Origin of the sequence: Bacillus coreaensis, assembly GCF_050586445.1 — a bacterium.
Classification (GTDB): domain Bacteria; phylum Bacillota; class Bacilli; order Bacillales; family Cytobacillaceae; genus Robertmurraya_A; species Robertmurraya_A coreaensis.
Genome location: NZ_JBOCCY010000002.1, coordinates 173,015 through 287,694 on the forward strand (window position 1 = coordinate 173,015; position 114,680 = coordinate 287,694).

At 36.8% G+C, this 114,680-nt stretch carries 126 protein-coding genes (2 of these 126 running past the window's edge); 91 read left to right on the plus strand and 35 right to left on the minus strand.

Translation table 11 applies throughout. The features are described from left to right. From ACQ5H4_RS04030 to ACQ5H4_RS04050, 5 genes are all read left to right on the plus strand, one after another. Positions 1-1,012, plus strand: the 3' portion of a protein-coding gene (locus ACQ5H4_RS04030) for a 2,3-diketo-5-methylthiopentyl-1-phosphate enolase (RefSeq protein ID WP_430774051.1). It extends 221 nt beyond the left edge of the window; 1,012 of the gene's 1,233 nt are visible here — the last part of the coding sequence; its start codon lies beyond the left edge, outside the window; its stop codon occupies positions 1,010-1,012. Continuing rightward, the gene (locus ACQ5H4_RS04035) at positions 1,009-1,671 is read left to right on the plus strand and encodes a 2-hydroxy-3-keto-5-methylthiopentenyl-1-phosphate phosphatase (RefSeq protein WP_430773721.1); all 663 of its coding nucleotides are present in this window, start codon (positions 1,009-1,011) and stop codon (positions 1,669-1,671) included. Before ACQ5H4_RS04030 ends, ACQ5H4_RS04035 begins: the two co-directional genes overlap by 4 nt. Further along, positions 1,668-2,282, plus strand: a complete 615-nt coding sequence (locus tag ACQ5H4_RS04040; RefSeq protein ID WP_430773722.1) for a methylthioribulose 1-phosphate dehydratase — start codon at positions 1,668-1,670, stop codon at positions 2,280-2,282. The genes ACQ5H4_RS04035 and ACQ5H4_RS04040 overlap by 4 nt, the downstream gene beginning before the upstream one ends. A gap of 14 nt (positions 2,283-2,296) precedes the next feature. Then, on the plus strand, positions 2,297-2,839 hold the full coding sequence (locus tag ACQ5H4_RS04045) for a 1,2-dihydroxy-3-keto-5-methylthiopentene dioxygenase (RefSeq protein ID WP_430773723.1): 543 nt from the start codon (positions 2,297-2,299) through the stop codon (positions 2,837-2,839). Between the two features lie 239 nt (positions 2,840-3,078). After that, on the plus strand, positions 3,079-3,315 hold the full coding sequence (locus ACQ5H4_RS04050; RefSeq protein WP_430773724.1) for a Spo0E family sporulation regulatory protein-aspartic acid phosphatase: 237 nt from the start codon (positions 3,079-3,081) through the stop codon (positions 3,313-3,315). A 53-nt stretch (positions 3,316-3,368) separates the two neighbouring features. On the opposite strand, the gene ACQ5H4_RS04055 is transcribed toward ACQ5H4_RS04050, so the two are convergent. Continuing rightward, positions 3,369-4,247, minus strand: coding sequence for a YitT family protein (locus tag ACQ5H4_RS04055; RefSeq protein ID WP_430774052.1), 879 nt, complete (start codon positions 4,245-4,247; stop codon positions 3,369-3,371). Between the two features lie 481 nt (positions 4,248-4,728). Here ACQ5H4_RS04055 and ACQ5H4_RS04060 point away from each other — a divergent pair, with 481 nt between their 5' ends. The 5 genes from ACQ5H4_RS04060 to ACQ5H4_RS04080 all read left to right on the plus strand — a co-directional run bounded on the left by ACQ5H4_RS04060 (position 4,729) and on the right by ACQ5H4_RS04080 (position 9,170). Continuing rightward, positions 4,729-5,553: an electron transfer flavoprotein subunit beta/FixA family protein gene (locus tag ACQ5H4_RS04060; protein WP_430773725.1), complete on the plus strand. Its 825-nt coding sequence runs from the start codon at positions 4,729-4,731 to the stop codon at positions 5,551-5,553. 34 nt (positions 5,554-5,587) lie between these two features. Next, positions 5,588-6,616 carry an electron transfer flavoprotein subunit alpha/FixB family protein gene (locus ACQ5H4_RS04065; protein ID WP_430773726.1) on the plus strand — a complete coding sequence of 343 codons (1,029 nt, stop codon included), beginning with the start codon at positions 5,588-5,590 and terminating at the stop codon, positions 6,614-6,616. Continuing rightward, complete coding sequence (locus tag ACQ5H4_RS04070) at positions 6,609-7,904, plus strand: FAD-dependent oxidoreductase (RefSeq protein WP_430773727.1); 1,296 nt, start codon at positions 6,609-6,611, stop codon at positions 7,902-7,904. Before ACQ5H4_RS04065 ends, ACQ5H4_RS04070 begins: the two co-directional genes overlap by 8 nt. Next, the gene (locus ACQ5H4_RS04075; protein ID WP_066058155.1) at positions 7,904-8,188 is read left to right on the plus strand and encodes a ferredoxin family protein; all 285 of its coding nucleotides are present in this window, start codon (positions 7,904-7,906) and stop codon (positions 8,186-8,188) included. The genes ACQ5H4_RS04070 and ACQ5H4_RS04075 overlap by 1 nt, the downstream gene beginning before the upstream one ends. A 736-nt stretch (positions 8,189-8,924) precedes the next feature. Beyond that, positions 8,925-9,170 carry a hypothetical protein gene (locus ACQ5H4_RS04080; RefSeq protein ID WP_430773728.1) on the plus strand — a complete coding sequence of 82 codons (246 nt, stop codon included), beginning with the start codon at positions 8,925-8,927 and terminating at the stop codon, positions 9,168-9,170. Between the two features lie 119 nt (positions 9,171-9,289). On the opposite strand, the gene ACQ5H4_RS04085 is transcribed toward ACQ5H4_RS04080, so the two are convergent. Next, the gene (locus tag ACQ5H4_RS04085) at positions 9,290-9,631 is read right to left on the minus strand and encodes an SAM domain-containing protein (RefSeq protein ID WP_430773729.1); all 342 of its coding nucleotides are present in this window, start codon (positions 9,629-9,631) and stop codon (positions 9,290-9,292) included. A 211-nt stretch (positions 9,632-9,842) separates the two neighbouring features. Here ACQ5H4_RS04085 and ACQ5H4_RS04090 point away from each other — a divergent pair, with 211 nt between their 5' ends. Next, positions 9,843-10,361 carry a hemerythrin domain-containing protein gene (locus ACQ5H4_RS04090; protein WP_430773730.1) on the plus strand — a complete coding sequence of 173 codons (519 nt, stop codon included), beginning with the start codon at positions 9,843-9,845 and terminating at the stop codon, positions 10,359-10,361. Between the two features lie 29 nt (positions 10,362-10,390). Here ACQ5H4_RS04090 and ACQ5H4_RS04095 read toward each other — a convergent pair whose 3' ends face one another. Both ACQ5H4_RS04095 and ACQ5H4_RS04100 read right to left on the minus strand, forming a co-directional pair. Next, positions 10,391-11,620: an MFS transporter gene (locus ACQ5H4_RS04095; protein WP_430773731.1), complete on the minus strand. Its 1,230-nt coding sequence runs from the start codon at positions 11,618-11,620 to the stop codon at positions 10,391-10,393. A 131-nt stretch (positions 11,621-11,751) separates the two neighbouring features. Further along, complete coding sequence (locus ACQ5H4_RS04100; protein ID WP_430773732.1) at positions 11,752-13,245, minus strand: ATP-binding protein; 1,494 nt, start codon at positions 13,243-13,245, stop codon at positions 11,752-11,754. A gap of 181 nt (positions 13,246-13,426) precedes the next feature. Here ACQ5H4_RS04100 and ACQ5H4_RS04105 point away from each other — a divergent pair, with 181 nt between their 5' ends. Both ACQ5H4_RS04105 and ACQ5H4_RS04110 read left to right on the plus strand, forming a co-directional pair. Further along, the gene (locus tag ACQ5H4_RS04105) at positions 13,427-13,879 is read left to right on the plus strand and encodes a MarR family winged helix-turn-helix transcriptional regulator (RefSeq protein WP_430773733.1); all 453 of its coding nucleotides are present in this window, start codon (positions 13,427-13,429) and stop codon (positions 13,877-13,879) included. Between the two features lie 108 nt (positions 13,880-13,987). Next, positions 13,988-15,682, plus strand: a complete 1,695-nt coding sequence (locus ACQ5H4_RS04110; protein WP_430773734.1) for a M3 family oligoendopeptidase — start codon at positions 13,988-13,990, stop codon at positions 15,680-15,682. A 50-nt stretch (positions 15,683-15,732) separates the two neighbouring features. Here ACQ5H4_RS04110 and ACQ5H4_RS04115 read toward each other — a convergent pair whose 3' ends face one another. Then, positions 15,733-17,874, minus strand: a complete 2,142-nt coding sequence (locus tag ACQ5H4_RS04115) for an ATP-dependent Clp protease ATP-binding subunit (protein WP_430773735.1) — start codon at positions 17,872-17,874, stop codon at positions 15,733-15,735. A gap of 212 nt (positions 17,875-18,086) precedes the next feature. On the opposite strand from ACQ5H4_RS04115, the gene ACQ5H4_RS04120 reads away from it, so the two are divergent. Further along, a complete protein-coding gene (locus ACQ5H4_RS04120) occupies positions 18,087-19,133 on the plus strand; it encodes a YkvI family membrane protein (protein WP_430773736.1) in 1,047 nt (348 codons plus the stop codon). Between the two features lie 24 nt (positions 19,134-19,157). Here the strand turns inward: ACQ5H4_RS04120 and ACQ5H4_RS04125 are convergent, their stop codons facing one another. From ACQ5H4_RS04125 to ACQ5H4_RS04135, 3 genes are all read right to left on the minus strand, one after another. After that, positions 19,158-19,814, minus strand: coding sequence for a hypothetical protein (locus ACQ5H4_RS04125; protein WP_430773737.1), 657 nt, complete (start codon positions 19,812-19,814; stop codon positions 19,158-19,160). A gap of 76 nt (positions 19,815-19,890) precedes the next feature. Beyond that, on the minus strand, positions 19,891-20,502 hold the full coding sequence (locus tag ACQ5H4_RS04130) for a CPBP family intramembrane glutamic endopeptidase (RefSeq protein ID WP_430773738.1): 612 nt from the start codon (positions 20,500-20,502) through the stop codon (positions 19,891-19,893). Between the two features lie 154 nt (positions 20,503-20,656). After that, positions 20,657-20,845, minus strand: coding sequence for a YkvS family protein (locus tag ACQ5H4_RS04135; RefSeq protein WP_066058257.1), 189 nt, complete (start codon positions 20,843-20,845; stop codon positions 20,657-20,659). Positions 20,846-21,034: 189 nt separating this feature from the next. Here ACQ5H4_RS04135 and ACQ5H4_RS04140 point away from each other — a divergent pair, with 189 nt between their 5' ends. Both ACQ5H4_RS04140 and ACQ5H4_RS04145 read left to right on the plus strand, forming a co-directional pair. Then, entirely contained in the window at positions 21,035-21,229 is a 195-nt protein-coding gene (locus ACQ5H4_RS04140; protein WP_430773739.1) for a hypothetical protein, read from the plus strand. 14 nt (positions 21,230-21,243) lie between these two features. Further along, positions 21,244-21,972, plus strand: a complete 729-nt coding sequence (locus ACQ5H4_RS04145; RefSeq protein ID WP_430773740.1) for a glucose 1-dehydrogenase — start codon at positions 21,244-21,246, stop codon at positions 21,970-21,972. A 39-nt stretch (positions 21,973-22,011) separates the two neighbouring features. Here the strand turns inward: ACQ5H4_RS04145 and ACQ5H4_RS04150 are convergent, their stop codons facing one another. Next, positions 22,012-22,389 carry a PilZ domain-containing protein gene (locus ACQ5H4_RS04150; protein ID WP_430773741.1) on the minus strand — a complete coding sequence of 126 codons (378 nt, stop codon included), beginning with the start codon at positions 22,387-22,389 and terminating at the stop codon, positions 22,012-22,014. Positions 22,390-22,852: 463 nt separating this feature from the next. Here ACQ5H4_RS04150 and ACQ5H4_RS04155 point away from each other — a divergent pair, with 463 nt between their 5' ends. Both ACQ5H4_RS04155 and ptsP read left to right on the plus strand, forming a co-directional pair. Next, positions 22,853-23,116, plus strand: a complete 264-nt coding sequence (locus tag ACQ5H4_RS04155) for a phosphocarrier protein HPr (RefSeq protein WP_066058111.1) — start codon at positions 22,853-22,855, stop codon at positions 23,114-23,116. A gap of 2 nt (positions 23,117-23,118) precedes the next feature. Continuing rightward, the gene (gene ptsP, locus ACQ5H4_RS04160) at positions 23,119-24,834 is read left to right on the plus strand and encodes a phosphoenolpyruvate--protein phosphotransferase (RefSeq protein WP_430773742.1); all 1,716 of its coding nucleotides are present in this window, start codon (positions 23,119-23,121) and stop codon (positions 24,832-24,834) included. 23 nt (positions 24,835-24,857) lie between these two features. Here ptsP and ACQ5H4_RS04165 read toward each other — a convergent pair whose 3' ends face one another. Beyond that, entirely contained in the window at positions 24,858-25,535 is a 678-nt protein-coding gene (locus ACQ5H4_RS04165; RefSeq protein ID WP_430773743.1) for a GNAT family N-acetyltransferase, read from the minus strand. A 137-nt stretch (positions 25,536-25,672) separates the two neighbouring features. On the opposite strand from ACQ5H4_RS04165, the gene ACQ5H4_RS04170 reads away from it, so the two are divergent. Next, on the plus strand, positions 25,673-26,122 hold the full coding sequence (locus ACQ5H4_RS04170) for a hypothetical protein (protein ID WP_430773744.1): 450 nt from the start codon (positions 25,673-25,675) through the stop codon (positions 26,120-26,122). A gap of 67 nt (positions 26,123-26,189) precedes the next feature. Beyond that, complete coding sequence (locus ACQ5H4_RS04175; RefSeq protein WP_430773745.1) at positions 26,190-27,065, plus strand: NAD(P)-dependent oxidoreductase; 876 nt, start codon at positions 26,190-26,192, stop codon at positions 27,063-27,065. A gap of 38 nt (positions 27,066-27,103) precedes the next feature. Here the strand turns inward: ACQ5H4_RS04175 and ACQ5H4_RS04180 are convergent, their stop codons facing one another. Then, positions 27,104-28,258, minus strand: coding sequence for an aminotransferase A (locus ACQ5H4_RS04180; RefSeq protein WP_430773746.1), 1,155 nt, complete (start codon positions 28,256-28,258; stop codon positions 27,104-27,106). 363 nt (positions 28,259-28,621) lie between these two features. Between ACQ5H4_RS04180 and ACQ5H4_RS04185 the strand changes: the two genes are divergently transcribed. Further along, the gene (locus ACQ5H4_RS04185) at positions 28,622-29,527 is read left to right on the plus strand and encodes a chemotaxis protein (protein ID WP_430773747.1); all 906 of its coding nucleotides are present in this window, start codon (positions 28,622-28,624) and stop codon (positions 29,525-29,527) included. A 45-nt stretch (positions 29,528-29,572) separates the two neighbouring features. Here ACQ5H4_RS04185 and ACQ5H4_RS04190 read toward each other — a convergent pair whose 3' ends face one another. Continuing rightward, entirely contained in the window at positions 29,573-30,037 is a 465-nt protein-coding gene (locus tag ACQ5H4_RS04190; RefSeq protein WP_430773748.1) for a YkyB family protein, read from the minus strand. Between the two features lie 188 nt (positions 30,038-30,225). On the opposite strand from ACQ5H4_RS04190, the gene ppx reads away from it, so the two are divergent. The 3 genes from ppx (at position 30,226) to ACQ5H4_RS04205 (ending at position 36,201) form a co-directional block, all read left to right on the plus strand. Next, positions 30,226-31,746 carry an exopolyphosphatase gene (ppx, locus tag ACQ5H4_RS04195; protein ID WP_430773749.1) on the plus strand — a complete coding sequence of 507 codons (1,521 nt, stop codon included), beginning with the start codon at positions 30,226-30,228 and terminating at the stop codon, positions 31,744-31,746. Between the two features lie 100 nt (positions 31,747-31,846). Then, positions 31,847-33,937: an RNA degradosome polyphosphate kinase gene (locus tag ACQ5H4_RS04200; RefSeq protein WP_430773750.1), complete on the plus strand. Its 2,091-nt coding sequence runs from the start codon at positions 31,847-31,849 to the stop codon at positions 33,935-33,937. A gap of 152 nt (positions 33,938-34,089) precedes the next feature. Next, complete coding sequence (locus tag ACQ5H4_RS04205; RefSeq protein WP_430773751.1) at positions 34,090-36,201, plus strand: putative bifunctional diguanylate cyclase/phosphodiesterase; 2,112 nt, start codon at positions 34,090-34,092, stop codon at positions 36,199-36,201. Positions 36,202-36,214: 13 nt separating this feature from the next. Here ACQ5H4_RS04205 and ACQ5H4_RS04210 read toward each other — a convergent pair whose 3' ends face one another. Continuing rightward, positions 36,215-37,096 carry a metallophosphoesterase gene (locus ACQ5H4_RS04210; RefSeq protein ID WP_430773752.1) on the minus strand — a complete coding sequence of 294 codons (882 nt, stop codon included), beginning with the start codon at positions 37,094-37,096 and terminating at the stop codon, positions 36,215-36,217. Positions 37,097-37,289: 193 nt separating this feature from the next. On the opposite strand from ACQ5H4_RS04210, the gene fadH reads away from it, so the two are divergent. Then, on the plus strand, positions 37,290-38,054 hold the full coding sequence (gene fadH, locus ACQ5H4_RS04215; RefSeq protein ID WP_430773753.1) for a 2,4-dienoyl-CoA reductase: 765 nt from the start codon (positions 37,290-37,292) through the stop codon (positions 38,052-38,054). Positions 38,055-38,093: 39 nt separating this feature from the next. Here the strand turns inward: fadH and ACQ5H4_RS04220 are convergent, their stop codons facing one another. Beyond that, positions 38,094-38,756, minus strand: coding sequence for a C39 family peptidase (locus ACQ5H4_RS04220; RefSeq protein WP_430773754.1), 663 nt, complete (start codon positions 38,754-38,756; stop codon positions 38,094-38,096). A 150-nt stretch (positions 38,757-38,906) separates the two neighbouring features. Between ACQ5H4_RS04220 and ACQ5H4_RS04225 the strand changes: the two genes are divergently transcribed. The 3 genes from ACQ5H4_RS04225 (at position 38,907) to ACQ5H4_RS04235 (ending at position 41,303) form a co-directional block, all read left to right on the plus strand. Next, positions 38,907-40,121 carry an EAL domain-containing protein gene (locus ACQ5H4_RS04225; protein WP_430773755.1) on the plus strand — a complete coding sequence of 405 codons (1,215 nt, stop codon included), beginning with the start codon at positions 38,907-38,909 and terminating at the stop codon, positions 40,119-40,121. A gap of 80 nt (positions 40,122-40,201) precedes the next feature. Next, positions 40,202-40,432 (plus strand): hypothetical protein, encoded by a 231-nt coding sequence (locus tag ACQ5H4_RS04230; RefSeq protein ID WP_430773756.1) that lies wholly within the window; start codon positions 40,202-40,204, stop codon positions 40,430-40,432. A 235-nt stretch (positions 40,433-40,667) separates the two neighbouring features. After that, a complete protein-coding gene (locus ACQ5H4_RS04235) occupies positions 40,668-41,303 on the plus strand; it encodes a DUF3993 domain-containing protein (RefSeq protein ID WP_430773757.1) in 636 nt (211 codons plus the stop codon). Positions 41,304-41,318: 15 nt separating this feature from the next. Here ACQ5H4_RS04235 and ACQ5H4_RS04240 read toward each other — a convergent pair whose 3' ends face one another. Then, positions 41,319-41,564: a glutaredoxin family protein gene (locus tag ACQ5H4_RS04240; protein ID WP_430773758.1), complete on the minus strand. Its 246-nt coding sequence runs from the start codon at positions 41,562-41,564 to the stop codon at positions 41,319-41,321. Positions 41,565-41,809: 245 nt separating this feature from the next. Here ACQ5H4_RS04240 and ACQ5H4_RS04245 point away from each other — a divergent pair, with 245 nt between their 5' ends. The 10 genes from ACQ5H4_RS04245 (at position 41,810) to ACQ5H4_RS04290 (ending at position 51,281) form a co-directional block, all read left to right on the plus strand. Further along, a complete protein-coding gene (locus tag ACQ5H4_RS04245) occupies positions 41,810-42,046 on the plus strand; it encodes a YkuJ family protein (protein WP_066059865.1) in 237 nt (78 codons plus the stop codon). A 125-nt stretch (positions 42,047-42,171) separates the two neighbouring features. Further along, complete coding sequence (gene cbpB, locus ACQ5H4_RS04250; RefSeq protein WP_430773759.1) at positions 42,172-42,615, plus strand: cyclic-di-AMP-binding protein CbpB; 444 nt, start codon at positions 42,172-42,174, stop codon at positions 42,613-42,615. 68 nt (positions 42,616-42,683) lie between these two features. Beyond that, a complete protein-coding gene (gene ccpC, locus ACQ5H4_RS04255; protein ID WP_430773760.1) occupies positions 42,684-43,562 on the plus strand; it encodes a transcriptional regulator CcpC in 879 nt (292 codons plus the stop codon). A gap of 73 nt (positions 43,563-43,635) precedes the next feature. After that, positions 43,636-44,346: a 2,3,4,5-tetrahydropyridine-2,6-dicarboxylate N-acetyltransferase gene (dapD, locus tag ACQ5H4_RS04260; protein ID WP_430773761.1), complete on the plus strand. Its 711-nt coding sequence runs from the start codon at positions 43,636-43,638 to the stop codon at positions 44,344-44,346. Positions 44,347-44,407: 61 nt separating this feature from the next. Next, a complete protein-coding gene (locus ACQ5H4_RS04265) occupies positions 44,408-45,529 on the plus strand; it encodes an N-acetyldiaminopimelate deacetylase (RefSeq protein WP_430773762.1) in 1,122 nt (373 codons plus the stop codon). Between the two features lie 183 nt (positions 45,530-45,712). Next, positions 45,713-46,255, plus strand: coding sequence for a peroxiredoxin (locus ACQ5H4_RS04270; protein ID WP_119707375.1), 543 nt, complete (start codon positions 45,713-45,715; stop codon positions 46,253-46,255). An 81-nt stretch (positions 46,256-46,336) separates the two neighbouring features. Beyond that, a complete protein-coding gene (locus ACQ5H4_RS04275; RefSeq protein WP_430773763.1) occupies positions 46,337-46,792 on the plus strand; it encodes a TlpA family protein disulfide reductase in 456 nt (151 codons plus the stop codon). Positions 46,793-46,935: 143 nt separating this feature from the next. Continuing rightward, complete coding sequence (locus tag ACQ5H4_RS04280) at positions 46,936-48,690, plus strand: ABC transporter ATP-binding protein (RefSeq protein WP_430773764.1); 1,755 nt, start codon at positions 46,936-46,938, stop codon at positions 48,688-48,690. Positions 48,691-48,699: 9 nt separating this feature from the next. Then, positions 48,700-50,526 (plus strand): ABC transporter ATP-binding protein, encoded by a 1,827-nt coding sequence (locus ACQ5H4_RS04285; protein ID WP_430773765.1) that lies wholly within the window; start codon positions 48,700-48,702, stop codon positions 50,524-50,526. Between the two features lie 95 nt (positions 50,527-50,621). Further along, positions 50,622-51,281: a potassium channel family protein gene (locus tag ACQ5H4_RS04290; RefSeq protein WP_119707379.1), complete on the plus strand. Its 660-nt coding sequence runs from the start codon at positions 50,622-50,624 to the stop codon at positions 51,279-51,281. Between the two features lie 39 nt (positions 51,282-51,320). Here the strand turns inward: ACQ5H4_RS04290 and rnjA are convergent, their stop codons facing one another. The 3 genes from rnjA to def all read right to left on the minus strand — a co-directional run bounded on the left by rnjA (position 51,321) and on the right by def (position 54,270). Then, positions 51,321-52,988, minus strand: coding sequence for a ribonuclease J1 (rnjA, locus tag ACQ5H4_RS04295; RefSeq protein ID WP_430773766.1), 1,668 nt, complete (start codon positions 52,986-52,988; stop codon positions 51,321-51,323). Positions 52,989-52,991: 3 nt separating this feature from the next. After that, a complete protein-coding gene (locus ACQ5H4_RS04300; RefSeq protein ID WP_430773767.1) occupies positions 52,992-53,204 on the minus strand; it encodes a DNA-dependent RNA polymerase subunit epsilon in 213 nt (70 codons plus the stop codon). A gap of 511 nt (positions 53,205-53,715) precedes the next feature. Continuing rightward, positions 53,716-54,270 carry a peptide deformylase gene (gene def, locus ACQ5H4_RS04305; RefSeq protein WP_430773768.1) on the minus strand — a complete coding sequence of 185 codons (555 nt, stop codon included), beginning with the start codon at positions 54,268-54,270 and terminating at the stop codon, positions 53,716-53,718. A 247-nt stretch (positions 54,271-54,517) separates the two neighbouring features. On the opposite strand from def, the gene ACQ5H4_RS04310 reads away from it, so the two are divergent. The 5 genes from ACQ5H4_RS04310 to lpdA all read left to right on the plus strand — a co-directional run bounded on the left by ACQ5H4_RS04310 (position 54,518) and on the right by lpdA (position 60,537). Then, complete coding sequence (locus ACQ5H4_RS04310) at positions 54,518-55,186, plus strand: YkyA family protein (protein ID WP_430773769.1); 669 nt, start codon at positions 54,518-54,520, stop codon at positions 55,184-55,186. Between the two features lie 437 nt (positions 55,187-55,623). Then, positions 55,624-56,739: a pyruvate dehydrogenase (acetyl-transferring) E1 component subunit alpha gene (gene pdhA / locus ACQ5H4_RS04315; RefSeq protein WP_430773770.1), complete on the plus strand. Its 1,116-nt coding sequence runs from the start codon at positions 55,624-55,626 to the stop codon at positions 56,737-56,739. A 3-nt stretch (positions 56,740-56,742) separates the two neighbouring features. Then, positions 56,743-57,720 carry an alpha-ketoacid dehydrogenase subunit beta gene (locus tag ACQ5H4_RS04320; protein WP_430773771.1) on the plus strand — a complete coding sequence of 326 codons (978 nt, stop codon included), beginning with the start codon at positions 56,743-56,745 and terminating at the stop codon, positions 57,718-57,720. 92 nt (positions 57,721-57,812) lie between these two features. Further along, positions 57,813-59,123: a dihydrolipoamide acetyltransferase family protein gene (locus ACQ5H4_RS04325; protein ID WP_430773772.1), complete on the plus strand. Its 1,311-nt coding sequence runs from the start codon at positions 57,813-57,815 to the stop codon at positions 59,121-59,123. Between the two features lie 4 nt (positions 59,124-59,127). Beyond that, on the plus strand, positions 59,128-60,537 hold the full coding sequence (gene lpdA / locus ACQ5H4_RS04330) for a dihydrolipoyl dehydrogenase (RefSeq protein ID WP_430773773.1): 1,410 nt from the start codon (positions 59,128-59,130) through the stop codon (positions 60,535-60,537). A gap of 34 nt (positions 60,538-60,571) precedes the next feature. On the opposite strand, the gene ACQ5H4_RS04335 is transcribed toward lpdA, so the two are convergent. Beyond that, a complete protein-coding gene (locus ACQ5H4_RS04335; protein WP_430773774.1) occupies positions 60,572-60,949 on the minus strand; it encodes a small peptidoglycan-associated lipoprotein in 378 nt (125 codons plus the stop codon). A 465-nt stretch (positions 60,950-61,414) separates the two neighbouring features. After that, entirely contained in the window at positions 61,415-61,849 is a 435-nt protein-coding gene (locus tag ACQ5H4_RS04340; RefSeq protein ID WP_430773775.1) for a DUF1885 family protein, read from the minus strand. Between the two features lie 174 nt (positions 61,850-62,023). Here ACQ5H4_RS04340 and ACQ5H4_RS04345 point away from each other — a divergent pair, with 174 nt between their 5' ends. Together ACQ5H4_RS04345 and ACQ5H4_RS04350 are read left to right on the plus strand one after the other, a co-directional pair. Beyond that, positions 62,024-62,323, plus strand: a complete 300-nt coding sequence (locus ACQ5H4_RS04345; RefSeq protein WP_119707390.1) for a DUF3055 domain-containing protein — start codon at positions 62,024-62,026, stop codon at positions 62,321-62,323. 180 nt (positions 62,324-62,503) lie between these two features. Further along, positions 62,504-62,632 carry a GapA-binding peptide SR1P gene (locus tag ACQ5H4_RS04350; protein ID WP_430773776.1) on the plus strand — a complete coding sequence of 43 codons (129 nt, stop codon included), beginning with the start codon at positions 62,504-62,506 and terminating at the stop codon, positions 62,630-62,632. An 81-nt stretch (positions 62,633-62,713) separates the two neighbouring features. Here ACQ5H4_RS04350 and ACQ5H4_RS04355 read toward each other — a convergent pair whose 3' ends face one another. After that, entirely contained in the window at positions 62,714-64,183 is a 1,470-nt protein-coding gene (locus ACQ5H4_RS04355; protein WP_430773777.1) for an aminotransferase class I/II-fold pyridoxal phosphate-dependent enzyme, read from the minus strand. Positions 64,184-64,369: 186 nt separating this feature from the next. Here ACQ5H4_RS04355 and ACQ5H4_RS04360 point away from each other — a divergent pair, with 186 nt between their 5' ends. Continuing rightward, positions 64,370-64,639, plus strand: a complete 270-nt coding sequence (locus tag ACQ5H4_RS04360; RefSeq protein WP_430773778.1) for a UPF0223 family protein — start codon at positions 64,370-64,372, stop codon at positions 64,637-64,639. Positions 64,640-64,715: 76 nt separating this feature from the next. Here the strand turns inward: ACQ5H4_RS04360 and ACQ5H4_RS04365 are convergent, their stop codons facing one another. Then, a complete protein-coding gene (locus ACQ5H4_RS04365) occupies positions 64,716-65,336 on the minus strand; it encodes a YktB family protein (protein WP_430773779.1) in 621 nt (206 codons plus the stop codon). A 198-nt stretch (positions 65,337-65,534) separates the two neighbouring features. Between ACQ5H4_RS04365 and ACQ5H4_RS04370 the strand changes: the two genes are divergently transcribed. The 3 genes from ACQ5H4_RS04370 (at position 65,535) to ACQ5H4_RS04380 (ending at position 67,161) form a co-directional block, all read left to right on the plus strand. Continuing rightward, a complete protein-coding gene (locus ACQ5H4_RS04370) occupies positions 65,535-65,729 on the plus strand; it encodes a hypothetical protein (protein ID WP_066059919.1) in 195 nt (64 codons plus the stop codon). Positions 65,730-65,912: 183 nt separating this feature from the next. Further along, positions 65,913-66,710, plus strand: coding sequence for an inositol monophosphatase family protein (locus ACQ5H4_RS04375; RefSeq protein ID WP_430773780.1), 798 nt, complete (start codon positions 65,913-65,915; stop codon positions 66,708-66,710). Next, entirely contained in the window at positions 66,697-67,161 is a 465-nt protein-coding gene (locus ACQ5H4_RS04380) for a GNAT family N-acetyltransferase (protein ID WP_430773781.1), read from the plus strand. The genes ACQ5H4_RS04375 and ACQ5H4_RS04380 overlap by 14 nt, the downstream gene beginning before the upstream one ends. Before the next feature lie 26 nt (positions 67,162-67,187). Here the strand turns inward: ACQ5H4_RS04380 and ACQ5H4_RS04385 are convergent, their stop codons facing one another. Continuing rightward, positions 67,188-67,373, minus strand: coding sequence for a YlaF family protein (locus ACQ5H4_RS04385; protein WP_119707397.1), 186 nt, complete (start codon positions 67,371-67,373; stop codon positions 67,188-67,190). A gap of 182 nt (positions 67,374-67,555) precedes the next feature. On the opposite strand from ACQ5H4_RS04385, the gene typA reads away from it, so the two are divergent. Genes typA through ACQ5H4_RS04400 form a run of 3 tightly spaced genes read left to right on the plus strand, consistent with a single transcriptional unit; the run spans position 67,556 to position 70,029 of the window. Beyond that, positions 67,556-69,394, plus strand: coding sequence for a translational GTPase TypA (gene typA, locus ACQ5H4_RS04390; protein WP_430773782.1), 1,839 nt, complete (start codon positions 67,556-67,558; stop codon positions 69,392-69,394). Between the two features lie 22 nt (positions 69,395-69,416). Beyond that, positions 69,417-69,737 carry a YlaH-like family protein gene (locus ACQ5H4_RS04395; RefSeq protein WP_430773783.1) on the plus strand — a complete coding sequence of 107 codons (321 nt, stop codon included), beginning with the start codon at positions 69,417-69,419 and terminating at the stop codon, positions 69,735-69,737. A 4-nt stretch (positions 69,738-69,741) separates the two neighbouring features. Next, the gene (locus ACQ5H4_RS04400; protein WP_430773784.1) at positions 69,742-70,029 is read left to right on the plus strand and encodes a hypothetical protein; all 288 of its coding nucleotides are present in this window, start codon (positions 69,742-69,744) and stop codon (positions 70,027-70,029) included. Between the two features lie 52 nt (positions 70,030-70,081). Here the strand turns inward: ACQ5H4_RS04400 and ACQ5H4_RS04405 are convergent, their stop codons facing one another. Beyond that, positions 70,082-70,282, minus strand: coding sequence for a YlaI family protein (locus ACQ5H4_RS04405; protein WP_430773785.1), 201 nt, complete (start codon positions 70,280-70,282; stop codon positions 70,082-70,084). 143 nt (positions 70,283-70,425) lie between these two features. Here ACQ5H4_RS04405 and ACQ5H4_RS04410 point away from each other — a divergent pair, with 143 nt between their 5' ends. Continuing rightward, entirely contained in the window at positions 70,426-70,881 is a 456-nt protein-coding gene (locus tag ACQ5H4_RS04410; RefSeq protein WP_119707402.1) for a pyridoxamine 5'-phosphate oxidase family protein, read from the plus strand. A 27-nt stretch (positions 70,882-70,908) separates the two neighbouring features. On the opposite strand, the gene ACQ5H4_RS04415 is transcribed toward ACQ5H4_RS04410, so the two are convergent. Next, positions 70,909-71,508: a YhcN/YlaJ family sporulation lipoprotein gene (locus ACQ5H4_RS04415; protein WP_430773786.1), complete on the minus strand. Its 600-nt coding sequence runs from the start codon at positions 71,506-71,508 to the stop codon at positions 70,909-70,911. A gap of 171 nt (positions 71,509-71,679) precedes the next feature. Between ACQ5H4_RS04415 and ACQ5H4_RS04420 the strand changes: the two genes are divergently transcribed. Next, positions 71,680-73,008 carry a PhoH family protein gene (locus ACQ5H4_RS04420; protein WP_430773787.1) on the plus strand — a complete coding sequence of 443 codons (1,329 nt, stop codon included), beginning with the start codon at positions 71,680-71,682 and terminating at the stop codon, positions 73,006-73,008. Between the two features lie 75 nt (positions 73,009-73,083). On the opposite strand, the gene ACQ5H4_RS04425 is transcribed toward ACQ5H4_RS04420, so the two are convergent. After that, complete coding sequence (locus ACQ5H4_RS04425) at positions 73,084-73,581, minus strand: peptidyl-prolyl cis-trans isomerase (protein WP_430773788.1); 498 nt, start codon at positions 73,579-73,581, stop codon at positions 73,084-73,086. Positions 73,582-73,775: 194 nt separating this feature from the next. Between ACQ5H4_RS04425 and ACQ5H4_RS04430 the strand changes: the two genes are divergently transcribed. From ACQ5H4_RS04430 to pyc, 3 genes are all read left to right on the plus strand, one after another. Further along, positions 73,776-74,057 carry an Fpa/YlaN family protein gene (locus tag ACQ5H4_RS04430; RefSeq protein ID WP_119707406.1) on the plus strand — a complete coding sequence of 94 codons (282 nt, stop codon included), beginning with the start codon at positions 73,776-73,778 and terminating at the stop codon, positions 74,055-74,057. 187 nt (positions 74,058-74,244) lie between these two features. Then, on the plus strand, positions 74,245-75,459 hold the full coding sequence (locus tag ACQ5H4_RS04435; protein ID WP_430773789.1) for an FtsW/RodA/SpoVE family cell cycle protein: 1,215 nt from the start codon (positions 74,245-74,247) through the stop codon (positions 75,457-75,459). Between the two features lie 74 nt (positions 75,460-75,533). Beyond that, positions 75,534-78,971, plus strand: coding sequence for a pyruvate carboxylase (gene pyc / locus ACQ5H4_RS04440; RefSeq protein ID WP_430773790.1), 3,438 nt, complete (start codon positions 75,534-75,536; stop codon positions 78,969-78,971). 39 nt (positions 78,972-79,010) lie between these two features. Here pyc and ACQ5H4_RS04445 read toward each other — a convergent pair whose 3' ends face one another. Further along, positions 79,011-79,949 (minus strand): COX15/CtaA family protein, encoded by a 939-nt coding sequence (locus ACQ5H4_RS04445; RefSeq protein WP_430773791.1) that lies wholly within the window; start codon positions 79,947-79,949, stop codon positions 79,011-79,013. A 638-nt stretch (positions 79,950-80,587) separates the two neighbouring features. Here ACQ5H4_RS04445 and cyoE point away from each other — a divergent pair. The 8 genes from cyoE to ACQ5H4_RS04485 all read left to right on the plus strand — a co-directional run bounded on the left by cyoE (position 80,588) and on the right by ACQ5H4_RS04485 (position 88,360). After that, a complete protein-coding gene (gene cyoE / locus ACQ5H4_RS04450) occupies positions 80,588-81,520 on the plus strand; it encodes a heme o synthase (RefSeq protein ID WP_430773792.1) in 933 nt (310 codons plus the stop codon). Positions 81,521-81,639: 119 nt separating this feature from the next. Further along, on the plus strand, positions 81,640-82,710 hold the full coding sequence (gene coxB, locus ACQ5H4_RS04455) for a cytochrome c oxidase subunit II (RefSeq protein WP_430773793.1): 1,071 nt from the start codon (positions 81,640-81,642) through the stop codon (positions 82,708-82,710). A 31-nt stretch (positions 82,711-82,741) separates the two neighbouring features. Then, positions 82,742-84,610, plus strand: coding sequence for a cytochrome c oxidase subunit I (ctaD, locus tag ACQ5H4_RS04460; protein WP_430773794.1), 1,869 nt, complete (start codon positions 82,742-82,744; stop codon positions 84,608-84,610). After that, complete coding sequence (locus tag ACQ5H4_RS04465) at positions 84,610-85,239, plus strand: cytochrome (ubi)quinol oxidase subunit III (RefSeq protein ID WP_251515961.1); 630 nt, start codon at positions 84,610-84,612, stop codon at positions 85,237-85,239. The genes ctaD and ACQ5H4_RS04465 overlap by 1 nt, the downstream gene beginning before the upstream one ends. A 4-nt stretch (positions 85,240-85,243) precedes the next feature. Further along, a complete protein-coding gene (gene ctaF / locus ACQ5H4_RS04470; protein ID WP_430773795.1) occupies positions 85,244-85,579 on the plus strand; it encodes a cytochrome c oxidase subunit IVB in 336 nt (111 codons plus the stop codon). Positions 85,580-85,711: 132 nt separating this feature from the next. After that, positions 85,712-86,617: a cytochrome c oxidase assembly factor CtaG gene (ctaG, locus tag ACQ5H4_RS04475; protein ID WP_430773796.1), complete on the plus strand. Its 906-nt coding sequence runs from the start codon at positions 85,712-85,714 to the stop codon at positions 86,615-86,617. A 25-nt stretch (positions 86,618-86,642) separates the two neighbouring features. After that, positions 86,643-87,110 carry a DUF420 domain-containing protein gene (locus ACQ5H4_RS04480; RefSeq protein ID WP_430773797.1) on the plus strand — a complete coding sequence of 156 codons (468 nt, stop codon included), beginning with the start codon at positions 86,643-86,645 and terminating at the stop codon, positions 87,108-87,110. A gap of 77 nt (positions 87,111-87,187) precedes the next feature. Continuing rightward, positions 87,188-88,360: a GNAT family N-acetyltransferase gene (locus ACQ5H4_RS04485; RefSeq protein ID WP_430773798.1), complete on the plus strand. Its 1,173-nt coding sequence runs from the start codon at positions 87,188-87,190 to the stop codon at positions 88,358-88,360. 46 nt (positions 88,361-88,406) lie between these two features. On the opposite strand, the gene ytvI is transcribed toward ACQ5H4_RS04485, so the two are convergent. Continuing rightward, complete coding sequence (ytvI, locus tag ACQ5H4_RS04490; protein WP_430773799.1) at positions 88,407-89,468, minus strand: sporulation integral membrane protein YtvI; 1,062 nt, start codon at positions 89,466-89,468, stop codon at positions 88,407-88,409. Positions 89,469-89,622: 154 nt separating this feature from the next. On the opposite strand from ytvI, the gene ACQ5H4_RS04495 reads away from it, so the two are divergent. Then, complete coding sequence (locus ACQ5H4_RS04495; protein ID WP_430773800.1) at positions 89,623-89,964, plus strand: hypothetical protein; 342 nt, start codon at positions 89,623-89,625, stop codon at positions 89,962-89,964. A gap of 25 nt (positions 89,965-89,989) precedes the next feature. Here the strand turns inward: ACQ5H4_RS04495 and ACQ5H4_RS04500 are convergent, their stop codons facing one another. After that, on the minus strand, positions 89,990-90,349 hold the full coding sequence (locus ACQ5H4_RS04500; protein ID WP_430773801.1) for a YugN family protein: 360 nt from the start codon (positions 90,347-90,349) through the stop codon (positions 89,990-89,992). 220 nt (positions 90,350-90,569) lie between these two features. On the opposite strand from ACQ5H4_RS04500, the gene ACQ5H4_RS04505 reads away from it, so the two are divergent. Both ACQ5H4_RS04505 and ACQ5H4_RS04510 read left to right on the plus strand, forming a co-directional pair. Further along, complete coding sequence (locus ACQ5H4_RS04505; RefSeq protein ID WP_430773802.1) at positions 90,570-91,001, plus strand: CBS domain-containing protein; 432 nt, start codon at positions 90,570-90,572, stop codon at positions 90,999-91,001. A gap of 194 nt (positions 91,002-91,195) precedes the next feature. Next, a complete protein-coding gene (locus ACQ5H4_RS04510) occupies positions 91,196-92,233 on the plus strand; it encodes a CAP domain-containing protein (protein WP_430773803.1) in 1,038 nt (345 codons plus the stop codon). Between the two features lie 24 nt (positions 92,234-92,257). Here ACQ5H4_RS04510 and ACQ5H4_RS04515 read toward each other — a convergent pair whose 3' ends face one another. Further along, on the minus strand, positions 92,258-92,626 hold the full coding sequence (locus tag ACQ5H4_RS04515; protein ID WP_430773804.1) for a hypothetical protein: 369 nt from the start codon (positions 92,624-92,626) through the stop codon (positions 92,258-92,260). Between the two features lie 12 nt (positions 92,627-92,638). After that, positions 92,639-93,124: a PaaI family thioesterase gene (locus ACQ5H4_RS04520; protein WP_430773805.1), complete on the minus strand. Its 486-nt coding sequence runs from the start codon at positions 93,122-93,124 to the stop codon at positions 92,639-92,641. Between the two features lie 118 nt (positions 93,125-93,242). On the opposite strand from ACQ5H4_RS04520, the gene ylbD reads away from it, so the two are divergent. The 5 genes from ylbD to ACQ5H4_RS04545 all read left to right on the plus strand — a co-directional run bounded on the left by ylbD (position 93,243) and on the right by ACQ5H4_RS04545 (position 95,317). Then, positions 93,243-93,674: a spore coat protein YlbD gene (ylbD, locus tag ACQ5H4_RS04525; protein ID WP_430773806.1), complete on the plus strand. Its 432-nt coding sequence runs from the start codon at positions 93,243-93,245 to the stop codon at positions 93,672-93,674. 14 nt (positions 93,675-93,688) lie between these two features. Next, on the plus strand, positions 93,689-93,928 hold the full coding sequence (locus ACQ5H4_RS04530) for a YlbE-like family protein (protein ID WP_430773807.1): 240 nt from the start codon (positions 93,689-93,691) through the stop codon (positions 93,926-93,928). A gap of 106 nt (positions 93,929-94,034) precedes the next feature. Beyond that, on the plus strand, positions 94,035-94,448 hold the full coding sequence (locus ACQ5H4_RS04535) for a hypothetical protein (RefSeq protein ID WP_430773808.1): 414 nt from the start codon (positions 94,035-94,037) through the stop codon (positions 94,446-94,448). Positions 94,449-94,507: 59 nt separating this feature from the next. Beyond that, on the plus strand, positions 94,508-94,945 hold the full coding sequence (locus ACQ5H4_RS04540) for a YlbF/YmcA family competence regulator (RefSeq protein WP_430773809.1): 438 nt from the start codon (positions 94,508-94,510) through the stop codon (positions 94,943-94,945). A 96-nt stretch (positions 94,946-95,041) separates the two neighbouring features. Next, on the plus strand, positions 95,042-95,317 hold the full coding sequence (locus ACQ5H4_RS04545) for a YlbG family protein (RefSeq protein WP_430773810.1): 276 nt from the start codon (positions 95,042-95,044) through the stop codon (positions 95,315-95,317). A gap of 31 nt (positions 95,318-95,348) precedes the next feature. Here the strand turns inward: ACQ5H4_RS04545 and ACQ5H4_RS04550 are convergent, their stop codons facing one another. Then, positions 95,349-95,738 (minus strand): DUF7147 family protein, encoded by a 390-nt coding sequence (locus ACQ5H4_RS04550; protein ID WP_430773811.1) that lies wholly within the window; start codon positions 95,736-95,738, stop codon positions 95,349-95,351. A gap of 155 nt (positions 95,739-95,893) precedes the next feature. Here ACQ5H4_RS04550 and ACQ5H4_RS04555 point away from each other — a divergent pair, with 155 nt between their 5' ends. The 3 genes from ACQ5H4_RS04555 to coaD all read left to right on the plus strand — a co-directional run bounded on the left by ACQ5H4_RS04555 (position 95,894) and on the right by coaD (position 98,680). Continuing rightward, positions 95,894-97,321, plus strand: a complete 1,428-nt coding sequence (locus ACQ5H4_RS04555) for a stalk domain-containing protein (RefSeq protein ID WP_430773812.1) — start codon at positions 95,894-95,896, stop codon at positions 97,319-97,321. A 296-nt stretch (positions 97,322-97,617) separates the two neighbouring features. Then, on the plus strand, positions 97,618-98,181 hold the full coding sequence (gene rsmD / locus ACQ5H4_RS04560) for a 16S rRNA (guanine(966)-N(2))-methyltransferase RsmD (protein ID WP_430773813.1): 564 nt from the start codon (positions 97,618-97,620) through the stop codon (positions 98,179-98,181). 13 nt (positions 98,182-98,194) lie between these two features. After that, positions 98,195-98,680 carry a pantetheine-phosphate adenylyltransferase gene (coaD, locus tag ACQ5H4_RS04565; protein ID WP_160545694.1) on the plus strand — a complete coding sequence of 162 codons (486 nt, stop codon included), beginning with the start codon at positions 98,195-98,197 and terminating at the stop codon, positions 98,678-98,680. Positions 98,681-98,716: 36 nt separating this feature from the next. Here the strand turns inward: coaD and ylbJ are convergent, their stop codons facing one another. Beyond that, positions 98,717-99,934: a sporulation integral membrane protein YlbJ gene (gene ylbJ / locus ACQ5H4_RS04570; protein ID WP_430773814.1), complete on the minus strand. Its 1,218-nt coding sequence runs from the start codon at positions 99,932-99,934 to the stop codon at positions 98,717-98,719. Positions 99,935-100,141: 207 nt separating this feature from the next. On the opposite strand from ylbJ, the gene ACQ5H4_RS04575 reads away from it, so the two are divergent. Then, on the plus strand, positions 100,142-100,924 hold the full coding sequence (locus ACQ5H4_RS04575; RefSeq protein ID WP_430773815.1) for a patatin-like phospholipase family protein: 783 nt from the start codon (positions 100,142-100,144) through the stop codon (positions 100,922-100,924). 5 nt (positions 100,925-100,929) lie between these two features. Further along, entirely contained in the window at positions 100,930-101,958 is a 1,029-nt protein-coding gene (locus ACQ5H4_RS04580) for a SepM family pheromone-processing serine protease (RefSeq protein ID WP_430773816.1), read from the plus strand. Positions 101,959-101,965: 7 nt separating this feature from the next. Here the strand turns inward: ACQ5H4_RS04580 and ACQ5H4_RS04585 are convergent, their stop codons facing one another. After that, positions 101,966-103,192, minus strand: coding sequence for a nucleotidyltransferase (locus tag ACQ5H4_RS04585; protein WP_430773817.1), 1,227 nt, complete (start codon positions 103,190-103,192; stop codon positions 101,966-101,968). Positions 103,193-103,356: 164 nt separating this feature from the next. On the opposite strand from ACQ5H4_RS04585, the gene ACQ5H4_RS04590 reads away from it, so the two are divergent. From ACQ5H4_RS04590 to ACQ5H4_RS04605, 4 genes are all read left to right on the plus strand, one after another. Then, the gene (locus ACQ5H4_RS04590; RefSeq protein WP_430773818.1) at positions 103,357-103,881 is read left to right on the plus strand and encodes a YceD family protein; all 525 of its coding nucleotides are present in this window, start codon (positions 103,357-103,359) and stop codon (positions 103,879-103,881) included. An 84-nt stretch (positions 103,882-103,965) separates the two neighbouring features. Beyond that, positions 103,966-104,139: a 50S ribosomal protein L32 gene (rpmF, locus tag ACQ5H4_RS04595; protein ID WP_023615018.1), complete on the plus strand. Its 174-nt coding sequence runs from the start codon at positions 103,966-103,968 to the stop codon at positions 104,137-104,139. 87 nt (positions 104,140-104,226) lie between these two features. Then, the gene (locus tag ACQ5H4_RS04600) at positions 104,227-104,985 is read left to right on the plus strand and encodes an enoyl-CoA hydratase/isomerase family protein (protein WP_430773819.1); all 759 of its coding nucleotides are present in this window, start codon (positions 104,227-104,229) and stop codon (positions 104,983-104,985) included. Between the two features lie 120 nt (positions 104,986-105,105). After that, positions 105,106-105,684: an RsfA family transcriptional regulator gene (locus ACQ5H4_RS04605; RefSeq protein WP_430773820.1), complete on the plus strand. Its 579-nt coding sequence runs from the start codon at positions 105,106-105,108 to the stop codon at positions 105,682-105,684. A 40-nt stretch (positions 105,685-105,724) separates the two neighbouring features. On the opposite strand, the gene ACQ5H4_RS04610 is transcribed toward ACQ5H4_RS04605, so the two are convergent. Then, positions 105,725-106,189 (minus strand): N-acetyltransferase, encoded by a 465-nt coding sequence (locus ACQ5H4_RS04610; protein ID WP_430773821.1) that lies wholly within the window; start codon positions 106,187-106,189, stop codon positions 105,725-105,727. A 248-nt stretch (positions 106,190-106,437) separates the two neighbouring features. On the opposite strand from ACQ5H4_RS04610, the gene ACQ5H4_RS04615 reads away from it, so the two are divergent. The 9 genes from ACQ5H4_RS04615 to ftsL form a co-directional block, all read left to right on the plus strand. Continuing rightward, entirely contained in the window at positions 106,438-107,772 is a 1,335-nt protein-coding gene (locus ACQ5H4_RS04615) for an acetyl-CoA carboxylase biotin carboxylase subunit (protein WP_430773822.1), read from the plus strand. A gap of 15 nt (positions 107,773-107,787) precedes the next feature. Continuing rightward, a complete protein-coding gene (locus ACQ5H4_RS04620) occupies positions 107,788-108,000 on the plus strand; it encodes an acetyl-CoA carboxylase biotin carboxyl carrier protein subunit (protein WP_430773823.1) in 213 nt (70 codons plus the stop codon). Positions 108,001-108,037: 37 nt separating this feature from the next. Continuing rightward, positions 108,038-109,573 carry an acyl-CoA carboxylase subunit beta gene (locus ACQ5H4_RS04625; protein ID WP_430773824.1) on the plus strand — a complete coding sequence of 512 codons (1,536 nt, stop codon included), beginning with the start codon at positions 108,038-108,040 and terminating at the stop codon, positions 109,571-109,573. Positions 109,574-109,683: 110 nt separating this feature from the next. Continuing rightward, the gene (locus tag ACQ5H4_RS04630; protein ID WP_430773825.1) at positions 109,684-110,586 is read left to right on the plus strand and encodes a 2-dehydropantoate 2-reductase; all 903 of its coding nucleotides are present in this window, start codon (positions 109,684-109,686) and stop codon (positions 110,584-110,586) included. Then, positions 110,587-110,976, plus strand: a complete 390-nt coding sequence (locus tag ACQ5H4_RS04635; protein ID WP_430773826.1) for a DUF3397 domain-containing protein — start codon at positions 110,587-110,589, stop codon at positions 110,974-110,976. It begins immediately after the preceding gene. 96 nt (positions 110,977-111,072) lie between these two features. After that, positions 111,073-112,707, plus strand: coding sequence for a bacillithiol biosynthesis cysteine-adding enzyme BshC (gene bshC / locus ACQ5H4_RS04640; protein ID WP_430773827.1), 1,635 nt, complete (start codon positions 111,073-111,075; stop codon positions 112,705-112,707). 208 nt (positions 112,708-112,915) lie between these two features. Further along, positions 112,916-113,347 carry a division/cell wall cluster transcriptional repressor MraZ gene (gene mraZ / locus ACQ5H4_RS04645; protein ID WP_251515898.1) on the plus strand — a complete coding sequence of 144 codons (432 nt, stop codon included), beginning with the start codon at positions 112,916-112,918 and terminating at the stop codon, positions 113,345-113,347. Positions 113,348-113,386: 39 nt separating this feature from the next. Then, entirely contained in the window at positions 113,387-114,319 is a 933-nt protein-coding gene (gene rsmH / locus ACQ5H4_RS04650; protein ID WP_430773828.1) for a 16S rRNA (cytosine(1402)-N(4))-methyltransferase RsmH, read from the plus strand. Positions 114,320-114,340: 21 nt separating this feature from the next. Continuing rightward, positions 114,341-114,680, plus strand: the 5' portion of a protein-coding gene (gene ftsL, locus ACQ5H4_RS04655) for a cell division protein FtsL (RefSeq protein WP_119707451.1). The gene runs 14 nt beyond the window's last position; the window shows 340 of its 354 coding nt (coding positions 1-340); it begins with the start codon at positions 114,341-114,343; the stop codon falls past the right edge of the window.

The window sequence follows — 114,680 nt, forward strand, 5'->3', positions numbered from 1 at the left end:
CCCTTCAAATAACTTTTCGCTAGATCTTCCAGCTATTTTAACAACGGTGTTTGGAAAGCTGTCTCTTGACGGGAAGATTAAGCTGTTAGATCTTGATTTTTCAAAAGAGTTAAAAGCGGCTTTTCCAGGTCCTAAGTTTGGTATTAATGGTCTAAGAGAGAAGCTTGGGGTATATGATCGTCCGTTATTGATGAGTATTTTTAAAGGAATTCTAGGGAGAGATCTTTCATTCCTTTTCAGCCAATTGCGCGAACAGGCATTGGGTGGAGTCGATTTTGTAAAAGATGATGAAATACTTTTTGACAACCCATTAACTCCTTTTGAACAAAGAATTACTGGTGGAAGAGAAGTTCTGCAACAGGTCTATGAAGAAACAGGACATCGTACCTTATATGCTGTGAATTTGACAGGACGTACGTCTCAATTAATTGACAAAGCTAAGAGAGCAAAAGAACTTGGTGCGGACTTACTATTATTTAATGTGTTTGCATATGGTCTTGATGTTCTTCAGGAATTACGCGAAGAAGAGGGTGTCGATCTTCCGATTATGGCACATCCAGCTGTGAGTGGAGCACTCACTTCGTCTGATGTATACGGAATTTCTCATTCCCTACTACTTGGAAAATTGTTGCGTTACGCTGGAGCCGACTTGTCTTTATTCCCATCTCCATACGGTTCGGTGGCTTTGGAAAAGAAAGCAGCATTATCGATTGCTGAAGCATTAACAGATCAATCAGCACCTATGAATGAGAGCTTCCCAGTGCCATCAGCTGGTATTCATCCTGGACTTGTTCCACTTTTACTACAAGATTTTGGCTTAGATAGTGTCATTAATGCTGGTGGTGGCGTTCATGGGCATCCGGCTGGTGCGAAAGGCGGAGGTCTTGCTTTCCGCCAAGCGATCGAGTTAAGTCAACAAGGATTGCCATTGAGAGAAAATTCGCAGCAATATCCTGAACTAGCAACCGCGATCGAACTATGGGGAGTTACTGAGGTGGCGAAACCATCATGAGCAAGAAAATAGCTGTATTTTGTGATTTTGATGGCACGATTACTGAGAAGGATAACATTATTGCCATTATGAAAAGATTTGCACCTCCCGAATGGGAAGCGCTAAAAGACGACATATTATCTGAGCGTATTTCAATAAGAGAAGGAGTGGGAAAGCTTTTCTCTTTGCTTCCTTCTTTAAAAAAAGAAGAAATCATTACGTATGCGATTGAAAATGTTAAAATTCGCGAAGGATTTCCTGATTTTGTGAAGTTTTTGAAAGAGCAGGATATTCCCTTGTATATTGTTAGTGGTGGCATTGATTTTTTTGTATATCCCATTTTACAAGCTTACGGCCCTTTTTCAGGAGTGTATTGTAATGCTGCTGATTTTAGTGGTGAATATATCAATATTCTTTGGCCAAATGCATGTGATGAGCAATGCCAAAATGATTGTGGATGCTGTAAACCTAGTATTATACGTGGACTTAAAGAAGATTTCTACAAAGTAGTTATTGGTGATTCAGTAACCGATTTGCAAGCAGCAAAGCAGGCTGATCTTGTCATTGCCAGAGAGTTTTTATTAGAAAAATCAAAAGAGTATGGGTTGAATCATAGAGAGTTTGTTGATTTCTATGATGTGATCAAACATATGTCGAAGGTTGAGGAGTTGATTGGATGAGCCTGTTAACAGAACGTTGGGATGAACTTGCTGATGTGAAGGATGAGCTTGCTGTTCGAGATTGGTTTATGGGAACGAGCGGGAATTTAGCCATAAAAGTTAGTGACGATCCTTTACAATTCCTTGTAACAGCAAGTGGTAAGGATAAGAGAAAAAGAACGTCAGAAGATTTTTTACTTGTTGATGGCAATGGAAAGCCAGTAGATGAGACGCATTTGAAGCCTTCTGCTGAAACACTCTTACATGTAGAAATTTATCAAAAAACATCAGCCGGTTGCAGCTTACATGTTCATACCGTTGAAAATAATATCATATCTGAATTATATGGTGATCAAGCTGAAATAACTTTCACGGGTCAAGAGCTAATTAAAGCTTTTGATTTATGGGAAGAAGATGCCGTCCTTAGGATCCCAATCATCAGTAATCCAGCACATATTCCTACATTAGCACAGGAGTTTAGTGAGCATGTAAAAGAGGATAAAGGCGTAGTGTTAATCAGAAATCATGGAATAACGGTGTGGGGGAAAAATGCATTCGAGGCAAAAAAACTACTAGAAGCATCCGAATTTTTATTTCGCTATCATCTAAGACTTTTAGAATATAAAAAATAAAATATTAAAGGAGAATGAAAAAATTGGCACATATCGTATTTCAAAGTACAAAAGAAGAGATTAGAGATCAAAAAGAAGTGGCAGCGTTTTTACAATCTCAAGAGGTAATCTATGAGCATTGGGATATTACAAAACTGCCTAGCAATCTTCAAGAGAAATATATTTTAACGGATGAAGAGAAAGCAGAAATCCTATCTGCATTCTCAACTGAAATTGCAGAAATTTCAGAGAAGCGTGGATACAAAGCACAAGACGTTATTTCTCTTGCTGAACACACTCCAAATCTAGAGCAATTATTAACGAACTTCCAACAAGAACACCATCATACAGACGATGAGGTCCGCTTTATTGTTAGTGGACATGGAGTGTTTATTATCCAAGGTTTAGATGGTGAATTTTTTGAGGTGTTTTTAAACCCTGGAGATCTTATTTCAGTACCACCGAATGTTAGACATTATTTTACCCTGCAAGAGGATAGAAAAGTAGTTGCCATCCGTATTTTTGTAACAACTGAAGGATGGGTTCCAATCTACGAAAAGAGTGAAATAGAAGCTTAATAATAGTTTTCAAGGCACTAGAGTCTATACTCCTAGTGTCTTTATTACTTTTGATGCATAAAATCGATAATTGTCGAAAAGTAATAGGAGTTTTAGGGTGTTTTTTGTCGTATTCAGAAATATTTAGAAAAATTTGTCTTATTTTGCGATTCTATTTACTTTTATTCAAATTCTTGTAATAATTCATCAAGTGATCAATTTTTATTTGGGGATTTAAGGAGTATTAGGAGGTTAACGGGGTGCAGCAGAATAGCAGTGAAATGCTTGCCACGATTCAACAAATGAGAGAGAAAATGATTGAATCTGCACAAGCAAATGGTCTAGGTGGGGAAGAGACAATTGAGTGTAGTCAGGAGCTGGATAAGCTAATTTTTGAATATCAATGCTTATCAAAAGAGAAGAAGAGCAAAAAAGAGATAAGAATTACCAGAAAACAAGCTATGTTTGTTTGGCCTAATAACATCATATGCGTTTAAATAGATAGAAAAGGAAGGAGACGATTGCGCTCCTTCCTTTTTTGTAGGTTAATCTAATGGATGGCTCGTTTTTTAAATCTACCGCCTCTAACTTCGGCAATGTCTGCAACAGCTAGAAAGGCATTACTATCAAGATCCTCTACAATGAGCTTGAGCTTTGCTTCTTCAAGTCGTGTAATGACACAGAAGATCACCTTTTTATCGTCTCCTGTATAGGCTCCTTCTCCAGTTAGGAAGGTGACACCCCGTCCGAGTCGGGCCAAAATCGCATCACCAATTTCTTTATACTTATCGCTAATGATCCATGCAGACTTTGATTGATCTAACCCTTCAATAACGATATCAATGGTCTTAAAAGCAATAAAATAAGCTAGAATCGAATACATCGCTCGGTCCCATCCAAACACAAAACCCCCGGTTCCAAAAATAAAAATATTAAAAAACATAATCACTTCTCCAACAGAAAAAGGAACCTTTTTATTAATTAATATGGCAAGGATTTCTGTACCGTCCAGTGAACCTCCATAACGGATTACGATCCCTACACCTGCCCCTAAGGCAATTCCTCCAAATACGGTTGCTAACAGGATGTCATCAGTAAAAGCAGGAACAGGATGAAGATATACGGTTGTGATTGATAATATGGTGATAGCGAAGAGTGTAGATAGTGCGAAGGTTTTTCCAATTTGTTTATATCCGATGAAAAAGAATGGAACATTTAAAATGAAGATAATTAGACCAATTTTAATAGCAGTAATATGAGACAAAATGATTGAAATCCCGACGATTCCACCATCCATAATCTGATTAGGTATAAGGAAAATTTCTAATCCTACAGCCATCAGAATAGCTCCAATAAAAATAAAAATGGCTCTTTTGATAATACTCTTTTTCGGTAATTTTTTGTGCTGTATATGGTTCTCTAAATTCATTTGAATAGCTTCATGAACAAGTTGTTTTTCCATTAAGTCACCTCCATTATTATTGATCCTTGTTTTTTATTATACAATAAATCGTTTCTATGTAGGTAAATCTGGAAGTCACATAATTACATACATGATTTTTACATGACATCTGTGATTTTTATCATATGGAAAATATTCAATTTCTTTTAATATAGTAACTATAATGGTAAGTATTGTATCATTCCCTTCAAAAAATAATTGTTATTCCATCATAGTCGTTAACCCCCACCATTTATATATGTAAATATACAAAAATGAAGATTCCGTAAGAAATCTTCAACTCATATTATACCAATTTTGAAAACGCATACAATATTATATTATTCACATAAAATATCAATTAATTTGTTTGTACTATGCCCGTAAAACGAGACATATATCGTTATTACGAAGCTTTGCAAAATATATATAGGTGATTTAGCCATTAGTCATTAAGGAGGGGATTTTTATGCATATTGTAGTGTGTGTCAAGCAGGTACCTGACACAAAGATCATTAAGATTAATCCTAAGACGAATACACTTGATCGTCGAAGTGCACCAGCTATTTTAAATCCGTACGATGCACATGCTGTTCAAGAAGCAGTTCGGATGAAGCGTCTCATCAAAGATGATGTATATATTTCTGTTTTATCAATGGGTCCACCACAAGCAAATGCGATTATTAAAAAAAGCGTGGAAATTGGTGCTGACGAGGGATATTTAATTTCTGACCGTGCATTTGCTGGTGCAGATACATTAGCAACTAGCTACGCATTATCGAAGGCTTTAGATAAAATCGCCAGTATCAGACCGATTGATATGGTCCTTTGTGGAAAGCATGCAATTGATGGAGATACGGGGCAAGTGGGACCTGGAATTGCAAGAAGATTAGATATTCCTCCAGTTACGAACGTGATCGAAGTAACAGAGCTTAATGAAAAAGAGCAAAGTGTAATTGTTAAGAGAAAGCTGTCAGGTGGTTACCAGTTGCTCCAAATTCAAATGCCATGTTTATTGACTGTCGAAAAAGAAATCAATGAGATTGAATATTCTCCTCTTCCTAATATGTTAAAAGCTGCAAGGTACGAACCAGTTGTTTGGACGGTAAACGATTTAGAAGATGTGGACCGTACACAGCTAGGGCTTAAGGGATCACCTACCATCGTTGGTAAAATGTTTACACCTCCAAAGCATGAAGGTGGGAAGCGTTTAGAGGGCTCTTCAGATGAACAAGTAAGAGAGCTGATCAAATGCTTACTTGAAGAGAAAAAAGAGCTTTTTTATGTGAAGTGATACACATTAATAATCGATGATGGGGGTGCTTGGAATGAGTAAAGAATACCGTGGTGTCTGGGTATTCATAGAACAAAATGAAGGTGAGATTGAAGGTGTTTCGTTAGAACTGCTTGGAGCTGGAAGAAAGTTAGCCGATAAGCTAAGTGTTTCACTCGGGGGAGTCCTACTAGGTAAAGATGTTAGAGCCCTTAGTAATCAAGTCATCTCATACGGGGCGGATGAAGTATATGTAATTGATCATCCAGTATTAGAGGATTACCGAACAGAATCTTATATGAAGGCCGTGGTACTCCTCGCCGAAAAGTACAGTCCTGAAATATTTTTATACGGAGCCACGCCAAATGGAAAGGACCTTGCCAGTGCAGTTGCGACCGATTTAAGTACGGGTTTGACAGCAGATACAACCATGCTTGATGTCGACCTTGAAAAAAGATTATTGGAGGCAAGTAGACCAGCTTTTGGTGGAAATATTATGGCAACGATTTTATGTAAAAAGCATCGCCCACAAATGGCAACGGTTCGACCGAAAGTAATGAAAGCTCTTGAACCAGATAAAGAGCGACAGGGAGTAATCATTGAAGAAGATATCGAATTGCATGAAGAAGATATGAGAACTAAAGTGCTCAAAGTGGTAAAAGATGTAACTAAAAGAGCCAATCTTGCGGATGCACATATCATTGTTTGCGGTGGAAAGGGTTTAGGAGATCAGCAAAATTTCTCATTAATATATGATCTCGCGGAAGTGATTGGTGCGAGTGTAGGTGGTACGAGGGATGTGGTAGAAGCAGGATGGCTCCCACATGAGTTGCAAATTGGGCAAACTGGTGAAACAGTAACACCTAAAATATATTTCGCAGTTGGTATATCAGGCGCTATTCAGCACGTAGTCGGTATGAAGAATTCAGAAATTATAATCGCTATTAACAAGGATCCAAGTGCTCCTATTTTTGATGTCGCAACCTATGGAATTGTAGGGGATGCTATGGAAATTCTTCCGAAACTCATCCAACAATTTAAAGAAATACGTACAGAAAAGGGTGGTGAAATCAGTTATGCCTGAAAAATTTGACGTAATCGTTGTGGGTGCTGGACCTGCAGGAACTTCATGTGCCTATACCTGTGCAAAGAATGGTTTGAAGGTGCTCCAACTCGAGCGAGGGGAGTATCCAGGTAGTAAAAATGTAATGGGAGGCGTATTATACAGGAAACAAATGGAGGAGATCATCCCTGAGTTCTGGAAGGAAGCGCCATTAGAAAGACCTGTTATTGAACAACGCTTCTGGATGATGGATAAGGAGTCTACCGTCTCCTTTGGCTACAAAGGGTTAGAGTGGGGAAAGGAGCCTTATAATAATTTCACCGTATTAAGAGCACCGTTTGATCAATGGTTTGCAGCAAAAGGAGTGGAACAAGGGGTATTGCTCATCAATGAAACGGTAGCCAATGAGTGTATTGTAGAAAATGGAAAAGTGGTAGGTGTTCGAACCGATCGTCCTGATGGAGATGTGTATGCGGATGTAGTCGTATTAGCTGATGGTGTAAACTCTCTGTTAGGCAAGCAGCTTGGCTTTCATAAAGAATTTCGCCCTGATGAAGTAGCTCTAACGGTAATGGAGGTTATTAATCTATCAAAAGAGAAGATTAACGATCGCTTTAATCTAGAGGAAAACCAGGGTTGTACAATAGAAATCTTTGGTGATTCAACAAAGGGGAACCTTGGTACAGCCTTCATTTATACGAATAAGGAGAGTATTAATATAGGCGTAGGTACTACCCTATCCAGCATGATAAAAGCAAAGCTCAAACCGTATGATTTGTTAGATTACTTGAAAAATCATGCTATGGTAAAACCACTACTTGCGGGTGGGGAGTCTGCTGAGTATTTAGCACATTTAATTCCGGAAGGAGGATATCATTCGGTACCAAAAGTGGCAGGTAATGGGGTTGTAGTTGTCGGAGATGCGGCACAATTAGTAAACGCTATCCATCGAGAAGGCTCAAATATGGCTATGTCATCAGGAAAAATGGCAGCTGAAGCCATCATTCGTGCGAAGGAAAGAAATGATTTTAGTGAGGCAAGTTTAAATAGTTACCGCGAAGCTTTATACAATAGCTTTATTATGAAGGATCTAGAAAAATATAAAGACGCTGCCCATACATTTGAGCATCATCCTCAGTATTTTAAAGAGTATATTCCAATGGTGAACCAGGCAATGAGTAAGTTCTTTACGGTCGACGGAACACCAAAGCGTGAAAAACAAAAACAAATCATGAGAAGTGTAACTGGGACAAAAGGAACGTTTAAAGTCATTCAAGATGTCTATCGTGCTTGGAAGGCGGTGAAATAATGTCAACGAAAACAATCGAGGAAAAACAGTACTTACTGCGTTTTAAGTGTGATACAAAATCCCATCTAACAGTGCTTGACCACGATGTTTGTATGACAAAATGCCCCGATAAAATCTGTACCGTATTCTGCCCAGCGGAAGTATATAAGTGGGAAGGGACAAGAATGCAAGTGGGGTACGAGGGGTGCCACGAATGTGGAAGCTGCCGAATTGGTTGTCCATATCAAAATATTAAATGGGAATATCCGAAAGGTGGCCATGGAATTGTATTTCGATTAGCTTAATGGTGAATAACTGATTAAGAAAGACACCTTCATTGGATATGATGGGTGTCTTTGTTTGTTATGTCTGAATCAAACTCGTATTCGGAGAATGAAGCTAGTTGGGTTTATATGTCCGAATGAACACCGTATTCAAACAATGTCAGAAGGGTTTTCATGATCAAGAGTCCGAATGAGCACCGTATTTGGACAAGGGCAGAAGGGTTTTTGGATTAAGAGTCCGAATGAACACCGTATTCGGACAAGGACAGAAGGGCTTTCATGAACAAGAGTCCGAATGAGCGCGGTATTTGGACAAGGGCAAAACGGTTTTTGGGATGAAGTGTCCGAATGAGCCTGGTATTTGGACAAGGGCAGAAGGGTTTTAGGGATGAAGTGTCCGAATGAGCGCGGTATTTGGACAATGTCAGAAGGGTTTTAGGATTAAGAGTCCGAATGAACACCGTATTCGGACAAGGGCAGAAGGGTTTTCATGATCAAGAGTCCGAATGAGCCCCACTTTGGACGAAATCCCATGTTATCCATGTCCAAACCTCTACCGCCATTACTCAACTTTAATCATTTTTCTCACTCTTACCTGAAACACTAGTGTTTTGATAAAAAACTAGAATTTACTATGTAGATTATTATTTTATGTATAAAATGTGAATTATTAAAAGATTCCGATAATATAGTTGAAAACGAACGAGCGTTCCGTTACTATTAATATAGGTACTATTAATAGATTGGAGGAGACAGTATGGATCGAACATCGTATTTAGCTGGGATACTCTACTATTTGACAAGTGATGTACAAGTTCAGGAGGCAGCCATTGATATATTAAATGGAGAATTAACAGTGAAAGAGGCGGGGGCCCGTCCTACTTTGCAGCCTGTTGTTTTGCAGGCGAAAAAGCGGCTAAAGGAACTTGAAAAGAATAAAACCGATAAGCAACATTTAGAGATAGTTCAGTTTGTTGAAAACTACTTATATAGCTATCAATGATAGAATCACTTCAACATCTTCGATAGACCTCTATGAATTCCATCTTATTTTTGCGTTATGTATAAATTTTCACATAGTAGCCTAAAAAGGAAAAGCCAAAAGTATTGATTATAACCTTGTTAGCTTATTCGTACTCTAACTGTGTATTTCATCATCTCGTCGTTAAGTCCACTAATCATTAAATCCTTCGCCGTATTGCAAGCCTGTTCAAAGCAGGAATAACTTTCCGTACAATAATGTGGTTGACTTAACTCAAAGTTCCCATGAATGTCTGCTAGGTAGACAAGAACGTTCCAAACATAAAAATCTCCTGTGCCATTTCTAGGATGACCGTCTAATGCGACTAGCCAGTGTACAGAAGTCTCAGACATGAATCGACTTCCTTTTAGCATGGACTGGTCATTCTCTCCAATTCGAATAAATGCGGTTGGGTAAAATTCTTGTAGATTACATTGATACATTTTAACCCCTCCTAACTTCTCATGTTTACAAAAGAAACTTTCTATATTTTCATTATATGAGCTTTAATAAAAAATTACCTCCTTAATTGTTAAAATTTTTAAAATTTTAAAAGCGTTTCCATTCCTCTGCTTCTGTGATACGTATCACAACAGACAAGCTCTTACTTTCTTATAATTATAGTAACAATATGATTAAAAGGAGAAATGAACTATGCAAGGTTGTATGAGCTCAATGATGGATAGAAATGTAGAATTATGTGAGGGATTACAGCAATTAAAAAATGAGCATCTTCCATTGCTTTTAATGCTTGATGGACTCCTTGAAACATGTCAGCAAATAGAGCGTGTTGAAACTACAAGGGAAAAGATGTTTCAGGAATTAACTCAAAAGGTAAAAGCCTTTTTTCATGAATTAGAGCCCCATTCAGAGAGGGAAGAGGGCGTGTTATTCTCCATGATGGAAAAGTATATTGGTAGGGAAAGTGGACCGATTGCAGTAATGGAATACGAGCATGACCAGGCAAAAGGCTTCATCGGGACATTCTTAAAGGCAGCACACTCTGATGGTTTTAAAGATGAAGAAATGATAGAGCTTGCTGGACTTATAAAAAACGCATATTTCACTCTTGTTGATCACTTTGCTAAGGAAGAAAATGTGCTATTCCCCATGGCACAAAACTTTTTTACAGAAGAAGAAAAGCAGGAATTAAAGGAAAGAATTAATAAATAAAAACGGAAGAGGGTGTACCTCTTCCGTTTTTATTTGTATATATCTGCGATTTGTTTGTCTGAAGGAAGGAGCAGTGTTAGAAACCCTAGTAATGGAAGAAAACCGGTTGAAATAATCGTTAAGGGCAATCCAATCGTATCTGCTAATATCCCTAAAAACACAGATCCTAAAGCACCCATTCCAAAAGCTAATCCTACAGTCAATCCTGCCATAGTCCCTATCTTACCCGGAACCAGTTCTTGGGCATAAACAACGGTTACAGAGAAACTAGACATGAGTATGAAGCCCGCTATCCCAAGTAAAACCACCGCGAAATAATGAGGTGCAAAGGGAAGCAAAATGGTGATTGGAGCAGAACCAATCATGGATAGCAAGATGATGGATTTTTTCCCAAACCTGTCAGCTAAAGGTCCACCGAAAAATGTACCTAAAGCTCCTGAAACGAGAAAAACAAATAAATAAAGTTGAGCTTGCTGTATGGAAAAGCTGTACTTGTCAATCGCATAAAATGCGTAGTAATTAGTGATTCCTGAAATATACCATGAACGAGCGAAGATTAAGAACAAGATTACAAGCAAATAGAAGCGAATTTGACGTTGAAATGAAAATGATGGAGGAGCTAAAGTCTGCTTTTGTTTCGGTTTCCGACTATCTATTTTGAGTTTGTTAGCATACCAAAAAGCAATATAAACAAGCAGTCCGACGGCAACTGCTGCGACAATGGTAAACCAGCCAGCGCCTCTTTGGCCAAAAGGAACGAGTATGAGTGCAGTAATTAATGGAGCGAGTGCTTGCCCGGAATTTCCACCAACTTGATAAATGGACTGTGCAAGCCCTCTTCTAGGTCCAGCGGCCATATAGGCAACTCTTGAACCTTCCGGATGGAATACAGCGGATCCTAATCCAATAAAGACCACCGAAATAACAATCAGTAGGAAACTAGGGGCAAAGGCGAGACCCAGAACTCCGATTAGTGTGAACGTTAGGCCAATGGGTAAAGCAAATGGCATGGGCTTACGGTCTGTAATGATTCCAACAAAGGGTTGCATGATAGAGGATACGATATTTAGAGAAAATCCAATGATGCCTAGTTGAGTAAAGCTTAGTCCCATGGATTGTTCAAGTATAGGGAACATGGCGGGGACAACCGACTGAATGGAATCGTTTAACAGGTGACATAATGCGATAATGAATAAGATTTTATACGTTGTTGCACTGTCTGGTTTTTTATATTCTTGAACAGTAGCAGTTTGTGCCATAATAAAAAGATCTCCTTTAATTGTTGAAGAATGGTATAAAGATATCTTACTAAATTTCCAATCATTATGAAATGGTTTATTTCGTAAGGCAAAGTATATAGTTTCCATAAAAAAATAGAGAGACAAGCTCTCTATTTTTTTATTAGTGGAAAGGATACTGCAACAGTTGTACCTTTGTTTTCGATACTTGAAATCTGAATTTCACCATGAAACGATTGGACGATTCTTTTACAAATAACAAGTCCTAAGCCAGTACCTGAGGCTTTTGACGTATAAAAGGGGTGGAAAATCTTCTCAAGTTCTTCTTTTCCAATCCCAACTCCAGTATCAGATATCGTAAGGACACATTTTTCCCTTTCTTTCGAAATACGGATGTCAAGTGTGCCACCTGTAGACATGGATTCAAATGCATTTCTTGTAATATTTAAAATGACTTGTTTCATTTGATCCTTTGTACATAGAACGATAACCGGTTCTTCAGGAAATGTATAATGGCATATCACATTGTATAAGTTTGCTTCAGAAGAAATAAGTGGTTGTAGCTCTTGGATGATCATTTTTAAATCAATTGGCTCGTTTTTCATGGCTGTCGGTTTTCCGAGAATCAGAAACTCGCTCACAATTTGATTAATTCGCTTAATCTCATTATTGATAACCGAAAAATAAAATTGATCTTCTTTATCTTTATGTTTTTCACTTAGTAATTGGACAAGGCCGTTAATGCCAGTTAATGGATTTCGTATTTCATGTGCCGTCCCAGCAGCTAATGTTCCAACCAGCTCGAGTTTTTGAGCCTCATTTTGCTTTCTTTCCTTAATTGATTGTCTCTTTAGTAAAATATATTTAACTAACAGAAACAGGATATGCGTCAAAATAAAGAACAAAGTAATCGTTCCTACTATATGAGAGATATTTGTTCGTGCCGCCTCTTCAGCTACCTGTACTTTAATCGTCCAAGGTAGCTGATTCATCGGTGTTGATACCCAATGTCCACCTTGTTTGTATAGGTGTTCAGAATCGAAATCAATGATCACTTGATCTTCTTGATTGAGGATGACTATAGGTGTCTCGGGTGTTAGGATTTTCATGATGTTTTGAACATGATCAACTCGAAGCAGTGCAAGAGTGATAAATGTTAGTTGATTTTGTTCATCCAACACAGGCGAAGCTAGTCCAATCACCTTTTGGTTATTTTTTAAAGTATTCACCTGAGCAGATATAATAATATCCTTGGTACGAATAACTTCCTGAATATACGAGTTTTTGTACAGATTATCGTCTAGTAGCTTGTTAGAGCCGACAATCATTCGGCCTTCTTCGTTCAATAAAAACAATCCACTGTATCTAGGATCTGTCTGAAACGCCTTTTGTAGTAATGGTGCCATTTTTTCTGGGCTGTTAACGTATATCTCTGACGTAAGAGACAGAGTTTGAATAGAAGTGACTGTTTCACTAATAAATTGATCCCAATGTGATTTATGAATAGAAGCAACCCATTCAGCATGTTGAACCTGCTCTAAAAGATTTCTTTCTTTTTCAATCTGTGAAAATATATAACTGCCACCTAGTGTTGGTAGTACTACGATGAGGCTATATAAAAGTAGGTTTAGGAAGTGTCTTTTCATGTAATTACTCCAAGCACATATTGTTTTTTGCATAGCTTCGCTTATTATATCACTATATAAGTAAGCTTTTTATAGGAATTATGGATTAGATGAATATTTGACAGACCAAAGCTAGTTTTTCTATAATAGTCTTAATTAAAAATATGTCACCAAAAAAGTAAGTATATTGGATCTTAAAGGAATGAGAATAATGGAAGCTGAAATCAGTCAATCTTTAAAACTTTTTATTGTGCTATCTAGAGCATATCGCTCAGTCAATGAAAATGTTAATAAACTGATACAAACATATGGACTAAATCCAACAGAATTTGCTGTTCTTGAACTTTTATACCACAAAGGAGATCAGCCGTTACAGCAAATAGGAGAAAAGATCCTTCTTGCGAGTGGAAGTATTACGTACGTGGTTGACAAGCTGGAACAAAAGGCATTGCTAGCTAGAGTCGCTTGTCCTAGTGATCGGAGAGTAACGTATGCTCAAATCACAGAGCAAGGAAAGACGTTTATCGAGGATATTTTTCCAGACCATGCACAAAAAATACATGAATTAATGAAAGAGCTTACAGCTGATGAAAAAGATCAAGCAACAGAACTGCTAAAGAAATTGGGATTATCTATTGAAAATAAGAAACAATAGTATGCAAGGTATCCGCTAGGACGCCTTGTTTTTTTTGTTCTTCTCTGCTGCCTGAGTTATAATAAAAGAGTATTTTTTTCAAAATTTTTAAACAAAGGGGGATTCACTTTGCAATTCGAACAGTATACATATGAGAGACCTAATTTTGAGGTTGTTGAAAAACAATTTTTAGATGCATTAGAGGTTTTTTCAAATGCAGCCACTGCAAATGAGCAAAATGAGGCGATGAAAGATATAAATCAAATACGTAATGATTTAGGCACGATGTTTAACCTCGTATATATTCGACATTCGATTGATACGAATGATGAGTTTTACAAGGCAGAACAGGATTATATAGATGAAATTCAACCAAGTGTTGAGGGGTTAGTTACTAAATATTACGAAGAGCTTGTAAATTCACCTTTTAAGCTCGAGCTAGAAGAAAAGTGGGGAAAACAGCTTTTTGCTTTAGCCGAAGCACAGTTAAAGGTGTTCTCTCCTGATATCATTCCTTTGCTTCAACAAGAAAATAAACTTACCACAGAATATACAAAGCTCCTTGCTGCTGCGAAAATTCCTTTCGAGGGAGAAGAACGTACATTGGCTCAAATGGAACCGTTTACAGAGTCAAAAGACCGAGATATGAGAAAAAAGGCAAGTGAAGCGCGTTTTAATTATTTCTCAGAAAACGAAGGTGAGTTAGATCGTATATATGACGAATTGGTCAAGGTTCGTACAGAGATTTCTCAAAAACTTGGCTATAAGAACTTCGTTGAACTAGCTTATTACCGTATGTATCGTACGGACTATAACGCGGAAATGGTCGCTGGGTTTAGAAAACAAGTGGAAGATTATATTGTACCGATTGCTACAAAACTAAAAGAACGTCAAAGACAAAGAATTGATGTTGACACTCTTAAGTATTATGATGAAAACTTCAAGTTTAAATCAGGGAATGCGGTACCGAAGGGTGATCCTGAGTGGATTATTCAAAATGGACAAAAGATGTATGATGAACTTTCAAAGGAAACAGGCGAGTTCTTTCATTATATGGTAGAGAATCATTTAATGGACTTAGTGGCAAAGAAAGGGAAAGCTGGTGGCGGATATTGTACATATATTGAAAACTACAAGTCACCTTTTATCTTTTCAAATTTTAATGGTACGTCAGGTGATATCGATGTATTAACACATGAGGCAGGGCACGCATTCCAGGTGTATTCAAGCAGTCACTTTGAAATTCCAGAATACAATTGGCCTACTTATGAAGCAGCGGAAATACATTCGATGAGTATGGAATTTTTCACTTGGCCATGGATGGAGCTATTTTTTAAGGAAGACACGGATAAATATAAGTTTGCTCATTTAAGTTCCGCCCTTTTATTCCTTCCATATGGCGTAAGTGTGGACGAATTTCAGCATTGGGTGTATGAAAATCCTACCGCTACACCAAAGGAGAGAAAGAAAGCTTGGCGTGAGATTGAAAAGAAATACATGCCTCACAAAGATTACGACGGAAATGAGTATTTAGAGGGTGGCGGATTCTGGCAGCGTCAAGGTCATATATACACGACTCCGTTTTATTATATTGATTACACATTGGCACAAATTTGTGCTTTCCAATTCTGGAAGCGTTCTGGTGAGGATCATAAAAAAGCATGGAACGATTATCTACATCTTTGTACTTTAGGCGGTAGCATGCCTTTTACTGAGCTTGTAAAAGCAGCAAACTTAATTTCACCGTTTGAAGATGGATGCGTACAATCTGTCGTAGGCGAAATTGAGGCTTGGTTAAACTCAATCGAAGATCAAAAGTTATAAGAAAAAGAGCGAAGCCAATGATAAAAAAGGTGGCTTCGCTCTTTCTATTCCTATGCTTTCTTAATAATAATCTTGTCGTCCTCAACAACCGCGATTAATTCCTTACAATCAGGATCGTTTATAATGAAGTCTGAAATTTGATCTTCAATCTGGTCTTGAATCACCCTTCTTAATGGACGTGCCCCAAACGAAGGGGAGTATCCTAATGTAGCAAGCTTTCTTTTCACTTCTTCCGTCACTGTCACTGTCATCTGCTGCTCTTTAAGCATAATATTTAAGTCACTAATCATAATATCAACAATTTGGAGTAAATCTTCTTCTTGTAATGATGAAAACTCAATAATCGCATCAAAACGATTGAGGAACTCAGGCTTAAAGTATGATCCTAATGTGGCTAATAAATTGCTTTCATGTTCATGATGATCGTTTCCAAAGCCAACCTTCACCGTCTTATGGCCTACACCTGCATTGGAAGTCATAATAATGACCGTATCTTTAAAGCTGACGGTTCTTCCTTGACTGTCAGTTAATCTACCGTCTTCTAGAATTTGAAGGAACATATTTAGAACGTCTGGATGAGCTTTTTCAATCTCATCTAACAAAATAATACAATAAGGGTTACGTCTTACTTGTTCCGTTAACTGTCCTGATTCCTCGTGTCCAACATAACCAGGAGGAGAACCAATCAATTTAGAAACACTATGCTTTTCCATATATTCACTCATATCTAAGCGAATCATAGAGTTTTTTGAACCAAATAGTTCTTCAGCTAATGACTTGGAAAGTTCTGTTTTCCCGACACCGGTTGGACCAACGAATAGGAAGGATCCAATAGGGCGTCCTTTTGCTTTTAAACCAGCTCGACTTCGGCGAATGGCTTTAACTAATTTTTTCACAGCTTCCTGCTGTCCTATTACCTTATTTGATAAATGGCTTTCAAGGTTTTGTAGCTTTTCTTGTTCTGATTGCTCAAGTTTACCCACAGGAATTCTTGTTTTCTTTTCAATTAATTGATGGATATGCTCCACTTTTACAAGTGGTCGTTGATCAAGTTCCCCATGAGAAAGCTTCTGTTCAAGTTCTTTTTCTTCTTCACGTAGCTTGGCTGCGAGCTCATACTTTTCTACCTTTAGAGCTTCTTCTTTTTCTTTTGCGATTTCCTTCAAGCGATTTTCGATGCCTTCCGTATTAGAATAATTAGCGGTTAAATTCAGTTTTGAACCAGCTTCATCGAGTAAATCAATCGCTTTATCTGGAAGAAAACGATCTTGGATATATCGATGTGATAAATTCACACATGCTTCGATCGCCTCGTCTGTAAATACAACCTCATGATAATCCTCGTATTTACTTTTCAGTCCTTTAAGAATTTCAATCGCTTCAGAGATCGTTGGTTCTAGTACTTGAACGGGTTGGAAGCGTCTCTCAAGGGCGGCGTCTTTCTCAATTTTTTTGTATTCTTTTAAAGTTGTTGCACCAATAAGTTGAAGTTCTCCACGTGCTAATGCTGGCTTTAAAATATTCCCTGCATCCATCGATCCTTCTGCACTCCCGGCACCAACTAACTGGTGAATTTCGTCGATAAATAGAATAATATTTTTCTTTTGCTGAAGCTCAAGCATTATTTCTTTCATTCTTTCTTCAAACTGGCCACGAATACCTGTGTTCGATACTAAAGAAGCCACATCCAAAAGATAGACTTGGCTTTTTTTAAGCTTGTTTGGAACACTTCCTTCAGCAATCTTAACTGCTAGATGCTCGGCGATGGCTGTTTTACCAACACCAGGTTCACCGATTAAGACAGGATTATTTTTATTTCTTCTATTTAATATTTCAATGACACGGTTAACCTCTTCGTCACGTCCAATCACTGGATCAATTAAACCAGCTTGTGCCAATGTAGTTAAGTTTCGTCCATATTGATCAATAAAACCTTTATTTTCACTACTTTCCTGAGAAGTCTCCATATTTCTTTGTTGTTTGCTTTGTTGCTTCATATTCATAGGTTGAAAGAATGATTCGAAAGGGGAAAAAGATTGAAAACCAGATAGGTTTGGTCCAAAAGTCGATAACATCTTTTCGCGCTCCTTCTGGAAGCAACTTTGACAAAGATGTAGTTGATTTTCATTCCCATTAATAGTCATTCTTACAGCTATAGTAGCTTCTGTTTTTTGACATGTTTGACAAAGCATTCATTTTTCCTCCTATTTATATATTTTTGACTTTGACTAACTTTGACCTTTTGTAATTCGATTATACTTTGACCTTTTTTGACTTTCAAGTATTTTGATCTGTTTTTTTTTTGTAAGTTTGTTCCAAAGGTGTCTGCTATTCTTATCTTCCTGAAAAAGCTCGTCATTGTTTGTCCTTCTGTTCATATAAATAAATGGAAGGGGGAGATGGAGTGAAAAAGAAATGGGGGGCAGCGTTTCAGCTCGCTGCAGTTTACGTAGGAACTGTGGTAGGTGCTGGGTTTGCCACAGGAAAGGAAATCGTAGAGTTTTTCTCCCGATTTGGTTTTATCGGACTAATTGGGATTTTAATGAGTGGTTATATTTTTATATTTTTAGGCTCTAAGCTGATGCGACTTGCTGCAAGATTACGAGCAAAATCGTATCAGGAGTTAAATACATTCTTGTTCGGCCCTTATTTAGGAGGGGCTATAAATATTTTAATGTTATTCATGTTACTTGGAGTTAGTGCTGTTATGTTAAGCGGTGCCGGTGCCGTTTTTCAGGAGCAGCTTGGTCTTTCAAGAAGTTTAGGAATTATGCTCACGATTGCCCTTTCATTTATCGTCATGATTGTTGGAACAAAAGGTTTATTTGCCGTTAACACTTTTGTGGTTCCTATGATGATATGTTTTAGTTTTCTGTTATTTATGGTTACGATTCAGCAACCTAAGTTTCTTGAACAGCTCTTGTTAATTCCTCCGGCAGACGATGGCTGGAAGTCTGTTGTTAACCCGTTTTCCTATACGGCTTTTAATATTGGGCTCGCCCAAGCGGTGCTTGTTCCTGTTGCAGCAGAAATAGAAGATGAAGATACGGTAAAGTGGGGGGGGATTATCGGAGGTGCTGCGTTAACGGTTATTCTTCTTTCTAGTCATGCGACATTAATCATGCTCCCTAATTTAGAAATATATGAGATTCCAATGGCTGCAATTATGAAAAATCTGGCTTATGGTTTCTATTGGATTTATGTACTTATTATATATGGAGAGATTTTTACATCCGTTATTGGTAATGTGTATGGTCTTGAGAAGCAACTCAATAATTACTTAAAACTACCTAGGATTGCTTGGGTATGCATTATTTTTATCATTTCCTATTTAGGTAGTTTTGTAAATTATGGAACATTGCTTTCTTACCTATACCCTATATTTGGTTACGTAACGATCATCTTTATTGTTCTATTGTGGATGAAGCCGCTAGATTCCGTAAAAAAATAAGACTCGGGGGAAAATCCCTGAGTCTTAATGGGTTTCGTTAACAATGGTTTCTGCCATTTTGATAAATGAGTCACGATGATCAGCAGACTCTTTTGTAAACGATGTTAGTTTGATTACCCCTTCATTGTTGTTTACTAGGTAAGAAGTAATAACTTCCCCGTTTATCTTAGCTTCATACACTTTACTATTTGCAAAAAATTCAAGTTTCGGTGGTGTGACCTCATTTACTTCAGCAGATACAGCCTGCAATTGGTCGATCGCAGTCTGTTCAGTAGCATCCCAGTCAACATCCTCTGGTAAGAGTTCGACCCTCATAAAAATTTCACCATCGTTTGAGAGCATGACTACATCTTTATTTGGTTCCTCTGCTGTTAGTTCATACTCTGGAAGAACATACATTGAATATCCTTGATTATCACTATGTTTTAAAAATGCTGTTTCTTCTTTTGTTTCTCCATTTAATGTAAAGGTTAATTTGTTTTCAAGAAGGCGAATCATTGTATCTGATGGATCGGTTTCTTCATTATTCTCCTCTTGAATAGGTTCTTCCTCTGGTTCTATGTTACCCTGTTCGGAGGATGTCCCATTTTTTGCTTCCTCTAAGCTTGTTTCTCCAGTTCCACAGGCTGTTAACACCGCAGCAAGTATGCCAATTGTTATATACATATTAATAAATTTCAATTACATTTCCTCCTAGTTGTCTATTGAGAGTCTCATCATAATAGACGGAGATGGTTTAAAAAGGTTACAAGCTAAACTAACCTAAAGGGAATAAGACTAACAAAAATAAATCAAATACGAGGTGTGAAACAATTAGTAAAGGAATGCTCTTCTTCCAAACATAGAGGCTTGACCAAACTAGTCCGGCAACAATCGAAGCGAGAATCAGGTGACTTGACCCCGAGTATATGTTGACAGAAGTATATAATAATGTTGATAACAAAATACTGGGTAGGATTTTTATCCGTCCAAGAAGTCGTTTTAAAATAAATCCTCTCCAAAAGATCTCTTCACCTGGAATTATGATAAGAAATAAGACGATGTACTGCCATATTTGAGTAGGGGACATTTGTTTGTACAGCTTTGCGACCGACCCTTTTAACGGAAGATCAACCATATTTAATAAGATATTACCTAGGTAAAATAAGCCAAACAAACTTACTCCCGAAATGACACCAAATGTAATATAAATTCTAAACGGTTGTTGATCATCCATTTCCTCTTGGAGAATGGAATAAGTAATTAAAAACAGCATCGAAGCTGTGAATATGTACCAAAATACACTTTTCTCTTGAAAAGTAAAAAATAATAATACGTGAGCAAGTAATATACCGAAAATCATTTTTACATCCATTTGTTTCTGAAACATATGATGACTCCTCTCTAAAGAATGGTCTTGCATTTATTATATAAAAAAGAAGAAACCTCATAAATAAGAGGTTTCCCCATATTATAACCTATTTTCATTTTTGAGACAAAATCACACTACTAAACATATAGAATGCGCTTCCAATAGTTCGTTTTTAAAATGAAGATTCTTTAATAACTTTATAGTTTTTATGATTTACAACAGTTCTTTGGTCTAATTCTAGATCTCGATAATTGTCCATATAGGTAAGGTCAACAATTACTGAATTTTCGTTTACTTTTTCAACAATTCCTTGTAACCCATCTCTAAATTCAATCACGTTCCCCACTTCAGCTCTTTTCAATGTCGCTCTCTCCTTTTCTTTCCAGATGACGATATTATAAACATTTTGCACTACTTTCTCCTGTACGTAAAGAATTTTTTGTAAATTTTAATAATTATTTATTATAGTAATAGTTTTTAAGAGAATAAATAGTCGATTTTGAAACCGTTTATTTTTCTTATATAATAGCTCTAGAGGGAGGGATTACTAATGGAAAGAGACCTGATTTTAGAAATGATCGAAAAATTAAGAAGTGGACAAATAAATGAGTGGTATGTACATAGAGAAGTATTCCTTGATGTAAGGGCTATAGTTGTTGCTCTGGAGGATTTTAAACATTTTAGAGGAATTGCTCAAAGAAGCGGAGATGTGATTTATAAGTATTTACAGGAGCCTAGAAGCTAGGGGAGGAGAGAAATATGTACAGTGAAAAAACCGTAATAATTACAGGAGGTGCCAGCGGGATTGGTGCTGGAATTGTTCATGCTTTTTATGAAGCTGGAGCGAAGGTAGTTATTGCTGATAATGATGCTGAGAATGGGAAGAAAGCAGAAAAGAAATATAACAATGAGAGGATAAGTTTTTTTGCAACCGATGTTTCAAACGAGCAATCAGTTATTTCTTTAGTTACCTATGTAATGGAAAAATTCGGTCGAGTCGACATTCTGATTAATAATGCTGGTATTTCCTCTTTTTCAAATTTCTACGAAATGACCGTGGATGAGTGGGATCGAGTACTTAATACCAATTTAAAGGGTGTTTTTCTCTGTTCGAGGGAGGTAGCCAAGGTGATTGAAGTAGGTGGATCAATCATTAATATTTCCTCGACTAGAGCCTTTATGTCCGAACCGCATTCGGAAGCATATGCAGCATCAAAAGGTGGGATTATAGCATTAACTCATGCATTAGCTGCTACATTATCTGAAAAAAAAGTGAGAGTTAATTGTATAAGTCCAGGTTGGATTGAAACGAATCATTATGAAGATCTGCGTGAGATCGACCATTCACAGCATTTTTCCAAAAGGGTGGGTAAGTCAAGTGACATAGCACGCGGGTGTTTATTCTTATGTGACCCGAATAATGATTTCATGACTGGTACAAATATAACCATTGATGGAGGAATGACGAAAAAGATGATATACGAATGAGTAAGTAAAAAGCTACCTAATAGTTGGTAGCTTTCGAGTCTAAATTTTTGATTCGTGATGAATCATTTTTGCATATATTTTAAGAACATTGACGATTTCTTTTTTTGTTTCCTTGTCGTCTAAACCAGTAAATCCGTATACACACATTTTGCCTTCGGTCTTTTTCCATTTTGGCTTTCCTAGAACGCGAATTAAGCGGTCAGCTAATAAAAATGATATCTCAAGCAAAAAATCATTTTGTTCAATGGGTAAGTTAATTGGTGATCTGAATTTTATCCCATTGGGGCTAATATCTACTATATAAGCAAGAGCGGATTTAACATCCCCTTGCATTCCATTTATGCTTACAATCTTAAATGTCCCATGAATAGGCTGTTGAAATTGAAATCGAAAGGCCTCTTGTCTTTTATAAATCATGCATATCACCTTGTGAGAAAATGTAACAAATTTACTATTACTAAAATCATACATTTTCCATTTATTGATTACAAGTATTTTATTTTCATTGTTTTAATCAAAAGTTTACTTTATTGGATAATATTTACCATTCTAACTCATGTTGGAAAATTTAATTATCATGAGTAAAAATGTAAGCGGTTAAATAAAAAAACTGTGAAAATTCCTCTACATTTGTGGCTTTTTCATTGTATACAAGCTAAGGAAATGCTATTCTTTTTTTTGAGATGTCGATTGTCTGATAACCCTAAGAACTTTAGTCGGCGTTAGCTATATTTAATGAATAAAAAGGACAGTGGAAAAAATACTAAAGTATGCTATATATTTTTCAATGTCTGAATGAATAGGTAAAGTGAAGGAATTAGGCAATTAACGAGAAACATCTTATCAAATATATGTATAGGAAAAAGGAGTTTGATTAACCATGGCAGAAAAACAATTTAAAATTATAGCTGAAACAGGAATTCACGCTCGTCCTGCAACATTACTAGTACAAGCAGCTAGCAAGTTCGATTCTGATATTAACCTTGAGTACAAGGGGAAAAAAGTAAACCTTAAGTCAATCATGGGTGTTATGTCTCTAGGAGTTGGACAAGGAGCTGACATTACTATTTCTGCAGTAGGTGGAGATGAGCAAGAAGCTCTAGCTAGTCTTGAAGAAACTTTGAAAAAAGAAGGTTTAGCATAAAAATGAACTTTTTAAATGGAATTGCTGCATCTAGTGGAATAGCAATCGCAAAAGCATACCGTTTGGTAGAACCTGATTTAACCTTTACAAAAAAGTCAATCGATAACGAAACAGTTGAAATCGATCGTTTCCGTGCGGCATTAAATCAATCAAAGGTTGAACTAGAAGGTATTAGGGACAAGGCAAAAGTAGAATTAGGTGCTGATAAAGCAGCTATTTTTGAAGCGCACTTGCTCGTACTAAGTGATCCAGAGCTTGTTTCTCCAATCGAAGATAAAGTTAAAACCGATAAAGTAAATGCTGAATTTGCTTTAAAAGAAACAGCTGATATGTTTGTGGCGATGTTTGAGTCAATGGACAATGAATACATGAAGGAAAGAGCTGCTGATATTCGCGATGTAACAAAACGCGTTCTTTCTCATTTATTAGGTGTACAAATCGTTAACCCTAGTATGATTTCAGAAGAAGTAATTATCGTTGCTGAAGATCTTACACCATCAGATACAGCTCAGCTAAATCGTCAATTTGTGAAAGGCTTTACAACTGACATCGGTGGAAGAACATCTCACTCTGCGATTATGGCTCGCTCAATGGAAATTCCAGCAGTTGTAGGTACAAAGACAGCAACTGAAGAAATTCAAAACGGCGATCTTGTGATTGTTGATGGATTAAATGGACAAGTCTATATTAATCCAACTGCTGAAGAAGTTGAACGTTTCAAGTCCGAGCACGCTGCTTTTGAAGCACAAAAAGCTGAGTGGGCAAAGCTTGTTAACGAGCAAACGGTAACATCCGATGGTCATCATGTGGAGCTTGCTGCAAATATCGGAACACCAAAGGATTTAAAAGGTGTTATTAACAATGGTGGCGAAGGTGTAGGTCTTTACCGTACTGAATTCCTTTACATGGGTCGTGACCAACTTCCTACAGAAGAGGAGCAGTTTGAATCATACAAAGCTGTTCTAGAAGGAATGGATGGAAAGCCAGTAGTTGTTCGTACATTAGACATTGGTGGAGACAAAGAACTTCCTTACTTAAACTTACCGAAGGAAATGAATCCTTTCTTAGGATTCCGTGCGATCCGTTTATGTCTTGAAGAGCAAGATATGTTCCGTACACAACTTCGTGCACTTCTTCGTGCAAGTGTATATGGAAACTTAAAAATTATGTTCCCAATGATTGCAACACTAGCTGAATTCCGTGAAGGAAAAGCAATTCTTGAAGAGGAACGTCAAAAGCTTCAAGCTGAAGGAGTAGCTGTTTCTGAGAAAATTGAACTAGGAATCATGGTAGAAATTCCTTCTACTGCTGTAATTGCTGATCAATTTGCTAAGGAAGTTGATTTCTTCAGTATTGGAACAAATGACTTAATCCAATACACAATGGCTGCAGACCGTATGAACGAAAGAGTATCTTACTTGTATCAGCCATACAATCCAGCTATTTTACGTTTAGTAAAAATGGTTATTGACGCTGCACACAAAGAAGGCAAGTGGGCAGGAATGTGTGGAGAAATGGCTGGCGACGAGCAAGCGATCCCTGTTCTTCTCGGCTTAGGCTTAGATGAGTTCTCTATGAGTGCAACTTCTATCCTAAAAGCACGTTCTCAAATCCGTAACTTATCAAAAGCGGATATGGAAGCATTGGCTTCAGAAGTGCTTCAAATGAGCACGACGGAAGAAGTGTTAGAGGCAGTAGCGAAAGCAACTCAACGATAAAAGAGAAACCCAACTGATTTTAATCAGTTGGGTCTTTTTGTTAAGAAAGGATTTTTCCATTCCATCAGAAGTCCGTAATTTAACGAATGTTCATCCTCTAAATAATTCTTTACAGCTACGACAGGTGTTCTTCCGCATCTTAATAAAAAGGTGATAACAGGGTCTTGTAATTCTCCTAGTATCAACTTCTCAACATACTCTTCTACCGAAAGTTGATCCGCATGCTTATGATATCCTGGCATACGCCCTCCTCCTAATAATCGCTCAAGCTTAAGTTGAACCACTGTTTCATACATGGACTGCATCAGCCATTTTCCTAATCCTAGTTTTCGATAAGCGGGTGAAATACAAATATCGACTATGTACAAGGAATTACCATTTGCCGCATGATTAGTAATGTAGCCATTGTCAGTTGCTTCCTCCCAAGTATGACTTGGATGGTTTTTATCAAAGTTAGTAATTAATCCTGTGATCGAACCGCAAATAACACCGTCCACTTCTACACATAATGCTCCCTCAGGGAATAGTTCGACATGATTGTTTAACTGTTCTTCTTTCCACCAAAGCTCAGAAGGAAAGGGAGGAGGAAATGCTTCTTGTTGAATCCGTATTAATTCTTGAAAATCGTCTTTTGTATAAGTTCGAATAATCGCTTTTGTTGGTTTTGAGGAGTTAAACACATAGAGTTCTTTAAAATACATAATATTTCCCCCTTCTTTTCCCTGATTTTAAAATGAATCGAGTTGTGTAGTCAAATCTCAATGAATTGTAAACTTTTCTAATTGACCGTTTATACTTTGCATTTCTAGGCTAAGGTAAGTGATAAAGGAGGACGATCATGAAGAAAGCCATTTTCGTATTGTGTTGTTCACTTATTCTAGTAGGATGTGAAGGAAGCCAAAAACAATCGTTTATTAATCAATATGCAGATGTATTACTTACAAAAAATAATGAACTTCAGTTTCGGTTTAAATTTGATGAACGATTATTTTCTGAAGAAGATATGTACAAAGTAAAAGTCTTAATCGAAAATAAACAATTAGCAAAAGCGTTAGGAACAGCTGAAATTTATTATGGAGAGCAATATGTTCATGATGGAAAGCTACTCCATGTAGGAAATCAAGAGGAAATATATCTGTCAATGGATCCCATTCCTCTACAGATTGATTTACATACATTCGTATTAGAAGAGATGATTCAGCAAGAAAAAGCGGTCAAGGTACAGATTTTTAATGAAAATGATATGATTGTTTCAGGCTATGTTCAGAACTTTCAATCTCAGCTATAGTCATTTCTTTGAACAAATTGGAAATAAGTGATAAAATACTACTTATTTCTAGCGGGGAGAAGTGAGTATGGAACTGAAGGCAAATAGCACAATCGGATTTGTTGGTTTAGGTGTCATGGGGAAAAGTATGGCGAGAAATCTAGTAAAAGCAGGCTATAAGGTCGTTGCTTATACTCGTACAAAAGAAAAAGCACAAGATATTTTAGATGAAGGTGTAGCTTGGTTTGAATCTCCAGAGGCTATTACTGATATGGCTGATATTATCATAACAATGGTTGGATATCCATCTGATGTTGAACAAATATATCTCGGAGAAAAAGGAATTATACATACGGCAAGACCAGGTTCATTCTTAATAGATATGACGACCTCCACACCTACATTGGCAAAAAAAATATATAATGAGTCTAAGAAAAAGGGAATCTATTCTGTAGACGCTCCCGTTTCAGGTGGAGATATTGGAGCGAGAGAGGGCAAGCTTTCCATAATGGTTGGTGGAGATCAAAAGGTTTTTGATGCATTACAACCTATTTTTCAGGTGTTAGGAAGTAATATTGTGTATCAAGGAAGTGCTGGAGCTGGTCAGCATACCAAAATGTGTAATCAGATTGCCATTGCATCTAATATGCTTGGTGTTTGTGAGGCGGTTGTATACGCGGAAAAGGCAGGGCTTGACCCGACAACAGTACTTAAAAGTATTTCATCGGGAGCAGCGGGGAGCTGGTCTCTTTCGAATCTTGCGCCAAGGATTATTGGAGGGGATTTTTCTCCAGGTTTTTATATCAAACACTTTATTAAAGATATGACCATTGCTTTAGATGAGGCAGAACAAATGGGAATGATGACTCCTGGATTATCACTTGCCAAATCAATATACGAGCAATTGGCGGAACAAGGTGAAGAAAATAGTGGTACACAGGCTCTATATAAATATTGGAAATAAATGAAACCCAAGCTCGAAGAAGAGCTTGGGTTTCACTTTTATGACTGATGATCTTTTAAAAATGCCTCCAGCCTATCTAATGCCTCAGCAAGTACTTCCATGGAATAAGCAAACGAGATGCGTATATATCCTTCACCAAGCGGAGAAAATGCACTTCCAGGTACGACAGCAACTCCTCGTTCTTGGACTAATTGTAGGGCAAAGTCAAACGAATTGGTAAACGGTTCTGGTAGCTTTACAAAGAAATAAAAGGCTCCATCTGGTTTCACAACTGACAGATTCATGGTGGTTAATCTCTCATATACATATTCTCTTCGTTCCAAATAGGCTTGTCTCATATCAATTGCATCATTTATGCCTGCAGTAAGTGCTTCTAAGGCAGCCATTTGTGAAACGGAAGAAGCGCAAGAGACATTATATTGATGAACCTTCAAGATATGTTCAGTTATAGAACTAGGAGCAAAAATCATTCCAATTCTCCAACCAGTCATCGAATGTGATTTAGAAAGACCATTGATGACAATCGTTTTTTCTTTTAGAATCGTACCAATTGAGAAATGCTTATGGTCAAATACTAATTCACTGTATATTTCGTCAGCTAATACAAATATTTCTTTGTCTTTCAGCAATTCGGCAATATCGCTTAATTCTTCCTTTGTTAAACTCACACCAGTAGGGTTGGACGGATAGGGTAAGACGATACAACGAGTTTTATCCGTTATGTAGTTGCTAATAATTTCAGCAGTCATTCGGAAGTTGTTATCTCTTGTATCCGCATATACGGGCTCTGCACCGCATAATTTTATAATTGGCTCATAACCAGGATATACAGGTCCAGGTAATATAACCTCCACACCTTCTTCTAAAATAGTACGAAACGTAATATCTATCGCTTCGCTAGCTCCTGAAGTGATAATAATTTCATCGTTTGGATTGTAAGATAAACCGTATTTCGTTTGAACAAATTGAGCAGCTGCTATTCGTAGTTCAATGTATCCAGCATTATGAGTATATGTAGTAAAATTTTCATCAATGGCTTTTTTTCCTGCTTCTTTTACATGCTCTGGTGTAGGGAAGTCTGGTTGGCCAAGAGTTAATGAAATCATATCCTTTGTGCCAGCAACCATATTAAAAAACTTACGAATTCCTGATATTTCAATGTTTTTTACTTTTGAATTAACCAAATGTTCCAATTGATCACTCTCCTATTCGTTTATTTTATCATGTGAAGGTTTGAGAGTGAAAATATCCTCTTAATTTTCATATTAAAAATAGCTACTAATGGGTATTATGTAAGTATTGGAAAAATTGTTTTACTTCATTTTCTATTGGTGATCATCAACTAACGATACGTGAATATATTGTAGATTTCATTCAGCATGACTATCATCATAAAAATCAAATAGAAGTGTTACTTTCATAGTCTACTAGTTGTCTAAAGATGGTAGAAAAGTAACATATTTTATGTGAAAGTTAACTGTTAATTAGACCGTTTCGTGGTATAGTATTTGTATGCTAACACAGATATTTGCTAGCCAAAAGGGGTCGAACCGTTAATGGAAAATAAAAAAGGAATTTTGTTAGAAAGTGGAACAAATGAACTAGAGATCGTTGAATTTAGTATTGGAAAAAATAAATTTGGTATTAATGTTATAAAAGTGAAGGAAATAATAAATCCCGTTCAAGTTACTCAGGTACCTCATTCCCATCCGCATGTAGAGGGAATCATTGAGTTAAGAGGGGAAGTATTACCAGTTGTGAATGTGGCTAATGCATTAGGGTTTCCTCCTTCACAATCCCCTGAACAGGATAAATTTATTGTTGCAGAATTTAACAAACAAAAGATTGTCTTTCACGTTCATACTGTTACACAAATTCACCGGATTTCATGGGACCAAATTGAAAAGCCTTCAGAAATGTATCAAGGACCTGAGAGTCAAATTATTGGAGTTGTAAAGCTTCATGGTGAGATGATCTTGCTACTTGATTTTGAAAAGATTGTAGTTGAGATCAACCCAGAAACAGGGATTAATGTTCAGCAAGTTAAGAAGCTTGGCCAAAGAGAAAGATCCACGAAGAAATTGGTGGTTGCAGAGGATTCACCTTTATTAAGAAAGCTTCTTCATGACACGCTAAATGAAGCAGGGTTTACCAATATTGAGTTTTTTGAAAATGGAAAAGATGCGCTTCAATATTTAGAAGCCATCACTTCTCAAGGGAAAAACATAACAGATGAAGTTCAGCTTGTTATCACGGATATTGAAATGCCTCAGATGGATGGACATCATTTTACAAGAAGAATAAAAGAAAATAATCAAACGGCAAAATTACCGGTTATTATTTTCTCTTCTTTAATTACCGATGACCTTCGTCATAAAGGACAAATGGTTGGTGCAAATGCACAAGTTAGTAAACCTGAAATAGCTGAATTAGTTCAGTTGATAGACAAGCATATTTTATAAAGATAAAAGGGTGTTCCTAAGTTCAAACTTAGGAACACCCTTTTTTTAAAAATAGCTTTCACCTAGTTTTTTAAAGACAGGTTTCTCATAACCTTTTTTCTTATAAGTAGTATTCATTTCTTCTTTCATTCCGGTGTATTTAGATAGAAGCTTCTTTGCCTGATTAAGAGATAGAACAGCTCTTGGATTACGAATATTATTATCTAATTTTCCTAAGTGTGGTAGACTCTCGAAGTCCTGTTTTGATGGGGGAAGATGAAAGGAGTAGTTTCCACACACAACGAGTACATCTGATTGTTGTTGGCTGTATCTAGGATTGTTCGAGAAGTGTAATCCTTCCTTTCTTGCTTTTCCTTCTTTTATAAGTTTTTGTAAGGCGTTTCGCTTCAACTCGTATAAATATTTTGGATTTGGAGCGGTTTTTGCATGACGATTCACAATGAAGATTGCCTGTGAGAGGTTTTCTATCGTTGGTTTTATGGGAGGATGATGTGTTTTTTCCTGACTCAAGGTTTTGAGCTCCTTTCACTCATTCAAACTACTGTATTGTTATTATACCTTTTTTTAGTTGGAAAGAAAATGGCTCTGAGATGTTTGATGATAAAAAAACAAGGTATCTGATAAGGTTGAATGGTTAGAGGAATGTCAAACGTGGAATAGAATAAATATAATAGTGAATAGTAAAGGAGTTTGAACAGATGAATAAGTGGGCTGTAATCGATATAGGATCGAACACCATACGATTAGTGATTTATATAGAAACCATCAACCATTTCTACAAAGAAGTTGAAAATATTAAGGCTGTAGCAAGGCTTAGAAAGTATTTAAATGAAGAGAAAGTTCTCTCCCATGAAGGTGTTCAGAAATGTCTAACAATCCTTAAAGGATTTAAAGAAATTATTAACTTTCATGGAATAAGAGAAGTAAAATGTGTGGCTACAGCAACCATACGACAGGCAGTAAATAAGTCTGAAGTTCTTGAAAAGATAAAAATAGAGCTAGGCTTTGATATCGAAATTTTAAGTGAGGAAGAAGAAGCTTATCTTGGCTTTTTGGCCGTAGTGAACACTACTGCTGTAAAAGATGGTGTGACTATAGATATTGGTGGGGGAAGCACAGAAATTACGTATTATCAAAATAAGACGCTAGTACAATCGCATAGTTTTCCGTTTGGTGTTGTGTCTTTAAAGGAAAAATTTTCGAGTGGAAGTCGGATGACAAATGATGAAAGAATGGCTCTGAAAAAAATGATCTCTGAAGCTTTTGAATCATTACCTTGGCTGAAGAACAAACAGGTTCCGATTGTTGCTATTGGGGGAAGCGCGAGAAACATTGCTCAAGTTCATCAACATTTAAAAAACTATCCATTAGCAGGAATTCACCAGTATGATATGAGTCCTGATGATCTAAATAATATATTACAAATGATGGCGAGTATGGAAATTGCTGATATTGAAAAATTAGAGGGACTTTCAAAAGACAGAGCAGACATCATCCTTCCAGCCCTTGAAGTATTCGACATGCTTTGTATGTATGTTCAAGCAACACGGTTTATTTTTAGTAAAAGGGGCCTAAGAGAAGGAATCCTTTACAAAGAAAAAAGCGGGGGAAAGAAACCATCTGATTTTATTTTAGAAAGCAGTATTGATCACTTGATAAGAGATTATGGGATTGAGGAAGGCCATTCTGATCATGTGGCATGGTTAGCAAAACAAATTTATTTCGAACTTTCTAATGTGTTCGGGAATACAACAAATGAATATAGTGAGCGTCTAATTGAACAAAGTGCACGCATATATTATATCGGGCAATACGTCGATTCGGATGTTAGCAGCCAGCATACCTTTAATCTCCTAGCTCATCAATCAATAGACGGGATTACGCACAAGGAAAGACTTATTCTTGCCTTTATTGCATCATTTAAAAGCTGGGCACTACTAAAGCAATATTCCACGCCTTTTATAGAATGGTTTTCAAAGGAAGAATTAAAGGATATTCGAATAGCTGGTGCAATGGTGAAGCTTGCCTCTGCTCTCGATTCATCCAAACGTATGCTGGTAAAAAAAATTAAAGTACAAAAAAGACAGGATGAGCTTCTGCTTCGATTATATTGTGAGGGTAATACATTTGTTGAACAGTATCAAGCAGAAAAGCAGATTCGTCATTTAGAGAAGTCATTAAAATATAAGATTACTCTTAATTTCGTCTCAAAAAGTTAAAAGGTACAAATTTACAATTTCTTTACAAAATCCTATTTATAATTTTGATAAGATGAAAATATATCAATGTCGAATACTGTTGATAAAGGATGGGAGACCAATGAATGGTGAAAGGCAATACAATCTACCTTCCTATTATAATAACCGTGAGTTAAGCTGGTTAGCATTTAATGAAAGAGTACTTGAAGAGGCACTTGATAAGAGTAACCCACTTCTTGAAAGGCTTAAATTTCTATCGATTTTTAGTTCTAATCTAGATGAATTTTTTATGGTTAGAGTTGCTGGATTACAGGACCAAGTGGATGCTGGATATAATAGACCAGAAAATAAAGCAGGATTAACACCAAAGCAACAGCTTGATGAAATTTCAAAGTTTACTCATAATCTGGTGAATACTCAATGTGAAACGTTTACCAACATTCTCCTTCCGGAACTTAAAAAGGAATCTATTTACCTCCTTGCCATTACTGGTTTAGATAAAAGTCAAATTTCTTTTTTAGAAGAATATTTTGAAGAACAGATCTTTCCTGTTTTAACTCCAATGGCTATTGATGCGTATCGTCCTTTTCCGATGCTATCAAACAAAAGTTTAAACCTTGCCGTATTGTTACAAGAGTACATAGAGGGCCAGGTGAGTAATCGTCTTGCTTTTGTTCAAGTACCAGCGGTTCTTAATCGTTTTGTTTGTATACCAAGTGACGAAGGTAGCTCCTTTGTTCTTTTAGAAAATGTAATTTGCTATTTTATACACAAGTTGTTTAAAGGATATAAAGTAGTATCTGTAACCCCTTTTCGTATTACGAGAAATGCTGATTTAACGATTCATGAAGAAGGGTCAAGAGACCTATTACTAGAAATTGAAAAAGAGCTGAAAAAACGAAAATGGGGAGCGGCTGTTCGTTTAGAGATAAGTGATGACCATTTTGATAACTCTGTTGTTGAACATATAACTAAAGAACTAGAATTGGACGAAGAGGATATTTACAGAATTAATGGGCCACTCGATCATACATTTTTAGCCCAGTTTTCAAAGCATTTATCAAGAAAAAGAGAGCGTTTAAGCTTTGAAGCCTTTATTCCTCAAAAGCCAGTGGATCTTGATTTTGACGAAGATCTATTTACGAAGTTACTTGAAGAAGATGTTTTATTACATCATCCGTACGAATCGTTTCAACCTGTTGTCGACTTTGTTACAGAAGCTGCCAGTGACCCAGATGTCTTAGCGATCAAACAAACTTTGTATCGTGTAAGTGGTGATTCCCCCATTATTACCGCTCTTAAAAATGCTGCCGAGAACGGAAAGCAGGTGACTGTTCTAGTTGAGTTAAAAGCTAGGTTTGATGAGGAAAATAATGTTCATTGGGCGAAAGAACTTGAGAAAGCTGGCTGTCATGTTATTTATGGTATGACCCATTTAAAAACGCATAGTAAAATTACATTAGTAGTTAGAAGAAGAAATCAAACGATAGAAAGATTTGTTCATTTAGGGACCGGAAACTACAATGATCAAACAGCCAATTATTATACAGACATTGGTTATTTAACTTCTAAACGAAAATTTGGTATTGATGCAACAAACTTTTTTAATTTTTTGAGTGGATATACAGAGAAACCAAAGTATAATCATATCGTTGTTGCACCATATGATATAAGGGGTAAGTTTATTGAATTAATTGATAAGGAAATAGCCTATCATAAGCAACACAAAAATGGCAGGATTATTGCAAAGATGAACTCCCTAACCGATAAGGAATTGATCATGAAACTCTATGAAGCTTCGTCTGCTGGAGTAAAAATCGATTTAATTATTCGTGGTATTTGCTGCTTAAAACCAAAGATTCCAATGGTGAGTGAAAATATTCGGGTCATAAGTATTGTTGGTCGTTTTTTGGAGCATAGCCGTATTTATTATTTCTACCATAACGGGGAGGAAAAAGTCTATTTGTCTTCTGCAGATATGATGACTAGAAATATGGAGAAACGAGTAGAAATTCTATTTCCAATCTTTGAAAATCATCACAAAGACAGAATCACCCATATATTGAATCTCCAGCTTTCAGACAATGTAAAAGCCAGAGAACAGCATCAAGATGGGAAGTACTCTTATGTCTCCTCAAACAATGAGAATTTACTAAACCACCAAGTAGAACTAATGAAAGAAACCTATCAATTAAGAGAAGATGAAGAATGAGATACAAAAGGGTATCTCTTTTTTTATTATTTTTCAAAAGTTGTACACTTTACGAAACATCTTGACGATACTATCGATATTTAAGGATAATATAAGTTAAGAAGTTTTCTAAGACAACACACAAATGCTCAGGTACAAACGAGGATGATGGGATGGAGCAGTTTAAAAAGGTAATCTCTCGTGAAGTGATTAATGATAAAAATAGACGTGAAATAGAAGGAATGATCTTTGATATTATCCTTAACCATATTAATGATATGGTGTTCATTATGAAGGTGGACGGAGATCAATTTCGATACGTTTTTGCCAATAAATCTGGTGCGACACATGCAAGGCTGACAGTGGAAACGATGGGGAAAACCTTATTTGAGGTAATGCCTACAGAGACTGCTAAAAGACTTCAAGCCGCATACATGAATGTAATAGAATCAAAAGAAATTCAAGTGCTTATTGATCAATCAACATTAGAGGATGGAAGGCTGGTTCATGGGCAGTCGATTTTAACGCCAGTCCTTAATGAAAATCAAGAAGTCAGATTTGTTGTGTCTGTAACTCGTGATATTACAGAGTTAGAGGTGGAAAAGAGTCGGCTTAAAGTGACGGAACAGCGTTATCGTTCTATTGTGGATCATAATCTGGATGGGGTTATTCTCGCAACTCGTGTAGGCGATATTATTGACGCGAATCCAGCTAGTGAAATTCTATCAGGATTTACGGTCGATGAGTTAAAGAAAAAAACCATTTTTGATTTTGTTGATGAATCTGACGTTAATAAATTTCGAGAATTTATCGAGCATTCTCTCTCGGGGATTTCTTTAGAAACTTTAGACTTCCGGTTCGTTAACAGCAGTAAAAGGAAAATTACGGTCCAATTAAAAACGATACCTTTTACCATTCATAATAAAATTACAGGAATTTATTTGATTTTTCGAGATATTACGGAGCAGGCGATAAATGCTGAGACGATAAAGTTCATGGCATTTCATGACCAGTTAACGGGGTTATATAATAGAAGGGCATTATTACGCGATTTAGATCTACTATTAAATCATTCTGATAGTAATAAAGAGGAACCTTTTTCTCTTCTATCCATTGATATTGACCGTTTTAAACAACTAAATGATTCTCTAGGACATTTTGCAGGTGATCAAATATTAATTAAGGTGGCTGAACGATTAAGTGTTGATCGAACTGATGATTATAAGGTTTACAGACAGGGTGGAGATGAGTTTATTGTTCTTTTAAGGGGAAATCGCCAAAGCGCGAACCAGTTGGCACAAAATATTTTGAACCGATTTGCAAAGTCCTTTTATTTGAACTCACATGAATATTATATTTCACCAAGCATAGGATTAAGCATGTATCCACAGGATGGGAAAGATGCAGAAACATTAATCAAAAACGCTGATGAAGCATTGTTTCGTGTGAAAGAGAAGGGAAAAGCACATTATCAGTTTTATCGAAGTGATAAAACACAATCATTTGCTAATATCGTTTCGTTAGAGACGCAACTTAGAAAAGCTCTAGAGCGTGATGAATTAATACTATTATATCAGCCACAGGTAGAACTAAGTAGTGGAAAGATCAATAGTTTTGAAGCGCTGATTAGGTGGAATTCAAAGGAGTTTGGGTTGGTCCCTCCATCGGAATTTATCCCTCTTTCGGAAGATACGGGTTTGATTATTCCTATAGGTAATTGGGTCATTGAACAAGCTTGTATGCAAATAAAGGAATGGAATGAACTTTGTGCAGAAGAAATTTCGATTGCAATAAATATATCAGCGAAACAATTTCAACAACCAACTCTTGTAAGTACGATTCAAAAGGCGATCCAGACGTTTCAAATTAATCCTTCCTTGCTTGAAATTGAGATTACAGAGGGAGTGATGCAGGATACGGCTGAAACCGCTCCAATACTTAAAAGTTTAAAGGACTTAGGGATTAGTATTGCAATTGACGATTTTGGTACCGGGTACTCATCCTTAAACTATTTAAAAAGCTTTCCCATTGATGTTCTCAAAGTAGATCAATCGTTTATCCGAGGTATCCATAATAACGAAAAGGATGCTGCTATTACAACAACGATTATTCACCTAGCAAATAGCCTTGGCATGAAAGTAGTTGCTGAGGGGATTGAAGAAGAAGCACAGGCAAATTTTCTTTTAAATACAAACTGTCATAAGGGACAAGGTTACTTTTATTCAAAACCATTAAGTAACATGGATATTCAACAAATTATTTTTAACAGACCGACCAACTCATAATGGGCGGTCTGTTTTATTTTTGTAGTGTTTGAAGAGTAAATAAGGTAATTTCAGGTGGAGAGAGAAACCGAAAGGGAAGCCTAGTTGTACCTAAGCCTCTACTTACATATAGAGTCAAAGGATCACTGGTCTGTCCAATTTGATAAAATCCTTCATAATATTTTTTGGCAAACGGGGGCTTAATAATAGCTCCTAAAAAAGGAATTTGAATTTGTCCACCATGACTATGCCCACTTAATTGGAGTTGAACATTTCCTATGTCAGCAGCCTGGTCGGCTAAATCAGGTGCATGTGATAAAAGGATGGTATAAGCCTCATCAGGGATGCTTTCCAATGTCGCTTGAATATCTGGCCTGCCTAACATTGCATCATCAATTCCAGCGATATACAAAATCTCATTTGTAAGAAGAGAGACTTGATGAGCTTCATTCAATAAAAGGGTAAACCCAGCTTCTTTCATAACATTTCGATATAAATCTGAACCATAGCCTCCGTGATCGTGGTTCCCATATATAGCAAACGAACCAAATGGAGCTTGGAGATTTTTTAAAATCGGTGCGAGTGAGTTAATTTCAACATACTGATTAGGTGTATCCATTAGATCACCCGTAAAAAGAATCATGTCGGGCTCAAGTGAATTTATTTTATTGACCAATTCTTTAAGTTGGGATAAATCATATTGAAATCCAACATGCGTATCGCTGAATTGTAGGATTTTAAAGCCGTTGAAACCATTAGGAATCTTGGGGTGAGTGATCGTGTGTTTCTTTATCGTTAATAGCTTTGGCTCAATTTCTCGAGCATAGAAGCCACCTCCACCGACAGCAACAATTCCCGTTAGAAAAGTGCCAATTCCTCTTTTCAAAAATCGTCTTCTCGACATTTTTGTGTTCATTACTAATCAACCTATTCTCATTTCTAAATTTAGGACAATCCACTTTATACTAACAAAATCAGGGAGATATGAGAACTAAAAAGGCGTGATTAAATTCTTGTCCATGAAATATATGTATACAGATGTAGAATAAAAAATGATAAAATATAAATGAATGAGTGTTCATTCTTTTTTTAAAAAAGGGGGATGGAAGATGGAGAGGAAAGTTGTTATTATTACAGGCGGATCATCCGGCATGGGGAAAGCAATGGCAAAAAAGTTTGCTAATAGCGGTTTTTATGTGGTTATTACAGGAAGAGATGAGGAAAAACTACAATCGGCAAAAAAAGAAATTGAAAAAGAAAATAACCAAGTTCTAACTATAAAAATGGATGTTAGAGAAGTGGAGGACGTAAAAAAAATGGTCCAGCTGACGGATGAAGCATTCGGGCGGATCGACATTCTCATTAATAATGCAGCTGGAAACTTTATATGTCCAGCGGAAAAGCTATCTGTGAATGGATGGAATTCCGTGATAAATATTGTGTTAAACGGTACGTTTTATTGTAGCAGCGAGGTGGGTAAGTATTGGATTGGTAAAGGGATAAAGGGGAGTATCATAAATATGGTTGCTACATATGCATGGAATGCAGGTGCGGGAGTGATTCATTCAGCAGCTGCAAAAGCGGGAGTACTATCCATGACAAGAACGCTTGCTGTTGAGTGGGGGCAAAGATATGGCATAAGAGTTAATGCTATTGCACCTGGACCGATTGAACGAACGGGTGGTGCACAACGGTTATGGGAATCCCAAGAAGCAGCCAATCGAACTCTTTCAAGCGTCCCACTAGGAAGACTAGGTACTCCTGAGGAAATCGCTGAATTGGCCTATTTTTTAAGCTCAGAAGGTGCGCAATACATTAATGGAGATTGTATTACGATGGACGGTGGGCAATGGCTTAATCAGCATCCATTTTAAGATAAATAGACAGGCTAGTCGGAACTAGCCTGTTATTTTTTATTGATAGCTTACCGCTCTATTTTTTAATGCGTTCCAAGACTGTAGAAATTGTTGCTTATTCACTTTCACCTGTTTTCCGCCGGATAAAGGATCATTCAAATAAACAAATGATTGATCATAGCCAACTACAACAACTGCATGTAAATCAAGAGGTGTATCAATCTTTTTATTACCATGCATCCAAGATTCAGGTCTGTCTGGTAAACGGTAATCACCTGTTGTCCACACTACAACAGGAAAGCCCTTTGCAACATGTGCTTCAATTTCATGAAACGGTTTATGGGTTAGATTAACGGCCTTTCCTGGCAGATAAGTATTAATTAAATCAATCATTGGACCATCAAACACCGCATATCCAGCTCTTTGGCCAGTCATATCTCCAACAAATCCTACATCTGGATCTCCCCAACGAATAATATCACCATTTTGTTTTACCAATGGATCATTGTCTTTTTTTATTTTATTGTAAAGATCCATTTTATTTGTATTCACTCCAGCAAATTGCAGCATCATAGCGAGGCTTGTAACCTCACATCCATACCTTAATTCTGGATTTTGCTTGATTAGAGGAACATCCAGCAAAGTGTTACTTTGTGCGAATGTTGAGAAAGGAATGCTCATCACTAAAAATATGGAAAGTAATATTGATTTTATTTTCATTTTGTACCTTCCTTTCGGTGGTTAAGCTTAGAATGCAAAAAAGGAAGGGTGATTATAAGGTAAGGTTTTTGGAAGTGGTTCATGGAAAAGGAATATTAAGCCTTTTTATGGTATAATTATTGAAAAGATGGATGTAAGGAGCGATCGTAATTGGATGCATTGGATATCTTAACTGATCTTGAAAATGTACTTCCTTTTTTTCAACCGATATTCAGTGCGGATGAACACCAGGTTATTGGTTATGAGGTATTAGGAAGGTACTATGATGGCTCGGAGTATATAAGTCTTGGTCCGTTTTTTCATGATTCAAGTATTCCCGAAGAATACAGAACGGAAGTTGACCAAGTTGTATTAAAAAAAGCACTCGATCGTTTTCTAGAGGTTGATGAACACCTCTTAATCTTTATTAACAGAGATGCGGATTTGTTGATGAAGGGTGCAGATGATCCTTTTTTAGAAGTACTGCACGAATACGAAGAGCTTGGATTACCGTTAAATAGATATGTGCTTGAAATTTCGGAATCTAATTATAAAGGTGAGCTTGATCAACTCGATCATTTTCTCAATTATTTAAAGACATTAGGGATTAAAATAGCGATAGATAAGCTAGGACATGAAAGCAGTCACTTGGATCGAATTGGGCAGCTTTCTCCTAATATTTTGAAAGTGGACTTGCGTGCCCTTCGTTCTAACCGTTCTTCACAAGGGTTTCAAGATATATTGTACTCACTTTCTCTACTAGCGCGAAAAATTGGTGCAACTCTACTCTTTGAAAACATTGAAATGGTTTACCAACTCCAATTCGCATGGAAAAATGGAGGAAGATATTACCAAGGGTTTTACCTACATAAACCTGCAAAAGATTTTGTAGAGCGTACGATATTAAAGGATAAACTAAAGGAAGAGTTTCACCGCTTTATAGCCTATGAGAAAAAGCGAATCGAAACTTTACATCAAATCACAGAATCCTTTCAACTTCGAATGCAGGATTTAGTATCCAAATATAAAAAGCAAGAAAAGTATGAGGAATTTTTAGGATCCTTAACGAAGGAATTAGATTCAATCGCTTTTCGCTTGTACATTTGTGATGAAGATGGGTTCCAAGTATCACCAAACTTATTTAAAGGTGATCAAGAATGGGTTAGCCAAGTCGAATATATGAATAAAAACTGGAGCTGGAGACCCTATTTTTTAGAAAATATTCATAAAATGCGCTTGGAGAAAAAAGGCATATTATCGGATGTGTACAGCGATATTGAAATTGGTGATAATATTCGAACATTCTCTTACCCATTAAGCACAAAGCATTACTTGTTTATCGACCTTTCGTATGCCTTTCTTTATGACAATGACGGTTTGTTATAATTTGCCCTGTTCATAAAAGAATAAACGAGGACTATTGTGGAATCGTAATGATATGACCAATTATAAAGGAGGAGTTCTCCTTGAGTACCTATATGTCAATCTTATTATTTGTTTCCATGGGTGTCCTCGTTTTTTCATTAGGATATACATTAGCCGTAACAAGAAGACCAAAGCAATTAAAACCAGAGTCGGATACACCTCTTCCAACAAAGGTCCAATCGCATATATATTTGCGAAATCCGGTTTTTCTAACATATGGGATATTCTTTTTGCTGCTGATTCTAATCATCTTATTTTATAACCTTTCGTAAAAACCTCTATTTTAGGGGTTTTTTGTCTTTTTTAGAACATCCTTTTTTATCTTTGTAGGTATTTTTCCTTATTTTTTCGCCTTTTTCTTCATAAAAAGTTATATCTGTTGTCACAAAGGGTAACTTCATCTATATAAATGTCAGATTAGCACGTTATTTTACGAACGAATGCGTGCATCAAGGGATGAGATTGTTGTTAAAATGGAAATTATTAAGAGGAAGGGAAAGTGAGCTTATGAGTCGAAAAAAACGTATGCTATTATTGGTATTTTCCATTCTATTCTTTTTTCCTTTAATTGGACAAGCTGCTTCTAAATCAACGATTGAAACAAGAGAAGATGTTCTTGGTTTATTGCATGAAGCGTTTCAGGCACAAATGATGTTAAGTGAAGAAGGAAGAACAGAAGAAGAAGTAAATTCGATATTAAAGCCTTACTTTACGGATTCCTATAATCAGCTTTTTATAAAGGAAAATATTGTGGAGGAAAATGGCTTACAGTTTACATATGGAACGGACTTTGCACCTTACTACATTCCGTTTTTTCAATTTTCTGATCAAACAGAAGTAATCATAAATAAAAACAGTATTTATGTGTATGAATTCTTTGAAGGGCAAAATGAGGGACCGATAACTTATAAAGACCATTATGAAGCGATCATTTTGAAAAAGGAGAATACAGGGGTATGGAAAGTAAGTGATTATTTATACGATTTTAATCCATCCACAGATATTGTTCTTGAAAAAGAAGAGGAAAAAAAGAGTAGTCTAGAAAAAAACAATCCATTTCAAGCACTATTGATTAGCACTCTTCATCATATAAAGTTGACCGCGAGCTTTTTCAACCATTACTTAGCAATTGAAAACGAGTAGAGCGTAATAAAAGCTCTACTCGTTTTTGTTTGATAGACCAAGTGCTTCTATAATTCGCTCTTGTTCAAATCCGATAATCACATCTCCATTAATTACAATGGTTGGCGTAGAGTATGAACCAAGCTTAATTAATTCATCTCGAGCGGATGAATCTTTTTTAATATCCTTTAGTTCATAGGAGATATTTTGATCATTAAAAAAGTTTTTCGTAAATTCGCAAGGGGGACAGCCTGGCTGGGTGTATAATGTAACTTTGTTCATCGTATTCCTCTATTCTTGGTTTATGTTTATTTTGTCGACAATTTCTGAGTGGTTCCTACATTTTTCAAAAAAAACCCTCGTTTTTTATACTTTTCCTTGTACAAATACCCTTCATTATTTTATGCTGTTATTATTGGCATGTAAAGAAGGATGGCACGAATTTTCTGATTTCTTTTTTCGTATAGAAACATGTCAAAAGAGAAACCTAGGAGTATCAATAGGTTTGTTTCGAAAGGAGAGAGAGTATGTCGCAGCTTCAAGGAATCATTACACGTTTAAAAAATCTTCAAGAGCAAGCGAGTTCAGGTGAGCCAGCTCAACGCTTTTTTGAAGTTAATGGAGAAAGAAAGTGTCAGGTTACTTTTCACCCAAAAACAGAAACATTTGAACTAGAAGTATACAATGACAAAGAAAAACCGAAGAGATACCAATTCGACAACATCGATATGATTACTATTGAAATCTTTGATCTCATACAGTAACCACTTATACATAGAGGGACCATTTATTGGTCCCTTTTGTATGTAAAGAAGTTAAAAAGAGCAAACCCTTTCAAACTGTGATAAAATATATATAGCTGAAAACAAGAGATGAGGAGTTTTCGACGATGATAAGTCTTCACAGTGGGGAATTTTTAGAAATCAATATTAGAGATTTAATGATACCATCTGAACGTGTAGCACATGTGCAAGTTAAAAACAATTTAGAACATGCTTTATTGGTGTTAACGAAAAGTGGCTATACGGCTATACCAGTTCTTGATCCACATTATAAGCTTCATGGATTAATAGGTACTCCAATTATTATGGAGTCTATATTAGGTTTAGAGCGGATTGAGTTTGAGAAACTTGAGGAAAAGAAGGTTGAAGAGGTCATGAATAAAGATGTTCCTCGGATATCAATTGATGCTAGTATAAAAAGCTCTCTTGAAACTCTTATTGATCATCCGTTTATTTGTATCGAAAGTGCAGAGGGAATTTTTGAAGGAATTTTAACTCGCAGAACAGTTTTGTTCCACTTAAATAAGCATATAAAAAAATTAAATAAATAAAGATATGCTCCCTTTTGGGGGCTTTTTTCAATTATAATATAAGTAAAACTTATTAACCGAGGGATGTTGTGTCTACACTATCAGAGTTTCAATTATTATCCGTACTAGCAACTGAAATGAATATGAGAAAAGCCGCAGAGAGATTATTTGTTTCTCAGCCTGCTCTTTCCCAAAGATTACAAACGATTGAGAAAGAATGGGGAACTAAGCTATTTATTCGTTCACAAAAGGGATTAACACTTACTCCAGCAGGAGAGCTTGTTATTGAGTTTGCCAACGAAGTATTAGGGAAAGAAGAAAAAGTAAAAGAAGCGATTCACGGACTTGATACAGAGGTATATGGAACGTTAAAAATAGCTGTAGCCTCCATAGTAGGTCAAAACTGGCTTCCCAAAGTACTAAAGAAATACATGAACAGATATCCTCATGCAAAAATAGCTCTTATAACTGGCTGGAGCAGTGAAATTTCAAAGGCACTTTATGAAGATCAAGCCCATATCGGAATAATCCGTGGTACACCTGAATGGAAGGGTGTAAAGATGCATTTGTTCGAAGATAGTCTTTATTTAGTGGACAAGGTGATCACTAGCCCAGAACAAGTATTGAAAACAGATCGACCATTTATTCAATTTAAAAGCGATTCCAATTATTTTCAGGAAATCCAAGATTGGTGGTACCGGAATTTTCAAACCTCAACAAAAAGAACATTAGTCGTGGATCAGATTGAAACATGTAAACAAATGGCTCTGAATGGAATTGGCTTTGCCATATTACCTGCTATTACACTAAATCAGATGGATAACGATATATTTAAAATTCCATTACTTGATGAAGCTGGAATGCCCTTAAAACGGGACACTTGGCTTATGGGATATGAATCTTCCTTTAAGTTAAAACAAGTCCAAGCATTTGTGGAAATAATTAAAGAATTTATTAATGAAAGCTAAAGGGTTCCCACTTGTCTTGAATGCGGTTGTTTGTTAAAGTAATTTTTAGATTGTACAAATTGGAGGGAAAGATATGAAAATGATGGATGCAAACGAAATCATTTCGTTTATTCAAAATAGCAAAAAAGCAACACCAGTAAAGGTATACATAAAAGGTGATCTTGAAGGAGTTGACTTTGGGGCAAGCGCAAAGGCCTTTATCACTGGAAATACAGGAGTTGTATTTGGTGAGTGGAGCGAAGTTAGTGAAGCATTAGAAGCAAACAAAGGAAAAATTGAGGACTATGTTGTTGAAAATGACAGAAGAAACTCAGCTATTCCACTTTTAGATATGAAAAATATTAAGGCGCGTATTGAGCCAGGTGCTGTTATTCGTGATCAAGTTGAAATTGGTGACAATGCTGTTATCATGATGGGCGCATCTATTAATATTGGTGCGGTAGTTGGTGAAGGAACGATGATCGACATGAACGTTGTTTTAGGTGGACGAGCTACTGTAGGTAAAAACTGCCATATCGGTGCTGGATCTGTGTTAGCAGGCGTTATTGAACCACCTTCTGCAAGCCCTGTTGTGATCGAGGATGATGTTGTTATTGGAGCAAATGTTGTTGTCTTAGAAGGAATTCGCGTTGGAAAAGGTGCTCGTGTAGCTGCTGGTGCAGTGGTTATCGAGGACGTTCCAGCTGGTGCAGTAGTTGCAGGTGTTCCTGCACGTGTCATCAAACAAGCGGATGAGAAAACATTATCAAAAACGGAAGTAATCCAAGCATTACGTCAGCTATAATACATTTTTGAAAGCGTGGATTTCTATCCACGCTTTCTCCTTAAATAAAGGGGGAGAAGTAATGAGTAATCCGTTTGTTCAAATACGGAGAGACTTGCATCAAATCCCTGAGCTTGGCTTTCAGGAGTTTAAAACGCAGAAATATTTATTATCATATATTGAATCTTTGCCAAAAGAGCGGTTAGAAGTAAAGAAATGGGAAACAGGTTTATTCGTAAAGGTACATGGGCTAAATCCAAGAAAACTAATAGGTTATCGGGCTGATATTGATGGGCTGCCAATAATAGAAGAAACCGAGCTTCCTTTTCAGTCTACTCATGCTGAACAAATGCATGCTTGTGGCCATGACTTTCATATGAGTATTGGATTAGGAGTATTAACTAACATCGTCCACCAACCTATTCAGGATGATATGCTGTTTATATTTCAACCTGCTGAGGAGGGTCCCGGTGGGGCAGAACCTATGCTTAAGTCTAGGGAAATGCAAGAGTGGAAGCCCGATATGATTATTGCCCTGCATATTGCACCAGAGTATCCTGTTGGTACAATTGCAACAAGAGAAGGCCTTTTATTTGCTAATACATCTGAACTTTTTATAGACTTAGTCGGAAAAGGTGGACATGCCGCCTATCCTCACCAAACGAATGATATGGTAATTGCCGCTTGCAGCCTTGTAAGTCAACTACAAACGATTATCAGTAGAAATGTTGACCCATTGGATAGCGCAGTTATTACGATTGGAAAAATTACTGGTGGGACCGTTCAGAATGTCATTGCTGAGAAGGCTAGACTAGAAGGCACGATACGGACCCTCTCAGTTGATTCGATGAAAAAAGTGAAGAAAAGAATTGAGTCTATCATACAAGGGGTAGCTACTGGATACGAGTGCGAGGTTAAGATAGATTACGGTAGTATGTATCATCAAGTATATAATGACCATTCCTTAACAAGAGAATTTATGAATTTTGTAGAGGAACAATCCTCTGTTCACGTAATTGAATGTAAGGAAGCGATGACAGGAGAAGATTTTGGGTACATGCTAGAAGAGATACCTGGCTTCATGTTTTGGCTAGGGGTTGAGTCTAAGCATGGACTACATCATTCAAAATTAAATCCCAATGAAGATGCAATTGAGAAAGCGATTATGCTTCTAACCTCATACTTAAATTATAAAGGAAATTAAAATAAGAGAGTTTATTATACAAAAAAATAGGGCAAACCATATAGTGGGTTAGTTGCTGTTTTAATAACTCTTTTTTAACATCTATTCTTTCATAACAATTGACTCAAGCATTAGGTTACTACTATAATTGTATTTGTATTTTTTTTCACAATATCTACATATTTTTACACGGAGGGATTTATAATGGCAGAACGTATGGTAGGAAAACAAGCTCCACGCTTTGCGATGGATGCTGTACTTGCAAATAAGGAATTTGGTAAAGTAAGTCTTGAAGAAAACATGAAAAACGACAAGTGGACTGTCCTTTTCTTTTATCCTATGGATTTCACTTTCGTATGTCCTACAGAAATCACTGCATTGTCGGATCGTTACGATGAGTTCGAAGACCTTGATGCTGAAGTAATTGGTGTGTCTACTGACACCATTCACACTCACTTAGCTTGGATCAACACAGATCGTAAAGAAAACGGACTTGGCGATCTTAAATATCCTTTAGCTGCTGATACAAACCATGTTGTTTCACGCGAATATGGAGTATTAATTGAAGAAGAAGGTATTGCTTTACGTGGTCTATTCATCATCAGCCCAGAAGGTGAAATGATGTACTCTGTAGTAAACCACAACAATATCGGTCGTGACGTAGATGAAACATTACGTGTACTTCAAGCGCTACAAACTGGTGGTCTTTGCCCAGCAAACTGGAAGCCAGGTCAAAAAACTCTTTAATCAACAAAGTGGAAAAGGCCTTAACGTAATGTTAGGTCTTTTCTTTAAGTTATGAAAATTATTTACAGGGAGAGTTGTAAAATGAAACTTAGAGCGCCAATGCCAGAGTTAACTGGAGCAACCGAATGGTTAAATGGTGAGGTAACGAAAGCTGACTTAGTTGGAGAAAAACCTACATTAATTCACTTTTGGTCAGTAAGCTGCTATTTATGTAAAGAGGCAATGCCACAAGTGAATCAATTCCGTGATGAATATAAGGATAAATTAAATGTTCTCGCTGTTCATATGCCAAGAAGCGAAGAAGATCTAGATCTTGAAGCAATCAAGAAAACAGCTGACGAACACGGTATTACACAACCCATCTTTGTTGACAGCGAACATAAATTAACGGAAGAATTTGAAAATCAGTACGTACCTGCTTACTATGTGTTTGATAAAGATGGAAATCTTCGTCATTTCCAAGCTGGTGGAAGCGGTATGAAAATGCTAGAAAAACGCGTAAATCGTGTTTTAGATGAAATGGAAAAAGCGGAGTAAAAATTTTTAAAAGACTAGGATCCCTAGTCTTTTTTTATATGAAAAAATATTGTAAAAGGGTGGAAATTTATTTCGAAAACCGATATATTTATTACTATGCTCATGAATTTTTTAGAAATTCTGACAAATGAAGGGGGATTTTCATGGAGGTTTTTAAAAAGCTGAAAGAATTTTACTGGCCTTATAAAAGCTATTTCTTATGGTCAATGTCGTTTCTATTACTTATTACAGGAATCACTGTAATATACCCAATTATTCTTCAAATAACGATTGATGACATAGTGCTGGGGGGAAGGTACGAATGGATTCCAATCGTTAGCTTAGGTTTTGTGGGTGTTATGGTGATCAAGGGGATTGGAACGTATATTCATCAATATACAGGAGACTTGTTTGGAATAACCTCCGTTTATAAATTGAGAAATCGCCTTTATGAGAAACTGCAGTATTTACCGTTCCGCTATTACGATAATGCCAAAACGGGAGATCTTATGTCGAGGTTAACGGCAGATGTAGAAGGGTTTCGTTTTTTTCTTTCATTTGGGTTTTCAGAGTTGATTCGCTTTATCGTCTTAATTGGTATCACTTTTGGTGTTATGTTCTACTACTCTGTTCCACTAACCATTGTTACTTTGATCACGCTTCCGTTTTTAGCGGTTGTTGTTTATAAATTCGATCGAGCCGTTCATCCTGCATTTAGAGGAATTCGAAAATCCTTTGGGAAATTAAACACTAAAGTTCAAGAAAATATTAGTGGTATTAACACGGTGAAGTCATTATCAAGAGAGGACTTTGAAATCGGAAAGTTTAACCATTCAAATGGTGACTACAAGGATAAATATATTTTCACCTCCAATATCTGGGCAAAGTATTTTCCACTAATGGAGATGCTAGGTAATATTAGCGTTGTTTTATTGTTATCTTACGGGGGGTACCTCGTCATCCAAGAAGAGCTTAAACCTGGAGAGTTAGTGGCTTTTTACAGTTTGGTATGGTACATTATGTGGCCAATTATGAACATTGGGTTTGTGATTAATTTATTTTCACAATCAAAAGCTTCTGGGGAAAGGTTATTGGAGATCCTTGAAGCAGAGGGAGAGATTGAAGAGAATGAAGGGCAATTAATGGTTGATAGATTGCTAGGAAGGGTAGAATTTAAGAACGTTACCTTTAAATATACTGAGGATGATTCAGAGGCATTATACGATGTTTCTTTTGTAGCTGAGCCTGGAAAGAAAATTGGGCTACTAGGAGCTACTGGATCAGGTAAAACCACCATTACACAGCTCATCACTAGGTTTTATGACGTTAATGAAGGAGAAATATTAATTGACGGTGAGAAGGTAAACAATTTTGCATTTAAATCTCTAAGAAGCAACATTGGGTTTGTGTTACAGGAATCCTTTCTGTTTTCGTCTTCCATTAAAGCAAACATCTCTTATGGAAGACCGGAGGCGACAATGGAAGAGATCGTTGAGGCAGCGAAAAGGGCTCAAGCACATGATTTTATTATGGAGCTACCCGATGGCTACGACACAATGCTTGGGGAACGTGGAATGGGATTATCAGGAGGTCAAAAACAGCGAATCGCGATCGCAAGGGCGATTTGTGTGAACCCAAGTATACTGATCTTAGATGATGCTACAAGTGCTGTTGATATGGAAACCGAATTTAAAATACAGCAAGCCCTTCATGAGGTTATGAAAGGGAGAACAACATTTATCATAGCCCATAGAATTTCATCGCTTAAGCATGCTGATGAAATACTGGTTCTAGATAGAGGGAAAATTGTAGAACGTGGAGTCCATGAACAACTAGTAAATCAAAACGGACTTTATCAGCGCGTGTATGATATTCAATACCAAGATCAAAAGCAAATTATGCAATCGCATATCGGATAGGGGGATCATATGAATAAGAAACAACCACGTGTTAGTGAAAATGCAATAAAAAGATTTGAATATTCACAAGACCAGATAATTGATAAACCGTTTAACTGGGGTCAGATGCTGCGATTGTTCAGTTATATGAAACCTTATCGAAAAAATTTACTTCCCTTTTCAATGATTATGGTACTGATCAACACAGCAGTACGACTTATTATCCCATTGTTGATAGGGGTGTACACGTTAGACAGAGCAATCGTAAATAAGGATGCAAAACTCCTAACGACACTTGTAATTATCATTTCTGGTTTATATATGGCTTCTTACATAGCCAATTTCTTCCGGATAAAATGGATGAATCAGCTTGGGCAAAATGTCATATATGACCTAAGAAAACACCTCTTTACACATGTGCAAAATCTTTCACATCGGTTCTTTGACCAAAGATCAGCAGGTTCCATTCTTGTAAGAATTATGAATGATATTAATTCTCTTCAGGAGCTATTTACGAATGGAGTTATTAATCTATTAATGGATGTTATTCTTTTGATAGGTGTAGTGGTTATATTATTTACATTAAGTCCGGAATTAACATTAGCTATCATGGTCATTTTACCAATCATGTTCTTTATTTCTACAAGTCTTAGAAGGAATATTAGAAAATCATGGCAGGTTGTACGTCTCAAGCAGTCAAAACTCAACTCTCATCTGAATGAAAGTATACAAGGTATAAGAGTAACTCAGTCCTTTACACAGGAACAAGAAAACATGGCGTTTTTTGATGGTGTGAATACTGAGAATTTCCAAAGCTGGAGAGAGGCTTCTCAAAAAAATGCAATGTTCCGCCCAATGGTCGAATTAACGAATGCGGTCGGGACAGCTGTTCTTATCTGGTTTGGAGCAAATCTAATTCAAAATGAATCGATAACGATTGGTGAGTTTGTGTCCTTTGCCTTTTATCTAGGAATGTTTTGGGAGCCCATTTCAAGGCTTGGTCAAGTGTATAATCAATTGTTAATGGGGATGGCATCTTCTGAGCGTATTTTTGAATTCTTGGACGAAAAACCAATTGTGTCTCAAAAGGAAGCAGCATTTGAACTCAAAAATATTCAAGGTCAAATCATTTTTGATAAAGTTGAGTTTGCCTACGATTCAAATCGTAAAGCACTAAAAGGTATATCTTTAGAGATGAAAGCAGGTCAGACCGTTGCCTTGGTAGGGCATACTGGTTCAGGGAAGACAACAATTGCCAACCTAATTAGCCGGTTTTACGACCCCACTAGTGGTACAGTATCCATCGATGGTACAGATCTAAAGGATGTTTCGTTAAAAAGTTTAAGAAAACAAATAGGTGTAGTATTACAGGACACATTCATATTTTCCGGTACGATTATGGAAAATATATTATTCGGAAACCCAGAGGCTACGGAGGAAGAGGCAAAAGAAGCCGCAAGGGCAGTTGGTGCTAATGGATTTATTGAAAGACTTCCTAATGGGTATGAAACAGAGGTAGAGGAGAGAGGAAATGTTCTTTCCGTAGGGGAGAGACAGTTAATTTCCTTTGCTAGAGCCTTGCTTGCAGACCCTAAAATTCTTATTTTAGACGAAGCAACAGCAAGTATTGATACAGAGTCTGAACAAAAAATTCAAAATGCCTTAAAGACGTTATTAAAAAACCGTACAGCTGTAATTATCGCTCACCGTTTATCTACGATACGTGAAGCAGATCAAATTTTTGTTCTAGATCATGGTGAAATAATTGAGCAGGGTAATCATGAACAATTAATGGATTATCAAGGGGAATATTATTCACTAGTAAGAGCACAATTTACCATAAACACAGCGAGTTAAAGCTGCCCGCTCCCAACCTGAGATGGGGGCTTTTTCCTTTTGGTGCTTTGTGCTAAAATGGTAAAATACTTGAACAGTATTCGGAGGAACCTTTTATGAAAAAAGAATTTGCTGTCATTGGACTTGGACGTTTTGGAGGAAGTATTTGCCGTGCTCTTGCTGAAGAGGGTATGGAGGTTATGGCTATTGATAATAGTGAGGATCGAGTGAATGAGTTTTCAATGATTGCTTCTCATGCCGTAGTAGGCGATTCAACTGATGAGTCAGTTCTAAAAAGTCTTGGTATTCGTAATTTTGATCATGTGATCGTTGCTATTGGTGATGACATACAAGCAAGTATTTTAACTACTCTTATATTAAAAGAGCTTGGTGTAAATAATATTACGGTTAAAGCACAAAATGATTATCACGAGAAGGTACTTAGAAAAATTGGTGCAGACCATGTGGTTCATCCTGAGAGAGATATGGGGAAAAGAATTGCTCATAATATCATATCAAACAGTGTGTTAGATTATCTTGAGCTTTCGGATGAGCATAGTATTGTTGAGATTGTGGCAAGTGATCGTCTAGTAGGAAATACTATTATCGATTTGGATATTCGTGCGAAATACGGTATTAACATTGTTGCTATTAAGCGAGGAAACAATATCATTGTATCACCACAAGCAAATGAACCTATTGCAGCAAATGACGTCTTAATCGTTATTGGTGCAGATGTTGACATCAATCGTTTTGAAAAGAAAGTCATCCAATAAATAAAACAAAAGCCACTCATTTTAAGAGTGGCTTTTGTTTTATACCTCCATAATGATCGGCAAAATCATCGGACGACGTTTTGTTTTTTCATATAGGAAAGGAGATAATGTGTCAGTAATTTCATTTTTGATTTCTGACCATTGTGTTGTTTTTCTTTCCATCACCTTATTTAAATGCTTAGAAATTAGCGATTGAGCATCGTTAATCAGGTCACCAGACTCTCTCATATATACAAACCCGCGAGAGATGATATCAGGACCAGCAGCAATTTTAAAGTCCTTCATATTAATGCTAACAACTACAACAACTAGTCCTTCTTCAGAGAGGATACGACGGTCTCTTAAAACGATATTACCGATGTCACCGATTCCACTTCCATCGATATAAACATTTCCAGATGGAATCTTTCCAGCAACCTGTGCCGTATCTTCACTTAAAGCTAGAACCTCACCATTATCCATAATAAAGCAGTTTTCTTCTTCTACGCCACAATCCACTGCAAGTTTGGCGTGCATTTTTTGCATGCGATATTCTCCATGGATTGGCATGAAGAACTTAGGTTTAATCAGGCGTAGCATCAGCTTTTGTTCCTGTTGTCCACCGTGGCCAGAAGTGTGGATGTCATTTAATGAACCATGTATAACATCGGCTCCCGCACGGAAAAGCATATTGATGGTCCGGCTAACACTAACCGTGTTTCCTGGAATTGGTGAAGAAGAGAAGACAACCGTGTCTCCAGGAATGATTTGTATTTGTCGATGTGTTCCATTGGCAATTCGTGAAAGAGCTGCCATGGGCTCGCCTTGGCTCCCTGTACATAAAATGGTCACTTGATTAGCTGGAATACGATTAATTTGTTGTGGTTCAATAAATGTATCCTTTGGTGCACGAATATAACCTAATTCTTGTCCGATACGAATGGCTGCTTCCATACTTCTACCGAATACTGCAATTTTTCTACCCTGTGCTACGGCAGCTTCTGTTACTTGTTGAAGGCGGTGGATGTTAGAAGCAAAGGTAGCAAAAATAACGCGACCTTCTACCTTTCTAAATATATCCTGAATGCTTTCACCAACACGTCGCTCTGACATAGTGAAATCAGGGACTTCACTGTTTGTACTATCAGACAACAAACAAAGCACGCCATCTTTACCGATTTCCGCCATTTTAGTTAAATTAGCTGGTTCCCCGACAGGAGTGAAATCGAATTTAAAATCTCCAGTGTGGACGACTTGTCCTGGAGGTGTTTTCACTACTATTCCATATGAATCCGGAATACTATGGGTAGTTCTAAAGAAAGTAACCGATGTCTTTCTGAACTTAATGATGTCATCTTCTTTAATCTCGATTAGTTTAGCTGTACGAAGTAATCCGTGTTCTTCAAGCTTATTTTTGATTAAGCCAAGTGCTAGTTTACCGCCATAAATAGGAATATTTACTTCTCTTAATAAATAGGGGATCCCACCAATATGATCCTCATGTCCATGTGTAACAAAAAGACCTTTTATTTTGTCCACATTTTTTACTAGGTAAGTATAATCAGGAATTACGTAGTCAATTCCAAGTAGCTCGTCCTCTGGAAACTTAATACCGGCATCAATTAAGATAATTTCATCTTGGAATTGTACTGCATACGTATTCTTTCCGATTTCCCCAAGGCCGCCAAGGGCGAACACGGCCGTTTGATCGTTCTTTACAAATTTCATAAATTAATCAATCTCCAATACATTAAAATCTTCATTTTGTTGTTCATACTCTAAGAATGCACCCGTTACTGGTGTAACAAACTCGATATTGTATGGTCGGTCTGCCAATTTTGTACGGACTTCTCGTTCTGAATCCGCTTTAACATAAACGGTTTTTGTCTTTTCTCTTACAGGTACCTGTGTTTTGTCTTCTTGAAAATAAACTTTAAATATCATTTAAAATCTCTCCTTGTTCCGATAGTAACTTTTTCTATTATATCTAAAAATAACATGTATTTCATGTTTTTTCTTATTAAATAGTAGGATTATGTGTGATTAACCATTATTTTACATTGTTGCAAAAGAATATGTAGTGACAATGATTAACTTTACAATAAAGAAGTAGCCCTTCGCAAGTTTAGAAGGGCTCTCTCTTAGAAAAAATATATAGTATAAGATCTGGCTTGGGGAAGCCCCAAGCCAGGAAGGTGAAAAATTATGCAATTGTTTTTTTACGTAATAATTCGTTCCACTGCCTAACAAGCTTTTTTCTAAGCTTCTTTAACATGGTGGATCATCTCCTTACAAGTAATATTTAAACGATCCTTGTCCAAAGTAAAGAAAATTTGTCCCGGAAGCATTTCTTCTACTTATATTATATGCTCTTTTAACAAAATTTCTCGTGGATAAAGTTGGTATTTTAGTGAATTAATAAAAAAACTGCTGGTAGATTTACCAGCAGCCATGGTTATCTTTCTACGGCAATTGAATGCTCAGGTACGTAATATGGGTCTTTTTTGTTGATATGATCATAAAACATCACTCCGTTAAGGTGATCAATTTCATGTTGAAATACAATTGCCATAATTCCTTTTAATCTAAGTTTAACTTCTTTTCCTTGTAGGTCAAATGCTTTAACTGTAATTTTTGAATATCTTGTTACAAATCCGGGGAATGCTTCATCTACAGAGAGACATCCCTCACCAGATGTAAGATAGGCTTTTTCTACAGAATGGCTAATAATTTTGGGATTAAATAATGTATAGCTATGCTGTTGGTCTTTCTCATCTTTTGCATGAATTGCGATCATTCTTTTCGAAGCGTTTATCTGTGGTGCTGCAATTCCAATTCCAGCTCGCAATTGATATTTCATTGCGGTTTCTGGATTTTGGCTATTTATTAAATATTCATGCATACTTTTCAACAGTTCAATATCTTCTTGAGAGGGAGGCATGGAAACTTCCTCGGCTACTTTACGTAAGGTTGGATGTCCATCCCGTATGATATCATCCATAGTTATCATAAATACACGCTCCTAAGTTACAAGACTTCACTCGTCCGTTGTTTATCGATAATAGTCTATCAAAGTTTGGATTAAAAGTTAATCATCATTCCTGATTTTGTTTATTTAATACATATTTATGAATGTTTAGAAATATGATGTAAAAAAACGGACAAGCCTAGCCATTTTTTAAAAATAAAGCATTGTAATAGTATTGTCATTCGTCCCACTACTAGATATAGTTAAATTGTTATAGGAGGGCTAAATTGTGCGTAAAAATCAACTTTTATTAGGTATCTTATGTTTCGTTTTCATTCTGTTTTTGTCAGGCTGTAGTCCTTTTCAATCAACTCCCGAAAAAATTCACGAAGTATTGGAAGATGTAGTAGCAAAAGAAGCTTTGTTTGAAGAACAGCAGGAACCGTTAGTACTGTTAGAAAAGGACGAGCAACGAATATATGAAGAGATAATGGAACTAGGAACAAAGAATCTTAATGATATTGTAAAAAAGTCGGATGAAGCTATAGAAATAGTAGAAAAAAGACGGGTTCATATCGAAAATGAACAAAAAAGCCTAGAGGAATCAGAAGAAGAATTTAAACGAGTTAAACCTTTGATTGAGAAAATTGATGAGAAGCAAGTGAAAAATAAAGCAGACGAATTATTCTCAGTAATGACTGAAAGATATCGTACCCATGATGAGCTATATAAAGCATATACACAAGGCCTCGAGCAGGACAAAAATCTGTATAATATGCTAAAAGCAGAGGAAAGGTCTTTAGGAGAGCTTGAGGAACAAATAGTTAAAATAAATCAAATATACGAACAAGTTATTGCAGCCAATGAAAAATTTAATGATTTAACGAAGGATTATAATGATACAAAACATGCCTTTTATGAACTATCAGGACTAGATATAGAAGAGTCGACCAACTAAGGTCGGCTTTTTTTGATTTATAACAGGTCGATGAATAGGGAGATGTTATATAGTACAGCTGTGATTATTGATTGATACAGGAAATGATTATGATTAAAATAATAATTACTATGTATATATTTAAAAACTTACAGATTTAATATTTGACGCAGGTATTTTTAATGATGTAAACTAAGAAACGAATCAATTTATTGTATCAATTTTGTTGCATAAGTTAGTGATACAGAATATCATAAGCATGTAATCTACAATTTCTGTTTTTATAAACGAGATTTGTGGGAAACTACTTAATAAATAATAGCTTCTCTCTGTTTAAAACAGGTCAAATCTAATAATGATGATTATTTCTAAGAAGATTTGATTTTGGGTATCCTAATTTTTGTGCGTAATTAGCTTTTATTATTATTTTTCTACCAAAGAAAGGATTGGTGACTCCGATGGCTTCTAAAACGAAGAATCAAGGGTTCGATGCAACGAAGCAACTCGAGCAAATCTCTGAGCAGTTTCAAACTATTCAAGTGTTAAACGAAGAAGGAGAAGTAGTTAATAAAGCTGCAATGCCAGATCTAACTGATGAGCAGCTACAAGAATTAATGAGCCGTATGGTTTACACAAGAATTCTTGACCAACGTTCTATTTCATTAAATAGACAAGGTCGTTTAGGATTTTATGCTCCAACTGCAGGTCAAGAAGCATCACAACTTGCATCTCAATTTGCATTAGAAAAGGAAGACTTCATTCTTCCTGGTTATCGTGATGTTCCTCAAATGATTTGGCACGGACTTCCATTATATCAAGCGTTTTTATTCTCTCGTGGGCACTTCCATGGAAATCAAATTCCAGAAGGAGTAAACGTAATTTCGCCACAAATCATTATCGGAGCGCAAATCATTCAAGCTGCTGGCGTAGCTTTAGGAATGAAAAAGCGTGGAGCTAAATCTGTTGCGATCACTTACACAGGTGACGGTGGAGCTTCTCAAGGTGATTTCTATGAAGGAATTAACTTTGCAGGTGCATTTAAGGCACCAGCAATTTTCGTTGTACAAAACAACCGTTTTGCTATCTCTACACCAGTTGAAAAGCAATCTGCTGCAAAGACAATTGCTCAAAAGGCTGTAGCAGCTGGAATTCCTGGAATTCAAGTTGATGGAATGGATGCACTTGCTGTTTATTCAGCAGTAAAAGAAGCTCGTGAAAGAGCGATTAACGGTGAAGGTCCAACTCTTATTGAAACATTAACATACCGTTATGGTCCACACACAATGGCAGGAGACGATCCAACTAGATACCGTACTTCTGATTTAGATAACGAGTGGGAGAAGAAAGACCCATTAGTACGTTTCCGTAAATTCCTTGAGAAAAAAGGAATCTGGAATGAAGAGAAAGAAAACGAAGTAATTGAAAAAGCAAAAGAAGATATTAAAGAGGCAATCAAAAAAGCGGATGAGGCACCAAAACAGAAGGTTACTGACCTAATGGAAAATATGTATGAACAAATGCCTCAAAATCTTGAAGAGCAATACGCTATTTATAAAGAAAAGGAGTCGAAGTAAGCCATGGCGCAAATGACATTGATTCAAGCAATCACGGATGCGTTACGTATTGAATTGCGCAATGATCCGAACGTGTTACTATTCGGTGAAGACGTAGGAAATAACGGAGGAGTATTCCGTGCAACTGAGGGTCTTCAGAAGGAATTCGGAGAAGAGCGCGTATTTGATACACCACTTGCTGAATCTGGTATCGGTGGTTTAGCAATCGGTCTTGGTTTACAAGGTTTCCGTCCGATTATGGAAATTCAATTCTTCGGTTTTGTGTACGAAGTAATCGACTCTATTTCTGGTCAAATGGCTCGTATGCGTTACCGTTCAGGTGGACGTTACAATTCTCCTGTTACCATCCGTTCTCCATTCGGTGGTGGGGTTCATACACCTGAACTACATGCTGATAGCTTAGAGGGATTAATGACACAACAACCTGGTTTAAAAGTTGTTATTCCATCAACTCCTTACGATGCTAAAGGTTTATTATTATCAGCAATTCGTGATAATGACCCGGTAATCTTCCTTGAGCATATGAAGCTATACCGTTCATTCCGTCAAGAGGTTCCTGAAGAGGAGTATACAATTCCACTTGGAAAAGCTGATGTGAAGCGTGAGGGGAAAGACTTATCTATTATTACTTACGGAGCAATGGTACATGAATCATTAAAAGCTGCTGAAGAACTAGAAAAAGAAGGTTTCTCAGTAGAAGTTGTTGACTTACGTACACTTGCACCATTAGATATTGACGCTATCGTAGCTTCTGTAGAGAAAACAGGACGTGCAATTGTTGTTCAAGAAGCGCAAAAGCAAGCAGGGATTGCTGCTCAAGTTGTTGCTGAAATTAACGACCGTGCCATTCTTAGCTTAGAAGCTCCTGTATTACGTGTAGCTGGTCCTGATACTGTGTACCCGTTCTCTCAAGCGGAAACAGTTTGGTTACCTAACTATAAAGATGTAATTGAAACAGCAAAGAAAGTTTTAAACTTCTAAAATTATTAATAAAAGAGGGGAATGGGTCACCATTTTCCCTTTCCTTATTTGAAAAGTTCTGAATAAGCTCGTATCTATAGGAGGGTGAATACATGTCATTCCAATTTAAATTACCTGACATCGGTGAAGGTATCCATGAAGGTGAAATCGTTAAGTGGTTTGTAAAAGCTGGCGATAAAGTTCAAGAAGATGATGTACTTTGTGAAGTACAAAACGATAAAGCAGTTGTAGAAATTCCATCACCAGTTGCTGGTACAGTTGAAGAAGTTCTAGTAGGTGAAGGAACTGTTGCAACAGTAGGTCAAGTCCTTATTACATTTGATGCTCCTGGATATGAAAACCTTAAATTTAAAGGTGACGATCATGAAGAGGAAGCACCAAAGCAAGAAGAGCAAGCTCCTGCTGCAGAAGCTAGCACAACTAACAATGGTGTAGCAGAAACGCAGGCCTCTGTTGATCCTAATCGCCGTGTGGTTGCAATGCCTTCGGTAAGAAAATATGCTCGTGAAAAAGGTGTAAATATTACTTTAGTTGCTGGTTCTGGTAAGAACGGTCGCGTACTAAAAGAAGATATTGAAGCATTCTTAAACGGTGGAGCAGCTCCAGCTGCAGTAGAAACTGCACCAGCAGCCCCTGAAGTTGCTACTGAAGCAGCTCAAGAAACAGCTAAACCAGCAGCAACACCAATTCCACAAGGTCAATATCCAGAAACTCGTGAGAAGATGAGTGGAATTCGTAAAGCAATTGCAAAAGCTATGGTTAACTCTAAGCATACAGCTCCACACGTAACATTAATGGATGAAATTGATGTAGCGAAACTTGTTGCACACCGTAAGAAGTATAAAGATGTGGCAGCAAATAAAGGAATTAAATTAACATTCTTACCTTATGTAGTTAAGGCATTAACAAGTGCATTACGTGAATTCCCTGCTTTAAATACATCAATTGATGATGCAACAAGCGAAATCATTCACAAGCACTATTACAATATCGGAATCGCAGCAGATACTGAAAAAGGATTACTTGTTCCTGTTGTAAAGGATGCAGACCGTAAGTCACTATTCGCGATTTCTAATGATATCAATGAGCTTGCAGGAAAAGCACGTGACGGTAAGTTAGCTCCTGATGAAATGAAAGGTGCTTCTTGCACAATCACTAACATCGGTTCTGCTGGTGGTCAATGGTTTACTCCTGTAATTAACCATCCTGAGGTAGCAATTCTAGGGATTGGTCGTATTGCAGAAAAAGCAATCGTTGTAAATGGTGAGATTGTTGCTGCACCAGTATTAGCATTATCTTTAAGCTTTGACCATCGTATGATTGATGGAGCAACAGCTCAGCACGCACTTAACCATATTAAGCGCTTGTTGAACGATCCAGAACTATTGTTAATGGAGGCGTAAAAAAATGGTAGTTGGAGATTTCCCAATTGAAACAGATACACTTGTCGTTGGAGCTGGACCTGGTGGTTATGTAGCTGCTATCCGTGCTGCACAATTAGGACAAAAAGTAACAATCGTAGAAAAAGCCACTCTTGGTGGAGTTTGTTTAAATGTTGGTTGTATTCCTTCAAAAGCATTGATTGCTGCTGGTCACCGTTATGAAACAGCAAAGCATTCTGATGCTATTGGAATTACAGCTGAAAACGTAAAAGTAGATTTTTCAAAAGTTCAAGCTTGGAAAGCTGGAGTTGTTAAGAAGCTAACAGGCGGAGTAGAAGGACTTTTAAAAGGAAATAAGGTTGACATAGTTCGTGGAGAAGCTTATTTCGTTGATAACACAACTGTACGCGTAATGGATGAGAACTCTGCACAAACGTATAAGTTTAAAAACGCTATTATTGCAACAGGTTCACGTCCAATTGAATTACCTCAATTCAAATATACAAAGCGTGTACTTGATTCAACTGGAGCACTTGCTTTAGATGAGATTCCTAACCATATCGTTGTTATCGGTGGAGGATATATTGGTACTGAGCTTGGTGGAGCATACGCTAACTTTGGAACGAAGGTAACGATCTTAGAAGGCACTGATGAAATCCTAAACGGATTCGAAAAGCAAATGTCTGCTATTGTTAAGCGAAACCTAAAGAAAAAAGGTGCGGAAATCATTACAAAGGCACTTGCTAAAGGTGTAAAGGAAACAGATACAGGTGTAACAGTAACTTACGAAGTAAAGGGAGAAGAGCAATCTGTTGAAGCGGACTATGTGTTCGTAATGGTTGGTCGTCGTCCTAACACTGATGAGCTTGGTTTAGAGCAAGCTGGTGTTGAACTAGGAGAAAGAGGAATTATCAAGATCGACAAGCAATGTCGTACGAGTGTAAGCAATATTTATGCAATCGGTGATGTTGTAGAAGGTCCTCCGTTGGCTCACAAGGCATCATACGAAGGTAAAATAGCTGCTGAAGCGATTGCTGGCCACACGTCTGAAATCGATTATTTAGCTATCCCTGCAGTGGTATTCTCAGATCCTGAGTTAGCTTCAGTAGGATACACTGAGAAGCAAGCTAAAGATGAGGGAATTGATGTAATTGCAGCTAAGTTCCCATTCGCAGCTAACGGTCGTGCACTAGCACTAGACGCTGCTGAAGGCTTCTTAAAGCTTGTAACTCGTAAGGAAGATGGATTAGTTATCGGAGCACAAATCGCTGGACCTAGCGCATCTGATATGATTGCTGAATTAGGCCTAGCTATTGAAGCAGGAATGACAGCAGAAGACTTAGCAATGACGATCCATGCTCATCCTACTTTAGGTGAGATCACGATGGAAGCTGCTGAAGTTGCACTTGGAAATCCAATTCATATTGTAAAATAACAAAAATAGACCTGCTTCCTTATGGATGCAGGTCTTATTTTTCGTCTAGAACTTTTGCTATGGGCTGGACAATCTCTTCTACAGTTTCTTCTCCGTTCACTGTGGCTACTATTTCATTATTATAAACTACGAAAATGGCTGGATTTTCTTTTATCGTAAGAAAGTCAAGATACTCATCTGAGCGATTGGGATTAATCGTCTTCATGTTTTTAACGGCCTCAGGATAGGTCTTTTTTAATTCTATTAAGGCATCATAATAGGCGGCTTCAAATTTATACTCCGATTCATCAGAAAGGAAAACTAGTTGTTTGACATCTTTATCAAAGGGTAAAACATCATTAGATTTTGAACGATCACAGGAGACGATAATCGGTAAGAGCATAATCACTATAAACATAGATAACCCTTTCAATATATCGCCTCCATTTTCTTTTTGTAATTTTTGAACATATTTTACCATACAGTTGGGAATTTTTATTCAATGTCATCTATTTGTTACAGAAATGAAAAATAGAATGAGAAGTTTAAACATAAAATAAAGTAGGACAAGTGAGAATAGAAGAATAGAGCGGTGGTGAACAGTATGAAGGTTTACATTGTAATTATCATACAATTGATGATATGGAGTGGATACACTCTGACAGAATGGCTTTCAAAACATGATCAACTAATCTACAATATCCTAATGTTTTTTGTCTTTTTCTATTTAGCTATTTCTACTGGAAACCATATTATTCGTTCACCTAAAAAGACAATAATAGTAACAATGATAAGTTTGATGCTTTACAGTTCTTTTCATTTGACCATGACATTTTTCGTCTATTAATGATAAAAAAGCAAGTGGCTAATAGGATAGCTACTTGCTTTTACATTAAACTTATTTTCTTGGGTAGTAGTACATAATTCGACCATTAAATAAATGAAGTTCTGCTTGAAGCTTTTTAGCTACAAATTTACAAAACTCATTTGCTTTTCCTTTATCCCCAAAAGTCGAGGATTCTGGAAGTGTAACTTGAATATATGTTTGTTTGTTCTCATTTCCATCTGTATCTACAATGGTCTCCTGGTCTACCCCTAATAAAATCGCATGATACCTATCTTGATCAGAATACAAATAAAACCAGGTTCCTTTTCCTGAGGGATCTTCCTTTATTTCATAAGGAAAGGCTGATGCCTCATACTGCCAATCAAGTTGCTTTCCCGTCTTTGAAGTTATGTCCTTATAATAGTGAAAAAGCTCTTTTATTTCATCTGTGGTAACGTTTTCTTTTGTTGATGCTGGCACGAGCTTTATGTATGCGTTAGTAGCCACCATAATCCCCCCATTATTGTACGAAAATATACATATTTCTTTGCTCATCTTCATTCTAGCATTGTATAAAATTAAAGTACAACAAGTTATCGTATTAAGTTGTGGTTGCTTTTCTTTGGGTCTGTGAGATATAATAAAATTCTAAATATTAAGAAAATACAGGAGGTGGCAATAATGGATTTTTTTGACAAGCTCTATGATGAGCACGAAAAGGTCAGAGTTCGATTTGTCGGTTTTGCTACAGAACAAACGCGCTATGACTTTGGAATTGTTTACACAGATATGTTTTTTGGTAAGCCTCTCGTAATATGTATGCAAACAGGCCGCTCAACACTCCTCGACCCTAAAGACCTCGATGATATCGAATACATTCAGTCAGCATTTAGAATAAAAGACCTCCAACAAGCGAAGGATTTAGTTGAATTCTTTTCAGAGGCCTTACCAGAAACACCTTTTCAAACACAATATGAATAAAGTGTACTTTGTACAGACCAAAAAGGTCTGTAATTTTTTTGTTTTTATAGTCAACATAATTTTTTAATGTGTTATACAATTTAAGGTTGATAAATTAATAATGTTATATTATTATTAATATAAAGATGTTGAAGCGTTTTCAATACTTGTGATTAAATACGAATAAAGGGGAATGGGAAAATGGGAACTATCGTATGTCAAGCTTGTAATTCAACGATTGATCATTTTGAGGATGAAAAAGTTACCGTTCTTTATGCGAAGTCACATTGTAGAGATTGCTGTCATACTCACGGGGAAGAAGAGAAGTAAATTATATGTAATTGTAATTACACATATGAATTTGTGATTGTAAATAAAGAGCGAGGGGATAACCCTCGCTCTCTTTTCATTCTATTTTATAGCCTTCTGTTCCTTAATGACTCGTAAATATCGAAGGTCAAAATCTTCCGGCCCTTGTACAGGAAGACCAACTTCCATATTTTTTCGAATATATGTTAAGTTATCCTCAGTTATGATCTCTCCTGGAATAAAAATTGGAATACCAGGTGGGTAGACCATGATGAATTCGGCGATAATTCTTCCTTCCGATTCATCAAAAGGCACAAGCTCTGTTTTTGCGTAAAAAGCATCACGTGGTGTCAATGCTAATAATGGAATATCTGGTAATAGTACTTCTGCTTTTACCATTTCATTATTTTTAATTGGTTGAGATGCCAGTTCTCTTAATGCACCTATCAAAAGATCTGCTTCTCTTTTCGTGTCACCTGGTGTTACGATGCACAGAATATTGTATAAGTCAGACATTTCTACTTCTATATTGTGGTTTTCACGAAGCCATTTTTCTACATCAAAACCAGATAAACCAAGCTCCTTAACAGAAATTATTAGCTTTGTAGGGTCGTAATCATACACTGCATCCAACTGCAGGATTTCTTCTCCAACGCAATGAAGATGTTGGGTTGTATTTACTTCTCGACGAATATATTGAGCCAAGTCAATGGTTTGACTAATCAACTCTTTGCCTTCGGTTGCAAGTCTCTTCCGTGCTACGTCTAGGGAAGCTAGTAACAGGTAAGAAGTTGATGTAGTTGTCAGCATACTTAATATGGATTGTACGCGTTTTGGATTAATAAGATTTCCTTTAATATTTAGAACAGAGCTTTGTGTCATGGAGCCTCCGAGCTTATGAACACTTGTCGCAGCCATATCTGCACCAGCTTGCATGGCTGATAAAGGAAGATCATCATGGAAGTGGATATGTACCCCATGGGCTTCATCCACAAGGACTGGTACATTGTACGAATGAGCAATTTCAACAATTTTCCTTAGATCGGCAGCCATTCCAAAGTATGTTGGGTTGATAACCAAAACACCTTTAGCATCTGGGTGCTGTTCTAGTGCACGTGCAACCGAATCTGTTGTAATACCATGTGAAATTCCTAACTTCTCATCGATGGCTGGATGGATAAAAATTGGTGTTGCACCAGAAAAAACAATCGCTGACATAACTGATTTATGAACGTTTCTAGGTACTATGATTTTATCTCCAGGTCCACAAACTGTCATGACCATTGTCATAATAGCACCGCTAGTCCCTTGAACAGAGAAGAAAGTTTGATCCGCATCAAAAGCTTCAGCAGCGAGGTCCTGTGCTTGCTTAATCATTCCTTTTGGTTGATGAAGGTCATCAAGTGGACCAATATTAATCAGGTCAATTGACAACGCATTATCACCTATAAAATTTCTAAATTCCGGATCAATCCCTGTTCCTTTTTTATGCCCAGGAATATGGAATTGAACTGGATCCTTTTTTGCATGCTCTATAAGTCCGCTAAATAACGGTGTTTCGTATTGAGACAACGTATTTCCACACCTCTTTAATTAATAGTCAGGTTATTTCACCCATAAAACAAGTGAAATTATAGCATTATTCACTTTCCTTGCATAGAAAAACCTATTCCTATTTCATTATTATGTCAGATTGCTATGTAACTTATTTTTAGGGTACACTTTAAGAGAAATTAAATGTAACGGAGTGAATGTATTTTGGAATATCAATACCCGATTGACCATACATGGTCAACTGATGAAATTATCGATGTTATTAAGTTTTTTGAGTTTGTTGAGGCTGCTTATGAAAAAGGAGTAGGTCGAGACGAATTTATGAAATCGTATCGCAGATTTAAGGAGATTGTTCCGAGTAAATCAGAAGAAAAAAAGATATGTGATGAATTTGCTGAGTCAAGTGGATATTCCACGTACTTAACTGTAAAAAAAGCAAAAGAAGGCAATTCAGAAAAAATAAAAATGAAATAAGTAAAGGGAGCCAACGGAGAATGCAACTCCTTCGTGGCTCCCTTTTATTTAATTGCCCATTTTTTTCGAAAACTGTTTACGCTAATTTATACAGGGGTAATAATGTCTTAAAGACACCCTCAACTTCTGTTAGGAAATCGTCAGCAGACATGTTAATCGCATCGTTTTTCTCTATATGGATCCCACATAATATTTCTGCCTTTTTAACCGTCTGTAATCGCTCGAACATGAGTCGGAGGTCTTCTTTTTTTAGTTGCTGATGCGTTGTAGCACCTGGCTTCATATGGTCCTCAGACCAAACGAAATGCTTTGGTGTATTTTTGTAAATAGAAGATAGTTTTTTCTCTAATGTCTTTCCGAAATCTGCTTTATTTGGAGCTTCGTAAATCATGGCAAACCAAACAAAAACATGAGATTCCCAGAGGCCAATTTGAAAATGTGGAAGCATTTTATATCCTCTTGAACTACTTGAAAAGGCTACCCATGTATCTTTAGGAGGATTAATCGTTCGCCTTGCATGCTTTGCTACATGCGGGAACATTTCATTAGTAGTTAAAGCCGATAAAGTAGGAGAAAAATGTTCTCCAAGTGCTTCAAGCTTTGGTCTAATTGTAGTCTTTAAAGCATCCATTCTTGCATCCAAACCATCTATTGTAAAAACTTCAAAGTCCTCTTCAGTAAATCCAGTAAATTGCATTGTTTTTCCTCCCATAAATAAATCTCTCTGTAGATAATTGTAGCATATGGTAGAAAGAACGAGAAATATGTAGACTTTTGCATAGAAAATAAAAAATGTTAGGCAAAAGCGCAAATTAGTTGCATCAAAAGCATTTTGTTCATATTATAATAGTAAAAATTATCTGAAAATTATCATTACAAAAAGGGGTGTTTTACTATGAAACAGCTGATTGGCTCAGCGAAAAAGAATAACGCAGAAAGAGAAAGAACGGCTGTTCTACGTTTGGAAATGGATTATGAACTTGCTACATTATTTGAAGCTATGACGGAGAAAAATGAAAAGAAGAAAACACAAGTGAAAGAAAAACTAGAAAGAATCAGAATGGAACTTGTAAAGTTAAAGGCATTGTAATTTTGTAAGGATGGTATAGATGGATGGATTTTAAAAAAATACAAAGGGAATCATAAAGGCGAACATTAAGTGCATACTTATGATCGCCTATTTTATTTCTCACATTCGTATCAGTTGTTTGTTGATTCTAATTGTTTTACTCTATAAGAATAAAGATATTTACATAGGAAAGAGATGATATGCATGGATATTAATGCAGTGGACATATTTGCAAAACAATTGGTTAAAGAAGCGGGTGAACTTATAAAAAAATCATTTTCAAAAGTACTAAACATTGAAACCAAATCACATGCCAACGACCTCGTTACAAATATGGATAAGGAGATTGAAGAATATTTCATACATAAGCTAAAAAGCCATTTCCCAGACCATCGTGTGTTAGGAGAAGAGGGAGTAGGTAGTAACCCTAAAGAATTGTCAGGTGTAGTTTGGATCATTGATCCCATTGATGGTACGATGAATTTTATTCATCAACAAAGAAACTTTGCTATATCGGTTGGGATTTATGAAAATGGTGTTGGTATGATTGGTCTCATATATGATGTTGTCCATGATGAATTGTATCATGCTAAGAAGGGGGAGGGTGCTTATATTAATGATAAACCACTTTCTCCCCTTTCACCTGTGAGGGTAGAGGAGGCAGTCATTGGGATAAATAGTACGTGGGTCACTCAGAACCGAAGAATTGATAGCAGTATTCTGTCTCCACTTGTCAGAGCGGTGAGAGGAACGAGATCATACGGTTCAGCAGCGCTAGAAATGGCATATGTGGCTGCTGGGAGACTGGATTCATATATGACCCTTCGATTATCTCCATGGGATTTCGCAGCAGGAATTATTTTGGTGGAAGAGGTTGGAGGAAAGTGTACGACTTTAAAGGGTGAGAAGCTTAATTTGCTCGGAGAAAATTCTGTGTTTATTGCGAATGCAAGTTTTCACGAAGCAGTGCTTAAGGATTATTTACATAATGGAAATTGGTAACATTCATTACCGAAAAATGCTTGAATCGGATGCTACATTATTACATGATTTTACAAAATTTGATTCTCTGTGGAAAAGGATTGAAATGGAACATTGGACAGCTAAAGAATATATGAACAAATATTTTTATGGAGAATGGAGAGTGTGGCAGCAAGAGGAAAGAGATGTAGCTATCACTTATCATTTGGAGTGTGCACCATCTAACAATAAGCCTTGGATTGGTATGGTAATTATAAACCCAAACGAGCGAAGGCAAGGTTTAGGTATAAGGATAATGCAGCATTTAAAAGAAGAATTGCGAGAAAAAGGGCATAAGGCGATTTTTGCAGGAGTACCAGTTGAAGCTGATATGTGGATTCAATTTTTATCAGACTGTTATTTTGAACAGTTTAAAGTTGAAAAAGATGAACAAAATCAAATGTTTTTAATCATGGTTTCTCCGTTGCAATAAAAAAGGGTTGGCAAATGCCAACCCTTTTAAAGTTTTCCTTGTTCTCGCATTTTTTTCTTAGTAGTAAATCCAAAGCCCATTACGATAACAAGTGCAGCTAACGAAGCAAGGATACCCCCTATGCTACGATAACTAATAGCTATTCCCGTTCCCATCATACAGGCTGCTGAAGCAAAAGCAAAAAATAATAATGGCCACTTAATTGATTTCAAGATAAAACCTCCTTGAGCGAGGTATTAGAATGTATTTGTTTTGTTAAAAATAAAATGAATACGCTCCCTTCATTATTTTACACAAAATATTACTAGGTTTCCACTTCGAATATGATATAATGTTTCAGTTATGACTAAAAAAGTTAAATAAAAGTTTATATAAAAATGTAGGAGTGAACATGTTGAACTTAAGAACAGACATTAGAAATATTGCGATTATTGCCCACGTTGACCACGGAAAAACAACACTGGTTGACCAATTATTAAAACAATCAGGAACGTTCCGTACAAATGAGCACGTGGAAGAGCGTGCGATGGATTCGAATGATTTAGAAAGAGAACGTGGTATTACGATCCTTGCTAAAAATACAGCAATCCAATATAAAGATACTCGAATCAATATCCTTGATACACCGGGCCACGCTGACTTTGGTGGAGAAGTAGAACGTATCATGAAGATGGTTGATGGTGTACTACTTGTTGTTGATGCTTACGAGGGCTGTATGCCACAAACACGCTTTGTATTGAAAAAAGCATTAGAGCAAAATCTTACACCAATTGTTGTTGTTAATAAGATTGACCGTGATTTCGCTCGACCAGCTGAAGTTATTGACGAAGTAATTGATTTATTTATTGAATTAGAAGCTTCAGAAGAACAATTAGAATTCCCTGTTATTTACGCTTCAGCAATTAATGGAACAGCAAGTGTGACTCCTGATAAGCAGGATGAGAACATGGAATCTTTATATGAGGCAATTGTCGAGAATATTCCTGCTCCAGTTGACAACCGTGAGGAACCTCTTCAATTCCAGGTAGCACTATTAGATTACAATGACTATGTTGGAAGAATTGGTATCGGCCGTGTGTTCCGTGGGACGATGAAGGTTGGACAACAGGTTGCCCTTATGAAGCTTGATGGTTCAGTAAAGCAATTCCGCGTAACAAAAATCTTTGGTTTCTTCGGCCTAAAGCGTCAGGAAATCCAAGAAGCTTTCGCAGGAGATCTGATCGCTGTTTCAGGTATGGAAGATATTAACGTTGGGGAAACGGTATGTCCTGTAGAGCACCAAGAGCCACTTCCTGTGTTACGAATTGACGAGCCAACACTTCAAATGACTTTCCTTGTTAATAATAGTCCATTTGCTGGAAAAGAAGGGAAATTCGTAACTGCTCGTAAAATTGAAGAAAGACTTCGTGCTCAACTTCAAACAGACGTGAGCTTACGTGTAGACAACACTGATTCACCTGATGCATGGGTTGTTTCAGGACGTGGGGAACTACATCTTTCTATTCTTATCGAGAACATGCGTCGTGAAGGCTATGAGCTTCAAGTATCAAAGCCTGAGGTTATCGTAAGAGACATTGATGGAGTCCGTTGTGAGCCTGTAGAACGTGTTCAAATTGACGTACCTGAGGAGCATACTGGTTCAATTATGGAATCAATGGGTGCTCGTAAAGGTGAAATGGTTGATATGATTAATAATGGTAGTGGACAAGTGCGTTTAATATTCATGGTTCCTGCCAGAGGATTAATCGGTTATACAACTGAATTCTTAACATTAACTCGTGGATACGGTATTATCAATCACAGTTTTGACAGCTACCAACCGATGGCACAAGGTCAAGTCGGCGGAAGACGTCAAGGAGTACTTGTTTCAATGGAATCAGGTAAAGCATCTTCTTACGGCATTATGGGTGTTGAAGACCGTGGAACCATTTTTGTTGAGCCAGGTACTGAGATTTATGAAGGAATGATTGTTGGTGAACATACACGTGAAAATGATATTACGGTTAATATCACGAAGGTAAAGCAAGCGACAAATATTCGTTCTGCAAATAAAGATCAAACAACAACTATGAAAAAGCCAAGAATTATGACACTTGAGGAATCACTTGAATACCTAAATGAAGACGAGTATTGTGAAGTAACTCCTGAATCAATTCGTCTCCGCAAAAAGATTCTTGATAAGAACGAGAGAGAAAGAATCGCTAAGAAGAAAAAAATGGCGGAAATGAGCTAAGCTATTAAAGGAGAGGGGTAGCGTGGAAGGACTACAAGGGTTTTCACCTAGTCTTAGATTTTTTATCGAACTAACCGATGTAAAAACGGGTACATGGCTTCAGTTTGTGACATTAATTATTTTGACAGTAATTGTTTACAAATTAGGTTTTGCAAAGAAACTGTCCATTTTAAAAAATGTTGTCATATACACTTGTTTAGTTTTAGGCTGCTTTGTTTTGTTGATTTTCTCCTACGGTCTCCCAATTGTGGAGGGATTAGCTGTAGCAGCGCTCATTCTCATCATATATAAAATCCGCCTGCATCAAGAGAAAAAGCATAATCAAGTGGATGTAGAGGAGTAATCAAATGAAATCACTACAAGATACACTCTATAACTGGCTTACGATTAAAGTCGTAGTTGATGAACGCCCGGACGATACTGCTGCAGTGGATACAGAGAAAATGTTTTATGATATGCTTGTTGAAGATCAAGGTATAAAAAATATTGAGGTTACCACTGATGCAGTTATGTATTACGTTCATTACGATTTAGGTGGGGAAAGAAAGTCAAATCGATTCCCAAGAGAGCTCATTGAAGTCATGTTAAACCAAATCAATGAGTCACCAGAAAGATACGCAAATTACCCAGAATAAAAAAATCCGCTCCGTTACTAATAACGGGGCGGATTTTTTTAACCATCTCGGTTTACCAATCATCTTCCTCATCTTTCGGCTTATAAAGCCTAAAGTTTCCGGTTGCAATTCTTTCCTTTGTGCGAGTAGCAATTCTTTCTTCACATTCTTTACACATGAAGGTATGTATCGGACGATTCCGAAGTCGTTTCGCTTGAAAGGAGTCACCTGGTATAGATTCAATCTTATCGCAAATTACACATTTTACTCTCATATTCGGTACACCTCAACATTTATCTTCTTTCTGTATTGTATAGTAAAATTTTCTATATGGATAGGACTAGCAGTACAAAATGGGTTTCAAGGTTGAAACTACCATTAAGTAGTTATAATATAGAAATATAAGGAGGGAATGGTATGCCTAACCAAGTTGAACAAAAATTAATTCAGCCACTGTTTGATGCCTTGCAAAAAGAGCGTTTTGTAACGCTTTCAACAGTAGACTTTGAAACAGGGGGACCGAATGTAAGTGCCATCTCTTGGATTTTAGCAAAGACCGATGAAAAAATCTATTTTGCTGTAGATAATCGTTCGAGAATTGTACAAAACATTCAAAAAAACAATCAAGTCGTTGTAAACTTAATTGTGAATGAATCAACTTATTCAATAAGTGGAGAAGCAAGTGTTAAGATGGAAAAAATAAATGATGTACCACTAAAGCTTGCTTTAATAGAAATTTCCATTAAAGAAGTGCGAGACGTTATGTTCTATGGTTCAAAAATAACTGTTGAGCCAGAATATGATAAAACATATGACAAAGCGGCAGCAACACGTCTTGATAATCAAGTAATGGATGCAATGAGAAAAGCTTAGCCTTCTGGGCTAAGCTTTTGTTAGTTATTAATCCTTATGACCTTGTGATTGTTTTTCTTGTGCTTTATCTAACTCTTTTGTTTCTCCTTCATTCAGCTTGTTTTTTGATTCCTCGGTTGCTTTATTTGCATTTGGATCGATAATATCTGCTGGAACCTCTGGCATTAAACGACCGGATATATCAGCTAATTCATTTACAATTCCTTGAATAGGCTCTCCACTTTGAATGTCTTCTTGAATTTCTCTTAATCGCGCGGTCATATCTGGATCGGCGATAACCACTGCTCTTGCACCATGTGGATCATTCTTCAAACTTTCAGCAACAGTATATTTAATTGACCCTACTTGAGATCTGTCGATGTCTTCATTTACATCAATACCAACAATCGCATATCTTCCTAAAACAACAGCCGTGGCATCATTCACACTAGGGATAGAAGTCGCTAGATCAACAAGATGTTTGGAAACCTCTTGGCCCGTTTCGCGGTCAATATTAGGTATGGTACTATTTTTGACATTTATGGTACGTGCTTCTTCGTTCTGGTTTGCTTTAGATTTTGTATTATCCTGACTTCCGCACGCGGAAATAAACAAGCAGCATGCCAGTATAGCAAGGGTTTTCTTCATAAAGTCCACCTCCGATTAATGTTTGGTTACCGTTTATTGTGCAAAAATTCTTCTATCTTTATACAAGAAAACATATAGTTTACCAAAGCTCTTTTCTTAAGCAGAAATTTTGGCAAGGACATGTGGTTAATTCAAATTACTATAGAATTAAGAGGAGCAGGAGGCATCAGTTTGAGTAAAATTTACGTATTAGATACCAATGTCTTGTTACAAGACCCATATTCCATCTTTTCCTTTGAGGACAATGAGGTGGTAATACCAGCCGTAGTACTAGAGGAAGTGGATTCGAAAAAAAGGTATATGGATGAAATCGGAAGAAATGCAAGACAAGTATCAAGGCTCATTGATAATTTAAGACAAACTGGAAAATTACATGAAAAAATTCCACTTGAAAATGGTGGAGTGATTAGAATTGAGTTGAATCATCGATCCTTTCATCAGCTCCAGGATATTTTTGTTGAGAAAACAAATGATAACAGGATACTTGCTGTAGCCAAAAATTTATCTTTAGAAGAAGAAACAAAAGAAAATGGTCGACTTGTAATCTTGGTCAGTAAAGATGCATTAGTACGAGTAAAAGCTGATGCAATCGGTTTGAATTCAGAAGATTTTTTAAGTGATCGAGTCATAGAAAATGATGCCATATATACTGGCTATGCAGAATTATTTGTCGCCGTGGATGTGTTAAATCAGTTTTATGAAAAGGGAGAAATTCCAATATCATTATTTTCTACGTATTCTTTTTATCCAAATCAGTTCTTGGTGCTTAAGGATGCAATGGGATCTTCGCAATCAGCACTTGGTATGGTCGATTCAAAGAGACAAAGAATTAAAAAGCTAGTGTTTGATCATGATCATATATGGGGAATTCGCTCAAGAAATGTTCAGCAGACTATGGCGATTGAGTTGCTTCTAAGAAAAGACCTTCCACTTGTGACTTTAATCGGTAAGGCAGGAACAGGGAAGACTCTTCTGGCACTCGCTGCAGGATTAATGCAGACGGAAGATTTCGGGGAATATAAGAAGTTATTAGTGGCTAGACCGATTGTTCCTGTTGGGAAAGACCTTGGATTTTTACCAGGTGAAAAGGAAGAAAAGCTACGGCCATGGATGCAGCCCATCTATGATAATTTAGAATACTTATTTAATGTGAAAAAGCCTGGGGAGCTTGATGCCATTCTTGCAGGCATGGGGTCGATTGAAGTAGAGGCTCTTACTTATATAAGAGGAAGAAGTATACCTGAGCAGTTCATTATTATTGATGAAGCCCAAAATTTAACAAAACATGAAGTGAAGACCATTCTTACGAGAGTTGGAGAAAAAAGTAAAATCGTGCTGATGGGCGACCCTGAGCAAATTGACCATCCATATCTTGATGCATATAACAATGGCCTTACATATGTAGTCGAGAGGTTTAAGGACCAATCGATATCCGGCCATGTAAAGTTATTTAAGGGAGAGAGATCTGGTCTTGCACAATTAGCAGCTGATCTTTTATAAGTAAAGTGATTTTTTTTACTCTTAAATGGCACAAGCATTAACAAGCTATCAAATAAAAGAAGGTTGAGCCTTCTTTTATTCGATAGCTACCGCACGGATATTTTTTATTGGCTGATGTTTATTAGAACCGTCTCCGTAAAAGGCATACACGGGTCCATCTTTTGTTAATGGCTTACCATCCTTTGAGAAACCTAAAATTAGTTCTTGCCCTACAGCTAGTGGCATAGATACCTCGCCATCTGTGGTCACGAGTGTTAAGTTTTTTGCATCATCTTTAATCTCTGCATTTTTTAAAAATGGCTTCAGCGGCATTCCAAATGTACCCGTCAGAACCTTTTCTTTTTCAAATTTTTTCTCGGTCTTTAAAGTGGGAGGAAAAACAGCTCCCTCCATTATTTCACGGTCCCAATGCTTGGACATGCTTTTTTTATATTCTTCCAAATCATCTACTTCTACTTGACTTTCCTCAAAATAGGTAGTTAAATCTACTCTACGATCGTCAAATATCCATACTCCAGGGTCTAAGGTGATTGTGAATTTTACTTTCCCTTGGATTGGTACAATATTTTCCATAACAGTTCCCCCTTTGTATCCTTAGTATAGACGTAAAGAGGATAAAAGTCATTTTTGGAGGATATTCAAAATTTTGGAGGATATTCAAAATTCCCTGAATCTTTCTACGGGTTCTCCTGTTTATCCTTGCAATTTTCCTCTTAAACGTATAAAATTTATAGATAGGATAAACGCTCGGAAACGGGGGGACTAAGTTGGCGTCTGACATGGTTTTAGATCATAAAGAAAGAGCAAATGCCTTATTAAAGGCTGACGCTGATAAAATTCTAAAGTTAATTAAAGTACAAATGGATAACTTAACGATGCCTCAGTGTCCGTTATATGAAGAGGTTCTGGATACACAAATGTTTGGTCTATCTCGTGAAATAGATTTTGCTGTTCGCCTTGGCTTGATTGAAGAAAAAGAAGGTAAGGCGATTTTAGGAGAATTAGAAAGAGAACTATCAGCCCTTCATGAAGCATCGCAAAGAAAATAACGTACTTTCGAAAGCTCAAACTTTCTCGAGAGAGACTGTTTGAGTTTTTTTATAAAGTATTTTTTCTGAAAATTTGATATTATTAAGATAATAATTTTTAGTTGTACTTTTCTTCACATCAAATGCAGGAAATTCAATGTTATAATATAATACATATTACGACTTAGAAGATGAGGAAGAGGGTTACATGTTTAAAAAAATATTAAAATCTTATGATTATTCGTTAATCCTAGTTGTGGTATTGTTATCTATATTTGGACTAGTTATGATATATAGTTCAAGTATGGTTACAGCTATTCAAAGGTATGGATATGAAAGTGATCATTTTTATGATCGTCAAAAACTATTTTTAGTAGTTGGTGCTGTTTTATTTCTTTTCTTTTCTGTATTTCCTTACAAAATTATGCTTAGCAATCGTTTTTTAGTTCCTGTTGTGTTATTTTCATTTGCATTACTCATTTTCATATTTCCATTCGGTCATTCCGCGGGAAATGCTCAAAGTTGGTATAAGATAGGTCCGCTAAGCCTGCAACCATCTGAATTTGTAAAGGTAAGTGCTATAGTTTACTTATCAGCAGTGTATGCAAAGAAACAATCGTATATTAATCAGTTCAATCATGGTGTACTACCACCACTTGCTTTTATCATCATTGCTTGTTTTTTAATTGCACTTCAGCCTGACTTTGGAACAGCTGCTCTAATAGTAGCTATTTCAGGCGTGATCATCCTCTCGTCTGGAATGAATATCAAAAATATAGGAAAATTAGTTATGTTGGGTGCGATTCCATCTATCCCAATGCTTATATTATTTCAGGATAAAATATTTTCCTCCGTACGTGTCGGAAGGTTTGAAGCATTTTTTAATCCTTTTGCTGAAGAGATAGCCCAAAAGGAAGGCTATCATATGGTTAATTCGTTCCTTGCCTTAGGGGCTGGTGGCATTAAAGGTCTAGGGTTGGGACAAAGTGTCCAAAAATTAGGGTATTTACCTGAGCCCCATACGGACTTTATAATGGCTGTAATATCTGAGGAACTTGGAATATTTGGAGTTGCATTTGTATTGTTCGGCTTAGGTTTTATCGTCCTAAAAGGAATTTACATTGGTTTAAAAGGAAAGGATGCTTTTGGTAGTTTGCTAGCAATCGGAATTGCGGGGATGATAGGTATACAATCATTTGTAAACTTAGCAGGGGTTTCGGGAGTCATTCCGTTAACAGGAGTTCCATTGCCGTTTATTAGTTATGGAGGCTCATCTATTCTGCAACTCTCCATTGCTATGGGCATCTTAGTGAATGTTTCTATGTTCGTTAATTATGAGAAAAAGTTTAAGGAAACGAATGATCAGAAAGTAGAAACGATTCATCCTAATAACCGATTTGAAGGCGTTCAAATAAAAAAATAAGCGCTCTTGGTTTCTTGACCAAGCGCTTTTTATAAATACAATATAGTATAAATATACAGAATGGGGTGTTTTACTTGCAAAGAAAGATTAATAAGGTATTAGTTGCAAACCGAGGAGAAATAGCTATACGTGTGTTTAGAGCTTGTACAGAGCTTAATATACGAACAGTTGCTATATATTCAAGAGAAGATTCTGGTGCATATCATCGTTATAAAGCCGATGAAGCATACCTCGTCGGTGAAGGTAAAAAACCGATTGATGCTTATTTGGACATTGAAGGGATTATTAACATTGCGAAGCATAGTGATGTCGATGCCATTCACCCAGGTTATGGATTTCTTTCAGAAAACATTCATTTTGCAAGAAGATGTGAAGAAGAAGGAATTATCTTTATTGGTCCAAAATCAAAGCATCTCGACATGTTTGGAGACAAGGTAAAAGCTAGAACACAAGCCCAAGCTGCAAGGATTCCAGTTATTCCTGGTAGCGATGGTCCTGTAAATAGCTTAGAAGAAGTTATTGCATTTGGGAAAGAGTATCACTATCCAATCATCATTAAAGCATCACTCGGTGGTGGTGGAAGAGGTATGCGTATCGTTAGGCACTTAGAAGAAGTAAAGGAAGCCTACACGAGAGCAAAATCTGAAGCAAAAGCAGCGTTTGGAAATGATGAGGTTTACGTAGAAAAGTATATTGAAAAGCCGAAGCATATCGAGGTTCAAATTATCGGAGATGAGTTTGGTAATATTGTCCACCTTTATGAAAGAGATTGCTCGGTACAACGTCGTCATCAAAAGGTAGTAGAGGTTGCACCATGTATTTCTATATCAGAAGAACTTAGAGATAGAATTTGTGCCGCAGCTGTTGATTTAATGAAAAATGTAGATTATTTAAATGCTGGAACAGTAGAATTCCTTGTTTCAGGTGACGAATTTTACTTCATTGAAGTAAACCCGCGCGTACAAGTTGAGCATACCATTACTGAGATGATCACTGGTGTTGATATTGTTCAAACACAAATATTGGTTGCAGAAGGACATGAGCTACATGAAGAAACGATAGGTATTCCTAAGCAAGAAGATATTCGTATTATGGGATATGCGATACAATCTCGTGTCACGACTGAAGATCCGTTGAACAATTTCATGCCTGATACAGGAAGATTAATGACGTACCGTTCAGGTGGTGGTTTTGGAGTAAGATTAGATGCGGGTAACGGTTTCCAAGGAGCGATTATTACTCCATACTATGATTCCTTGCTTGTTAAGCTATCTACCCATGCCTTAACGTATGAACAAGCTTGTGCCAAAATGGTAAGAAATCTTCAAGAGTTCCGTATCCGTGGAATTAAAACGAATATTCCTTTCTTGGAGAATGTTGTAAAGCACAAAGATTTCCGCAGTGGAAATTACGATACATCCTTTATTGATTCTTCACCTGAGTTATTTATGTTCCCAGTCCGTAAAGACAGAGGGACAAAAATGCTATCTTATATTGGGAATGTCACAATTAACGGATTCCCAGGAATTGAGAAAAAGAAAAAGCCTGTTTTTGATAAGCCAAGAATCCCATTAACAGATTCATTAAGTGTTCAAAGTGGAACAAAGCAAATTCTTGATGAAAGAGGAGCAGAAGGCTTAGTAAAGTGGATTAAAGAGCAACCTGAAGTTCTTTTAACAGATACTACTTTTAGAGATGCTCATCAGTCCTTGTTAGCTACTCGTGTTCGTACGACAGATTTAAAGCATATCGCAGAGCCGACATCGTTATTACTACCTGATATGTTTTCTATGGAGATGTGGGGTGGAGCAACGTTTGATGTTGCGTACAATTTCTTAAAGGAAGATCCATGGGATAGACTTTTAACTTTAAGAAAGCAGATTCCAAATGTATTATTCCAAATGCTACTTCGAGCTTCAAATGCTGTTGGTTATAAAAATTATCCAGACAATGTGATTCGTGAGTTTGTAGAGAAATCTGCTTATGCAGGTATCGACGTATTCCGTATTTTTGATAGTCTGAACTGGGTTAAAGGAATGGAAGTAGCTATCCAAGCCGTAAGAGATACGGGGAAAATAGCTGAAGCAGCGATTTGTTATACAGGAGATATCCTTGATACATCAAGACCGAAGTATAACTTAAACTACTATAAGGATTTGGCTAAAGAACTTCAAAATCAAGGGGCACATATTTTAGCTATTAAAGATATGGCAGGGTTATTAAAGCCACAAGCTGCATATCAATTAATTTCTGAATTAAAAGAAACCATTGATATTCCGATTCACCTACACACTCATGATACAAGTGGTAATGGGATATTTACGTATGCAAAAGCCATTGAGGCTGGTGTAGATATTGTAGATACAGCATTAAGTACAATGGCAGGATTAACGTCACAGCCAAGTGCAAACACATTGTACTATGCACTTGAAGGCAATGATCGTAAGCCGAAGGTAGATATTAAAGCGTTAGAACAGCTTTCTTACTACTGGGAAGATGTGAGAAAGTACTACCACGATTTCGAAAGTGGAATGATGTCTCCTCATACAGAAGTGTATCAGCACGAAATGCCAGGTGGTCAATATAGCAATCTTCAACAACAAGCAAAGGCAGTTGGCCTTGCTGACCAGTGGGAAGATGTGAAGGAAATGTATGCGCGAGTAAATCATATGTTTGGTGATATCGTTAAAGTTACTCCGTCTTCAAAAGTCGTAGGTGATATGGCGTTATATATGGTTCAAAACGACCTAACGGAAGAGGATGTCCTTTCTAAAGGAGATAGTCTCGATTTCCCTAATTCGGTTGTAGAATTATTTGAAGGATACTTAGGACAGCCTGTTGGACGCTTCCCAGAAAAACTTCAAAAAGTGATCCTTAAAGGTCGTGAGCCAATCACGGTAAGACCTGGAGAACTATTAGAGGATGTTGATTTTACAGCTTTAAAAGAAAAGTTATTCAAAGAATTAGGAAGACCTGTAACGAGCTTTGATGCCATTGCTTATGCATTATATCCAAAGGTATTTAAAGACTATACGACTATGGTTGAGCAGTTTGGCGATATTTCGGTGTTAGATACACCTACTTTCCTATATGGCATGAGACTAGGAGAGGAAATAGAAGTCGAAATTGAAACAGGTAAAACATTAATCGTGAAGCTTATCTCTATTGGTCAGCCTCAAGCTGATGGTACTCGTGTTGTCTACTTTGAGTTAAATGGACAACCGAGAGAGGTTGTTATTAAGGACGAAAGTATTAAGTCCACTGTTGCCACTAAGATTAAAGCTGATCCGAAGAAAGAAACACATATCGGTGCTTCCATGCCAGGGACAGTAATTAAAGTGTTAGTCTCAAAAGACGAAAAGGTCGAAAAAGGAGATCACTTAATGATTACAGAAGCTATGAAAATGGAAACGACGGTTCAAGCTCCGTACTCAGGCTTTGTTAAAGACATTTATGTATCAAATGGAGAAGCAATTCAAACAGGCGATCTCCTTATCGAGTTACAAAAGTAAACAGTAAAAAGGTGTTGCACTTAAGTGCAACACCTTTTTTTACAGCGAGTGATTATTTTTCTTGTTAAGAGCAATCTGATTCTTTTTACTTCGAGTAACGAGGAGGATAAAATAGCTTAATACCCCGAATAAGCAAGAGATAAAAAATGCATGTGCTAAGGCGACCGTTAAGTTAAGTCGAGTGAAAACGATTAAGGCTCCAGTCATTACTTGAAGGGATACTAGTATAAACGCTATCGTCCAACCCCAAACAATAACTTTCTCATGTTTGAAATGTTTATAAGCTAATAGAGTAATATATCCAATCCAAAGAAAAATTAAGCCAGCCGCAAATCTGTGCCCCATCTGTACCCATTCGTAAAAATTTGTGGGTAAGCCAATTGAGTTATTTAAACAAAATGGCCAGTCTCTACATACTAGGCTAGCATTCACATGCCTTACTAGAGCGCCAGTGTAAACGACTACATAACTGTATACGCTAACTCCAATAATATGCTTACGCAAACGTGTATCAATGATTAATTTATGAGCTTCAAAACGCTTGTCTACTTCAAAAATAAGGAGTGTTAAAAGTAAGACAGCTGCGAATGAAATTAATGAGATACCAAAATGTAAAGCTAGTACAAAATCTGACTGTCCCCAAACAACAGCGGCAGCACCAATTAATCCTTGTAATACGAGGAAGAAAAAAGATAATGCCGACAAAAATTTTGTCTCACGGATATGACCAATCGTTTTCCAAGACCAGATGGATAATACCAATACCATTAAGCCGACAACACCAGAAACCACACGGTGAGCAAGTTCAATAATTAACTCTAGTGATATGTCAGTTGGAATAAGCTGTCCATTACATAAAGGCCAAGAACGACCACAACCCATTCCAGACTCCGTTTTTGTGACAAGAGCTCCTCCTAATAGAATCAATAACATACCAATCGTTGTAAGGACAGAAAACCATTTCAAGGCTCTGTTCAAAAAAATCACCTTCTCATCCAAGTTCACAAATTTGTCATAAGATTCTATTGACATGTATAATGAACAGTATAATAATAACCACATTTTAATATATCTTTATCATAACGAATTAGTAGGAAAAAAAATAGAAGTTAATATGAGAAATACTGCATTTTTGATACTACACAATCTACCGAGTTTTTACAATATATATTAAGTATTTAACACTATGAGTAAATTGGAAACTAATGGATTGTTTTTCGGATATAATTCTACGGGTGATCAAGATACATATTGGAGTTGCTTTTAATGAGATCACACGACCAATTAATCGCATAAATATTATTTTAACAAAATAAATAGCCTGTTTTACGAAACAAATCAGGACACAAATAATTCAAAAATAATTCAAAAATAATTCAAAAAAAGTTCACAAAAATGGAGCGAAGTATGATTTAATAGATTGAGGAAATGTTATTTTTCTACACAAATATTTAACATTATTTCCACTATTAAGATAATGAAAACTATTGGCAGAATATTGACTAAAATCGGTGATATTCGTTTTTTATTACAATATAGCATTAGAACTAATAATGTACTATAGTTATTGTAGTGTCGTGTGACCTGATTTGTTTATAGGGAAAGGAGGAGAGAAAATGGCGGGTTCAAGATCAATAAGTGAAGCAACGATAAACGGTGATGATAACGGCATTGAGATACCAAAGACAAATGCTTGGAAGGATTTCCTTGCTTTGATCAAAATTGGAATCGTAAACTCCAACTTAATTACTACCTTTACTGGACTTTGGTTAGCGCTTCACTTTGGAGAGAAAAGCTTCTTATCAAATCTAGATATTGTTTTTTATACATTAATTGGATCTTCGCTCATTATAGCAGGATCCTGTGCCATAAATAATTACTATGATAGAGATATTGATCCTCTAATGGAACGAACAAAGGATAGACCAACTGTAACGGGAAACATACAACCACGAAAAGTCATTATTATGGGGTTAGTTCTAATTACAGTAGGTACTATTTTTCTTGCGTTAACAACATTAACAGCTGTTGTTATTGGACTTGTAGGAGTGTTTAGCTATGTTGTACTTTATACGATGTGGTCCAAACGTCAGCTTGTTTCAAATACCATCATAGGAAGTATATCGGGTGCCGTACCACCACTTATTGGTTGGTCAGCGGTTGATGGAGATTTGGGTATCATGGCATGGAGTTTATTCCTAATAATGTTTGCATGGCAACCACCTCATTTTTATGCACTAGCGATGAGAAGGGTAGAAGAATATAGAGCTGCTAGCATTCCTATGTTACCGGTTGTTAAAGGATTCGAAACAACAAAAAAACATATCATTCTATGGATTGTTGCGTTGTTGCCGCTTCCATTCCTACTGACTAGCTTAGGGCTTCCATTTCTTATTTTAGCGTCAGTATTAAATGTTGGATGGTTAGTTACTGGTTTATATGGCTATAAGAAAAAGGACGATATGAAATGGGCAAAGATCATGTTTGTCTATTCACTACAATATCTAACTATTCTCTTTGTTGCTATGGTAATTGTCACACTAATATAAAATATGTTTGTTAGAAAAACCTTACCCTCCTGTCTGAGGGTGAGGTTGTCTATAAATTTTTTTACTGATCAAACATTTCAGGGAAGAAATATTTTACGAAAGAGGGGTTTGATTAAGCTATGAAAAGGCTTGCGAAATGGCGAATGATTTCAATGTTTGCAATCATAACGCTACTACTTTCCGGATGTGGTGAACCGTTCTTGTCAACGCTTCAGCCAGCCGGTGAGGTTGCTAAAGAGCAATTTGATTTAATGATGTTATCTGTGGCGATAATGGTAGGGGTAATTATCGTCGTAACCTTGATCTTCACGATCGTGGTTGTAAAGTTCCGCCGTAAGGATAATAGCATTCCAAAGCAGGTGGAAGGAAGTCATAAGTTAGAAATTATTTGGACTGTTATCCCAATTATTCTACTTCTTATTCTAGCTGTTCCAACAGTAGCTTCTACATTCAAGTTTGCAGATGTATCAGAAATGGATAAGAAAAATGAAGATGGTAAAACGGATGCATTGGTAATTAATGTCCGTGCGAATCTTTACTGGTGGGAATTTGAGTATCCAAACGAAGAAATTATTACGAGTCAGGACCTAGTAGTTCCAACAGGACAAAAGGTGTACTTTAACTTAAAGGCATCAGATGTAAAGCACTCGTTCTGGATTCCTGCTGTTGGTGGGAAAATGGATACAAACACTGACAACGTAAACCGTTTTTATTTGCAATTTGATGAGCAAAAAGCAAATGAGGCTGGAGATTTATTTTACGGGAAATGTGCAGAGCTTTGCGGCCCTTCTCATGCTTTAATGGACTTTAAAGTTAAAGCGATTTCACCAGATGAGTTTGATCAATGGGTTGCAGATATGCAATCTGTAAAAGAACCTGAAAAGGCTGAAACACCACTTGCACAACAAGGCCAAGAAGTCTTTAATAACAGCTGTATTGGTTGTCATGCCGTCACACCAGCAACCGGTGCTCCGGAAGCTGCACGACTTGGACCAAATTTAACAAACTTTGGTGAAAGATCACGTATCGCTGGGGTACTAGATCATTCAGAAGAAGAACTTAAAAACTGGATATCTGATCCTGAAGCTTATAAGCCTGGGAACAAAATGACAAATGCATACAACAAATTAACTCCAGAAGAATTAGATGCTGTAGCAGAATACTTAATGAACTTAAAGGTACAGGATTAATAGGGGACTTTGTTAAAAGGGAGGTAGAATTGTGAGTACCTATGCTCAGAAAAAGGGGTTCGGAGCGACTGTTTGGGATTACTTAACTACAGTAGACCATAAAAAAATCGCTATCCTTTACTTAATTGCTGGTGGACTATTCTTTGTTTTAGGTGGTCTAGAGGCAATGTTTATTCGTATCCAGCTTGCAGTACCAAACAATGATTTTGTAAGCGCTGGATTATATAACGAGATTTTAACCATGCATGGAACAACGATGATTTTCTTAGCAGCCATGCCACTGTTATTTGCTTTTATGAATGCCATTATGCCACTTCAAATTGGAGCACGTGACGTTGCGTTTCCTTTTGTAAATGCACTTGGTTTCTGGTTATTCTTTTTTGGTGGTATCTTCTTAAACCTATCGTGGTTCTTAGGTGGTGCACCAGATGCTGGTTGGACTTCTTATGCATCTCTATCGATGGCATCTGAGGGACACGGTATAGATTTTTATGCATTAGGATTGCAGATCTCTGGTGCGGGTACGTTAATGGGGGGGATTAACTTCCTTGTAACGATTATCAACATGCGTGCACCTGGGATGACTTATATGAGAATGCCATTGTTTACATGGTCTACATTTGTGGCATCAGCACTTATCCTATTTGCTTTTCCTCCACTTACTGTGGGACTGTTCTTGCTGATTTTTGACCGTATGTTCGGTTCAAACTTCTTTGATGTTGCAAATGGTGGAAACACTGTCATTTGGGAGCATTTATTCTGGATCTTCGGACACCCAGAGGTTTATATTTTAGTATTACCTGCATTTGGTATTTTCTCGGAAATTTTTGCTACTTTTTCGAGAAAGCGTCTGTTTGGATATTCATCAATGGTGTTCGCTACAGTTCTAATTGGATTCTTAGGATTCATGGTATGGGCTCACCATATGTTCACAACAGGATTAGGTCCGATTGCAAATGCAATCTTTGCCGTTGCCACAATGGCAATTGCTGTTCCAACTGGTATAAAAATCTTTAACTGGCTCTTCACAATGTGGGGAGGAAGCATCAAGTTCACAACACCTATGCTTTATGCAGTTGCATTTATTCCATCGTTCGTAGGTGGAGGGGTAACTGGGGTTATGCTTGCCTCAGCAGCAGCTGACTACCAATACCATGATTCCTATTTCGTAGTTGCCCATTTCCACTATGTTATTGTTGGTGGAGTTGTATTTGGTCTTTTAGCAGCGACCCATTTCTATTGGCCAAAAATGTTTGGAACAATGTTAAACGAAACATTAGGAAAAATCACGTTCTGGTTATTCTTAATTGGATTCCACTTAACATTCTTTATCCAGCATTTCCTAGGATTAATGGGGATGCCGAGACGTATTTTCACATTTTTACCTAACCAAGGTTTGGATGCTGGGAACTTAATCAGTACGATTGGTGCATTCTTTATGGCGATTGCTACATTAATTCTGTTAATTAACATTGTGATCACTAGTGTGAAAAATGAAAAGGTTGGAAATGATCCTTGGGAAGATGGGCGTACACTTGAGTGGGCAATTCCGTCACCACCACCTTTCTATAACTTTAAACAGCTTCCGCTTGTTCGTGGATTAGATCCACTATGGATTGAAAAAATGGAAGGCAAAAAGGGTATGACTCCGGCTGAGCCGCTTGGTGATATCCATATGCCAAACAATTCATTTACTCCATTTATGATTTCACTTGGATTATTTGTCGCCGCTTTTGGTGCACTTTATCGTGAAGATTATAACTGGGGTGTAATGGTTCTTATTGCAGGAATGGGCATTACGTTATTATCAATGTTTGTACGTTCTGTTAAGGATGATCATGGCTTCCATATTCATAAGGAAGATCTATTAAATGATGATGATAAGGGGGGGAAGGCATAATGCATGTAGAAGATAAGTTTACTGCTGAAACATGGCCTGCCGCACCTGAAAAGCAAACCCTTGAAGGAAAGAATAAATTTTTAGGTTTTTGGTTATTTCTAGGCGGAGAAACGGTTCTCTTTGCATCACTTTTTGCAACTTACTTAGCATTAAAGGATAAGGTTCCGAATGCTGAACATGCACTAGCAAAGGATCTTTTTGAATTGCCAATTGTATTTGTGGCAACGATGCTACTTTTAACTAGTTCTTTAACAAGTGTATATGCAATGTACCACATGAAAAACTTCAATTTCAAAAAGATGCAGCTATGGTTAGGCTTAACTGTGCTGTTAGGATTTGCATTTTTGCTTCTTGAAATTTACGAGTTCAATCACTATGTACATGAATATCATCATACATTTACTAGTAGTGCATTTGGATCTGCCTTTTATACTCTTGTTGGCTTCCACGGAGGTCACGTGGCTTTCGGTCTTTTATGGATCGTAACCTTAATGGTGAGAAATGCAAAGCGTGGGTTAGATTTGTACAATGCTCCAAAGTTTTATGTTGCAAGTCTTTACTGGCACTTTATTGACGTGGTGTGGGTATTTATCTTCACGGTAGTATATTTAATGGGAATGGTGGGATAAACTGATGGCAAGTGAACAAACACATTCAGGTAACCCTAGAGTAGACATTGAATATCGTAAAAAGAAAAGTGCAGAGGAAATGCGCTATCAAATCGTATCATTTTCTATGATGATCTTTTTGACTTTAGTAGCATTTATTGCTGTAGGCTATGGTGACTTTTCGGCATGGTTTATCGTTCCTTTCATTCTTTTGTTAGCAATCGTGCAAGTAGTCTTTCAATTATATTACTTCATGCATATGAGTCATAAGGGACATGAAGCGCCAGCGCTTTTCCTATATTCTGGTTTATTAGTTGGGTTAATAACAATATTAGCTTTTATGACCATTATTTGGTGGTAAATGAGTGAAAGAAAATCGGCCTCCTGAGCCGATTTTCTTTTTGCACTAAATATAGGAAAACCTCATTTATTGTAGAATCCATTACAAATCAGGTATAATATAACTGACTTAAAAATAACGAGGTGATCGCCATTGTCGCTTGATATATTTGGCTTTAGAGCATTATGGAGTCCGTTTTTTCTTATCCTATTACTTGTGATTTTAGCTAGTTATTTTCTCGTAACTACGAAGTACCGAACTCATTTTCAACAATCAGAAGCATTAACGAGAAAACAATGGATCAGCTTTGCTTCAGCCATTTTACTATTATATGTGGTGAAGGGATCTCCCATTGATTTGCTAGGGCATATAATGTTTTATGTCCATATGATCCAGATGGCAATTCTATATTTAGTGATTCCGATTCTATTTATTTATGGAATTCCTCCATGGGTATGGAGATCTATACTAACTAGACCAATTATCAAACCATTGTTCGATTTTTTCACAAAACCTCTTATTGCACTTATTCTTTTTAATGGAGTGTTCTCTTTTTACCACGTGCCTAATATTTTTGATATTGTAAAAACAGATATGTGGTTGCACGCGGTCTATACTTCCATACTATTTTTATTAGCAATTTGTATGTGGTGGCCACTAGTGAACGAATTAGAAGAGTATGAAACATTAAACGGGTTAAAAAAGGTAGGTTATATTTTTGCAGATGGTATTTTGTTAACTCCAGCTTGTGCATTAATTATCTTTGCAGATACACCGATGTATTCTACTTTTTCTGATCCCAACGCATGGGCTAGTGCACTTGAATTATGCGTCCCATCAACGACACTAGCTTCTTTGAATTTAAGTGGGCCAGAAATGTTTAATTCGATGTCGCTTCTTGAGGATCAACAAACAGGCGGAGTGTTAATGAAGGTAATTCAAGAGGTTGTGTACGGACTGATCTTAGCACAAGTGTTCTTTAGTTGGTTCAAAAAGGAACAAACGATTGATGAGTTACCTACAAGTCAAACTAGCTTTCAACCTGAGCCTACTAAATAAAATAAGTTATTAAGAGGAGAAACAAATGGAGTTTACATTACCTATATTACCTACAATCAGTACAACCTTTATTGTGCTAAGTGGTCTAACTGTTGCCATTGGATGGTGGCAAATCAAGCAGCGTAAAATACAGGCCCATCAAAAAACGATGTTTTTAGCAGCTATATTTGCTATTATCTTCTTTATCATCTATGCTAGCAGAACTATTTTTATTGGTAACACAGCGTTTGGTGGACCAGAGGATATTAAAATATACTATACAATCTTTTTGATCTTCCATATTACGTTGGCGACGGTTGGAGCAGTATTAGGGATTATATCGTTGTATACAGGCTATAAAAAACAACTAGAAAAGCATCGGAAACTTGGACCCATTACAAGCGTTGTATGGTTTTTTACAGCTATAACCGGTGTAGCAGTTTATCTGCTATTATACGTTTTTTACCACGGAGGAGAAACTACCTCAGTTATCAAAGCGATCCTAGGGTTTTAAAGCAGCAAAAAGCGCTACAAGTACTGTAGCGCTTTTTTTGAATAAATTATATAGAAGTTTGTTAAGGGGTGGGAAAGATGGAATATGTTGTGTTAACAGAAAAGGATTATGAAGAAGCCATGAAATTGTCGATGTATGCTTTTCAATACAAGGTAAATGAGGAAGATATACCTAAAAGAAAACAAATGTTAAAATCACACGATATTCTTGCTGTTAAAGATGGACAAAAGCTTGTTGCAAAATTACACATGATCCCATTTTCTATTTATATTAACGATAAAAAGTTTCAAATGGGAGGTATTGCTGGGGTTTCCACGTATCCAGAATATCGTCGGCACGGCTTTGTGAAACAACTCATTACTGACGCCTTAAAATATATGAACCAGAAACAGCAATACATATCTTTTCTTCACCCTTTTGATGTTGGCTTTTACCGTAGATTTGGTTGGGAGACTTTTGCAGATAACAAAAAGGTAACGATTGAAAAAAAAGATTTGGTTATGTTGCCTTCCTACCAAGGCAGAGTGTTAAGGGATATTCCTGAGCATGAAAGAGCACAAATTGAAAGAGTTTATGAGTCTTTTGCGACATCTCATAGTGGTATGCTTGTTCGTACACAAGATTGGTGGAATGACCATGTTTACAGCGAGGATCATATAGCTGCGTATGTGAATGACAATGGTGAGTACGAGGGTTATATTGTATATTCAGTGAAAAATAAAGAGTTGGAAGTCATTGAAATCATTACTATTACCCATCAGGCAGCGATTGGTCTGTGGAATTTTATCTGTCAGCATGACTCCATGGTAGATAAGGTAGTAGTTAACACTTCGTCTTTTGATTTATTCCCATACTACTTAAAACAACCAAAACAAAAGACTGAAGTCCACCCATACTTTATGGCTAGAATTGTTAATGTAGAAGAGTTTCTAAAATCCTACTCTTTTAGTTCAACTGGTGAAAAGGTATTTATTCATGTGAATGATGAATACTGTAGATGGAATATTGGTTCGTATTTACTTGCCGATGATACTATAACTGCTTTCAAGGAGAAAGAAGGAAGTGTCTGTGCACATTCACCTAAGGTAGGATTGCAAATGGACATAGGAACATTGTCTACTCTTTTGTTAGGATATAAAACGACTGAAGAGTTGTATCACATTGGGGAAATTACAGGAAGCTTAGAAGATATAAAGAAGCTAGAGAGGAAAATTCCAAGATTGCGCCCATTTTTTCCTGATTTCTTTTAATATATATAAAAAGCGCAGACTTCACAAATATGAAGACCGCGCTTTTTTAAATTTTAAAATTCAGCTTAATTATTCCGGCTTCTTTTGCCGAATTAAATGCAATTAATAGTAAAGGGCCAATAATAAACCCTAGTATTCCGAACAACTTTAGACCTAGGTACATGGCTATTAAAGTAGATAATGGTGAAAGGCCGATATGTGTTCCCATCACTTTTGGTTCGACTGTTCGGCGAATAATTAACAAAATAACTGCTAAAATAGCAAGTTTTGTACCTAATACTACATCACCGGTAATGAAATGAAATAAAGCCCAGGGTGCCATAATTACTATAGAACCGATGATAGGGATAAAATCAATAATCCAAATGATGGTGGCCATTAATAAAGCTACTTTTGGAGTGATAATGAATAAACCGATTAATGTAACTAAGAAAATGATTACAGAAACAAGAAATTGAGCTTTTACAAAACCTATTACAACAAATGATAGACGAGAGGTCATAAAATGAACTTTATCAGCTGTTTTCTCAGTTAAATGACTGTATAAAGAAGTTTTTAACCTTGGTAAATCTAATAAGAAAAGAAATAGTGCGATCAGATAGACTAAAAAACTGACAAGATAGCTAGGGATATTTGTAAGTAATGACCGGACATTATCGATGTTTACATAAGCTACTAAATCATTTTTCGTTTGGTTAAGAAAAGTTTGTACTTGGCTGCTAATTCCATCTACTATTTCTTTCGGTAATTCTTTTGCTGCTGAGGTTAATTTCTCTTCTGTATCTAACCAAGCTCGATTTATTTCATTTATTAGCTGTGGAGCGTATTCAACTACTTGAATGGCTTCTGTTATTACCTTTGTAACAATGAAGTAGCCGGTAACGCCCACAAAGAGCAAAAAGCCCATAAATACAACTAAGACAGATACTTTCTGATTAAGTTTGGTATGATTTTGTAGCATTCGTACGAGCGGTTCAAGAAATAAAGCAGTTATAAATGCAGTAATTAAAGGTATAGAAACAGGTAGGATAAGATATAACAAAAGGGCTGCAATACAGACTCCTAGAATAATGAAAAAATAACGTTTCTTAAAAAAGCTTAGTAACAAAAGATGTTCTCCTTCCATAAATAAAAAATATTTGTTCATTTCGGAACACTTAAATTATAGTATGCATTTAATAAAATAACCAATGAAAATAATAAAAATATGAAGTTATAAATTTTTGAGGTGTTTATTAGACGAGCCTAAAGGAGGGATTATGTTGATAAGTATATGTATGTTTGAGCAAAACGAAAGCAATCGAGCCGTTCACAACATTATTTCAGCAATAGTCGAGTCTAATATTAATGAAAGCAATGACTATGTCCTACTCAATAAAAGAGGAAATATCATTGATCGCATTCAAGGGCCATTCCATCCGACAAAAAATCAAACGTACGAAGTGATACTGAAAGAAAGCATGGTTGGTATCATTTTAAGATTAAGTGCCATTAATTATAGAGGAATTATTGGAAAAATAGAAAATTTACAAGCTGCAATTCAAGAAGAAGTGTACTTGTTGACTGGGTATAATGTAAGTTATATTGATGTGAAACTTAGATAAAAAAAAGACGCAAAAAAGCGTCTTTTTATTTAGCGAATTTATCCACTTCAACTTTAACTTCATTTAGAAGTTTTTCGCATTGACTGACTAGTCCTTTTGGAAAGGTTTCCCCTTCACCGTATTCTACACCGTGTGGATAATAATGCTTCCCTAATAGTGGTGTCATTAATTGAACGGTTGCTTTGTGTGCGCCAACATCACCTTCTACAGCATATCCGAATACACGAAGGTAGAAAGTTCCTTCTTTTAGGATAAACTTACGGTCGTATGTTACTCTTTCATAGTCCCATTGTCCTTCACGAACTAATCCATGATCAAGCATAACTTCGTCCAAACGATTTAAATCCGCTTTAACGCTCTCAAGATCAACATTTTCAAACTTCATTATTTTCCCTCCTACAAAACACGATACCCGTCTACTTGAAACTGAACTTTTCACTATGTAATGATAACTTCTTCATGTTTAATAATAGTAGAAATTATAGGAAGTTGCAATGAGAACGTTCACAAAAGTCAGATATGTTTCCCTTGTGTACAATACGGGAATAGTTGACCATACAAAAGGGAACGATAAAACTGACAGATATTTTTTAGGAGGGCACAGGATGAAGACCATAAAAGAATTAATGACTAAGGAAGTTGAATGCTGTACGCTTCTGGATAATGTGTACGAGGTTGCACTTAAAATGAAAGAATTAAACGTAGGTGCAATTCCAATTGTTGATGATGATAAGTTAATCGGAATGATTACAGATCGTGATATTGTCGTTAGAGGAGTGGCAGAAAAACATCCTGGTTCGACAAAAGTAGAAGATATCATGAGTAAGCAGATCATAACTGTATCACCTGAAACAACTGCTAGAGACGCGGCCGAATTAATGGCCAAGCATCAAATTCGCCGTCTTCCTGTGACAGAAGGAAAAAAACTAGTAGGAATAGTAGCTCTAGGGGATTTGGCTGTTGAGAAGATTACCGACTATCAAGCCGGTCATGCCTTATCTGACATTTCCGAACATACTTCTTCTGACATGCATTAATGAAGGCACCTTTTGGTGTCTTTATTTTATTTATGTACAGAGCTTGGTAGGTTATAATAGGATAAATAACTACCATATTAAGCTATTTAATTTTCTATGAAATACTATACTATTTATGTCATGCTTGCATACAATGATAGAAAGAATGATAGAGAGGAGGATGGCCTCTGAGAAGTTTAGGAAGAATATTGATATTGATTACTGCAATATTAGGAATTGTATTTTATTTTAATATTCAAGATGGTAACGAGGAGATACTCTTAGAAGACGGGACGCAAAAGAGAGGAAGTAACCAGGACTTATCAAATAATACGAGCGATGAAGGAACAAACTCGGACAGACCAACAGAGGGAGTGTCAACTTATATCGGAATGTCTATAGAAAGCTTGGAGGAAAGCTTAGGTCAACCTAACAGAGTAGATCAGACTTATTATGGGTTTGATTGGTGGATCTATAATGCTGACCCTGCCAATTATTCTCAGATTGGTGTGAAAGATGGGAAGGTAGTAACTGTTTATGCCATCGGTTCGGAAGTGAATATAAGTCCCTTCAAAATAGGACAACATGTAGATGAAATTTTTTCTTCAAGTTATGTAGAAACAGAAATAGGGTTGGAATATGAAGGAAGTTCTTACCAATTTGAGCTATCAGAGTCGGATCTAAATACAAGACCATTGTTAAAAATGGGGGACATCTTCGTTCAACTGTATATTGATAAATTCACGGCAACATTATCTAGCTTTAGGGTAATGGATGCAGAAACTTTATTGAAGTTAAGACCTTATGAATTGGTTTATTTTGGTGAGTTACAAGAAATTGAACCTAGAGAGATGGCACCAGATGAAAAAGTCGAGGATGCAAATGAAAAGCAAATATTTGATATTACGAATATTATGAGAATGAGATTTGGATTGGCTACTTTACAATGGGATGGGAATACGGCAAACGTAGCTTATGGACATAGTAAGGATATGGAAGAGAGCAATACTTTTTCGCATACATCTGAAAAGTTTGGGGAACTCTCCGATCGCTTAGAGGCCGGGGAGGTATTTTATCAGGTAGCTGGTGAGAATATTGCCGCAAACTATGCTGATGCACCAGCAGTAATGGAAGGTTGGTTAAATAGTAAAGGTCACCGGGAAAGCTTATTAAACGAAGACTTTACACATATCGGTGTAGGTGTATATAAAAAATATTACACGCAAAACTTTATCCAAGCATGGGAAGAATGACGAAAAGGAGCTGAGTGCTCCTTTTTATTTTTTTTGAATAATTTCATATCTACCAAAACGAAAATGGCCTTCCTTCCAATTACCGTACACACGCACTTCATCACCAAGCTGAAAATCATCATTCGTAAGGAATTTCCCTTTTACAATTGGAGTAATCTTTGAGACTGGAGTGGTTGTTTGATTATTTATAAGTGTGAGTTCGACAATATGTACATATCGATGATAATAAAACCGTTCTTTTCTTATATTTATTTGATGAATCTTTCCTGTTACAATCGCTTCTTCATATACTTGCTCTAGTGCTAACCATTGCTCCGTATGAGATTGTAACTCTCGCTTTGAAATAATATAAAAGTAAATAATAATGATAGGTATTACAATGGCAGTTACCAAAATCGGTTCACCCTAAATTCTTTTTTCAATCACAAGAAAACTACCTGTCCCAATGGCAATCTTAACACCATCTGAACGATGAATTTCTGCGGACAATACGAGTGTTTTTGAGCCTTTATGTTCCATTTTCGCTCTACAGACCATATGTTCTCCGATTCCAGCGGAAATATAATTTATATTCAGCTGGGTAGTGACGGCACCATAGCCATCAGGAACAAGTGAATTTGCTAATACACCCATTGCCGTATCAAGCAAAGTCGCAGTAATTCCTCCATGAACAATATGCAAAGTATTATATAAAAGAGGAGAAATGGGTATGGTTATTTCACAGTCAATATCCGTTATTTTACGTTCCATTTGCAAAAGACTAGAGATAAACGTTGTATTATTTCCTGATTTCCAAAGTTGAAAACCTTTAAGAAGCTGTTCGAGCAGTTCTAAGTCATGCTCGGTCGCATGAAGAGCAATGTCTTGGATTTGTTTTTGAATATTCTCCATTATATCCCTCCCTTTACCTTTCCTATCCGTTCCATTTTATCATGAAATCTAAGGTGCACATATTTTTCTTTTTATCATATCGTATTATAGGCATTCGTTTATATTGAGGTGAAATATAATGGCCAAAAAGCAACTGCATCCTTCTATCGAAAAGTTCAAGGAGTATGTTCGATCCCACCCTGAACTCATTAAACAGGTTAGAAGCGGGACAAATACGTGGCAAGAGTTATATGAGGAATGGTATCTATTCGGTGAGGATGATTCTAAAGGAAATAAGAACGTTGATGAACGTAAAAAATCAACGCAAGCTTCAAAGGAAGAATCGTCTCCTAAGGAAGAATCATCGAAAAAGGATTGGATGTCAACCGTACTAGGTGCTGTGAAGAATATGGATCCAAACCAGCTTCAACATCATATCGTGAGTATTAGTTCTGCCTTAGGTGCGATTCAAGGTGTAATTTCCTCTCTACACGGAGGGAGTAGCGTCCAGAATCCGCCTAAAAAAAATGTAAGCCCACCATCACATCCGTTTCAATTTAGGCAAGACTAGAAGGGGGCTATTGGATGCGAGAAGAAATAAATGAATATTTACGTATGCAACCACAATTAAAACAGTTCTTAAGGGAACAGCCAATTTGGTATAGAAAGCTCGGAAGAAATCCACATGATATACAAAGCTTTGAAATATCGGCATTACACCACTTTAAAAAGACCATTCCGCATCGTGTGGAGCAATTCAATCATAGTATACAAATGGCGAATATGATGATGAGTATGTTTCAAGCTATGAATAGCAACCAATAAGAAGCCTTCACTTTACGAAAGTTTGAAGGCTTTTTGGTTGCACTTTGACTAAGTTTGCTGATAATTGCACAAAATATGTAAAATTGTGTGATTGGGGGCAGCTGAGTTGGTAAGGAAAATGGTCTTTGTTTTTCTGATTGTACTTCTGTTAAATGCATGTCATAAAGATATCCCAGATCCTGAAGTAAAAAGAGAAATATCCATTGTACCTATGCACACTGTAAGAGCAGAAAATGATGTGGTCGTGTTAGGAATGAAATCAGAACATTCATTTTCAGTTCAGCACCATGTTAAGGAAAATAATGTTTATGTTGAGTGCTTTATTCCAGATATTTCGTTTACGAATCGTAATACGAGCTTAATTGTCTCAGTGGATGGGAAACAAAAAAAAGTAGTAACAACAGCTGCTTTTATTATTAAAGGGCTCTCAAAAGGCTCCCATCAAATTCAATTACAAGTAGTTGAAAAAAATCAAAAAAGAGAAGATATGAAAAAAGATTTTGATGTTCTGATTCGGTAGAAGTAAAAAGTTCATTTCTGTGCTTATTCATGGTAAAATATGAATCGGAGGTGAGCGGATTGCTTGCTACATCAGAATGTATAGAAATTTTAGAGTATGCGGATGAATTAGCTAAAATGGTGCTCGAGTCAACAGTGGTTGAGGCTTATTATATATGCTTGAATAATGTACAAAAAGATAAAGAAACACAAAAAAAAGTTAAAGCGTTTATACAAATGAAAGATCGTTATGAAGAAGTTGAACGCTTTGGAAGATATCATCCTGACTATAAAACGGTCATGATGGAAATCCGTAATTTGAAAAGAGAAGTTGATCTCGACCTCAATATAGCTGAATTCAAAAAAGCGGAGAATGATCTCCAAGCACTTCTTGATGAAATAAGTGTACTCATTGGCCGGTCAGTATCTGACTTTATCAAGGTTCCAACCGGAAATCCATTCTTTGAATCGAGTTGTGGTGGAGGCTGTAGCACAGGCGGAAGCTGTGGATGCTCATAAACTAACTGTAAGCATAGGAGAATTCCTATGCTTTTTTTATATAAATGTATGTGTTAGAATAAAAAGACAATTGTGTAATTAAAAAGGAGTAAAGCGATGCTAGGTCAACGTCAAGGAATTATTGTATGGCTATTTTCTCTTAAGCAAGCGAAAATGCTTCGCAAATTTGGGAATGTTCATTATGTATCAAAAAGATTGAAGTACGTGGTCTTATATTGCAACCAAGATGAAACCGAAACGATCATGGGAAAAATAAAAAGCTACTCCTTTGTCAAAAAAGTCGAGCCATCCTTTAAACCTTTCTTAAAGGTTGAATACGAAAATTCGAGACCAGATAAAGCAAAGGAATACGACTATAAAATGGGGATTTAAAAGATCAGGAGGGATACCCCTTCCTGATCTTTTATTGTAATGGAGCGATATAATGATTTAAACGTAAGATACCGATTACGTATTGATAGAATAATTCCTTTTCCGAAAATGCAGTAGAAGGTTTTACATCAAATTGGATGATTTCTTTTCCGTATTCAAAAGCTAATTTTTCGAATAATTCAAAACGCTTGTTTCTTGTCACATGTGGATTTGGAATTCCTTCACGACATACATATAGTGGTTGGAAGTTTCCAGGGTCCGTGGGTTTTAAAACAACGATTAATGAAGTTACAGATCTTTTATTTATTTCTGTATGTAACGCCATGAAATGCATGAGTCGATGTTTATTTACTTTGGCAATTTCTAGTAATTCATATATATCTGAATAGCCCTCTCCTAATTCAATAAACCTTTGGATCAATAAAATGACCTCCTTTTTAGTTACATTGGACTTGCAGAATGGTGTCGAATTAAGTCAAGTTTCGTAATATATTCAAAAAATCTGTGTGACGTTATTTCTTCTATCTGCTATTGTAATGGTAAGAGATTTTAGAGATTTTAACAAGGGGAATAGATATGTGGAAGATACCATTCACATTTTTTATCATATTATCAGCTGTCATCAGTGGCTTGTTATTTTGGCAATGGGATGCCTATTCTAAGGAAATGGAACAGCCTGCTGACACGGAGCTTGCTAATCAAAAGATTTCTATAAAAACAGAAACTGACATGTTAATTATCACACAAAAGCTAAGTGGTCTTACTGGAAAAAAGGAAATCCCTTTTGCTCTTCCTAGTGAAGTAATTAACTGGAAATGTCTTCTTGAGGATGGAAGTGAATGTGAAAAACAGCAAGAAAGTGTAACCTCAATAAAACCCGATAATAAAGGAAATATTCAAATACAATTCACACTACCGATAAAATCTAACGAAAAAGCTTTCCTTTTCAATCAATGGTTAGCTTCATTTTCAAATGTTCAAGTGACAGATACAAAGGTCGAGCTTATTGATTCGACAAAGAGAAATGGAACATGGGTAATGGGTATTCCCTTAATAGGAAACAAAAAGCTTGATCTTATTGATTACTATGTTTTTGAGGGCCAATTGGCTAACCCCTCCCTTTATTGGCAGGCAGGTTCTTTATTGCAAGAAAAAGTCGACACGAAGCTTATGATTTACTCAGAGCAGGATGGTAATCTGGATCAAACATATACCTCCCTACAGCAGATCTCAAACAGACCCCACATAACAGTGGTAATAACGAACCAGCTACAAGAGGGCAATGGCAATGGAATGATTATTTCTCGTCCAGACATAAAACCAGAAATGCTAGAAAAGAAACTACTTTACTCATTACTAAAATTAAAGTTTGACAATCTTCCAATAGAACAAAGCTGGTTAGTTGATCTTCATGTGTCAATGTTATTAAACAGTGAAAGTCAAATTTCTAAGAGTAATCAAATAATGCAAGAATTAAAATTGAAGCTAACTGAAGCGGAGCTAGAGAGCTATCTCCAAGTATTTTTGTCAGAAGAAATTTTTTATACTCCTCAAAAGTTAGATGAAATACTGGCAAGTGTTACGGGGAAACCAACTACCTTCTTTGATGATAATAAAAAAGAAGATATGAATTTGATACCGTTGTATTTCTTAGAAAAGAGAAGTATATCTGTAAAGGGCAAAATTCAGAAAGATCTTCACATTATTTATATGGGTGATCAAAAGCTTTTCCCATTTGTTGAAACATTATCATCGCTAGGTTTTCAGGTAAAGGTTCTTTCTGATAATGAGACCTTACTGCTTACAAAGGGACTAAATAGTTATCGCTTTTACGTTAACCAAAATATATTTATTTATAATGAAGAAGACTATGGACTGTTAGAAAATCCACTGACAAAAATTAATCAAACCATTTATATTAATTATCAATGGTTAACCTCATTGTTTAACATACAAATTGAAGAGGATGAAAATACGGTCTATCTGAAAGAATCAACAGAATAAAAAAAGAAAACCCTGCAGAAAATTTTCTGCAGGGTCCTTCTATATCCTACTGGATAGAAGGCAAAGGGAGAGGAGAAACCGGAGGAAGAACTTATGGGGAAACGTAAGTCTTCTCCGCGGTTGGCAACAACATCTCGAATAGATGTTGTTATTTACATTATTTCCACTCCTTGGATGGATATACACGGAAAATTGATATTTTCTTTATAAGTTACAACTATTGGCTTCAAAAGGACATTATGATAGGATAAGAAGGAAATTTACATGAAAATGAATTGATAGTGGTGAGTGAGACAATGAGGGTTGTATCAGGTGAATATAAAGGGAAATCATTGAAAGCGGTTCCTGGGAACTCGACAAGACCTACTACAGATAAAGTGAAAGAATCGATTTTTAATATCATTGGACCTTATTTCAGTGGTGGAATAGGACTGGATTTGTTTGCTGGTAGTGGTGGGCTTGGTATTGAAGCGCTAAGTCGCGGAGTAGAAAAAGTAATCTTTGTCGATCGTGATGGAAAGGCAATTGCTACAATTAAGGAGAACCTACAAACATGTGGGGTGTTAGATCAATCAGAGGTATATAGAAACGATGCGGATCGAGCTTTAAAGGCCATAATAAAAAGGGAGATCATGTTTGACTTTATTTTTCTTGATCCTCCATATAAAAAACAACAACTTGAGCACTTGCTAGAAACCATACAAACTGAAAACCTCCTAACGAATAATGGAATTGTTGTTTGTGAGCACTCAAAGGATGTTTTCCTTCCTGTTGAGATAGGACGTTTGAAGCAAGTGAAATTCGAGAATTATGGGATTATTTCCATTTCAATTTATACTCTTAAATCGGAAGAAGAATAGGGAGTGACATCTTATGGCAAGTATTGCTGTTTGTCCAGGAAGTTTTGACCCGATTACATATGGCCATCTAGATATTATTACAAGAGGGGCAAAAGTATTTGACGAGGTTTTTGTTGTAGTATTAAGTAATTCATCTAAAAAACCTCTATTTTCAGTTGAAGAACGTACGGAAATGATCCGAGAAGTAACAAAGCACTTACCGAATGTTAAGGTGGACTCGTTTCAGGGGTTGCTCGTGGACTATGCTAGTTCAGTTGGAGCAAGTGCCATTATTCGTGGATTACGAGCTGTTTCAGACTTTGAGTATGAAATGCAAATCACTAGTATGAATAGAGTTTTAAATGACCAAATTGAGACATTCTTTATCATGACGAATAGTCAGTATTCTTTCTTAAGCTCAAGTATTGTAAAAGAAGTGGCAAAATACAAAGGTAAAATTTCTGAATTGGTTCCACCTCTAGTAGAAAAAGCACTAATGGAGAAGAACACGGTCAAATGAATACATAAGAAAACGAGCACCTAGAAGTGCTCGTTTTCATTTTACATTTAACCTTCTTGTATAAACAAAAATATAGATTACTAGAGAAACAATGGTCACGAGTGGACCGATTTGTGCTAGGTAAGAATACGTGTTTAAAAAAGCCCATGATCCTGTTTCTAGGACAGACACGGGGATAGCGTTCGAGGGTTGGTCACTTTTTGCTAATCCTTCGTATACCGTTCCCCAAAGCAAAAAGGCATATATAGCAGCGAAAAAACCGTGCATAATACGAGCAATAAAAAAAGGCTTAAAAGCAATATCGGTTTGAGAGGTAATACTTGCTACTTGTGCCTGTACACTAAATCCGCTAAAGGCAAGAATAAAGCTAGTAATGATTGCTTGTTGCATAAGAGTTGCTTCCTGAACCTGACTCGTTAGCTGACTTCCCAAGGTAATCTCAAACAATCCAGAAATATAGGGAATGCTTAATACATCGGGTAAATGTAAGCTAACTAGGAGAAACTCAACAAACTGACCTAAGAAGGCTGTGATGTGCAAATGGAACAGAAGCTTGTTTATCACCGAAAATAAAATGATAAACCCGCCAATCATAAGTAATGTCTGCACGGATGACATGACGGCATCTCCTAGCAGTCGTCCTAAAGGTCTTTGTTCTTTCAATCTTGTTCGATGCAGCTCTCTTAAAGCGAGAATAATAGAGAATTTCTGCTCTTTAGTACGCTTTTTCTCCTCTGTATCATTTCCGTAAAATCTCATAATTAAGCCAACTGAAATATTGCCAAGATAGTGAGCTAGAGCCAATAGAAAACCGAGTTTGGCATTTCCGAAAAAACCTATGGAAACAGCGCCAAATATAAAGAGGGGGTTTGAGCAATTCGTAAATGAAACTAATCTTTCTGCTTCTACTTTAGTTAATTGTCCTTCCTGCCTTAATCTTGCGGTGAGTTTAGCTCCTGAAGGGTATCCCGATGCCATCCCCATTGCCCAAACAAAGCCTCCAACACCAGGTACCTTAAATAGTGGACGCATAAGGGGCTCAAGTAATACTCCAATAAACTTAACAACTCCAAAACCTATAAGCATTTCTGATACGATAAAAAAAGGAAGTAAAGATGGAAAGACAATTTCCCACCACATGTCTAAGCCGCGAATAGACGCATCAACAGACTCTTGTGGGAAAGCTATTAATGAAATAGCCATTAATGTTACAGATAGTGCTAATACAACGGTTTTCAGTCTGGATCGAAACACACCTATATCCTCCCTTGAAGGTGAACTTACTGTGCAAGTATGGAAAGAAGTGATAAAATATGAGAAAAGTGGGGACCCCTACATGGAAGGTACAAATAGGATTTCTTTTATAGGTCTTGTCCTCATAAATCAATATACTCATACAAAATGAAAATAGACCATAAGATTAGAATAGGTAACGCAATCTTTTTAAAGGGGGAGGAGTACTTGTCTCGTCCGAAAATAGGATTAGCACTCGGTTCTGGTGGGGCAAGAGGCTTTGCCCATTTAGGTGTAATTAAAGTATTACAAGCCGAAAGTATCCCTATTGATTATGTTGCTGGAAGCAGCATGGGGGCACTAGTGGGCTGTTTTTATGGAGCAGGATTAGATGTAGAGAGACTATACAAACTATCAAAAGCCTTTAAAAGAAAATATTATTTAGATTATACTGTACCAAAAATGGGCTTTGTGGCTGGAAAACGAGTAAAGGAGCTTATCCGGGTATTTACTCATGGGAAAAATATTGAAGAGTTAGACATTCCGGTTGCGGTGATAGCTACTGATTTAATGACTGGAGAAAAGGTTGTTTTCAAGGAGGGATCCATAGCAGATGCAGTTCGAGCAAGCATCTCTATTCCAGGAATCTTTGTGCCAGAAAAGCATAATGGTCGCTTGCTTGTAGACGGTGGCGTTGTTGACCGTATCCCCGTTTCTGTCGTGGAAGAAATGGGTGCAGATATTATCGTTGCTGTTGATGTTAGTCCAGTAAAATCTACAGCAGAAATTACCACGATTTATGATGTGATAATGCAAAGTATAGATATTATGCAAATGGAACTTGTTTCAAATCGTGAGGTAAAATCCGATGTTATGATTCGTCCTCCTGTACAAATGTATAATTCTCGCGCGTTTACAAATATCGAGGAGATTATCGCTATCGGAGAGGAGGAGGCTCTTAAAGCTGTACCAAAGATTAAAGAGCTGTTAAGTAATTGGAAGGGGTACTAGAATAAATGAACAAAAAATGGATCGGGCGTATCTTACTATATACAATTGTCATTGCCTTACTAGTCGGCGCCTTTTATTCACTACCATATTATATAACAAAGCCCGGAATGGCAAAGGAACTTGAACCCATTATTGAAGTGCAAGGTGGGTACGAGGAAGAAGGAAGCTTTATGCTTACTACGGTTGTCATGGGGCAAGCAAATATTTATACGTATATGTTAGCAAAAATAAGTGAATACCAAGAAATTTATCCTTTATCAGCCATTCGAGCGGAAGAGGAAAGTGATGAGGAATATAAAGTAAGGCAATTGCATTCTATGTCTACCTCTAAGCTTGCCGCAATTGAGGTAGCTTATAAAAAAGCGAATAAACCGATCTCATTTGAATATAAAGGAGTTTATGTATTAAGTGTTATGGATGGAATGCCTGCCATGGGGCAATTAGAGCCTGGTGATCGAATTTTTCAAGTAGATAAACTTAACTTTAAATCATCAGAAGAATTTATCAACTATGTAAGTAAAAAACAAGCAGGCGATACAATCACTTTATATTTTGAACGTAATGAGAAGGAAGAAAATGTTACTCTTCCATTAAAAGCATTTGAAGCAGATCAAACAAAAGTAGGAGTAGGAATTGGATTAGTGGACGATAAAGAAATTATTGTGGAGCCAGAGGTCACAGTTGAGACAAGTGATATAGGGGGCCCTTCAGCTGGACTTATGTTCTCTCTTGAAATATATAACCAATTGGTAAAAGAGGATTTAACAAAAGGTTACAATATCGCAGGGACTGGAACAATCGATGCAAACGGTACGGTCGGACGTATTGGAGGTATTGAACAAAAGGTTATTGCTGCTGATAAAGCAGATGCAGATATTTTCTTTGCTCCAAATGAGGATGGTGCTGATGCCTCAAACTATATAGCAGCCGTCCAAACAGCAAAGGATATTGAAACAGATATGAAAATCGTACCTATTGATACATTTGAAGATACAATAACGTATCTAGAAGGATTAGAGAAAAAAGAAGAATAGCCACGAGCTATTCTTCTTTTTTTGAAATGAACATTGGTGATTGTGAATATTCTAAGGATAATGCACGATAACGATAGTTTTTTTCCAAACCGAGTGAATATGTTTTGGCAGCCTTAATATCAAGTTCAATCTCTTTTCCATTGTAGGAGGCAAGTCTTGAGACTATCGGCAGACTACTGTGCTTTTTCCACTTGTTTAAGTACTGCCTTCCCAAATCTGTCATACCGAGCAAGCGAAGATAGCTAGCTCGGTCGCTCATGGCCCTCATTTGCTCTTTATTTGTATATGTCAAGATATGAACGCAAAGCCGTTGCAAACGTGTCCATGTATACCTTTTTGTTTTTAGCAAGGTCATAAACTCGGAAAATGAATTTGCTTTATCAACCATTTGTAAGATTCGATTTTCTATTCCCTCTTCTACTTCGTAAATTCTAGCGAGTTCACTCTTTTCAGTTGTGAGTAAACGATATTGAAGAAGAGGCCAATAGTCTTCCCATTGAAGAAAGTGCCCAAACAGTTTCTTATAGTCCACAAGTTCTGTGTAGGTGGTGTTAGGGACATAAGAGGAAAGCTCATTCAATTTTCCGTCATTCGAAAAGATAGATTTACGAATACTTGTCGCACTTGCAATATCAGTAGAGGATAATTCTGGATCGTGATAACCCGCATTTTTTCTCGCTATAGTTAGCGGTGTTAAGCTTAAGTTTAACTCTTCGATTGCTCGAATATATTGAAAGCCAAGAATATTGTTAGGTTTTGATAGGTCCATCATCTGACTTGAAGGCTTAAGCTCTTGGAAAGCGGAAGAAGTTGCTCTTGGATAACTCATTCCCTCATCCATATTCTTTTTGATTAGATGGTCATACGTTTCTTGATGTGTATGAATAAAACGTAGGGTAGAATAAAAGTCTTCTATGTGACCAGATTCACTACCAAAGCAGACATAATCACAACCTGCAGCTGCTAAAAGGTCAATTGCTCCACGCGCAAAGATTTCCGCCTTTTGGGTTGCAAAAGCGTAAGGCAGTTCAAAGACAATATCCACACCACCTAATAATGCCATCCTAGCTCGATGCCATTTTGATAAAAGGGCAGGTTCTCCACGCTGTAAAAAAGGTCCGCTCATGACAGCGATGACCACATCAGCACCTGACAAAATTTTTGATTGTTCCACATGGTAGAAATGTCCGTTATGAAATGGGTTGTACTCAACTATTACTCCAACAGCTTTCATAAAAAACTCCTTGATTTTATTGTGAAAAATAAAGATAATAAGCAAATAATGATTTTTTACGATTAAGAACGATGTTTAATGTCTACATTATAGTGTAAAGAAAAAATATTGACAAATAATTATATGAAAGCTATAATTACCTTTGTTGCCTTGAGGTGATTCGTATGAAATGGACATTAAGTCAGTTACAAAAATATCGAAGCAAGGACTTTCCTGTCGATGAAACAGTTAATATGGAAGAGATTATAAAGATTGATCCTACCATACGTCGCGTATCACCAATTCGTGTGACGGGACGGGCTGATATAGATTCGTCAAAAGTAACCTTTCATTTAAAAATAAAGGGTTATCTCGTGTTGCCTTGTTCTCGTACGTTAGTTGACGTGAATTTTCCAATTGATGTCGAAACAACAGAAACTTTCCTCTTAAAAGGACTCGATTATGAGCTTGAAGAGGAAGTTCATCAAGTAAAAGGTGAAGTGATTGATCTTTTACCGGTCATACAAGAAATCCTTTTGCTAGAAGTACCCATGCAAGTATTTTGTGAAGACTATACTGGGACGGATGGTGCTCCTCAATCTGGTAAAGATTGGGAAGTTATTCATGAACAGGATAAGCAGGATAAGATTGATCCTCGTCTAGCGGGACTTGCGAAATTACTGGATCAAAATGATCCTTCTTCACAATGAATGTGAAGAAGACAAGAAACATTTGAGGCTCAAGGAAACTTGGACTTCATAACTTTCTTAATACTCTTTAAGGAGGTGGGAAGAATGGCTGTACCTTTTAGAAGAACATCTAAAACTGCGAAAAGAAAGCGTCGTACTCACTTTAAACTACAAGTACCTGGTATGGTAGCATGCCCAAACTGTGGTGAAATGAAACTTGCTCACCGTGTATGTAAAGCTTGTGGAACATACAAAGGAAAAGAAGTTGTAAACGACTAATTTGAATGGCGTAAGCGTCTTACTTAATAGTAAGGCGCTTTTTGCATTTTTGTTTTATTTACTCTTTTATCTGCAGGAGGGATTTCTTTGGCTTACGAGATTATAGAATTAAAAGAAGGCTTTTTACAATTTGTTATCAAACGGCATGAAAGAAGAAATGCAGTGAATTTTGAAGTGATGGACGGTCTTCAAAAAGCTATTGATGAGGTGAAGAAATCCAACCATTTAGGACTGGTTATAACAGGTGAAGGAGATAAAGCGTTTTGTTCTGGTGGGGATTTGTCTGTTTTTCATAAATTAAAGACAGAGGAAGAAGCATACGCTATGCTCTCAAGAATGGCAGATATTCTATTTGACTTGTTTATGCTTCCAAAGCCGACTATTGCTTTATTAAACGGAATAGCGATTGGTGGAGGTTGTGAAATAGCAACGGCATGTGATTTCCGATTTGCTCATTTAAGTGTTACAGCTGGATTTGTACAAGGAAATCTAGCCATTACAACTGGGTGGGGTGGGGGAACGATGCTCTTTGAGAAACTACCTTCTAGTCAAGCTCTATCAATGCTTATGAAAGCAAAGATATATGAAGCTTCAGAGTTAAAAGAAATGGGTTTTGTTGATTATATGTATAAAGGCAGTCATATAGAAGGCTTGCGAGCAGGATTAGAGACGATACCGTCCATAGAGACTGATGTACTTCGAGCTTACAAGCAAATTGTTCTTAGTAGAAGAGATCCACTTAAATTGAAGGAGCAAGTGAAAAGGGAAGTTCGACAATGTTCCATTCTATGGGAAAAAGACGCCCATCATGAGAAGGTGAACCATTTCATCAACAGAAAAAAATAGTAATTTATAAACATTTTTAACGGTTAAAAGAGAATTTGTTTCGAAACCTCTTATATTATCAGTCTATCTTTCCTAGTAGAAGCATATGAATGAATAAAAAACACTAGGAGGGATTTGACAATGCCAACAAATCGTCAAGATGCTTGGTCACAAGATGAAGATTTGCTACTTGCTGAAGTAGTTTTACGTAATATTAGGGAAGGTGGAACACAGCTGCAAGCATTTGAGGAAGTAGGAAAACAGCTTTCAAGAACTGCTGCTGCTTGCGGATTCAGATGGAACTCATACGTACGTAAGCAATACAAATCTGGAATTGAAATAGCAAAAAAACAGAGAAAAGAACTAAAGAAGAATGCTATTGCTCCAAGTGAGCTTGAGGAATTTGAAGAAAGTGCTTTAACTGAGCAACCTGCAGTCGAAGTACAGCAGACTCGCTCCTATCAAATAGAATTTAATGACCTTGTTGCTTTCTTAAAGGAACTGTACGATAAAGCAGATTCAAGTCAAAAGGAAGAGCATGATAACTATAAAAAGCACATACAAGAATTAGAAAAACAGCTTTATTATTTAGCGGCAGAAAATGAGAAGCTTGAAAAGGAATTAAAGCTTATTGAACAAGATTATAAAGCGCTTATAGATATTATGGAGAGAGCTAGAAAGATGGTCGTTTTACACGAAGAAGATCGGCAGAAAAAATAAATTATAATCAGATAAAGCGGACAAATGTCCGCTTTTCTATTTATTCCTTTTCCAAATCGCTTGACCAGATTAATGGGTTTTCACCAAAGTCCCGTCCAAGATCGTATTCAACTGGTTGGAATCCCATATGAACCCAAAAGTCTCTAGAATTTACTCTCGGGTTTGTCTTAATCGGAAGACCGAAATTTTTGGCAAATGCTACTAAAGCAGAACCGTACCCTTTGTGCTGGTAATCTGGTAAAACTTCAAGCTTCCATAGCTCTAAATAGTCACATGGTGGTTCAAAGTAGCGGTTGTATTTAGCGTCTACTTGATACAAGCTCATACGTGCTACAAGCTTATCACCAAAATAAATTCCGTAAAAAGGAGATTCACTATCATTCTCTATAATATTTGCCTCTAAATCCTCTACCATCGAGAGCTCTTGTAATCCATATTCCTTAAACTTTTTAAACTCTTCTAGTGTTTTATAATTTACTTTTAGTTTTACAACCTTGTACCCCATATACCTTCCCCCTTGTCTTGTTGCAGTGAAATTCGTTTTATTTTGTATAAGTTTATTTCCCCTTGAATAAACATGAATGGAATCTTCACTACTGCAAATGAACTAGAATTGCTTTAATTATATAACAAATTAACGAAAAATTCTGCTTAATATTTAAGAAAACGCTTTCAAGATTAGAAGGAAATTGGCATTCTAATGAAGAAATGATCTTAGATGCTTCAAATGTCCAATTAGAAAGGGGAACAAAGATGCAAAAGATTCTTATTGCTAATCGGGGAGAGATAGCTTCAAGAATTATAAAAACATGCAACAAGATGGGTATACAAACCATTGCTATTTATTCAGACGCAGACAAGGATTTACCTTTTGTATCCGAGGCAACAATTTCCTATCGAATCGGTGAAGCTCCTGTCGGTAAGTCATATATGAATCAAAAAGCAATTTTACAGATAGCTAAAAAAGAGAAGGTAGATGCTGTCCATCCTGGGTATGGGTTTTTATCAGAAAATGCTAGCTTTGCCGAAGAAATTAGAAAAGAAAGTTTTATTTTTATTGGACCGAATCCCAATACCATACAAATGATGGGAGATAAAATCCTTTCACGTGAAAAAATGTTGGAAGCAGGGATTCCCGTTGTACCTGGTAGTAATGAAGCGCTTACGACAGAAGAAGACGCAATAGCAGTAGCAAATTCAATAGGTTATCCTGTGATTTTAAAAGCAAGCGGAGGTGGTGGTGGGATCGGAATGGTCCGGTGTGATGACGAAAAAACTCTCCGAAAAAACCTGGAAACTACCCAAAAAAGAGCAAAAACTTATTTTGCAAATGAGAAAGTATATGTTGAAAAGTACATACAATACGCACGCCATATAGAAGTCCAAATATTTGGTGACAAGGCAGGGAATATTGTTCATTTATTCGAAAGGGATTGTTCGATTCAACGTCGTCATCAAAAGGTTATAGAAGAATCACCTTCTCCATTTTTATCAAAGAGTGTTAAAGAGAAAATGCTCCAAGCGGCTGTACGGGCAGCAAAAGCAGTAGGGTATGAGAATGCTGGAACAGTAGAATTTATCGTTGATGAAGAGGAGAATTATTATTTCCTTGAGATGAATACAAGATTACAAGTCGAGCATCCAGTTACAGAAGCCATAACTGGCTTAGATCTTGTAGAATGGCAAATTCTCGTGGCGAGGGGAGAAACATTGCCTTATAAGCAGGAGGAGCTGGAATCAAAAGGGCATGCCATTGAATTTAGATTATATGCAGAAGATCCTGTGACCTTTATGCCTTCACCAGGGCATATTGAGGTATTGGATTGGGGGAAAGGTGATACGAGAGTGGACTTTGGATATAAAGCGGGTGTAGCGGTAACTCCTTATTATGATCCAATGATCGCGAAATGTATTGTTCATGCGGAAAATAGAGATGAAGCTATTGAAAAAGCAACAGTTTTTTTTAATCAATTTCAATTACAAGGAATAAAAACCAATGCTCCATTATTTAAGCATATTTTAAACGACACTGACTTTAAAACCGGCAAGTATTTTACTAATTACTTATCTATAAAAAGATTTAACTAACAAGGGGGAGTTTTTATGGTGCAAATTACATCTACTATGGCGGGGACAATTCTTCAAATCAACATCTCAGTTGGTGATCAAGTTGAAAACAATCAAGAAATTGCTATCCTGGAATCAATGAAAATGGAAATTCCTGTGGAAAGTCAAGAAGCGGGAAGAGTGAAGGAGATAAAGGTTGCTGAGGGTGATTTTGTTAATGAAGGAGACGTCTTAATCGTACTGGAATAAAGAGATAAGGCCATTAACCAGACGAGGAGGGAAAAAGATGGAGAAGCATTTTTCGGAACAATTAGGGGAAAGAATTAGGAAGATTGAAGACGGTGGTCACAAGAAGTATCATGAGAAACTTGAGGAACAAAAAAAGCTTTTTGTCAGAAAGAGATTAGAGCTTTTATTTGATGAGGGCATTTATGAGGAGGATGGAAAGTTTGCCAATTGTAAAAAGGAGGATCTTCCAGCAGATGGTGTTATTACAGCTTTAGGGAAGATTAAGGGGCGGACGGTTTGTGTCATGGCCAATGACTCCACTGTGAAAGCTGGTTCATGGGGAGCTAGAACGGTAGAAAAGATTATACGAATTCAGGAAGTGGCTGAGAAATTAAAGGTTCCCCTTCTGTACTTGGTTGATTCAGCAGGGGCTCGGATTACTGATCAACTTGACATGTTTCCAAATCGCCGGGGGGCAGGTAAAATATTCCATAATCAAGTGAAACTATCAGGGATGATCCCTCAAATTTGTATTTTGTTTGGTCCATCTGCAGCAGGTGGAGCTTATATTCCTGCGTTCTGTGATATTGTAATTATGGTCGATGGAAATGCCTCGATGTACCTTGGGTCACCACGTATGGCAGAAAAGGTTATTGGTGAAAAGGTTACATTAGAGGAGATGGGCGGAGCAAGAATGCATTGTTCGGTCAGCGGCTGTGGGGATGTACTTGCTCAAAGTGAAGGTGATGCAATTGAACAGGCTATTACCTATTTGCAATATTTCCCACAAAACTTTCAGGGAAAGCCAAGCATAATCAAAGCCGTGGATGCAAAATTTGAAAAGCATCTCGAGGAGATTATACCCTCAAATCAAAATGCACCATTTAATATGTATGACTGTATTGATACATTGGTGGATGAAGGAAGCTTCTTTGAGATAAAAAAACTGTTTGCAAGGGAACTTATTACCGGATTGGCTAGGATGAATGGCAGGGTGGTGGGTATTATTGCCAATCAGCCAAAGGTGAAGGGGGGCGTCTTGTTTATTGATTCAGCTGATAAAGGAGCAAAGTTCATTCAATTATGCGACGCGTTTCATATCCCATTATTATTTTTAGCAGATGTTCCAGGCTTTATGATTGGTACAAAAGTAGAAAGAGCTGGAATTATTCGCCACGGAGCTAAATTAATTGCCGCCATGAGTTCAGCTACCGTTCCAAAAATCTCCGTCATAGTTAGGAAAGCTTATGGTGCTGGATTATACGCGATGGCTGGTCCTGCATTTGAACCGGATTATTGTGTGGCGTTACCAACAGCTCAAATTGCCGTCATGGGTCCTGAGGCGGCGGTAAACGCAGTATACTCGAATAAGATTAATGAGATCTCTGATCCTAAAGAGCGGTTAGCCTTTGTGAAAGAGAAGCATGAGGAATATAAAGAGCATATTGATATTTACAAATTAGCTTCCGAATTAATTGTTGATGACATTGTAGGGGCGAATGATTTGCGACAGGTGTTGAGTCAGAGATTTTCCATGTATGAAACAAAGGATGTTGTATTCAGCACAAGAAAGCATCCGGTGTATCCTGTGTGATAAAGGCCTCTCTTCTGGAGGTCTTTTTTGATACGAATGACCTTTCTAATACCTTCTTTCAGTTTATTCTGGTAAACTAATAGTAATATTGACGCATCGAGGGAGATAGAATGAAAATTGCGATCATTGGCGGTGGAGCAATAGGTCTTTTGTTCGCTTCTTACTTACAAGAAGAAAATGATGTAATCCTTTACACGAGGTCAGAGAATCAGAGTGAAAGTATACGTACGAATGGGTTGGTAAGGAAAAATGGTGAAGAATCGTTCTGTTTGCCTATAAACGTTCGACCGATTAGTCAATGGGACGAAACTGGAATTGAACTTGTAATTCTGTGTGTGAAGGAATATATGTTAGATAAAATAGTAAAGAACCTAACTTTTTCTGCCAACATACCATTATTGTTTGTTCAGAATGGAATGGGACATTTAGCTCTTCTAAAAAAAATAAATACAAGATCCCTATTTATAGGTTCTGTTGAGCATGGAGCATTAAAAGTAAATAACCATACGGTGAATCATACAGGTATTGGGGTAACGAAACTAGCAATATTTCGAACGGTTGAAGCAGACCGGTGGATACTTGATGAACTTATCTTACAGTCCATAAAGAATTTTCCTGCTCAATTTGAACAGGATTACATGGTCATGCTAACGAAAAAACTCGTTGTGAATGCGGTAATAAATCCTTTAACAGCTATATTAGGTGTTACCAATGGAAGTCTTTTAACAAATAAATACTATCTAATGTTATTTGAACAGTTGTTTGATGAGATTTGTCTTGCACTAAGTTTAGACTCTCATACTTATCATGAAAATCTTGTTCACGTGTGTAAAAATACAGCGCAAAATGAGTCGTCTATGCTGAAGGATGTAAAAAATGGAAGAAGAACAGAAATTGATGCCATTCTCGGGTATGTTCTAAAGGAAGCACAAAGGAAGGAAATAAAAGTGCCGCTCACTTTAGCCTTTTATCATTGCATTAAAGGCAAAGAAATAAAGGAGGAGGGGATGTAAATGGGAAGCTTTTTTGCTACAGTATTTGCCACATTAGTGACCGTTCCAATTATAGGGTATTTTGTTGTCTTTGTTATTGCTAAGCAGATTACAAAAAAACATAGAAAAGCAGTTCATATTGCTTTGGATATCACTACGGTGCTTTTTATCCTTTCAGTTCATTATCTTATTGTTACGATCTGGGATTTTTCATTACTGTGGTTAATTCTTATATTAATGATTGCCATGGCCATTTTATCTTTACTCCTTCAGTACAAATTAAATGAAGAAGTTGATTTGAAAAAAGTGTTCCGGGGATTTTGGAGGTTCAATTTCTTATTATTTTTTTCTACCTATATCATATTAATATGCGTAGGTATCTTTTTAAGTGTAACAGAATCAATTAGGTGAACGAATTCATGTTGAAGATGCAAAGGTTTTTATTTTCCATAAACACAGTGCTATACTGAAGATTAGAAATACTGTAAAGAGAAAGGAAGTACATAAATGGAGATGGTTAATCTCTTTCTCCCATCAACGAATCAGTTTGCTACCGATTATAGTACTGGGAATTCATTCATACGTCCGTTATTTCATTATCAATTTCAAGAAAATGAGAGCTACAAGAAAAGAGTAAAGGATCTAGAAAATATAAGTTTTAAAAGGGAAGAGCTTGCTGACTATATTGGGGAGTATATGAGTAAGTTCCCTAGTTCGAACGAGGTTGATACATCAATTTCTAAATTAAGAAATCCTGATAGTGTGGTGGTCATTGGAGGACAACAAGCTGGTATATTAACCGGACCTCTATACAGTATACATAAGATCCTCTCTATTATTTTGTTTGCTAAGAAGCAGGAAGCAGAACTGTCTGTTCCGGTTGTTCCGGTTTTCTGGATAGCGGGTGAGGACCACGACTATGATGAAGTGAATCATATTTTTGTAGAAAAAGACAATCAACTCGAAAAGTCAATCTACCCTGAGAAGCTTCTTGATAAACGAATGGTTTCTAATATTGAGATCAAGAAGGATGTTTTAAGAAATTGGGTTACTGACATCATCTCCTCCTATGGCGAGACGGAACACACGAATTCCCTGCTTCATTTTGCAGATGCTGCGATTGAGAAGTCAGTAACGTTAGTTGACTTTTTTGCACATATTACGATGAGTCTGTTTAAAGATTATGGTTTACTTATTGTGGATTCCGGCGATAAGGGATTAAGAAAACTGGAAAAAGAATACTTTATTAATCAAATTAAAAGTACAAAAGAGATCACCGAAAAGGTAAAAAAGAAGCAGCGAGAACTCGAAGGCATAGGAATGGCACAAACGATTGTAATTAACGATCATTGTGCAAACCTCTTTTATTATGATGAAAATACTCATGAGAGAATTTTATTAGATTATATTCCAGAACGACAACAATTTATAGGTGCGTCTGGTTCTATCTCTTTTTCCTACGATGAAATGCTAGAAATTGCTAGTGAGTTTCCTGAACGCTTAAGCAATAATGTCGTTACGAGACCACTTATGCAAGAGTGCTTGTTTCCAACATTAGCGTTTATTGCAGGACCAGGAGAGATTGCGTACTGGGCTGAATTAAAAGAATTGTTTGAGCATTTTGATATGAAAATGCCACCGATTGTTCCACGGCTAAACATTAGTTTGATTGAACGAAATGTGAGCTCAGACATAGAAGAGCTAGGGTTAAAGCTAGAAGACGTGTTAACTGCTGGAACGAAAAAACAAAAGGAATTATTTCTAGATGCCAACCGTGACAGTAGTTTTCAGACATTGTTTGCTCAAACAAAAGACCAGCTAGTCGAAAACTACCTGAAAATTGAGAGAAAGACCGAGCAACATTATAAGGGCATGCTTACATTGTTGAAAAAAAATGAAAGCTTACTTTTAAAGCAAATTGATTTTATGGAAAATCGACTTGAACTTGCGTTGCTACAAAAGCATGAAGTGGTTATAGAAAAATATAATCGAATCGAACGTAAACTGAAGCCTTCCGGTTCACCGCAAGAAAGAATCTGGAACCTCTTTTATTTTCTTAACCATTACGGACTCTCGTTTGTTGATGAATTATTAACACAACCGTATTTGTTTGATGGAAGTCACCAAGTGGTAAAATTATAAACTAGGAAAGACCTTGTCGTTATGATAAGGTCTTTTTTGTCGGTTTTTATAAATTTTTATATGATTTTAAAGCTTTTTATAAGAAAAAGGGGAATCATTCTCATTCTATTTTTGCAGGAAAATAACAGTGGGGGGAGAATTTATAAAAACATGTGGAGGAAAGTGGGGGATTGTGGTACATTTAGGGTAGAGAGTGGGGGTAGCGGGCATGTTTATGGGTGAATACCATCATAATGTTGATACGAAGGGACGTCTAATTGTGCCTGCAAAGTTTCGTGAACACTTAGGAGAAACCTTTGTGCTAACGCGCGGCTTAGATCAATGTTTATTTGGTTATCCTCTTAGTGAATGGGATCAGATTGAGGAAAAGCTCAAAGGGTTACCATTAACTAAAAAAGACGCTCGTGCATTTACCCGTTTTTTCTTCTCAGGTGCGACTGAATGTGAAGTGGATAAACAAGGAAGAATAAACATTGCTACTCCACTAATGCAATACGCAAAGCTTGAAAAAGAATGCGTCGTTCTCGGAGTCTCAAACCGAATTGAAATTTGGAGTAAGACATTATGGGAAGAATACTTTACAGAATCTGAGCAATCTTTTGCTGAAATTGCAGAGAATATGATTGGATTTGATATTTAAGGATTCTATTCATGGGCGTAATTCGAAAGGTGGACAACAATGTTTGAACATACTACCGTGCTTTTGCACGAAACTGTTGATGGACTCAATATTAAACCAGATGGTATATATGTGGACTGTACAATGGGTGGAGCGGGGCATAGTGCGCTTATCCTATCCAAGTTGTCAAAGGAAGGAAGATTATTTGCCTTTGACCAAGATGACGTTGCCATTGGAAATGCAAAGGGAAAATTAGCTGCATATGAAGGGCAATTAACTATTGTGAAAAGTAATTTTCGATACCTGCAAGAGGAATTACACAAGCTAGGAATTGAAAAGGTTGATGGAGTTCTATATGATTTAGGCGTTTCCTCCCCACAATTAGACACACCAGAACGAGGATTTAGTTATCACCATGATGCCCCTTTAGACATGAGAATGGATCAACAGGCAGACCTCTCCGCATATGACGTTATTAATTCCTGGAGTTTTGAAGAGCTTGTGAAAATATTTTTTAAATATGGAGAAGAAAAATTCTCTAAACAAATTGCTAGGAAAATTGAGGCGGCAAGAGAAATAAAGCCAATCTCAACAACAGGAGAGCTAGTGGACTTGATTAAAGAGGGAATACCTGCTCCAGCTCGAAGAAAAGGTGGACATCCAGCTAAACGAATTTTTCAAGCAATCCGAATTGCAGTAAATGACGAATTAGGTGTATTTGAAGATTCGTTAAATCAAGCGATTGATTTACTGAACCCTGGTGGAAGAATTAGTGTCATTACTTTCCACTCATTAGAGGACCGGATTTGTAAGGTGATATTTAAGAAGGCGAGTGACACACCAGACCTTCCAAAAGGATTGCCTATTATCCCGGATGAGTTCAAACCAGAACTAAAGTTAATTACGAGAAAACCAATTGTGCCATCAGAAGAAGAATTAGAACAAAACAATCGAGCACGTTCGGCAAAGTTACGTATTGCCGAAAAGCTGTAAACCTATCTAGGAGGGAATAGGATGAGTAACTTAGCAAGGAAGCTTCAGCAGGAACAGCAGCAACAAACCGTACAAGCACCTCAAAAGGTAAGAAAGACCAACTCATGGTTGTCTCCTGGAGAGAAAATCCTTGGTGTCACTTTTTGTGCCGCTCTATGCTTTGGTGCCGTACATATTATTTCAAATCAAGCGGCGATTTATGAGTTAAATAAGGATATACAAAATACCTCTGTTAAATTAGAGGACCAGCAGAAGATTAATAATGACTTAAGAATGCAAGTGGGAGAGTTAAGCACTCCAGATCGAATCCGTAGCATGGCAGAAAAGCTTGGATTAAAGCTTAATGACAATAATGTTAAGG

Excerpts from the sequence above, each read along its gene's own strand:
- ACQ5H4_RS04075 (WP_066058155.1), top strand. The coding sequence starts at position 7,904 with ATGTCAACGAAAACAATCGAGGAAAAACAGTACTTACTGCGTTTTAAG.
- ACQ5H4_RS04245 (WP_066059865.1), top strand. The coding sequence starts at position 41,810 with ATGTCGCAGCTTCAAGGAATCATTACACGTTTAAAAAATCTTCAAGAG.
- ACQ5H4_RS04590 (WP_430773818.1), top strand. The coding sequence starts at position 103,357 with ATGAAATGGACATTAAGTCAGTTACAAAAATATCGAAGCAAGGACTTT.
- coaD (WP_160545694.1), top strand. The coding sequence starts at position 98,195 with ATGGCAAGTATTGCTGTTTGTCCAGGAAGTTTTGACCCGATTACATAT.
- def (WP_430773768.1), bottom strand. The coding sequence starts at position 54,270 with ATGATAACTATGGATGATATCATACGGGATGGACATCCAACCTTACGT.
- ACQ5H4_RS04635 (WP_430773826.1), top strand. The coding sequence starts at position 110,587 with ATGGGAAGCTTTTTTGCTACAGTATTTGCCACATTAGTGACCGTTCCA.
- fadH (WP_430773753.1), top strand. The coding sequence starts at position 37,290 with ATGGAGAGGAAAGTTGTTATTATTACAGGCGGATCATCCGGCATGGGG.
- ACQ5H4_RS04300 (WP_430773767.1), bottom strand. The coding sequence starts at position 53,204 with ATGATATTTAAAGTTTATTTTCAAGAAGACAAAACACAGGTACCTGTA.
- ACQ5H4_RS04240 (WP_430773758.1), bottom strand. The coding sequence starts at position 41,564 with ATGAACAAAGTTACATTATACACCCAGCCAGGCTGTCCCCCTTGCGAA.
- ACQ5H4_RS04065 (WP_430773726.1), top strand. The coding sequence starts at position 5,588 with ATGAGTAAAGAATACCGTGGTGTCTGGGTATTCATAGAACAAAATGAA.
- ACQ5H4_RS04220 (WP_430773754.1), bottom strand. The coding sequence starts at position 38,756 with ATGAAAATAAAATCAATATTACTTTCCATATTTTTAGTGATGAGCATT.
- ACQ5H4_RS04235 (WP_430773757.1), top strand. The coding sequence starts at position 40,668 with ATGAGTCGAAAAAAACGTATGCTATTATTGGTATTTTCCATTCTATTC.
- ACQ5H4_RS04200 (WP_430773750.1), top strand. The coding sequence starts at position 31,847 with ATGAATGGTGAAAGGCAATACAATCTACCTTCCTATTATAATAACCGT.
- ACQ5H4_RS04345 (WP_119707390.1), top strand. The coding sequence starts at position 62,024 with ATGGATTTTTTTGACAAGCTCTATGATGAGCACGAAAAGGTCAGAGTT.
- ACQ5H4_RS04280 (WP_430773764.1), top strand. The coding sequence starts at position 46,936 with ATGGAGGTTTTTAAAAAGCTGAAAGAATTTTACTGGCCTTATAAAAGC.
- ACQ5H4_RS04115 (WP_430773735.1), bottom strand. The coding sequence starts at position 17,874 with ATGCTTTGTCAAACATGTCAAAAAACAGAAGCTACTATAGCTGTAAGA.
- ACQ5H4_RS04520 (WP_430773805.1), bottom strand. The coding sequence starts at position 93,124 with ATGGAGAATATTCAAAAACAAATCCAAGACATTGCTCTTCATGCGACC.
- ACQ5H4_RS04285 (WP_430773765.1), top strand. The coding sequence starts at position 48,700 with ATGAATAAGAAACAACCACGTGTTAGTGAAAATGCAATAAAAAGATTT.
- ACQ5H4_RS04090 (WP_430773730.1), top strand. The coding sequence starts at position 9,843 with ATGCAAGGTTGTATGAGCTCAATGATGGATAGAAATGTAGAATTATGT.
- ACQ5H4_RS04400 (WP_430773784.1), top strand. The coding sequence starts at position 69,742 with ATGAAATCACTACAAGATACACTCTATAACTGGCTTACGATTAAAGTC.
- bshC (WP_430773827.1), top strand. The coding sequence starts at position 111,073 with ATGGAGATGGTTAATCTCTTTCTCCCATCAACGAATCAGTTTGCTACC.
- pdhA (WP_430773770.1), top strand. The coding sequence starts at position 55,624 with ATGGCTTCTAAAACGAAGAATCAAGGGTTCGATGCAACGAAGCAACTC.
- ACQ5H4_RS04070 (WP_430773727.1), top strand. The coding sequence starts at position 6,609 with ATGCCTGAAAAATTTGACGTAATCGTTGTGGGTGCTGGACCTGCAGGA.
- ACQ5H4_RS04080 (WP_430773728.1), top strand. The coding sequence starts at position 8,925 with ATGGATCGAACATCGTATTTAGCTGGGATACTCTACTATTTGACAAGT.
- ACQ5H4_RS04555 (WP_430773812.1), top strand. The coding sequence starts at position 95,894 with ATGTGGAAGATACCATTCACATTTTTTATCATATTATCAGCTGTCATC.
- ylbD (WP_430773806.1), top strand. The coding sequence starts at position 93,243 with ATGGCCAAAAAGCAACTGCATCCTTCTATCGAAAAGTTCAAGGAGTAT.
- ACQ5H4_RS04630 (WP_430773825.1), top strand. The coding sequence starts at position 109,684 with ATGAAAATTGCGATCATTGGCGGTGGAGCAATAGGTCTTTTGTTCGCT.
- dapD (WP_430773761.1), top strand. The coding sequence starts at position 43,636 with ATGAAAATGATGGATGCAAACGAAATCATTTCGTTTATTCAAAATAGC.
- ACQ5H4_RS04045 (WP_430773723.1), top strand. The coding sequence starts at position 2,297 with ATGAAAAAATTGGCACATATCGTATTTCAAAGTACAAAAGAAGAGATT.
- ACQ5H4_RS04375 (WP_430773780.1), top strand. The coding sequence starts at position 65,913 with ATGGATATTAATGCAGTGGACATATTTGCAAAACAATTGGTTAAAGAA.
- ACQ5H4_RS04545 (WP_430773810.1), top strand. The coding sequence starts at position 95,042 with ATGCTAGGTCAACGTCAAGGAATTATTGTATGGCTATTTTCTCTTAAG.
- ACQ5H4_RS04085 (WP_430773729.1), bottom strand. The coding sequence starts at position 9,631 with ATGTATCAATGTAATCTACAAGAATTTTACCCAACCGCATTTATTCGA.
- ACQ5H4_RS04185 (WP_430773747.1), top strand. The coding sequence starts at position 28,622 with ATGGAAAATAAAAAAGGAATTTTGTTAGAAAGTGGAACAAATGAACTA.
- ACQ5H4_RS04040 (WP_430773722.1), top strand. The coding sequence starts at position 1,668 with ATGAGCCTGTTAACAGAACGTTGGGATGAACTTGCTGATGTGAAGGAT.
- ACQ5H4_RS04625 (WP_430773824.1), top strand. The coding sequence starts at position 108,038 with ATGGAGAAGCATTTTTCGGAACAATTAGGGGAAAGAATTAGGAAGATT.
- ACQ5H4_RS04435 (WP_430773789.1), top strand. The coding sequence starts at position 74,245 with ATGTTTAAAAAAATATTAAAATCTTATGATTATTCGTTAATCCTAGTT.
- rsmH (WP_430773828.1), top strand. The coding sequence starts at position 113,387 with ATGTTTGAACATACTACCGTGCTTTTGCACGAAACTGTTGATGGACTC.
- ACQ5H4_RS04130 (WP_430773738.1), bottom strand. The coding sequence starts at position 20,502 with ATGTTTCAGAAACAAATGGATGTAAAAATGATTTTCGGTATATTACTT.
- ACQ5H4_RS04530 (WP_430773807.1), top strand. The coding sequence starts at position 93,689 with ATGCGAGAAGAAATAAATGAATATTTACGTATGCAACCACAATTAAAA.
- ACQ5H4_RS04205 (WP_430773751.1), top strand. The coding sequence starts at position 34,090 with ATGGAGCAGTTTAAAAAGGTAATCTCTCGTGAAGTGATTAATGATAAA.
- ACQ5H4_RS04290 (WP_119707379.1), top strand. The coding sequence starts at position 50,622 with ATGAAAAAAGAATTTGCTGTCATTGGACTTGGACGTTTTGGAGGAAGT.
- ACQ5H4_RS04035 (WP_430773721.1), top strand. The coding sequence starts at position 1,009 with ATGAGCAAGAAAATAGCTGTATTTTGTGATTTTGATGGCACGATTACT.
- ACQ5H4_RS04175 (WP_430773745.1), top strand. The coding sequence starts at position 26,190 with ATGGAACTGAAGGCAAATAGCACAATCGGATTTGTTGGTTTAGGTGTC.
- rpmF (WP_023615018.1), top strand. The coding sequence starts at position 103,966 with ATGGCTGTACCTTTTAGAAGAACATCTAAAACTGCGAAAAGAAAGCGT.
- ACQ5H4_RS04165 (WP_430773743.1), bottom strand. The coding sequence starts at position 25,535 with ATGTATTTTAAAGAACTCTATGTGTTTAACTCCTCAAAACCAACAAAA.
- ACQ5H4_RS04480 (WP_430773797.1), top strand. The coding sequence starts at position 86,643 with ATGGAGTTTACATTACCTATATTACCTACAATCAGTACAACCTTTATT.
- ACQ5H4_RS04060 (WP_430773725.1), top strand. The coding sequence starts at position 4,729 with ATGCATATTGTAGTGTGTGTCAAGCAGGTACCTGACACAAAGATCATT.
- ppx (WP_430773749.1), top strand. The coding sequence starts at position 30,226 with ATGAATAAGTGGGCTGTAATCGATATAGGATCGAACACCATACGATTA.
- ACQ5H4_RS04100 (WP_430773732.1), bottom strand. The coding sequence starts at position 13,245 with ATGAAAAGACACTTCCTAAACCTACTTTTATATAGCCTCATCGTAGTA.
- ACQ5H4_RS04580 (WP_430773816.1), top strand. The coding sequence starts at position 100,930 with ATGAACAAAAAATGGATCGGGCGTATCTTACTATATACAATTGTCATT.
- ACQ5H4_RS04350 (WP_430773776.1), top strand. The coding sequence starts at position 62,504 with ATGGGAACTATCGTATGTCAAGCTTGTAATTCAACGATTGATCATTTT.
- ACQ5H4_RS04610 (WP_430773821.1), bottom strand. The coding sequence starts at position 106,189 with ATGGGGTACAAGGTTGTAAAACTAAAAGTAAATTATAAAACACTAGAA.
- ACQ5H4_RS04425 (WP_430773788.1), bottom strand. The coding sequence starts at position 73,581 with ATGGAAAATATTGTACCAATCCAAGGGAAAGTAAAATTCACAATCACC.
- ACQ5H4_RS04055 (WP_430774052.1), bottom strand. The coding sequence starts at position 4,247 with ATGAATTTAGAGAACCATATACAGCACAAAAAATTACCGAAAAAGAGT.
- ACQ5H4_RS04140 (WP_430773739.1), top strand. The coding sequence starts at position 21,035 with ATGGAAAGAGACCTGATTTTAGAAATGATCGAAAAATTAAGAAGTGGA.
- ACQ5H4_RS04210 (WP_430773752.1), bottom strand. The coding sequence starts at position 37,096 with ATGAACACAAAAATGTCGAGAAGACGATTTTTGAAAAGAGGAATTGGC.
- ACQ5H4_RS04615 (WP_430773822.1), top strand. The coding sequence starts at position 106,438 with ATGCAAAAGATTCTTATTGCTAATCGGGGAGAGATAGCTTCAAGAATT.
- ACQ5H4_RS04365 (WP_430773779.1), bottom strand. The coding sequence starts at position 65,336 with ATGCAATTTACTGGATTTACTGAAGAGGACTTTGAAGTTTTTACAATA.
- coxB (WP_430773793.1), top strand. The coding sequence starts at position 81,640 with ATGAAAAGGCTTGCGAAATGGCGAATGATTTCAATGTTTGCAATCATA.
- ACQ5H4_RS04095 (WP_430773731.1), bottom strand. The coding sequence starts at position 11,620 with ATGGCACAAACTGCTACTGTTCAAGAATATAAAAAACCAGACAGTGCA.
- ACQ5H4_RS04325 (WP_430773772.1), top strand. The coding sequence starts at position 57,813 with ATGTCATTCCAATTTAAATTACCTGACATCGGTGAAGGTATCCATGAA.
- cyoE (WP_430773792.1), top strand. The coding sequence starts at position 80,588 with ATGGCGGGTTCAAGATCAATAAGTGAAGCAACGATAAACGGTGATGAT.
- ACQ5H4_RS04500 (WP_430773801.1), bottom strand. The coding sequence starts at position 90,349 with ATGAAGTTTGAAAATGTTGATCTTGAGAGCGTTAAAGCGGATTTAAAT.
- ACQ5H4_RS04410 (WP_119707402.1), top strand. The coding sequence starts at position 70,426 with ATGCCTAACCAAGTTGAACAAAAATTAATTCAGCCACTGTTTGATGCC.
- ACQ5H4_RS04415 (WP_430773786.1), bottom strand. The coding sequence starts at position 71,508 with ATGAAGAAAACCCTTGCTATACTGGCATGCTGCTTGTTTATTTCCGCG.
- ctaF (WP_430773795.1), top strand. The coding sequence starts at position 85,244 with ATGGCAAGTGAACAAACACATTCAGGTAACCCTAGAGTAGACATTGAA.
- ACQ5H4_RS04380 (WP_430773781.1), top strand. The coding sequence starts at position 66,697 with ATGGAAATTGGTAACATTCATTACCGAAAAATGCTTGAATCGGATGCT.
- ptsP (WP_430773742.1), top strand. The coding sequence starts at position 23,119 with ATGAACTTTTTAAATGGAATTGCTGCATCTAGTGGAATAGCAATCGCA.
- ACQ5H4_RS04170 (WP_430773744.1), top strand. The coding sequence starts at position 25,673 with ATGAAGAAAGCCATTTTCGTATTGTGTTGTTCACTTATTCTAGTAGGA.
- ACQ5H4_RS04405 (WP_430773785.1), bottom strand. The coding sequence starts at position 70,282 with ATGAGAGTAAAATGTGTAATTTGCGATAAGATTGAATCTATACCAGGT.
- ACQ5H4_RS04485 (WP_430773798.1), top strand. The coding sequence starts at position 87,188 with ATGGAATATGTTGTGTTAACAGAAAAGGATTATGAAGAAGCCATGAAA.
- ACQ5H4_RS04320 (WP_430773771.1), top strand. The coding sequence starts at position 56,743 with ATGGCGCAAATGACATTGATTCAAGCAATCACGGATGCGTTACGTATT.
- ACQ5H4_RS04585 (WP_430773817.1), bottom strand. The coding sequence starts at position 103,192 with ATGAAAGCTGTTGGAGTAATAGTTGAGTACAACCCATTTCATAACGGA.
- lpdA (WP_430773773.1), top strand. The coding sequence starts at position 59,128 with ATGGTAGTTGGAGATTTCCCAATTGAAACAGATACACTTGTCGTTGGA.
- ACQ5H4_RS04265 (WP_430773762.1), top strand. The coding sequence starts at position 44,408 with ATGAGTAATCCGTTTGTTCAAATACGGAGAGACTTGCATCAAATCCCT.
- ACQ5H4_RS04465 (WP_251515961.1), top strand. The coding sequence starts at position 84,610 with ATGCATGTAGAAGATAAGTTTACTGCTGAAACATGGCCTGCCGCACCT.
- ACQ5H4_RS04605 (WP_430773820.1), top strand. The coding sequence starts at position 105,106 with ATGCCAACAAATCGTCAAGATGCTTGGTCACAAGATGAAGATTTGCTA.
- ACQ5H4_RS04505 (WP_430773802.1), top strand. The coding sequence starts at position 90,570 with ATGAAGACCATAAAAGAATTAATGACTAAGGAAGTTGAATGCTGTACG.
- ACQ5H4_RS04145 (WP_430773740.1), top strand. The coding sequence starts at position 21,244 with ATGTACAGTGAAAAAACCGTAATAATTACAGGAGGTGCCAGCGGGATT.
- ACQ5H4_RS04270 (WP_119707375.1), top strand. The coding sequence starts at position 45,713 with ATGGCAGAACGTATGGTAGGAAAACAAGCTCCACGCTTTGCGATGGAT.
- ACQ5H4_RS04275 (WP_430773763.1), top strand. The coding sequence starts at position 46,337 with ATGAAACTTAGAGCGCCAATGCCAGAGTTAACTGGAGCAACCGAATGG.
- rsmD (WP_430773813.1), top strand. The coding sequence starts at position 97,618 with ATGAGGGTTGTATCAGGTGAATATAAAGGGAAATCATTGAAAGCGGTT.
- ACQ5H4_RS04155 (WP_066058111.1), top strand. The coding sequence starts at position 22,853 with ATGGCAGAAAAACAATTTAAAATTATAGCTGAAACAGGAATTCACGCT.
- rnjA (WP_430773766.1), bottom strand. The coding sequence starts at position 52,988 with ATGAAATTTGTAAAGAACGATCAAACGGCCGTGTTCGCCCTTGGCGGC.
- mraZ (WP_251515898.1), top strand. The coding sequence starts at position 112,916 with ATGTTTATGGGTGAATACCATCATAATGTTGATACGAAGGGACGTCTA.
- ACQ5H4_RS04620 (WP_430773823.1), top strand. The coding sequence starts at position 107,788 with ATGGTGCAAATTACATCTACTATGGCGGGGACAATTCTTCAAATCAAC.
- ACQ5H4_RS04370 (WP_066059919.1), top strand. The coding sequence starts at position 65,535 with ATGAAACAGCTGATTGGCTCAGCGAAAAAGAATAACGCAGAAAGAGAA.
- cbpB (WP_430773759.1), top strand. The coding sequence starts at position 42,172 with ATGATAAGTCTTCACAGTGGGGAATTTTTAGAAATCAATATTAGAGAT.
- ACQ5H4_RS04105 (WP_430773733.1), top strand. The coding sequence starts at position 13,427 with ATGAGAATAATGGAAGCTGAAATCAGTCAATCTTTAAAACTTTTTATT.
- ACQ5H4_RS04150 (WP_430773741.1), bottom strand. The coding sequence starts at position 22,389 with ATGATTTATAAAAGACAAGAGGCCTTTCGATTTCAATTTCAACAGCCT.